The following is a 114,608-nucleotide window of genomic DNA, read 5'->3' as shown; positions in this document are numbered from 1 at the left end:
TTTTTCTGCCCGGTGTGCCAGGTGCGCTACGGCGCCGCGCCTGCCGGGTGCAAGGCCGCGCCGAACGCACGCAAGGCATCCCCGAGGCGTTCAGCCAGGTCCTCGCCCATGGCGTAGGATGGGTCCACACGCACGTACGCGCGTCCTGCGCGATCGACACCTGATCGCCTTCGCTCCTTTCTCAGAGTCCTTCATGCCGCCAGCGGAATGAAGGCTCCCGTGTCCCACGGAGCGCTCATGCCGGGCTATACCACCCGCATTCTCACCATCCCGGTCGGCGGTCACGACTTCCGTATCCGCGCGCTCAGCGATCTGCAGCAGTTTTCCGATCCCACCGGACGCGCCCAGCGGGCCGGCATCCACTCCTCGCTGTGGAGCCTGTTCGGTCAGATCTGGCCGGCCGGCCGCGCGCTGGCCGATACCATGAGCCACTTCGATGTGACCGGTAAGCGGATCCTGGAGCTGGGCTGCGGGCTGGGCCTGTCCAGCCTGGTGCTGGCCCATCGCGGCGCGGATGTCGTGGCGACCGACCACCATCCACTGGCCGAATCCTTCCTGGCCTACAACGCCGGCCTCAACGACCTGCCCGCGGTGACCTACCGTGACCTGCCTTGGGAGGTCCCTGACGGTTCGCTGGGGCGCTTCGATCTGATCATCGGCAGCGACATCCTCTACGAACGGGGGCATGCCCATCAGATCGCGGCGATGATGCTGCGGCACGCCAAGCCCGATGCCGAACTGCTGATCACCGATCCCGGCCGCGGCAACGTGGGGTCGTTCTCGCGTGGCATGGCCCTGCAGGGCTTCGATGTGACCGAGGAGCTGGGGCTGTTCGAGGATGAAGGCAATGCGCCGGGCAACGGCCGCCTGCTGAGCTATCGGCGGGGTGCGGTGCGGCCGGCGGCCGTGGCCTGAGCGCAGGCAGGGCGTGTTGCGACACGACCGCTCTGCTGTGACGCGGCGTGCAGATCGACTGGCGTAGGCTGTCGCCGTCCAGACGCGGCCCAGGCGGCCGGGAGTCCCTCGATGCGATCTCGTCCACTGCCGCGCCGCGAAGGCCTGCGTGTTTTCAGGGTGCAGGCTTGAGCATGGCCGCCACCGCGCCCACTGCGCGCCCGCAGACGCGCTCGATGATCATCGCCGGTCTCTCCACGGTGGTGGAGTGGTACGACTTCACCCTTTACCTGTATCTGGCCACGGTGCTGTCGCGCGTGTTCTTCGGCGGCGGCGAGAACGCGCTGCTGGCTACCCTGGCCGGGTTTGCGGTGTCGTATCTGATGCGGCCCCTGGGTGCACTGGTCTTCGGCCATCTCGGCGACCGTTTCGGGCGGCGCTACATGCTGCTGGCCTCGATGTTGCTGATGACCGTGGCGATGCTCGCCACCGCGCTGCTGCCCACCTTCGAGAGCATCGGCGCCGCTGCCGGTGTGCTGCTGTTGCTGCTGCGCTGCCTGATGGCGTTCTCGGTGGGCGGCGAGTACACGGGCGTGGTCGCCTATCTGCTGGAAACCGCACCCGTGCGCAGGCGCGGGCTGGTGACCTCATTGGCGTCGGCCGCGAGCGAAGTGGGGGCCCTGCTGGCGGTGGCGTTGTCAGCGCTGACCGTCGCGCTGCTGAGCACGGCGCAGCTGGATGGCTGGGGCTGGCGGATTCCGTTTTTCGTCGGGGCGGCGCTGGCCGGTGCGATCCTGCTGGCGCGCTCGACCATGCACGAGTCGCCCGAGTTCGAGCGGCAGCAAGCCGAGGGTACCGTGCCGACGTCGCCGATCCGCGATACCTGGCGGCACCACAAGCCCGCGATTGCGCGCACGTTTGCGATCTCCGCACTGGGCTCGATCACTTATTACGTCGGCATTACCTATGTGCCCGCGTTCCTCGGTTCGGTGGGGCAGGTGAGTGAGTCGGAGGCGTTGTGGCTGTCCACGGTCGCGGCGGTGGCAGTGATCGTGGTGACACCACTGGCCGGTGCGCTGTCCGACCGGATCGGGCGTCGCCCGGTGTTGATCGCGTTGGCCGGGCTGTCGGCGCTGCTGCCGTTGACCATGTTCTCGGTGATGGCCGGGGGCAGCACCGTGGCGATCGGGCTGGCGGCGGTGGTGCTGGCGTGTCTGGCCGGTGGGGTGAGTGCGGTGGCGGCCCCTGCCACGGCCGAGCAGTTCCCCGGCGAAGGGCGCCTCAGCGGGCTGGCACTGGGCGTCACCATGGCCACGGCGTTCTTCGGTGGCGCGACGCCGTTGCTGGCCGAACTGCTGGTGCGGCATACCGGCTGGTCGTCGGCCGTCTTCGAGGAGCCGGCCAGCGGCCGGCACTACCGGTATACGGTGGGTTGCACAAAACAGAACAGGCCGCCCGAAGGCGACCCGTTCGTTCAACACAGCGATGTCGTCAGGCCTCAGTACTTCCAGCGCAGGCTCAATGCGACAAAGCGCGGCTCGCCGTAGTTGTTGTAATCCAGGTTGGCCCAATAGGTCTTGTCCAGCGCATTGCGCACGCTCAACGTCGCCGTCCAGCTGTCGCTGATGCGGTAGTTGGCGTTGAACTGCACCAGCGCATACGCAGGCTGGTTCACCGTCACCGTGCCGCCGAGCGGATAGGGGACGTTGTAGCCCTGCACCTTGCTCTGCCACTGCACGCCGGCACCCACGCTCAGGCGCTCCAGTGCACCGCGCAGCCGCACCTGGGTGTTGAGCTGCAGCAGATCTTCGGCCGGGTTGGCGTACAGCAGATCGGTGGCGGCACGGGTCACCTTGACGTGGGTGAAGCCGGCATTGACGGTCCAGCCCGGCAGGATCTCGCCGTTGACGTCCACTTCCCAGCCGCGTGACTTGGTCCCGTTGATGCCGATATAGGCAGAACTGCCGTCGCTGAGCGAGCGCTCCGGCACGCTCGTGTCGAGCACCGCGTAGTTGTCCTGCTTGGCCTCGAACACCGCGGCATTGGCGGTCAGGCGGCCGTCGAACCACTGCGACTTGATGCCCGCTTCCAGATTCGAACCTTCCACCGGCGCCAGCAGGTTTTCGTTGCGGTCCTTGAAGTTCTGCGGGTTGAAGATTTCGGTGTAGCTGGCATATGCCGCCACCTGCGGGGTGATGTCGTATACCAGTCCCACATAGGGCGTGACTTCATCCGTCACTTTGTAGGCGCCGCTGGTGCCGGTGTATGCGCCGGCCGCGTTGTAGGAACGGGACAGCGTTTCCCAGCGGCTCAGGCGCGCGCCGGCAATCAAGGCCAGCGGATCGGCCAGGCGCAGGCGGGTGGCCACGTAGACGCCGCTCTGGGTGGTCTTGGCGACGCGGCGTGCGCCGGTGCGCGCGTAGGTCACCTCGGAGATGTCGCCATCCCACGTGCGGATATCCGGGATGTAATAGCAGCGCTCGGTCCCGCAACGTGCCCAGTCGGTGGGATAGCGCAGCGCGATGGTGTTGGTGGTGCCTTCCAGATCCGCCCACTGCCCCCCCACGGTCAGGTCGTGCTCGCGGCCGAACAGGGAGAACGTGCCGCTCAGGTAGGCATCCACGTTGCGGCGGGTGTCTTCGGAATCGCCGGCGGCGGTGCGCAGGAAGATGCCCGCACCGGTGGCCGGATCCGGGTAGCCACTGCCGTACACGCGCACGTTCTGCACGTTACCCTGGGTGTAGGCGGTGTTGATCTTCAGCAGCCAGTTCTCACCGAAGCGCTGCTCCAGGTTGGCGAAGGCGGTGCTGGTCTCGCGCTGCCAGTAGCTCCACTTCGGCGCGACGTTGGTCGAGCGCGGCAGATGGGCGAAGTCGCCCTGGCTGTTGAAGAACGGCACGGTGCCCCAGGTCGAGCCGACCGGATTGTTGTCCTGGGTCTGGTAGCCCACGGTCAGCGTGGTGCTGTCGGTCAGGTCACCTTCCAGCACGGCCATGCCGGCCATCTTGTTCTCGTGGTAGCGGTCGTAATACAGATCGCGGTCGGTGTAGGCGGCAACCACGCGGCTGCGGAAACGGCCGTCCGCGGTCAACGGCGCGGTCACGTCGGCTTCCATGCGCTGGTAGTCCCAGCTGCCGGCGCTGACCGAGAAGGAGGCATCGAACTCCTTGCCCGGGCGCTTGCGCAGCAGGTTGACCGTCGCCGATGGCACACCGGCGCCGCTGAGCAGGCCGTTGGCGCCGCGGATCACTTCGACCCGATCGTAGAACGCGGTGTCATATTCCTGGTTGGTCGAGCCACTGTAGGTGGGGATGCCATCGACCTGGAAATCGGTGATGGGAAAACCGCGCGCGTAATACAGCGGGCGCTGGGTGTCGTAGAACGAGACGCTCACGCCGGTGACGTTGCGCATGACGTCGTTGATGCTGAACAGCGATTCGTCCTGCAGGCGCTGAAGGCCGATCGAGGTCGCCGACTGTGGGGTTTCCTGCAGGCTGATCGGTAGCCGCGTGGTGCTCGACGGCGCGGCCCGCGCACCGACCACACTGACCTTGTCCAGCGTCTTGGCATCGGCATTGCTGCTGGCGTCTGCCGGCGCATCGGCGAAGGCCTGCGGGGCGGTCAGCACCAGCACGGAAAGCAGGGCCAGGCCCAGCGGGGCACGGCGGGGAAGGCGAAGCGAAGCAGCGCAGGCGTACATGCGGGTCTCGTGATGATATGGGGGTGTGGCCGGGCCCCAAGCCCGGCGGGGTGCAAATGTAAAGCGTTCGCATTCGCTTTACAAATACTGAACATTCAGATTGTCCAGCCCCCAGAACGCAACCGGCCACCGCAAGGGTGGCCGGAGGGAAACCGTGGCGGAGGCGCGAAGGCCCCGCCGGTGCAGGCTTACAGCGCCTGCAGTTCTTCGTTGGCGTTGCGCTTGGCCTCGGCCGGCTTGGCGGCCGGCGGCGGGGTCAGCATCACCGCCGGGCTGGTCTCGACCGGCACCTCCAGGTACGGCAGCTTCAGGGTCTCGCTGGTCAGGCGGCGGATCTCATTGGTCAGCGCCGGGCTGTCGTTGAGCTTGCGGCCGTACGACGGGACGATCTGCTTCAGGCGCGCTTCCCAGCCGGCCGCCATCTGCTCGGGGAAGGCTTTCTTGAGCAGGTCCAGCATGATCGGCGGCGAGGTCGAGGCACCCGGCGAGGCGCCGAGCAGGGCGGCCAGGGTGTGGTCCTGGTCGGTCACGATCTCGGTACCGAACTGCAGGATCGCGCCCTTTTCCGGGTCCTTCTTGATGATCTGCACGCGCTGGCCGGCGGTGACCAGCTTCCAGTCCTCGCGCTTGGCGTGGGGGAAGTACTTGACCAGTTCGGCCTGGCGGTCGTCATCGTTCAGACGTGCCTGGCCCATCAGGTACTTCACCAGGTCCAGATTCTCCAGGCCCACGTCCATCATGCCGGCTACGTTGTTGTGGTTGACCGAGGAATACAGGTCGAACCACGAGCCGTGCTTGAGGAACTTGGTGCTGTACAGCGCGAACGGCCCGAACAGCACCACCGGCTTGCCATCCAGCTTGCGCGCATCCAGATGCGGCACCGACATCGGCGGCGAGCCGGTTTCGGCCATGCCGTAGGCTTTGACCGAATGCCGGTTGGCGATCGCCGGGTCCTGGAAGGCCAGGAACTGGCCACCGACCGGGAAGCCGGCGTAGTTCTTCGATTCCGGAATGCCCGACAGCTGCAGCAGCTTGAGCGCGGCACCACCGGCACCGATGAACACGAAACGCGACTTGACCGTGGTCTCGTTGTCGGACTTCAGGTCCTTGACGGTCACGTTCCAGCTCTTGTCATCGTTCTGGCGCAGCGCGCGCACTTCATGGTTGAGGTGCAGTTTGAAGTTCGGGCTGCGTTCCAGGCCCGCGGTCAGCTGGCGGGTGATCACGCCAAAGTTGACGTCGGTGCCCAGCGGCATCCAGGTGGCGGCGACCTTCTGCTTCGGGTCGCGGCCTTCCATCAACAGCGGCGCCCACTGCGTGATCTGCGCGGGATCCTCGGAGTACTGCATGCCGTAGAACAGCGGGTTCTTGACCAGCGCCTGCTGACGCTTGTGCAGGTAGGCGATGTTCTCATCACCCCAGACGAAGCTCATGTGCGGGGTCGGGTTGATGAAATCGCTGGGCTGGCTCAGGCGGCCTTCGCGGATCTGGTGCGACCAGAACTGGCGCGAGATCTCGAACTGCTCGGCGATGCCGACCGCACGCTTGGTCTCGATGCTGCCGTCGGGAAGTTCCGGGGTGTAGTTCAGCTCGGCGAACGCGGAATGACCGGTACCGGCATTGTTCCAGCCGTCCGAGCTTTCCAGCGCAACCCCGTCCAGGCGCTCATAGACCTGGATGTTCCAGTCTGGCTGCAGCTCCTGCAGGAACGTGGCGAGCGTGATGCTCATGATGCCGCCGCCGACCAGGACGACGTCGACCGGCTTGTCGTTGCCGGCAGCCGGGACCGAACGCTGATGCAGCGGCCAGTACAGGAACAGTGCCGCTGCCAACAGCAACACCACGAACAGGCCGAGGACGACCTTCGCTAGTTTTTTCATGGGGATCTCAGGTAGGGAGACATGGGAAGGATGCCGCCGCTGCCGGGAACGCCCGTGAAGACGGGCGTCACAGCGGTACCTTGACTGCAATTTTAGCCCTTTCCGGTACGGATTTGGTGCAACGCAGCATCCGGTGGGTGTGCCAGGCCGGGTCAGTCGCTGGCCAAGGTGAAGTATTCAAGGAGGAAATAGCTGGCTTGATAGGCCAGCGCTATCAGGGCCAGGGCCAGGTGGGCGCGGCGTTGGCGCAGGGCGATGCCCAGCCCGGCAATGGCCAGCATCACCACCGTGTGGACCCAGTAGGCATCGCCGAGCATCTGCCAGCGGCTGTGACCCTTGATGGCGGTATCGACCAGATCCAGCAGCGTGACCAGCGCCAGCATCCCGAAGAAGCCACCGCGCCGCTGCAGCAGGTAGTTTTCATAGCTGCCGAACTCGCGCACATCGTCCGGAAACAGCAGGACGCAGAGCAGGTACCAGGCGGCGCAGTAGGCGATCACGAACAGATACAACTCGAAGGTCCACTGCCGGACCTCCCCCAGGCGGAATTCCCACCACCAGAAGGTCACCACCGAGATCAGCGCCCAGACCACCCAGCACAGGTGGATCCACGACCAGCCGCGGCGCTGGGGGTGCTCGATGATCCCCGCCAGCCCGCGCAGCAGGGTGGTGATGCTCAGGCCGAGGATGATGCTGAGCACCACGCGGATATGCAGGTAGACCGGATCGGTGTCCATCGACGTGCCCGCGGCTGGAACGCGCCGATGCTGCAACGGGGCGGGTCGTCAGGTCGTGTAGGGCGGCTCTACCGGTCGGGGCTTACCGCTTCTTGCGCACCAGCGTCGCCGAGGCCGCCAGCACCGCCCGGGTCAGCAGCGCCATCGTCTGCACATCGCCCTTCCAGTGCTGCCAGTACAGCGGCACGTCTTCCCAGGCGCGCTGTTTCATGTGCACCAGCCGGCCAGCCTCCAGGTGGCGTTTGACCAGCGGCAGCGGGTTCATGGTCCAGCCCAGCCCACCGAGGTTGGCCTGGACGAATGCGCGGGTGGAGGGGATCCACCAGGTCGGCGCGGTCAGCGGCAGGTCGTTGCCGGCCAGGCGGCGGGCGAACCGGGCCTGCATGTCGTCCTTGCGGTTGAACACCAGCACCGGGGCCTGGGCCAGCGACTGCGCGTTGACGCCCTTGGCGAAGTGCTGCTCATGGAAGGCCGGGGTGCAGGTGGCGGCGTAGCGGATGCTGCCCAGCGCATGGATCTGGCAACCCTGCACGGGCTCATCCAGCGTGGTCACCGCGCCCAGCACAGCCCCTTGCCGGAGCAGGGCCACGGTGTGATCCTGGTCTTCCGAGCGCAGGTCCAGCGTGGTGCCGGTCTGCCGCGCGAACTGCAGGGCAGCCTCGGGGAACCAGGTTTCCAGGCTGTCGTGGTTGACCGCCACCGGAATGCTGGCGTGGGGCAGGTCCTCATCGGCGATGCCCATCCGGTGCAGGGCATCGTGCTCGAGCAGGGCGGTCTGCTCGGCCAGCTGCACCAGCACCTGGCCTTCGGAGGTGGCCACCGCCGGCGAAGAGCGTTTGACCAGCAGGCGGCCGACCCGGTCCTCCAGCGCCTTGACCCGCTGGGAGACTGCCGAGGCGGTGACATTGAGCGACTGCGCGGCACGGTCGAAGCTGCCTTCGCGGATCACCGCCGCCAGGGCGCGGAGCTGGGCATGGTCGATGCGCATGATCTTAAGTTCTGCTAAAGATGGTTAAGTAAGTTTAGCTCTACTTTTTAATGTTGCGGCGCGACAATACGCGCCATCCGGTGCTGTACGCCTTGGCGAGGCACCGCCCCCCAGCAAGACACAGGTGGTATCCCATGTTTTCCATCCTTTCCGGCGGCGCCGGGCTGAGCGCGTGGCTCAGTGGTGCCGCAACCGGCATCGGCCTGTTCGCGGTGGTCGGCGCGCAGAGCGCGTTCATCCTGCGCCAGGGCATCCTGCGCAAGCACATCATTCCGGTGGTGGCGACCTGCGCGGCCATCGATGGCATCTTCATCTTCGCCAGCGTGGCGGGCCTGCGCACGCTGACCCAGGCGCTGCCGTGGCTCACCACCGTGGTCCTGTGGGGCGGTGTCGCCTTCCTGGCCTGGTACGCCTGGCAGTCGGCGCGGCGCGCGCTGGCCGGTGGCGGTGGCATGCACGTGGACGACGGCGACAGCACCTCCCGCCGCGCGGTGCTGATCTCGGCGGTCGGGTTCTCGCTGATCAACCCGCATTTCTGGCTGGACATGATGGTCATCGGCGGCATCGCCGAGAACTTCGGCAACGCGCGCATGGCGTTCGCGGCCGGCGTGTTCACCGCCAGCTGTCTGTGGCTGACCGCCCAGGGCCTGGGCGCGCGCCTGCTGGCCCCGCTGTTCACCAAGCCCAAAACCTGGCGCATCCTCGACGGCACCATCGCGGTGATCCTGTCGATCCTGGCGCTCAGCCTCGCGTTCCGCGGCATGCATTGAACTCTCTCCTCGATGCAGGTCCTGGAAATGGCACCGTTCGCGGTGCCATTTTTTTTGCCGCCTGCAGGATTATCCCTATGGTTGACCGGTTGGGCTTCCGCCTAGAATCGCGATCCCGGACATGAGGTCCAATGCAGCAGGGGAAAGGATGAAACACCTTCAAGGGTTGGGGTTGCTGGTGTTGCTGGCCATCACGGGCCAGGCCGGCGCGGTGGATCTGGAGCGCTACCTGCGCCGGGATGCCTTCACCGATATCAAGATTTCGCCGAACGGCGACTACTACGCGGCGACCGTGCCGATGGAAGATCGCACCGCCCTGGCGATTCTGCGCAGAAATGGGGGTGAGGTGGTGGGCTCGTTCGTGCCACCCAGGAACAATCACGCCAACCATTTCGACTGGGTCAGTGGAGAGCGTGTGCTGATCGGCCTGGCCGAAAAGCATGGTTCTCTGGACCAGCCGCGGATGACCGGTGAGCTGTATGCCATGAACGCCAACGGCGGGCGCGGCGAACTGCTGGTCGGCTACCGCGTGCAGGGAAACGGCCCGGGTACCCGCATCCAGCAGAAAAAAGTGGAGGCCGTGGCGGCGTTCCTCGCTGATGACCTGCCTGCGGACGACCGCAACGTGCTGGTCACGATCTGGCCGTTCAACGATGACCCGTTCACCCGTGCCGATCGGCTCGATGTCACCACCGGCCGCCGTCAGACCGTGGCGCGCTCGCCCGTGCGTCGCGCCGATTTCGTCACCGACAACCAGGGCCAGGTACGTTTCGCGCACGGCGCGGGAGCCGACAACGTCAACAAGCTGTATTACCGCGAAGGGTCGGGCACGACCTGGAAGCTCGTCAACGATGAAGCACTGAACGGGCGTATCGAAACGGCGATTGGTTTTTCCGAAGATGGTCGGCTGGCGTACTTCAATACCGAGATGCCGCAGGGGCCCGATGCCATCGTGTCCTGGGACCCGGTGACCGACGAGCGCAAGCTCGTGCTCCGCGATCCCGTGGTGGATGTGCACAAGTACATCTACCGGCCGGGCACATCCATCCCGGTGGGGGCGCTGTACCTGGGTGACACGCCGCGCACCCGCTTCTTCGACGAAAAGGGCCCCGATGCCCGTCTGTATCGCAGCCTGGAGGCCGCATTTGGTGGTGATGCGGTGTTCATCACTTCCAGCACCCGTGATGGCAGGCAGCTGATGGTCGAGGCGTGGTCGGGGCGCAACCCGGGCGACTTCTACATCTTCGACAATGAGGCAAAGAAGGCCGACCACGTCATCAGCCGCAGCAGCTGGATCGACCCGGCCGCGACTGCCGTGGTGCGTCCGGTGGCTCTCAAAGCGCGTGATGGGCTTGCCCTGCACGGCTACCTGACGGTGCCGGGTAAAGGCAATGCCAACAGGCAGCCGATGGTGGTGATCCCGCACGGGGGGCCTTACGGTCCGTTCGATACCGGCGGCTACGACCCGGTCAGCCAGATGCTCGCTGACGCGGGTTATGCAGTGCTGCAGATCAACTTCCGTGGATCGGGCAATTACGGGCGCGCGCATCGGTCTGCTGGCGCCCGCGAGTGGGGCGGCACCATGCAGGACGATCTCACCGATGCAACCCGCTGGGCCATCAGCGAGGGAATTGCCGATGCCTCGCGGATCTGCATCTATGGCGCCAGTTATGGCGGCTACGCGGCGATGATGGGCGCTGCGAAGGAGCCCGGTCTGTACCGTTGTGCGGCCGGGTATGTCGGTGTCTATGACCTGCCGATCATGTTCACCACCGGCGACATCCAGCGGCGTGGTTCTGGTGAAAACTATCTCAAGGAATGGATCGGTGACCGGCAGCAACTGGCTGCCGTATCGCCGGTGAATCTGGCCGACCGCATCAAGGTGCCGGTATTCCTCGCTGCCGGTGGCGAAGACGAACGCGCCCCGATCCAGCACACCAGGCGGATGGAAGCGGCGTTGAGGAAAGCCGGCGTGCCGGTGGAGGCGCTGTACTACCCTACCGAAGGCCACGGCTTCTACACCGATCCGCATCGCCGTGAGTACTACACCAAGCTGCTGGCGTTCCTGTCGCGCCACATCGGAGGGCAGGCGGCCAACGCCGTGCAGCCCTGACCGCATCGTTGGGCTTAAGAAGACAACGGCACCGTGAGGTGCCGTTGTTGTGTGTGGGGAGGGCTGAACGCGGCAGATTGCAAGTTGTTGCATGGTGCCCGGGCGCGACCCTGCGGGATGCTGGGCAGCTCTCCCTTCGGGTCTTTCCAGCATGCGGCGCTACCTCTCCTCAACGTCCCACCTGCGGCCTTTTTCGTGCTGGTCAGCGCGTTTGCTGCTTGTTCTGTTTTGCAATCCCTCCCGTGCGACCGATATCGATGACGGTCTGCAGTTGACGGTGGAGCAGGCGCTCATGATCGCAGTGCTCTCCGGCGAGGTGGACGAGAGGGCGATCCGGTTGCACGGGTTGATGCGGGGCAGCGAGCCCGTGGGGCCATTGAGCGAGCCCGACGCCGCGGTACTTCATCACACCGTCCAGTTACTGACAATGGGCAAGCTGATGACCGAAAATGTTGTCGCATTTGCGTACGGCAACCGGCTTGAGGGCACAGCGGCAGGTCGTCTACTGGCGGCATCGCCAGCATGGGGATTCGCCGGCGATGGCGCTCGTTGCCTGGCACAGGACGTCCGGCGCGAGCCTGTTGATGGCGCACCTGCCGCCGCCGCATCCACCGATAGGGTGGGATATCGCGTCCAGTACGTTTGCATCGCACCACATATGCACAAGAGTCGTGCGCTTGCACAGCTGATGACGGCTGTCGTGCAGGGACAGGCCGTACCATCGGTAGATGCACTGGAGCGGTCGATGTTGGCCGGCGAGCGCCGCGACGCGACCCGGCCTTGGTCTATCAGCGGCAGTCTCTCCTTGTCCAGCGATGCACACGGACGTAACTGGACGAGCAGTGGTGCCGTCGTGGGCGAACAACTGCTGGCGGAAATGGAGGTGCCGCCGACTGTGTGGATGCCGATGCCGGTGTCGCAGGCCGAATCGGTGCGCATGGCGGTGCGGGAACTGATGCAGCGCATGCAGGTTGCCGGAGAAGCGTCGGCAGACCTGCAGGATGCGATCGCCGCGCACTTCCTGCTGAGCTTTCCGGAAGTGTTGTGGGGTGCCGTGCGCGAGGACGTCACCGGGTTCGCGCGCGCAGTTGCCCGCCGCGCGGCCACGGCCGAATGTCGGGTGCAGGAGGTGCAGCAGGGGGAGGACCGGTATGAAGCGCACACCGTTCGCCTGGCGCAGGCAGCCTTGACATGCACGTTGCCCGCGCTGGAGTGGACGCTTGCACCTCTCGATGCCCACGGTAGTGATGCGACCGCCTTGGCGACACGCTATCGCCAGTTCCTTCAGCGCGCGGCGGAAACGATTGCCACGTCACCTGCCCATGTGGCCGCAACTGCAGTGGACCTTCAGCAGGTGCCCGGACCGAATGGCGACGCATGGCACGCCGAGCCAGGTGCTTTGCCCAAGCTGCTGCTGGAGGGCATCCTGCCCGCGCCGTTGGTGAAAGAACTCGGCGGCCTGGCCCTGAACGCAGATGCGCTCCATCCGGATATGCGTTTCGAGCATCTTGACGGGCGCAATCTGGACGAGTCTGGACGCGTGCTTGTGCGCCGTTTCCTTTATCAGCTGCGCGCGGCCAATGCGCAGAATGAGGTGACACTGCCGGAGCGCTGATTGCCGCGGTTCGGCTACTTCACCCCGTGCATCATCTTCTTCAGCAGCGGCGAGCAGATCAGCGCCACCGCCGCGCAGCCCAGGCCGATCCACATCAGCAGCCAGAACAGGTGTTCGTAGCTGGCGGCAGCGTTGGCGATATCCATGGTCTGGCCTTCCGGCACCTCGATCGCGGCGAGCTTGCCGAACAGCGCCGCCAGCGTTTCCGAGAACGCAGTGGCGAGGAACCAGGTGCCCATCATCAGGCTGACGACGCGCGGTGCGGCGAGCTGCGTGACCGCCGACAAGCCGACCGGTGACAGGCACATTTCGCCGATCTCCAGGATCAGATACGCCAGCACCAGCCACCACACGCTGGCCATCTGTCCGGTCGCACCCACGTGCTGGGCGGCCAGTGCCAAGGGCACGAACGAGAGTGCGGCGAAGATCAGCCCGATCGACGATTTGATCGGCTTGGACGGATCCATGCGGCGACGGTCCAGCCACGCCCACAGCATCGCAAACAGCGGCGCGAGTACGACCAGGAACAGGCCGCCGAGGTAGGTCAGCGAGCCGGCGGTCTGCGGGATCACCAGGCAGTCGCGGATCAGCATCACCAACATCGCGGCCACAATAGCGATGAACAGGTTGCGGGGCGCGGACGAACCCGGGTTTCGCTCCGACAGGCGCGCGGCCACCACGAAGCCCAGCGGCGCCAGCAGCAGCGAGGCGATCGACCAGGGCAGCGGGGTGCCGCCCTGGATCACCAGCGACGGCACCAGATCCTTGGTCAGCAGGCGATCGGTAAAGGTCACCCAGGAGCCGTAGGTCTGCTCGTACAGGGTGAAGAACACCAGGGCCATGAAGATCAGCGCCATCAGCGCGATCATCTGCTGGCGCTGCACCGGCGTGCAGCGGGTACCGGTGAACCAGGCGAACCAGACCAGCACGCCGCCGAGCACGACGATCATCAGCATCAGTGCCAGGCTGATTTCACCGCCGAGCGCGAACGCACCGTTGGCCGCGGCCCACATCAAGGCAGCGACGGGGATCACGCCGAGCACGGCCACCGCATAGATCAGCCATTCGCGGCGGATGCCGAGCACGCGCTGGCGCAGGGCCGGCAGGTCGGATGGTTCGGCGTGGCCCTGCAGATACTTCTGGCCCCACAGGAACATGCCCAGCCCGATCACCATGCCGATACCGGCCGCGCCGAAGCCGTACTTCCAGCCATAGGCTTCGCCGAGGAAGCCGCACACCAGCGAGGCGAACAGCGCGCCCAGATTGATGCCGGCGTAGAACAGCGAGAAGCCCGAATCGCGGCGCGGATCGTTCTCCGGGTAGAGCTTGCCGACGATGGTGGAGATGTTCGGCTTGAGGAAGCCCACGCCCATGATGATCAGGGCCAGCGAGAGGTAGGTGATGCCCAGGGCCGCGTCATCGCGTACCACGGCGCCGTCAATGCGGACCGCCGCGTGGCCTTCGAACGCCATGCCCAGATGCCCGAGCACCAGCAGCACGCCACCGAACACCACCGCCTTGCGCATGCCCAGCCAGCGGTCGGCGAGCAGACCGCCGAACACCGGGATGCAGTAGACCAGGCCACCGTAGGCACCGAGCAGGTCCAGCCCGGCCTTGTCGCCGAACAGGTGGTACTTGGTGAGATACAGCAGCAACAGCGCCTTCATGCCGTAGAACGAGAACCGCTCCCACATCTCGGTGAAGAAGCAGATGTAGACGCCCTTGGGATGGCCGAGGAAGTCGTCGGTAGCGGGGGAGGTTGCGGCGGCGTGCAGGGCGGCTGCGGTCATCGAGGGATCAGGCAGGGCGGACAAGGGGGCGAGTATAGGCCCGGGGTGACGGTGTATCCGTGCCGGGTCTGGCCGCTCCGCTGTCGGGGTGCGGGGCGCTCCGCTGTCGTAGTGCCGGCCGTTGGCCGGCAGCCTCAGCAGCCCGGCATCGCTCGCCTACAGATAGCGAAGCCACGCCAGATCCCGCCGCCGCGCCTTGAACCGCGCGAACGCTCTGGTCGGCCAGTACAGCGCCAAGGCCAGCAGCGCGGTGATCACCCACAGGCTCGCCACGTGGTCCACGGCGAAATACGCGCCGTGGGTGTGTCCCCAGCGTGCTTCGGCCAGCACGTACAGCAGCTTCAGCACGTACAGGTGCAGCAGGTAGAAGAACATCGGTGCCGCGCCGATGTCGGCCAGCGGCGCCAGCGCCCGGGCCACGCGCGGCGGCTCGTACAGGCGCAGCAACAGCAGGCCGATGCCCAGGGTGAGCAGCAGGAACAGCAGCGAAGGCGGGTACTTGGTGACATTGAAGACGCTCATCAGCGTGCTGCCCGGTGTGGCCAAGGACTGCCACGGGCTGTCGCCGTAGAGGTTCACCGCCCGCAGGATGACGAACGCCAGCAGCGCACCGGCGCCGGCCCTCCACAGGCGGCGCTGGCGCAGGAGCGCATCGCCACCGCGCGCGAACCACGGGCCGATCACCCAGCCCAGTGCAATGACGCCGATCCACGGCAGCACCGGGTAGGAGGCGCGCAGGCGCAGCCCGTCGGTCACGGTGATCCAGTCGCGCTGGTGCAGCACCTTCCACAGCACGGCCAGCACCCCGTCGCCCTGCACGCGGATGCCATCGAGCAGGTTGTGCCCGGCGATCACGGCCAGCGCCAGCACCGCCAGCGCCCCGCGTGGCAGCCACAGCAGCCCGGCCAGCGCGATCATGCTGATGCCGATCGCCCAGATCACCTGCAGGTACATCACGCTGGGCGGGAACTGCAGCGTCCACGCGACATTGACCACCAGCAGCTCCAGCACCACCAGGAACAGGCCGCGCTTGAGCAGGAAGGCCGACGCGGCCCGGCGCCCATCCGGCTTGCCACTGGCGTACAACCAGGCCGACAGGCCGGTCAGCAGCACGAACACCGGCGCGCACAGATGCGCCAGCAGCCGGCTGACGAACAGCGCCGGCTCGACCTGGTCGACCGCCATCGGGTCGCTGACCTGCTGGTGCATGTAGAAGGTTTCTCGCACGTGGTCGAGCAGCATCAGCACGATCACGGTGCCGCGCAGCTGGTCGATGGAGGTCAGGCGGGAGGTGGGGGAATGCGTCACAGCAGCGCCGGTTGCTTGGTGCGATAGGATATAACATAACCAAATGGATGGGCCCGGCGCGCGACGTTGCCCAGTCCGGCGGGTCGCGGCGGCGGCGGCACGCGAAGGTCAACAGGGGCCTTGATCGGGTGGTGCAGGGTTGCCGGCCAGCGGCCGGCACTACTGGACTTGCCCGTACATGAACGCTAGCGTGGCAGGGATTTTTTGCCAGCAGAGGCTTCCATGAACAACGACGCTGCGCCACGCCAGCTCACTTTCCGCGCGGTGGTGCTTGCCATCGTGCTGGCGGTGATTCTGTCGGCCGCCAACGCCTACCTCGGTCTGTTCGCAGGCCTGACCATCGCCACCGCGATTCCCGCGGCCGTCATCTCCATGGGCGTGCTGCGCCTGCTCGGCGGTGGCACCATCCTTGAAAACAACATCGTCCAGACCGGTGCGTCGGCCGGTTCGTCGATCGCCGCCGGCGTGATCTTCACCATCCCCGCGCTGGTGATCATGGGCTACTGGCCGGACTTCAAGTATTGGTGGGTGCTGGGCATCGCCGGTCTGGGTGGCCTGCTGGGCGTGCTGTTCTCGGTGCCGCTGCGCCGTTCGATGATCGTCGAAGATCCGCTGCCCTTCCCGGAAGGCAAGGCGGCCGCCGAAGTGCTCAAGGCCGGTGAGAACCCGGGCCCGGGCCTGAAGATCCTGGCGGTGTCGGCGGTGATCGGCGCCTTCGTGAAGCTGGCGGCCGAAAGCGGCCTGCGCCTGATTCCGGATGCCTGGGCCACCTCGGCCTACGTGGGCAGCTCGAAGATCACCGCCTTCATCGGCACCAACCTGTCCCCGGCGCTGCTGGGTGTGGGCTACATCGTCGGCCTGAATGTCGGCATCGTGGTGGTGTCCGGCTCGATCCTGACCTGGCATATCGCCATTCCGCTGTACCAGATGTTCTTCATGAACACCGATCCGGCGCTGGCCGCCTCGATCGCCACGGCCAGCTCCACCGAGGCGGCCTTCGCCATCTGGGGCGCGAAGATGCGTTACCTGGGCGTCGGCGCGATGCTGATCGGCGGCGTGTGGACCCTGATCTCGTTGCGCAAGTCGCTGCTCAATGGCGTCAAGAGCGGTTTCGCCGCAGCCCGCAAGAGCGGTGGCCCGGCGCTGGCGCACACCGAGCGCGACCTGCCGATGAAGTGGATGCTGGTGGCCCTGGTGGTGTTCACCCTGCCGCTGCTGGCGCTGTACCAGGCCATCGTGGGCCAGTGGCATGTTTCGATCCCGATGACGCTCATCATGATCGTCGCCGGCTTCCTGTTCGTCTCGGTCTCGGCCTACCTGGCCGGGTTGATCGGTTCGTCCAACAACCCGGTCTCGGGCATCACCATCTCCACCATTCTGTTCGCCTCGGCGGTGCTGGTGGTGTTGCTCGGCGCCGACGGCCTCAAGCCGGTTGGCGTCGGCGGTGCCCCGCTGGGTGCGGTGGCCGCGATCATGATCGGCGCGGTGGTGTGCTGTGCGGCCGCGGTCGGCGGTGACAACCTGCAGGACCTCAAGGCCGGCTACATCGTTGGCGCTACGCCGTGGAAGCAGCAGCTGATGCTGGGCATCGGCGCGTTCTCGTGCGCGCTGATCATGGCCCCGGTGCTGAACCTGCTGGCCACCGCCTACGGCATCGGCGTCAAGTCCGAGCTGCATCCCAACGCGCTGGCCGCGCCGCAGGCCAACCTCATGGCCTCGGTGGCCAAGGGCCTGTTCGGCGGCGAGCTGCCGTGGACCTTCATCGGTATCGGCGCCGTGGTCGGCGCGGCGATCATCGCTTTCGACAGCTGGCTGAAGTCGCGCAATGCACGCTTCCGCGTGCCGGTGCTGGCCGCGGCGATCGGCATCTACCTGCCGCTGGAGCTGATGGTGCCGATCTTCCTGGGTGGCCTGATCGCCTACCTGGTGGAACGCTTCCACAAGATCCGCGGCGACGACGAAGAAGGCCGCGACCGCGTGCACAAGCCCGGCGTGCTGTTCGCTGCGGGCCTGATCACCGGTGAAGCCCTGATGGGTATCGCGATCGCGGTGCCGATCGTGATCAGCAGCCGCGCGGACGTGCTGGCGCTGCCGTTCCACCTGCCGGGCGCGCAGTGGATCGGTCTGGCCGTGCTGTTCCTGGTCGGCTGGTTGATCTACCGCACCGGCAAGCGCGCGGTGGGTTCAGTCTAAAAAGTCTGCATCTGCGTCATGGCAAACCCCGCTCCGGCGGGGTTTGTCGTTTCTGCCTCCCGTCGAACCACCGGCATGACCGATGGCCTTTGCATCGGTGGCCCCTGCGGCCCTACCATCGGCGTTTTGCCGTTCCGCGGAGACCCCGATGAAACTTCGTTACGCCCTGCTGCCGTTGTGCCTGCTGACCGCGATGCCCTCGCTGGCGGCCACGCGTGGCCTGGATGTGCGCGACATGATCGCGCTGGATCGGGTCTCCAGCCCGCTGCTCACCGCCGATGGCGCCAATGTGATCTTCGCCAAGCGCGTGGTCGGTACCGACAGCAAGGCCAGCACCGGCCTGTACATCCGCAACCTGCGCACCCGGGATCTGGCCCCGCCCAAGCCGCTGACCCCGGCGGGCTGGAACGTGAATTCCGCTGCGCTTTCGGCCGATGGCCAGACCGTGTATTTCCTGAGCGCCAAGAACGGCAGCCAGCAGCTCTACGCGCAGCCGACCACCGGCGGCACCCCGCGCCAGCTGACCGATTTCCCGGTCGATGTGGACAGCTTCCACGTCTCCCCGCAGGGCGACCGCGTGGCCTTCAGCAGCGGCGTGTTCCAGGACTGCGGTTCGGACCTGGCCTGCACCAGCAAGAAGCTGGACGCGCACAAGGCACGCAAGAACACCGGTGAAGTCTTCGACACTCTGTTCGTGCGCCATTGGGACACCTGGGCCGATGGCCGCCGCAACACGCTGTTCGTGGCGCCGCTGCCGGTCGCCAAGGCCGCAGCGGTGAAGGGCGCCTCGGCGATCAGCGCGACGCTGGCCGGCGATGCACCGTCCAAGCCGTTCGGTGGCAATGACGACTTCACCTGGTCGCCGGATGGCAAGAGCGTGGTCGCCGCGATCCGCGTGGCCGGCAAGCAGGAGCCGTGGTCGACCAACTTCGATCTGTACCGCCTGGATGCCGAGGGCAAGCAGGCCCCGGTCAACCTGACCGCGGCCAACCCGGCTTGGGATGCCGGCCCGGTGTTCAGCGCCGACGGCAAGACCCTGTACTACCGCGCCATGAAGCGCCCCGGCTTCGAAGCGGACCGCTTCGGCCTGATGGCGATGGACGTGGCCACCGGCAAGACCCGTGAGATCGCACCCAAGTGGGATCGTTCGGCCGGCGAGATCGTGCTGTCCGGTGACGGCACCCTGATCTACACCAGTGCCGACGACATGGGCGAGCACCGCCTGTTCGGCGTCGACATCGCCACCGGCACCGCCGAAGTGGTGGCCGACGGCGGCAGCATCGGTTCGCCGGTGATCGCCGGGACCACCCTGGCGTACACCAGGAACAGTCTGAAGAGCGGCGATCAGATCATCGTGGCCGCCTTCGATGGTGCCAACCCGCGCGAGATCACCCCGAGCGCCGGTGAGATGCTGCCCGACGTCGCCTTCGGCGATTACGAGCAGTTCCAGTTCAAGGGCTGGAACAACGAGACCGTGCACGGTTACGTGGTCAAGCCGTACAACTACCAGGAAGGCAAAAGTTACCCGGTCGCGTTCCTGATCCACGGTGGCCCGCAGGGCAGCTTCGGCAACGGCTGGAGCTACCGCTGGAACCCGCAGACCTACGCCGGTCAGGGCTACGCGGTGGTCATGATCGACTTCCACGGCTCCACCGGTTACGGCCAGGCCTTCACCGATGCGATCAGCCAGCACTGGGGCGACCGCCCGCTGGAAGATCTGCAGAAGGGCTGGGCTGCGGCACAGAAGCAGTACCCGTTCCTCAACGGCGACAAGGCGTGCGCCCTGGGCGCCAGCTATGGCGGCTTCATGGTCAACTGGATCGCCGGCAACTGGAACGAGCCGTGGAAGTGCCTGGTCAACCATGACGGCGTGTTCGACCAGCGCATGATGGGCTACGCCACCGAAGAGCTGTGGTTCACCGAGTGGGAGCAGGGTGGCACGCCGTACGCGAAGGCCGCCAACTACGAGAAGTTCAACCCGGTCAACCACGTGGCCGACTGGAAGAAGCCGATCCTGATCGTGCACGGCCAGCTCGACTACCGCATTCCGGTGGAGCAGGGCCTGGCGGCGTTCACCGCTGCGCAGCGCCAGGGCATCGAGTCCAAGTTCCTGTACTTCCCGGATGAGAACCACTGGGTGCTCAAGCCGCAGAACAGCGTGCAGTGGCACGACACCGTCAACGGCTGGTTGAAGCAGCACATCGGCGAATAAGCCGGTTTGAAGCGCCGCCCCCAGGGGCGGCGCTTTGCTATCGGTGGTGCCGGTCATTGGCTGGCGGTTGTATCGCGCGTTCCACATCCATGAGGTTGCCGGCCAGCGGCCGGCACTACGCAGGCCATCCCCCGTGAAAGCACCCGCCCTGATCCAGAACGATATCGTCGTCTTCGGCTTGATCGCTGCCACCCTCGGTGCCGTGTTCTGGACCGCCTCGCGCGAGCAGGGGCTGTGGAAGCGGTTCTATACCTACGTGCCCGCGTTGCTGCTGTGCTACCTGATTCCCGGCGTGTACAACACCGTCGGCCTGATAGATGGCCAGAACACCCATCTCTACAACCCGGTCGCGCGCGACATCCTGCTGCCCGCCGCTCTGGTGCTGCTCACCCTGGCCGTGGACATCAAGGGCATCCTGCGGTTGGGGCCGAAGCTGATCGTGATGTACCTGGGCGCCTCGCTCAGCATCATGATCGGCGCCGTGGTCGCCTTCCAGTTGATGAAGTGGCTGCACCCGGCGACGGTCGCCGGTGACACCTGGGCGGGCATGGCGGCGCTGGCCGGCAGCTGGATCGGCGGCGGTGCCAACATGCTGGCCATGCGCGAAGTGTTCGATGTCAACGCGACCACCTTCGGGCAGTTCGCGGTGGTCGATGTCGGTGTCGGTTATGTGTGGATGGCGGTGCTGATCTTCATGGCCGGGCGCGCGGCAAAGATCGATGCGCGCAGTGGTGCCGACACCTCCGGCATCGATGCCCTCAAGCTGCGCATCCAGGCGTTCCAGGCACAGCATGAGCGCGTGGCCAGCCTGACCGACCTGATGCTGATCGTGGCGGTCGCCTTCGGCGTGGTGGGGCTGTCGCACGCGATCGCCGGGCCGGTCTCGGCATGGTTCAAGGGGCATGTCGCCTGGGCCTCGCAGTTCAGCCTGGATGCGCCGTTCGTGTGGGTGGTGGTGATCTCCACCACCTGCGGCCTGGCGTTGAGCTTCACCCGTGCGCGCAACCTGGAAGGTGCCGGTGCCTCCAAGCTCGGCTCGCTGCTGCTGTACTTCCTGATCGCCTGCATCGGCATGCAGATGGACCTGCTGGCACTGCTGGACCGCCCGTGGCTGTTCCTGCTCGGCCTGATCTGGATCGCGGTGCACATCGTGCTGCTGTGGGCGCTGGCGCGCGCGCTGAAGGTGCCGTTCTTCTACTTCGCGATCGGCTCGCAGTCCAACATCGGCGGGCCAGCCTCCGCGCCCGTGGTGGCGGCGGCGTTCCATCCTTCGCTGGCGCCGGTCGGCGTGCTGTTGGGCACGATGGGCTACGCCACGGGCACGTATCTGGCGTACATCGTGGGCATCACCCTGCGCGCGATGGCAGGGCAGGGCTGACCGCACGTGCGGATTTACGCAGGAAGAAGACCGCGTTCGACCAGCCACGCCTTTGCATCTTCCGCATCCTGTTCGAACCACGCCTTCGTCGACCCCAACCGATACGTATACCCCCAAGCATCCATGTCCAGCATCAGGCGGTCGCTGCCCACACCAGGCAGTCTTCCGGCCAGCACGATCTGCAGGTAACAGGTGGCGTCTTCTTCGGGCACCGAATCGGTGGCATCGGTATGCACCAGCGCACGCCGCTCCGGCGGCAGCACGATCAGGTGACAGGCTTCGTGCAGCATCGAGTGCACGGGGGTGTCATCGCGGACGTACACGTCGCTGCCGATGATGCCGGCTTCGGGTTCGCCCCAGTAGCTGCCCGGAATCGGCGCACCATCGGCCACACGATGCAGGTGCAGATCGTGGGTGGCGAGCAGGGCGAGGGCATCGTCGAAACGGATATCGCCGACGCGGGTGACCTGCGGTTCGGCGGTGGGGGCAGCGTCGTTCATGGGTTACCGCTCAACCGCCCCTTCCAACGCGGAAGGGGCGATGTCGATCAGGGCTGCTGCGGGCCTTCCGGCAAGGCGACGGAGATATCGAGCACATCGTGCTCCCCGTCCTTGACCAGATCGACCTTGACCGCATCAGCGTCGATGTTGACGTACTTCTTGATCACTTCCAGCAGCTCGCGCTGCAGCAGGGGCAGGTAGTCCGGGCCGCCGCGGTGGCTGCGTTCCTGCGCGATGATGATCTGCAGGCGGTTCTTGGCCGTTTCGGCAGTGGTCTTCTTCCGGTTCAGGAAATCGAACAGTCCCATGCTTACCCTCCGAACAGCTTGCTGAAGAAGCCTTTCTTCTCCACGGTGGTGAAGCGCATCGGACGCTCTTCGCCAAGGATGCGGCCCACCGCATCTTCGTATGCCTGGCCCGCCGCCGATTCGGGGTCCAGAATGACTGGCTCGCCCTTGTTGGACGCATTGAGCACGTCGCCCGATTCGGGCACCACGCCAATGGCCTTCAGGCCCAGCACTTCTTCCACGTCGGTGATGCTGAGCATCTCGCCGCTTTCCACCCGTACCGGGCTGTAGCGCGTGAGCAGCAGGAAGGCCGGCACGTTCTTGCCGGATTCGGCCTTGTGGGTCTTCGAATCGAGCAGACCGATGATGCGGTCCGAGTCGCGCACCGAAGACACTTCCGGGTTCACCACCACGACCGCACGGTCGGCGTAGTACATCGCCAGGAACGCGCCCTTCTCGATACCGGCCGGGGAGTCGCAGATGACGTACTCGAAGCCGTCGGCGATGAGATCGTCGAGCACCTTGCGCACGCCTTCCTGGGTCAGTGCGTCCTTGTCGCGGGTCTGCGAGGCAGCCAGCACGTACAGGTTGTCGAAGCGCTTGTCCTTGATCAGGGCCTGCTTGAGGGTCGCTTCGCCGTGCACGACATTGACGAAGTCGTACACCACGCGGCGCTCGCAGCCCATGATCAGGTCCAGGTTGCGCAGGCCGACGTCGAAGTCGATCACCGCCACCTTTTTGCCACGACGTGCCAACCCGCAGGCCAGGCTGGCGCTGCTGGTGGTCTTGCCGACGCCGCCCTTGCCGGAGGTGACTACGATGATTTCAGCCAAAGGATTTCTCCTGATTCTTCTGTTTGGGGGCTGCGTCAGTCCAGCGCAGCGATCTTGATCTGGTCCTGTTCCAGCCACACCTGCACGGCCTTGCCGCGCAGGGAGTCCGGAACATCGTCCAGTACCTTGTAGTGGCCGGCAATGGCGACCAGTTCAGCGTGGAATTCACGGCAGAAAATGCGCGCCGTGGTGTTGCCTTGGGCACCTGCCAGGGCACGGCCCCGCAGCGTACCGTAGATGTGGATGCTGCCATCGGCGATCACTTCGGCGCCCGCGCCGACGGTGGCCATGACGGTCAGGTCGCAGTTTTCCGCGTACAGCTGCTGGCCCGAACGGACGTTGGCGGTCTGCATGCGGCCCGGCTTGGGCGCGCCTCCGGTGGCGACAGCGCTGGGCGCCGGCGCCGCAGGCACGGCAGCGGCGGCACGCGCACGGCGCGGCGGCGGTTCGGCGACCGGCACGCGCGCAGGCGCCGGCTCGGCCTCGGCGCGCTCGTACTGGGCGCGGAACTTGGCCAGCAGCGGCAGGCCGAGCTGCTGGGAAAGCAGGTCGGTTTCGGTGGTGCCGTAAGCCAGCGCAACCGGCAGCACGCCGGCCTTGCGCAGGCCGTCCAGCAGCGCCTTGGCGGTCGCCACGTCCGGCATCCTGCTCAGCCCGCCGAAATCCAGGATCACTGCCGCACGCCCGAACAGCTTCGGCGCACGCGCGACACGTTCCTGCATTTCACGGGTGAGGCGCTCGACATCGAGGGTGCGGATGCGCAGATTGGCGATGCCGACCTGGCCGATCTTCAGTTCACCGGCCTGTTCAAAATCCATGTTCGCCGCCACCGATCAGGTCCCCGTCTGCTGCTGCACGCGCAGCGGCTCGCGGCGATGGCCTACCCAAGGCACATCCGGCAGCTGATCGCCGTAGGTGTCGTGCACCCACTGGTAACTGCACAGGTCCTTGAGCAGCATGCTGGCGCGCACATCCACGTGGGCCATGTTGTTCTGCCCGACCTCGCGGAAGCCGAAGCTGCCGTGGAAGAGCAGGGCGGCATCGGCACCGTGATCCAGGAACACCTCGCAGGTCAGCTGCGGGTAGCGCAGCTCGGCGTAGCTCTGCGCATCGGCATAGAACGCACGGCCAACGCCACCGCCGCGGCGGCGGCTGGCGACCACGATGCGGTCGATATAGAAGAATTTGCTGTCAAGCTGCTGCTTGAACCAGGCGAAGTTGCTGCTGTCGTGCTGGCTGTCGCTGCCGAAGCCGATCAGGAAACCGGCCAGGTTGCCGTCGCGCTCGGCGACGCGGAAATACTCAGCGCTTTCATAGAACAGACGCAGGCGGGCGGCATCCAACGGCAGGATGGCCAGGCCGGCATTGTTGTTCAGGGCCAGGACGGAATCGAGCTCGTGCTCGCGCACGTCGCGGATGACAATCGACATTGTGACTCCGTGGGGTAACGCGGTTGGCCCATCGAGGGGCCCTCGGTCCGATTATTGCATGGGTGGCTTCCCCCCGCGAGCGGACAGGCATGACTTCTGTGGGAGTGCAGGGGAACAGGTTCAGCCTACTATGCGTCCATGTTGGGATACCTCAGCCACACCCGAGTACTGCGACTGGCCGGCCTGTTCACCTGGGTCATGGTCGGACTTCCTCTGGTTTACTCACAGTACGAAGCACTGCTGCGCCGCGGCGGAGGCGTCGATGCCTGGGCGCTGTGGCTGTTCGCGGCGTACCTGGCCTTCGGCGCCGGCTACTTCTGGCTGACCCGCGGGCTGCGCAACGGCGGCCACTCGCGCTGGTACGACCGGGTCATGCTGGTGCTGCTGACCGCGTCGGCGCTGGGCGTGAGCTATCTGAGCGGTTCCGGGCTGGGCAGCATCCTGATGATGGTCGCCGCCGGCGTCATCCCGTGGATGCTGCCGGTGCGCGGCGGCGTGATCTGGCTGCTGCTGAGCCAGCTGGCGGTGCTGCCGGTCTACTACCTCATCCTGAATTTCTCCCTGTTCGAAGCGGTGATGCAGTCGCTGCTGTATGGCGGCTTCTCCATGTTCATCTTCGTGACCAGCCTGGTGGCGCGGCAGCAGACCGATGCCCGTGAAGAGCAGCGCCGGCTCAATACCGAGCTGCGCGCCACCCGTGTGCTGCTGGCCGAAAGCGCCCGCGTCAACGAACGCACCCGCATTTCCCGCGAGCTGCACGATCTGTTGGGCCACCACCTGACCGCGCTCAGCCTGAATCTGGAAGTGGCCGGCCACATCACCGAAGGCCAGGCCCAGGAACACGTGCATCAGGCCCATACCCTGGCCAAGCTGCTGCTGACCGACGTACGCGAGGCGGTCAGCCAGCTGCGCGACAGTGGTGCGATCGACCTGGCCGCCGCGCTGCGCCCGCTGACCGAGCAGGTCCCCTCGCTGGAGATCCACCTGGATATCGACGAGCCACTGAGCGTGGAAGATCCCGAGCGCGCGCACGTGCTGCTGCGCTGCACCCAGGAAATCATCACCAATGCAGTGCGCCACGCCGGTGCGCGCAACCTGTGGATCAAGGTCCGGCGCGAGGCGCCGGGCATCGTGGTGCTGGAAGCGCATGATGATGGGGTGGGCGCCGACGGTATCGTGGTCGGCAATGGGTTGCGCGGGATGCGCGAGCGCCTGCAACAATGCGGTGGTGAGCTGCAGATCGAAACCCGCCGGGGACAGGGCTTCCGCCTTCGTGCCTCGGTACCCGGCGTGCCAGTATTGATGCTGACCGCTGTCATTGAAGGAGTGCGTTGATGATTCGCGTCTGCCTGGTCGACGACCAAACCCTGGTGCGGCAGGGGATCCGCTCGCTGCTGGCGCTCGATGACGGCATCGAAGTGGTCGCCGAGGCCGCCGATGGCCGCCAGGCAGTCGAGGTGGTTCCGCAGGTCCGCCCTGACGTGGTCCTGATGGACATGCGCATGCCGGTGATGTCCGGGCTGGAGGCGCTGCAGATGCTGTCGCGGCTGAACCAGCTGCCGCCGACCATCATCCTGACCACCTTCGATGACGACCAGCTGGTGCTGGCCGGGCTGAAGGCCGGCGCCAAGGGCTACCTGCTCAAGGATGTGACCCTGGACCAGCTGGTGGGCGCGATCCGGACCGTGGCCGATGGCGGCTCGCTGGTGCAGCCGGCGGTGACCCAGCGGCTGCTGTCGGGCCTGGAGCACATGCGCAACGAGTTCGTGAGCCTGGACAGGCCGGACCCGTTGACCGACCGCGAGACCGAGATCCTGCGGCTGATGGCCAGCGGCTTCTCCAACAAGGAGATCGCCAATTCACTGGGCGTGGCCGAGGGCACGATCAAGAACCACGTGTCCAACATCCTCTCCAAGCTGGGCGTGCGCGATCGTACCCGCGCCGTGCTCAAGGCCTTCGAACTGCAGCTGGTCTGAGCCTGCGGACCCGGCGCCGGCCTTCGGGCGGCCACGGGTTCGCAGGTAATTTATGAATTCTGTGAAACCCTTGCAGCGCAAGCGATGCAGGGGGATTTTTGGTCCCAGCGGCCGAATCCGGCAAAGAAATATTGTCCATCCGCTACGTGCTGACACGCGCGATGCGTTATCTTTCCGCTCCTTGTCTATGCAAAACCGCTGCCGACATGGAAACCGGTGTGCCAACCCTGATCAACAACACCGGCGAAGCCTGCTAGGATTGGCGCTTCGCTTCAATCAACCCGGCCGTGGGATCGGCCCCGGAGACTCCTGAATGACCCGTATTATCGAGTTCCTGATCGCCTTGGGGATCGTGGCTGGCCTGTTCGTCATCATTGGCGTATGTCTGCCGGGCGAGCGCCATATTTCCGAAAGCATCGAGACCAACCGCAAGATGACGATCGTGTACGACACGGTCAACAGCCTGCGCCGCTTCAAGGACTGGAACCCGCTCTTGCTGCGCGATCCCGCCGTTGAACTGAAGTACTCCGGCCCCGCTGCCGGCGTCGGCGCACGCCTGGACTACGCCTCCAAGGAAAGCTCCTTGGGCGAAGGTAGCTGGGTGATCACCGAGTCCGAGCAGAACAAGCACGTGGCGATCGAGATCGAGGACGCCTCCAAGGGTCACGACAAGACCACCCGCTTCACCCTGGAGCCGACCGGCAAGGGTGGCCGCAACGTCAAGATCACGCAGGACTACAGCGTCAAGTACGGTTTCAACCTGTTCGGTCGTTACGCTGGCCTGTACGTCAGCCGTCACGCCGGTGACGACCTGAAGCTGGGTCTGTCGCGCATGGCCAACATGCTGGCCACCGTGCCGAACATCGACTACCGCACCGCCGAAGCCCCGCTGACCGATCTGGCCATCGTGGACGTCCCGGCCGAGGACCTGCTGGTCGTCACCGCCGGCAACGTGGATCGCGGCCAGGAGACCATCACCAAGTCCATCAAGGACAACCAGGAGTGGATCAAGCGCGTCATGGAGGCCAACAACCTCGAAGCCGCCGGTCCGTTCCGCATCATCACCACCGATTTCGGCGCCGAGAAGTACGCCTTCGACGTGGCCCAGCCGGTCAAGAAGAAGGGTGCTGAAGGCGCGACTGCCGAAGCCCTGACGGTGAAGATCGACGGTGGTGCACCGGTCAAGTACGTGCACGTTGCTCCGCATCGCTCGGCCCACGCGGCCTACACCGGCCACATGGCCGGCCTGGACATCGCCCGCAACGCCCTGCGTGCGTGGTCGGTGACCGGCGGCAACGAAGTGATCGATCGTCCGTACGAGTCCTGGAAGGACGGCGTGGACAAGTCGTTCACTCCGGAAGGCACGTACGACATCTACTGGGCCGTCAAGTAAACCGACGGTTGCCGTGATGTAACGCACGACCTGAAACGCGCCGCTTCCTGCGGCGCGTTTTTTTTTGGCTCCGGCAGCGGGGCATTGTCTGAAGGACGCAAGCATGCTCAACCTGGAACGACGCACGCGCAAACCCTCCCTGCTGGCCGGCCTGGGCGGCCTGCTGGCGGCCACCGGGGTCGGTCTGTCGGCCTACGCCTCGCACGGCATCGCCGATCCACTGGCGCAGTCGCATGTGACCACCGCGGCCTTGTACGCGTTCGGGCACGGGGTGGCGCTGGCCGTGCTCGGCCCGACCCAGCAGAACACGCTGGGTCGGCTGGCCCTGTATGTCCTGCTGATCGGCACGCTGCTGTTCTCCGGCAGCCTGGTGGCTGGCGCGTTGTGGACGCTCAGTACGCAGTTGGCACCGGTCGGTGGCACCGCGCTGATGGTCGGCTGGCTGGCCTACGGCCTCAACGCGCTGAGGCGCTGACATGCCCCGCTACCGCCGCGGTTTCGATGTCGATGAGGCGCATGACTGGCTGAGCCGGCGCGACCGGCGGCTGGGCACGTGGATGAAGCGGCTCGGCCCGATCCAGGCGCCGCCCGGCTGGGCGAAAACCTTTGATCCGGTCGACGCGCTGGCACGGGCGATCCTGTTCCAGCAGCTCAGCGGCAAGGCCGCCTCGACCATCGTCGGGCGGGTGGAGACCGCCATCGGCAGCACCCGCCTGCACGCCGATACGCTGGCGCGCATCGATGATGCCGGGCTGCGGGTCTGCGGGGTCTCGGGCAACAAGGCGCTGGCGCTGCGAGACCTGGCGCGTCGCGAGGCAGCGGGTGAGATCCCCGACCTGCGTCGGATGTCGGTGATGGACCACGACGCGATCATCGACGTGCTGGTCCCGATCCGCGGCATCGGCCGCTGGACGGTGGAGATGATGCTGATGTTCCGGCTCGGTCGCCCGGACATCCTGCCGGTGGACGACCTCGGTGTCCGCAAGGGCGCCCAGCGCGTGGACAAGGCCGAGCGGATGCCGACCCCGAAGGAGCTGCTCGCCCGCGGCGAGAAATGGGGCCCGTTCCGGACCTACGCGAGCCTGTACCTGTGGCGGATCGCAGATTTCACGGTGGATCCGAAGGCGACGACCAACCGCTCGCAGGGGTGAGGCTACGCGGCCGGTGGCTTCGGCGCGAAGGCCGGGTCGTCGCTGATTCGTGCCCGCGCTGGCTGGCGCTTCTTCGCCGCAAGGTAGCGGTGATGGTGGAAGGTGGCGAAGGTGCCGCGGAGGACCACGACCCCGATCACCAGCATCATCCCCATCCTCCGAAGCGTGTCTGTCAGGCCTGCGGTGTCCTGCCTCAGATGCATCACGAACACCCATGCCCACAACGCAGCGGTCAGGCAGGCCGCAATCCGGCTGCGTTTGTAGACCCCCACTGCCAGACCCAGGTAAACGCAGCCGACCATCGCAGCAGCGATGAAGTTCATCATGGCGAACACGTGTCGGTTCGTGACCCACGTCCAGCCGCCCGTGGCGAGGGTGAACACGGTGAGTCCCGCGCCCAGTAACCAGAGCTGCGTGACTGGCCTGGTGATCCCGCTCGGCACCTGTTCCCAGTGCGGTGCCGTTGGCGGGGTGGGGGGAACCCCACCGGCCTGGTAGGGATTCTGATCGTCCATGGTCGCCCTCCTTGTGGGTCGCGCTGGTCAGGGTATGGCGTCGTGCCAGCACCAGTGCCACGGTTCGTAGACAATCCCATGCGGGTTGTCCCGCGGGTAGCTCAGCTGGAACCCGAAGCGACCGGCATGCTCGCCCAGCCACGCGAACGCGGCAGTCGACTCGAACGATTCTTCCGCAGGCGGTTCGCCGGGTGTGCCGATATCCAGCGCGTAGCCGCTGTGGTGCTCGCTGTAGCCCGGTGCGGCGTTGACCTTGAGGATCTCCTCCACGCTCAGCCCGCGGTTGCGTTTGCGGGCGAATATCCCGAGCTGGTAATCGTGGCTGCGGTAGCCGGAGATCGCCTCCAGGGCGATGCCATCGGCAGCGGCCCGCGCGCGCAGGCGTTGCCAGCTGCGGGCGGCGTCACGCTGGAGCCAGAGTGGCCGCCGGTAGCGGTCGAAACCGGCCAGGTGCAGCTGAGCCGGTTCGGCTTCCAGCGCCAGGCCGCTCGCGGCCTCGTAGGCATCGGCATCAATCCCGAGGGTTTCGAGGCGATGCTGCAGTCCACTCAGGGGCAGCACCGCATCGGGCGCGCTGCCGCGGCGGCGATCCAGCACCTGGCGGTCCAGCGCATCCAGTGCCTCCTCGATGCCCGGCTCGCGCATCAGGCGCGGCACCAGTGGCAACACGCCGTGGGCGGTAGCGACGGCGAGGTAGCGCCCATCGCGCTTGCGCCGCAGGACCCACTGCGCGCGAGCCAGGGCGCGCGCGTCGGCAGAGCCGCGTGCACGCAGCAGGCCGCCAGGCCACAGTTCGATCTCGGCGGTGTTGATCAGCAGGGCAGGGGATCGGCGCATGCTGCCAGCTTAGTGCGCGCGCGGCGGTCCGGCCAGCGCCTGCAAAGYGTCGAGGAGAATGCGGGGACGTTCCGGGCTGATCACCAGGGCGCTGCCATCGCGCAGCGGCAGGTGCAGAACGCGGCTGCTGTCGGTGATCAGGCAGAACGCCTTGCTGCGATCGGCCATGCGGTAGTGCCCGGACTGGAAGCCCGGTACGCCGTAGCCGTTGGTCTTGATCGAGGGCTTGTACCGGCCATGCTCGGCGAAGTCGACGATGCGCGCCTCGTCCAGACGCATCGCGCTGACCGGCACGCGCTTTCGGTAGAAGGTCGACAACACCTCCAGCGTGTCCTCATGCAGCACGATGCGACGCCGGCTGTAGGCCCAGGTCAGTACGGCTGCCAGCACGGCCAGGAAGGGCAGCGTGACCATCAGCTCGGTGTGCGAACGCTCCGGTGCGTCCAGCGCGGTGCCGACCATCACGCCGGCGACGAGCAGCAGCGGAACCCACAGCCACAGCAGTCGCCAGCCCGGCGATGGGGCAACCTCGAAGGGATGAGGTGCACTCACTTCATGCCTCCTTTTTGAAGATCAGTACCGACGTCGTGAAGGGAGGTGCCGACACCAGGCTGATCGCGTTGACCAGCTCCCAGCCGAGCTGGCCCTGCCGGGTCAGTTCCTCCTGGATCTGCTCGGCGTTGACGATCCCCATCAGGTTGGGTTTCACTTCAACGGTGAGATAGCTCCAGCGCCTGCTCATGATTTGCTCTCCTTGTCGGCGGTGGGTCTGGGAAGGCGTCCGGCCTTGCGCAGGGCATCGCGCAGCACGTATTCGATCTGTGCATTGAGGCTGCGCAGCTCGTCGTCGGCCCAGCGCTGCGCCGCCGCCAGAACGTCGGCATTGATACGCAGCGGGTACGCTTTCTTTTCGGTCATGCGGGGTCCTTTATCGACAGCGCGTGCCGTCCCCTCGGCGCCGCGTTGCGGTGGTAGCTGCCGACCCTGGGTCGGCACGCTGGTGCATCAATACAGCGAACCGGCGTTGACCACCGGCTGGGTGCCACGATCCGAACACAGCACGGTCAGCAGATTGCTCACCATGTGCGCCTTGCGCTCTTCATCGAGCTGGACCACACCGTTCTTCTGCAGTTCGGCCAGGGCCATTTCGACCATCCCGACCGCACCGGCGACGATCCGCGTACGTGCGGCGATGACCGCATTGGCCTGCTGGCGTTGCAGCATCGCCTGGGCGATTTCCGGGGCATAGGCGAGGTGGCTGATGCGCGCATCGATCACCTGCACGCCGGCATCGGCCAGGCGCTCGGCCAGCTCGTCCTTGAGGTGCTGGGAGATCTCGGCGGCATGGCTGCGCAGCGACAGCTGGCCTTCTTCGTGCTGGTCATACGGGTAGCTGGTCGCCATCGCGCGCAGCGCCGATTCGGACTGGATGTGCACGAAGCTCTCGTAGTCGTCCACGTTGTAGACCGCTTCGGAAGCATCCACCACCTGCCACACGATCACCGCGGCGATCTCGATCGGGCTGCCGTCGAGCTCGTTGACCTTGAGCTTGCCGCTTTCGAAGTTGCGCACGCGCTGGCTCACCTTGACCTTGGTGAAGAACGGGTTGTTCCAGCGCAGGCCGTTCTCCTTGACGGTGCCGACGTACTTGCCGAACAGGCTGACGACCACCGCCTGGTTGGGCTGCACGGTATACAGGCCGACCAGGCTGAGCAGGGCGGTGGTGGCCAGCACCAGGCTGCCCACGATCAGCGCCGGGTTGCGGTTTCCCTTGTCCACCCCGACCACGAACATCCACACGGCCACCGCGGTCAGGGCCAGCACCAGCAGCAGGAAGGGCAGGCCGGACAGCGAGCGGATCGACTTCTCTTTCATGGCAGGGCGTCCTTGGGTAGTTGATTGGAAGATATCAAATTGATATCACTTCGCAAGTGCCGCCCCAGCCGGCCACGCGGCGGCGGCACCGGCTAGAATGCCCTCCCGCCCCTGTTGCCCGGAACATCGCCATGTCCACGCTCGGTACGCCGCTGTCTCCTTCCGCCACCCGTGTGCTGCTGCTGGGATCCGGCGAACTCGGCAAGGAAGTCGCCATCGAGCTGCAGCGGCTGGGGGTGGAGGTGATCGCTGCCGACCGCTACGCCAACGCGCCGGCGATGCAGGTGGCACACCGTTCGCACGTGATCGACATGCTCGACGCCATGGCGCTGCGCGCGCTGATCGCACTGGAGAAGCCGCATCTGGTGGTGCCGGAGATCGAGGCGATCCATACCGAGACGCTGGTCCAGCTGGAACAGGAGCAGGGGCTGCGGGTAGTGCCGACTGCGCGTGCGGCACGCCTGACCATGGACCGCGAGGGCATCCGCCGGCTCGCCGCCGAGACCCTGGGTCTGCCGACCTCGCCGTACCGGTTCGTTGATACCGACGCCGAGTACCGCGCGGCGGTCGCTGCGATCGGGCTGCCGTGCGTGGTCAAGCCGGTGATGTCTTCCTCGGGCAAGGGCCAGAGCACGCTGCGCCAGGAGGCCGACATCGCGCCGGCCTGGGAGTATGCGCAGACCGGTGGCCGCGCCGGTGCCGGGCGCTGCATCGTGGAGGGCTTCATCGATTTCGAGTACGAAATCACGCTGCTGACCGTGCGTCATGCGGGCGGGACGTCGTTCTGTGCGCCGATCGGGCACTGGCAGAAGGATGGTGATTACCGCGAGAGCTGGCAGCCGCAGCCGATGTCGCCGCGTGCGCTGGCGCGGGCGGAGGAGATTTCGCAGGCGATCACCGATGAGCTGGGTGGCTGGGGGCTGTTCGGGGTCGAGCTGTTCGTGAAGGGCGACGAGGTGTGGTTCAGCGAGGTGTCGCCGCGGCCGCATGACACGGGTCTGGTGACGTTGGCCTCGCAGGAGTTGAGTGAGTTCGCGCTGCATGCGCGCGCGATTCTGGGGCTGCCGATTCCGGTGATCCGCCAGAGTGGTCCGTCGGCGTCGTGTGCGATGTTGGCGCACGGTGAGGGTGTGCCGTTCTTCAGCAATGTGGCCGCAGCCCTGGTGCATCCGGATTCGGCGCTGCGCCTGTTCGGCAAGCCGAGTGTGCACGGGCATCGCCGGGTGGGTGTGACGTTGGCGCGCGGTGGGGATATCGAGGAGGCGCGGAAGATTGCGCGTGAGGCGGCTGAGGCTATCGGGATCGAGTTGCGGTCTTGAGGTGGGTTTGAGGCCCAAGCCTAAGCCGAAGCTGGCGCCTTGGTTGCTGTCGGTCTGAGGCGATCGGGCAGCCCGCTCACCTCTTCGTGGAGGGTCGGTTGGGCGGATCCAACGGCGGGGCATAAAATGGCAGGACAAAAAAACGGCGAGCCTTGGCTCGCCGTTTTTCGTTGAATACGGAGCAGACTTTATTTCAGGTCGACCCACACCAGGTGGTGGTCGCTGCCGTCGGCGATTTTTGCTTCCGGGCTGTCATTGGCAGGCCAGAACACGCCGCTGCCGATGTAGCTGAAGCCGACCGAGGGCAGGACGTAGTCCAGGCGCATGGTGCCGGATTTCGGGCCGAAGTCGCCGGTGGCATGGAAGGGCGCGCCTTTGCGGGTGATGCCTTTCTCGGCATAGGCCAGGCTGGTCTGCTCGGCGCCGACGCTGCGCGGGGTGGGGTAGCGCAGGACGCGGGGGTTTTCGATCAGTTCGACGATCGCTTCGTGGCGGCCGTCGCCGTCGACCGGGTCGTTGTTGAGGTCGCCGAGGATGACGAAGCGCGCGTCCTGCGCGAGGCCGCCGCAGTGGCCGCGGTCATCGCACAGCCATGAAGTGTCGCGGTCCTTGAGGTAGTCCTGCCACAGGCGCAGTTCGTCGTGGTTGCGGGCGGCGTTGCGCTTCTCCGGGCCGTCGAAGACCGGCGGGGTCGGGTGCGAGACCAGGGCGTGTACGGTGCCGTTCGGGGTGGTCACCGGCACGTCCCAGTGCGATTTGGAGGACAGGCGCAGCTGCGACCAGACGTGGTCGTTGTAGAAGGATTTCCCGGTGCGCGGATCGATCGGGCGCAGGGCGCCGGGCATCGTGCTCCACTTCAGCAGCTGGAAACTGCGGACCTTGGCTTCATCGATCGGGTAGCGCGACAGCACCAGCATGCCGTACTGGCCCGGGTGCAGGCCGTAGCCCCAGGCATCGTTGCCACGGGCGCGGCCTTCGCCGCCGATCTCGCCGTTGTTGTCCAGGTCCAGGCCGCTCTGCACGCCGGTGTTCACCGGGGCGAGGTAGCGGTAGGCGTAATGCAGCGGCTCACCGCCGCCCGGCTGGGCGGCTTCCAGGTAGCGCTTCTGGAAGAGATCAGCGGCGCGATGGGCGTCGTCGTAATCGAACTCGTTGAGCAGCACCAGATCCGGGCGGACCTGCTGCAGGACGGCGGCAATCTTGCGCGCGTGTTCGCTGTCACCTTCGAGCTCGGCGATCAGGCCGCCGGTCTCGTCGCTGTACAGGGAGGTGTTGTAGGTGGCGATCCGCAGCGGCGCGGAAGCGGGATCCGGCATGGCGGCGGTCTTGGCAGGGGTCTGTGCGCAGGCGCCGCAGAGCAGGGCCAGGGCAAGGATCAGGGGATGGGCTTTCATCCGCCTATTTTGCACCCGGCGCGGTGTCAGTGATGCGTCAGCGGCCGTCCAATTCGTCATCAAAGGCGTGCCAGCGGCGGCCGTCATAGGCCTCCAGCGGGCGGAACCGGCGCTTGTAGTCCATCTTGCGGTGGTCGCGGATCCAGTAGCCCAGGTACAGGTGCGGCAGCTGCTCGCGCTGGGCCCAGGCGATCTGCTGCAGGATCGCGAAGGTGCCCAGGCCGCGATGAGCCTGGTCCGGATCGAAGAAGGTGTAAACCGCCGACAGTCCTTGCGGGGTCACATCGGTCACGGCGACCCCAAGCAGCGGGCCGCGATGGCCGTCCTCGCCCGGGGCGCGGATTTCGATGAAACGCCCCTGCGACCAGCGCCCGATCAGGAATTGGTCGAACTCGTGCGGGCCGTGCTCGTCCATCCCGCCCTGTGCGTGCCGATGGGACAGGTAGCGGTGGTACAGCGCGAACTGCTCTTCGGTCTGTTCGGCGGCGACGATACGCACTTCCAGATCCGCATTGCGGACCAGGCAACGGCGCTGGCTGCGGTCCGGTGCGAAGCGGGCCACGGGGATGCGCACGGCTACGCAGGCGTGGCAGTCCGCGCAATGCGGGCGGTAGACCAGATCCCCAGAGCGGCGGAAGCCCCAGCCCAGCGCCATCGGGTACAGCGTGCCCAGGCGCGGATCGTTGGGATCGAGCACCAGATCGCGTGCGGCCCGTTCCGGCCAGTAGCCACAGGGGTGGTCACCGGTCTGGAACAGTCGCAGCTCGTCGTCGCGGTCGCCGTGTATTGCCATGCCCACAGCATAGCCCCGTGCCGTCGCAGCCGCCGCGACTGTCTGCCAAATGAACACGGCTGGCCGGGCTGTCAACGGTGCTGGCGCCCACGCGTTGTTACCGGTGTGGGTGCCACGCACCGCACGCAGTTTCCCTCACAAACCGGAGTTACCCATGCGCAACCGCAAATCCCTCCTGCTGCTGGCCCTGCTGCTGTCCACCGGTGCTGCCGGCCTGGCGGTCGCTGCCGATACCCCCGCCGCCGCTGACAAGCCGGCCCGTGCCAAGCTGGACACCAATGGCGATGGCTTCATCGACCGCACCGAAGCGGCCAAGTCGCCCCGTCTGGCTGCGCAGTTCGACACGCTCGATGCCAACAAGGACGGCAAGCTCTCCCGTGAGGAACTGCCGCGCTGGCACGGCAAGCGCCACGGGCGTGGCCCGGGTGGGCATGGCGACTGGATGGCCAAGCTGGACACCAACAAGGACGGCCGCATCAGCCGCGAGGAGGCCAAGGCCGACCCGCGCCTGGCCGCGCGCTTCGATGCGATGGACGTCAACAAGGATGGTTACCTGGACAAGGCCGACCGCGAGCTGCGCATGAAGCAGCATCGTGATGCCTGGTTTGCCGCAGCCGATACCAACAAGGACGGCCAGCTGAGCAAGGCCGAATTCGATGCGGCCAAGGGCCCGTTCGGTGGCCCGCGTGGTGATCATCGCGATGGCAAGCACCGCGATGGCAAGCCGCCGATGCCGCCGAAGGCACCGGCCACGAAGTAAGCGGTATGGCGGTGGTGTGTAACGAAAGCGCCGGTCATCGACCGGCGCTTTTCGTCCATCAGATGCGGCCGTTCCTGTACATCGCCCAGACGATGGTGCCGATCACCACAAGGTTCATCACCCACACCGCTTTGCGGCCGTAAAGCGACTCGTATTTCCAGTTCGGACCGGTGCGCCCGTGGCGGGCCGCGTCGCGCGCGATCATCGGCGCCATGATCCGCTGCAGCGGACCCAGACATTGATAATTGACCAGTCCCAGTCCGATGACGAGGGCCATCACCGGGGAGTACCAGCCCGGCTGAAGGTAGGTCAGGGCGAACACAGACATGCAGACCAGCATCGCAGTGAAGGTGCTGTAGTGGACGAACCTGCGGATCGCTGCGCGCTCGCTTTCGTTCTCGGCATACGAGAGCAGATAGCGGCCGCCCAGGTAGCTGCCCAGCACGCCGCCGACCATGCCGCCGATGATCGCGCCCCAGGCGAGATCCGGTGGAAACACCTGTGTCTGGCTGGCCGCTGCCGTCAACGAGCCCATTGCCGCACCGCCGGAGACACTGGCACCGCCCAGGCCGAGCTTGCCGGTGCCCAGCCCGGTGCCCAGCAGGATCGCAGCACTGGCCGTGCCCGGGGCGGCGACCAGCACCATCGATACGACGGTCGTGGCGAAGGCGGCACTCGGCGCGCTGCTGCGGGCGAAGTCGCTGAAGCGACGCAGCATCTCCTCACGCACGGTGGCACGTGCACGCGACAGGCGCTTGCGCACGGCGGCATCACTGAGCCCGAGCAGATCGGCGACCTGCTGCGAACTCTGGCCTTCGCGGTAATAGAGCAGCAGGGTTTCGCGGCTGTCCTCCGGCAGCGCCGAAATGATGTCTTCGGCGGCCAGTTCTTCCTCTACCCGTTGCAGATGATCCGGGGCACTGGGGCTGGGGTCGGCGGCCATGTTGATGGCGATCTCGGCGGCCTCGCCGGACAGCGGGCGGCCGCGGTTGGCGCGCAGCCAGTCACGGGCGAGATTGCGGGTGATCTGGCGCAACCAGGGCAGGAAGCTGGCATGGCTGTGCAACTGGTTGAGTTGCTGCCAGGCCTTGATGAAGGCTTCCTGCGCGATGTCCTCGCTGGCATGTACATCGCGGGTGATCGCCAGCGCGATCGCGGTGACCGTGTTCTGGCAGGCCAGCACGATGCGGCCATATGACTGCTGGCAGCCGCCTGCGGCAGCAGGCAGCTCGCGTTCGAGCGTGATGGTCAGCGGATGCGGCGTCATGGTGTCCTCCCCCGGGGATGGTCCCATCATGACGCGTGCCGGTCCCGGATGTGACCGGGTAGTGCCGGCCGCTGGCCGGCTCTGCAGGCTTCCAACCGAACGAGGAGCCGGCCAGCGGCCGGCACTACCTGTTACTCGGTGGGCTGGATCCGGACCCGCACTTCCTCTTCTTCCGGCGGGGGGGCTGCCGGTGCGGTCGGCGACGCCGCCGGCTGCACGGTCGGGGTCGGCGCGGGCGCCACGACCGGGGCGCTGCGGTGGCGCATGACCACCACCATCGCCACGGCAGCGATCACCAGCAGCAGGCCGATACGGATGCGCCAGGCCCAGTTGCGCGGCGCATCGTTCTGGGCGACCTCGTCGCGGAACGCGAACTGCGCGGTCGGGTGATCGCGGCGGGTGGTTTCGAGCAGGCGCGCATCGCGCAGGATCTCGCGGGCGCGGGGCTGGTCATCGGCATGCACCACCCACAGGGTCGGGTGGGTAGTGGCCTTTTCCTTGTCCAGATAGCTGAACTGGCTGCCGCGTTTGCTGTGGTACGAGCGTCCGTTGGTGATGCGCACCTCGATGCCGGCGTCGCGCAGCAGCTGGGCCACGCCTTCGACGGTTTCCACGCGCTGGCTGTTGAAGATCTGTCTCATGTCAGTCCTTGGCCGGCACGGCGGCAGCCGCGGCACTGTCGTCGACCACGCGGATCAGGCCTTCCTGCGCCGTGCTGGCGACCAGGATGCCGTTGCGGGTGAAGAACTGGCCACGCGCCAGGCCACGTGAATCCTGCGCGCTGGGACTGTCCAGCGAGTACAGCAGCCAATCGTCGGCGCGGAACGGGCGGTGGAACCAGATCGCATGGTCCAGCGAGGCCATCTGCACATGCGGCTGGTAGTAGCTGATGCCGTGCGGGAAGGTCGCGGTGCCGAGCAGGTGGAAGTCCGAGGCGTAGGCGAGCAGCGCCTGATGCAGCTCCGGGGCATCGCCGACGGTCTCGTTCAGGCGCAGCCAGACCTGGTGGTACGGCGGGCGCTTGGGCGGGTTGAGTTCGTCACGCGGGTACACATGGCGGAACTCGAACGGGCCGCCCCGCGAGAGCCAGCGCTGCACCTTGATCGGCAGACGATCCAGGACCGCCTGCGGCAGCGGCTGGTTCGGTTCGATGTCTTCCGGCTGCGGCACTTCGGGCATCTTGTGCTGGTGCTCGGCACCGGTCTCGGCCTGCTGGAACGAAGCGGCGCAGAAGAAGATCACCTTGCCGTGCTGGATCGCGGTGACCCGGCGGACGGAGAAGCTGCCGCCATCGCGGGTGCGGTCCACGTCATAGACGATGGGGTGGTCGATGTTGCCGGCACGCAGGAAGTAGGCGTGCAGAGAATGCACGTGACGGCCGTTCTCGACCGTCTTCTGGGCGGCCGACAGCGCCTGGCCCAGCACCTGGCCGCCAAAAACATACTTGGTACCGATATCGCGGCTCTGGCCGCGGAACAGATTGTCTTCCAGGCGTTCGAGCGAGAGCAGGTCGATCAGCTCGGAAACGACGGGTTCGTGCGTGGCGGACAAAGGCGGCAACCTGGGTTGGACTGGCGCCGATTATACGGGCTCCGGTAGGGCCGGCTGCTGGCCGGCTCCTCGTCAGGTACAGGTGTAGGGGAGCCGGCCAGCGGCCGGCACTACCGGTGTGCGCGGGCGCGCTTCAACCGTGGTGGGTCATCCCTTTCCCAGCCGCGCGACCAGTCCCTGCAGCGCCTGCTGGGCGTCCGGGGCGTACCAGGCCTCGATGAAGCGATCCAGCTGGATCAGATCGGCGTGCAGGGCCTCGTGGAGATCGGCACGGGCGATCGCGCGGGTCAGCAGCATCGGCTGGCGCGGCAGCGTGAGCAGGCCCTGCAGCCAGGCCACGGCACGGGCAACCACCAGATTGGCGTCGACCACCTCATCGACCAGCCCGATCTGCAGCGCACGCTCGGCCGGCACCATTTCGCCGCCGACCAGCAGGGTGGTGGCCCGGTGGTGGCCGACCACGCGGCGCATCAGGCGCTGGATGCCTTCCGGCGCGACCAGCCCGACCTGCACTTCGTTCAGGCCGATCACCGTGGGATGGGCGGCGTCGGGGCTGCGGGCGATGATCCGATAGTCGCAGCACAACGCGAGCACGCAGCCGCCGGCCGGGGCGTGCCCGGTCATGGCGGCGACCACCGGCACGCGGCACTCGGCCAGGGTGCGCACGGCGCCGAAGAAGGCCTGCCAGCTGTCCAGCAGCTTGTGTTTGTCATCGCCGTGGCTGAGCAGGTGCGGCACGTCCATGCCGGCGCTGAAGATGCGCTCGCTGCCGGACAGCACGATGCCGTGCACATCATCGGACATCGCCTGGTTGATCGCGTGGATCAGGTGCCGGCACAGCTCGGTGTCCAACGCATTGACCGGTGGCCTGGCCAGCCGCAGTTCGCGGATGGGGCCGTGGTTGATCACCTCGATGAGCGTCGTCATGCTGCAGTCTCGTTGCGGACAGGGAACGAAGCCGATGATAACCAAACCATTCGTGTGCGTATTGTTGGGATTGTGTGCGTTCGCAACATCCGCGTGGGCCGCAACGCCGGCCTGTGTGTCACTGCGCGATGGGTGGGTGCGCCTGCCGCCCGGTGCGATGCCGATGGCGGCCGGCTACGGCCAGATCCACAACGACTGCCGCGAGGCGGTGGTGGTGGTCGCCGCCGGCAGCAAGGCGTTCGGCGATGTCTCGCTGCACGAAACCACGCTGGTCGACGGCGTCAGCCGCATGCGCGCGGTCGAACGCCTGCCGATCGCGGCGGGGGCGACGGTCGTGCTGAAACCCGGTGGTCTGCACCTGATGTTGATGCAGCCGGAGGTGGCGCTGAAAGAGGGGGTGCAGCTGCCGTTGCGGCTGAGCCTGGAAGATGGGCGCAAGGTGGATGGAACGTTGCAGGTGCGCAGCGCGGTGCCGTAAAGATGAATGGGCCGTGGTAGTGCCGGCCGCTGGCCGGCACCCACGCAGTCCATCGTTGCCATGAAACTGCCGGCCAGTGGCCGGCACCACTTTTCAGTTCGGCTCGGCAGAACCCATCAGCTTGACGCGGTCCGGATCGCCTCGGGCAACGGCGCGCTCTTGCCGGTCTGGGTGTCCATCCAGACCACCACCACGTTGCCATCCGAATACAGCGTGCTGTCGTTCTTCTCGTCCACGATGCGGTGGCCGATGGTCACGCTGCTGTTGCCCAGACGCTCGACGAACAGCTCCACCACGATGTCGTTGGGCCACACGATCGGCAGGCGGTAGTTGACGTTGGTCGCCGCCACTACCGGTGCGATCCGGTCGGTCATCGAAACGCCCTCCACGCCCAGCATCCAGCGCACGCGCGCTTCTTCCAGGTAGGAGATGTACTTGGCGTTGTTCACGTGGCCCATGCTGTCCATGTCGCGCCAGCGGACGCTGATCGGCACGCGGGCGAGGATCTTGTGCTCGTTGCTCATGCGGTCTTCTTCTTGGTCTTGCTGGGGGCTTTGGTCGCGGCGGTCTTGCGCACGGCCTTCTTCGGTTCCGGCTTGGCCTTGCGCGGCGGGCGGGCGTCGGGCTTGTTGGCCACGGCCGCCGGCTGTTCCGGACGCGCGCTGGTGGAGGGCAGCATTTTGGCCAGGAACTGGCCGGTGTACGAGGTTGGGCAGGCCGCCACGTCCTCCGGCGTACCGGTGACCAGGATGGTGCCACCGCGATGGCCACCTTCCGGACCCAGATCGACGATCCAGTCGGCGGTCTTGATCACGTCCAGGTTGTGTTCGATCACCACCACCGTGTTGCCTTCGTCGCGCAGCTTGTGCAGCACGCCGAGCAGCGCCTCGATGTCGTGGAAGTGCAGGCCGGTGGTCGGCTCATCCAGGATGTACAGCGTGCGCCCGGTATCGCGGCGCGACAGTTCCTTGGACAGTTTCACGCGCTGCGCTTCACCACCGGACAGCGTGGTCGCGCTCTGGCCCAGCTTGATGTAGCTCAGGCCCACATCGACCAGCGTTTCCAGCTTGCGCGCGATGCTCGGCACCGGCTCGAACAGCTTCAGGGCATCTTCGACGGTCATCTGCAGCACGTCGTTGATGTTGTAACCCTTGTAGAGGATCTCCAGCGTTTCGCGGTTGTAGCGCTTGCCGTGGCAGACATCGCAGGGCACGTACACGTCCGGCAGGAAGTGCATTTCCACCTTGATCAGGCCATCGCCCTGGCACGCTTCGCAGCGGCCACCGCGCACGTTGAAGCTGAAACGCCCCGGCGAATAGCCGCGTGCACGCGCTTCGGGCACCTGCGCGTACAGCTCGCGCAGCGGCGTGAACAGACCGGTGTAGGTGGCCGGGTTCGAGCGCGGGGTGCGGCCGATCGGCGACTGGTCGATGTCCACCACCTTGTCGAACAGATCCAGGCCGTCGACTTCCTTGTATGGGGCGATCGGGTGCGAGGAGCCGTTGATCTCGTTGGCGGCCAGCGAGAACAGGGTGTCGTTGATCAGGGTCGACTTGCCCGAGCCGGACACGCCGGTGATGCAGGTCAGCAGGCCCGAGGGAATATCCAGGTCCACGCCCTTGAGGTTGTTGCCGCTGGCACCGCGCAGGTGCAGGGTCATCTTCGGGTTGGGCTTGTGCCGGCGCGCCGGGATCTCGATGGCGCGCTTGCCCGACAGGTACTGGCCGGTCAGCGAACGCGGGGCATCCAGGATGTCCTGCAGCGTGCCCTGGCCGACGATCTCGCCGCCGTGCACGCCCGCGCCCGGACCGATGTCCAGCACGTAGTCGGCCAGACGGATCGCGTCTTCGTCATGCTCGACCACGATCACCGTGTTGCCGAGGTCGCGCAGGCGGGTCAGGGTACCGAGCAGGCGCTCGTTGTCGCGCTGGTGCAGGCCGATCGACGGCTCATCCAGCACGTACATCACGCCGACCAGGCCGGCACCGATCTGCGAGGCCAGCCGGATGCGCTGGGCTTCACCACCGGACAGGGTGTCGGCCTTGCGCTCCAGGGTCAGGTAATCCAGGCCGACGTCGACCAGGAAGCCGAGCCGTTCGCCGATCTCCTTGACGATCTTGCCGGCGATCTCGCCGCGCCAGCCGGGCAGGCTCATGCTGCTGAAGAACTTCAGCGCATCGTCGATCGGCATCACCACCAGTTCCGGCAGCGCACGGTCGGCCACGAACACATTGCGCGCGGCCTTGTTCAGGCGCTGGCCCTGGCACTCGGGGCAGTTGCGCTCGCTGATGTACTTGGCCAGCTCTTCGCGCACGGCCGAGGATTCGGTCTCTTTGTAGCGGCGTTCGAGGTTGGGAATGATGCCCTCGAAGCGATGCTTGCGCTGGGTGCGGCCACCGGCTTCGGTGAAGTAGGTGAAGGTGATCGTCTCTTCGCCGCTGCCGTACAGCACGGCCTGGCGCACGTCCTCGGGCAGGCTCTGCCAAGGGGCATCGGTGTCGAACTTGTAGTGCTTGGCCAGCGAGGCGATCAGCTGGAAGTAGTACGCATTGCGGCGGTCCCAACCGCGCACGGCGCCGGCCGAGAGCGACAGCTCCGGGTGCACCACCACGCGCGAGGGGTCGAAGAACTCGGCCATGCCCAGGCCATCGCAGCCCGGGCAGGCGCCGACCGGCGAGTTGAACGAGAACAGGCGCGGTTCCAGCTCCGGCAGCGAGTAATCGCAGACCGGGCAGCTGTACTTGGAGGAGAACAGATGCGCAGGCGCATCCTCCACATCCAGCGACTGCACCGAGACCATGCCGTCGCCAAGCTTGAGCGCGGTTTCAAAGCTCTCGGCCAGGCGCTGCTTGATGTCCTCGCGCGGGCGGAAACGGTCGATCACCGCTTCGATGGTGTGCTTCTGGCGCAGTGCCAGCGGCGGCACCGCATCGATTTCATGCAGCTGGCCGTCCACCCGCACGCGCACATACCCCTGCGCGCGCAGCTGGTCGAAGACCTGGGCGTGCTCGCCCTTGCGCTCGCGGATCACGGGGGCCAGCAGCATGTAGCGCTGCTCGGCGTCGAGGGTCAGTACGTGGTCGACCATCTGGCTGACGGTCTGCGCTTCCAGCGGGTAGCCGTGGTCCGGGCAGCGCGGGCTGCCGACGCGGGCGTACAGCAGGCGCAGGTAGTCGTAGATCTCGGTGATCGTGCCGACGGTCGAGCGCGGGTTGTGCGAGGTCGATTTCTGCTCGATCGAGATCGCCGGGGACAGGCCCTCGATGTGGTCCAGGTCCGGCTTTTCCATCACGCTGAGGAACTGGCGGGCATAGGCCGACAGCGACTCCACGTAACGACGCTGGCCTTCAGCGTAAATGGTGTCGAACGCCAACGAGGACTTGCCCGAGCCGGACAGGCCGGTGATGACAATCAGCTTGTCGCGGGGCAGGTCGAGATCGATGTTCTTGAGATTGTGCGTCCGCGCGCCGCGGATGCGGATGAAATCCATCGCCATGGGGGATCCGTTGTGGGGCTTCGGCTCAGGGAGCCGGCAAGCGGGTGGGGCAATCGGAAACGGCAATCGGTCAGCCTACCGAGCTTGGGATTTGGGGGCAATCGCGGACTTTGCCACCCCCATGTCTCATTCCCTGAGACCCCACGAGCCGGTTTCCTGAACCGTATTCAGCCAAATCCGGGTCAGAGCAGGGGGTGGGTTGACCCGAAGTGGTTGAAGTCATTAAAATTCCGCTTCTGTCCGCCCTCGATGGCGGCAGTCCATAGACCACAATAACTACAGAGGAAGTCTGGTCATGTACGCAGTACTGGTAACCGGCGGTAAGCAATACCGCGTGGCGCAGGGCGAAACGCTCCGCGTTGAAAAGCTCGAAGTCGAAGTCGGCAACGAGATCAAGTTCGACAACATCCTGATGCTGGGCGACAGCGATGGCATCAAGCTGGGCGACGCGCTGAGCGGCGCTTCGGTCACTGCCAAGGTCGTGTCCCAGGGTCGTGCCGACAAGGTCCGGATCATCAAGTTCCGTCGCCGTAAGCACCACATGAAGCGCCAGGGTCACCGTCAGTACTACACCGAAATCGAGATCACCGGCATTGCCGGTGGCAGCAAGTAATAAGGAGAAGCAGTCATGGCACATAAGAAGGGCGTAGGCTCATCGCGCAACGGTCGCGACTCCAACCCGAAGTACCTCGGCGTCAAGATTTTCGGTGGCCAGGCCATCGATGCCGGCAACATCATCGTGCGTCAGCGCGGCACCCAGTTCCATCCGGGTACCGGCGTTGGCCTCGGCCGTGACCACACCCTGTTCGCGCTCGTCGACGGCAAGGTGGAGTTCTCGGTCAAGGGCCCGAAGAAGCGTCGTACCGTCAGCGTCGTCGCCGAAGCCTGATCTTCAGCGGTACGCAGGCGCCCACGCCACGGCGTGGGGTCGCTGACGAAAGCCCCGCTTCGGCGGGGTTTTTCGTTGGTATCAACTATCGGGCGGGACATTTCCCGCCGCCGGCCCTGGATCGTACCGGGGCCGTTAGACTCTGCGGTGGGGTGCACCTCGCGCCCGCCGCCTCCAGATTGGCATCCAGAATCATGAAACTTGTAGACGAAGCAGAAATCCAGGTGATCGCCGGCAATGGCGGCAACGGCTGCATCGGTTTCCGTCGCGAGAAGTTCATTCCGCTGGGCGGGCCGGACGGTGGCGACGGCGGTAATGGCGGCAGCGTGTGGATCCGCGCCGACGAGAACCTCAACACCCTGGTCGATTTCCGCCATGACCGCATCTTCAAGGCGCAGCGTGGTGAGAACGGCATGGGCCGCCAGGCCTATGGCAAGGGCGGCGAAGACCTGGTCATCACCGTGCCGATCGGCACCGTGATCATGAACGTCAGCACCGATGAAGTGATCGGCGATCTGACCAGCCATGGCGACCGCCTGCTGGTGGCCAAGGGCGGCCGCGGTGGCCTGGGCAACATGCATTTCAAGAGCTCCACCAACCGCTCGCCGCGCCAGGCGCTGCCGGGTGAAGAGGGTGAAGAGCGCCTGCTCAAGCTCGAGCTGAAGCTGCTGGCTGACGTCGGCCTGCTGGGCTTCCCGAACGCCGGCAAGAGCACGCTGATCCGTGCGGTGTCGGCGGCGACCCCGAAGGTCGCCGATTACCCGTTCACCACGCTGTACCCCAATCTGGGCGTCGTGCGCGTGGAGAACTACCGCAGCTTCGTGATCGCCGACATTCCCGGCCTGATCGAAGGTGCGGCCGATGGCGCGGGCCTGGGCGCGCAGTTCCTGCGCCACCTGCAGCGCACCCGCCTGCTGCTGCACCTCGTGGATATCTCCCCGATGGAAGGTGGCGTGGAAGGTGTCTCGCCGATCGAGCAGGTCCGTGCGATCGAGCGCGAGCTGGAAAAGCACGACCCGGAGCTGCTGAACAAGCCGCGCTGGCTGGTGCTGAACAAGGCCGACCTGATGTTCGAGGACGAAGCCAAGGCTGCCGCCGAGAAGATCGTCGCCGAGCTGGGCTGGACCCAGCCGTGGTACTTGGTCTCGGCCCTGGGCCGTGAAGGCACCTGGCCGATCATGAACAACGTGATGGCCTTCTTCGATCGCCAGAAGGAAGACGAGGCGCAAGCGCGCGATGCGTACTGAGCGCACCCGCGCGCCCCTGAGAAACCCGGCTGCGGCCGGGTTTTTCTGTGGTGCCGTCGTCACCGCCGACCGGGCCGACCGGGCCGGCCGTCGCAGATCGCAGGCAACAAAAAACCCGGCCGGGGCCGGGTTTTTCTCTGCGGCTGGGTCGAAGCCACGCAGTGCGTGGCTCTACGACACCCGCAGCGCCGTATCAGGCGGCCTTGATGGCCTTGATGCGCGCGGTCAGGCGGCTCTTATGGCGAGCAGCCTTGTTCTTGTGGATCAGACCACGCGAGCTGAAACGGTCGAGGATCGGCTGGGCAACAGCGAAGGCTGCCTCGGCGCCGGCGGCGTCATTGGCATCCAGAGCCTTGATCACCTTCTTGACAGCGGTGCGCAGCATCGAACGCTGAGCCGTATTGCGCGCGTTGCGCACGACGGTCTGCTTGGCGCGCTTCTTGGCGGACTTGATATTGGCCACAGTGGTGGTTTCCTGAAAAATCGGTGTAATGGGAACAGCAAGCTGGAAAGTATGATGGCTCGAAAAATGTACGTCAAGTCAATTGTCAAGAGGGAACACGGGTGAGTTCACCAAGGATGTTGCGGGGCCTGCTGTCTTTCAGCAGCATGACCATGATTTCGCGGGTGTTGGGGCTGGTTCGCGACCTGGTCATCACCACCACGTTCGGCACCAATGCGGTGACCGACGCCTTCTGGGTCGCCTTCCGGGTGCCCAATTTCCTGCGCCGGCTGTTCGCCGAGGGCTCGTTCGCCACCGCGTTCGTCCCGGTGTTCACGGAGGTGAAGGAAACCCGCTCGCATGCCGAACTGCGCGAACTGATGTCGCGGGTGGCCGGCACGCTGGGCGGGGTACTGCTGCTCGTCACCGCGCTGGCGTTGATCTTCGCGCCGCAGCTGGCGACCCTGTTCTCCAGCGGGGTGGATACCGACCCGGCCAAGCACGGCCTGCTGGTGGACCTGTTCCGGCTGACCTTCCCGTTTCTGCTGTTCGTCTCGCTGACCGCGCTGGCCGGCGGAGCGCTCAACAGTTTCCAGAAGTTCGCGATGCCGGCGCTGACCCCGGTGATCCTCAACCTGTGCATGATCGCCGGTGCGCTGTGGCTGGCCCCGCGGCTGGGTGGCACCCCGGAGAAGCAGATCCTGGCGCTGGGCTGGGCGGTGCTGGCCGCCGGCCTGCTGCAGCTGCTGTTCCAGCTGCCGTCGCTGAAGGGCATCAACCTGCTGACCCTGCCGCGCTGGGGCTGGCAGCATCCCGGGGTGCGCAAGGTGCTGACCCTGATGGTGCCGACCCTGTTCGGTTCCTCTATCGCGCAGATCAACCTGCTGCTGGATACGGTGATCGCCGCCAAGCTGACCGATGGCTCGCAGTCCTGGCTGTCGCTGGCCGACCGCTTCCTGGAACTGCCGCTGGGCGTGTTCGGCGTGGCGCTGGGCACGGTGATCCTGCCGGCGCTGGCCCGCCACCATGTCAGTACCGACAAGGCCGGCTTCTCCAGTGCGCTGGACTGGGGCCTGCGCACGACGCTGCTGATCGCCATCCCGGCCATGCTGGGCCTGCTGCTGCTGGCCGAGCCGCTGATTGCCACCGTGTTCCAGTACGGCCGCTTCACCGCGTTCGATACCCGCATGACCGCGCTGTCGGTGTACGGCCTGAGCTTCGCCCTGCCGGCCTTCGCGCTGCTCAAGGTGGTGCTGCCGGCCTTCTACGCCCGTCAGGACACCCGCACCCCGGTCCGCGCCGGTGTGGTCGCGCTGGTGGCCAACATGGTCTTCAACGTCATCCTGCTGGCCGTGCTGTACCACGTGATGGTGCCGGAGGCGCTGAAAGCGCAGGGCGTCTGGGTCGCGTTGGGCAAGCAGCCTGGCCTGCATCTGGCGCTGGGTATCGCCAGTGCGCTGTCCAGTTATCTGAACCTTGGCCTGCTCTGGTACTGGCTGGGCAAGACCGATGTCTACCAGCCCAAGGCGGGCTGGGGCGGCTATGCGACCAAGCTGGGGCTGGCCTGCCTGGCCATGGTGGCGGTGCTGCTGGGCCTGCGCTACGGGATGGCGGACTTCACCGGCATGGACAAATGGCACCGGATCGGCAACCTCGCGCTGCTGGTCGGCGGCGGTGGCCTGACCTATCTGGTGGCCCTGGTTGCCATGGGCTTCCGCCCGCGCCATCTGCGGGAGCATTGATCCGGGGGCAGCCCGGCTATACTTCATGGCTATCTCTTGCAAAGCATCGGCCCCGGTGGGCCGTATTCCACGTAGATGAGCAGGCTGTTTAGAAGCGTCGAAGGCGGGCAGTTGTTCCCGCACGGAAGCGTGGTCTGCATCGGCGCATTCGACGGCCTGCACCTGGGTCATCGTGCGTTGGTGCGCCACGCCGTTTCGCGCGCGCGCGCGCGCGCGCTGGGCGTGGCTGCCGTGGCGGTGGCTTTCGAGCCACTGCCGCGCGAGTACTTCGCCCAGGGCGAGCCGCCGCCGCGGTTGACCCTGGCCCGTGACAAGGTCGCCATGCTGCGCGAACTCGGCGTGGATGCGATCGGCCTGCTGCGCTTCGATGCGCGCATGGCCGCGATGCAGGCCGAGGCGTTCGTCGAGCAGCTGCTGGTGCACCGGCTGAGCGCGCGCGAGGTGTGGATCGGGCCGGAGTTCTGCTTCGGCAACCGCCGCAAGGGCGATCTGGCCCTGCTGCAGGCGATGGGCCGCGAGCGTGGCTTCAGTGCCGGTGAGATCGAGCCGGTCGACCTGCACGGTGAGCGCATTTCCAGCACCCGCATCCGCCAACTGCTGCGCGCCGGTGATTTCCGTCATGCCGGCGATCTGCTGGGCAGGCCGTATACGATTGGGGGCAGGGTAGTGCGCGGCCGCCAGTTGGGCCGTACGCTGGGCTTCCCGACCGCCAACCTGCGCTTCCCGAAGACGCCGGCGCTGTCGGGGATCTACGCGACCTGGGTCCACGGCGTGTTCGATCAGCCGTGGCCGTCGGTCTCCAGCTTCGGTACGCGTCCCACCGTGGATGGCGTGGAGCCGCTGCTGGAAGCGCACCTGTTTGATTTCCAAGGCGACCTGTACGGCCGCCACATCGATGTCGAGTTCGTCGCCAAGCTGCGCGACGAAGAAAAGTTCCACGATCTGGCTGCGTTGACCGACCAGATGCACCGTGACGCCGAACAGGCCCGTCACATCCTTTCCGAACACAGATTGCGAGCCACTGCGTGAGCCAGGACTACAAAGCCACCCTTCATCTGCCGGCAACCGAATTCCCGATGCGCGGCGACCTGCCCAAGCGCGAGCCGGGCATTCTGTCGCGCTGGGAGGACGAGGGCCTTTACGCCCGCCTGCGCGACAACGCGCAGGGCCGCCCGCTGTTCGTGCTGCACGACGGCCCGCCTTACGCCAATGGCCAGATCCACCTGGGCCACGCGGTCAACAAGATCCTCAAGGACATCATCGTCAAGTCGCGTTACCTGGCCGGCTTCGATGCGCCCTACGTACCGGGCTGGGATTGCCACGGTCTGCCCATCGAGATCGCGGTCGAGAAGAAGTGGGGCAAGGTCGGCGTCAAGCTCGATGCGGTCGCGTTCCGCCAGAAGTGCCGCGAGTTCGCCGAAGAGCAGATCGAACTGCAGCGCCGCGACTTCAAGCGCCTGGGCGTGATCGGCGATTGGGACAACCCGTACAAGACGCTGAGCTTCGATTTCGAAGCCAACGAGATCCGTGCGCTCTCCAAGGTGTTCGCCAACGGTCACATCGTGCGCGGCGCCAAGCCGGTGCACTGGTGCTTCGACTGTGGCTCGGCGCTGGCCGAAGCGGAAATCGAATACCAGGACAAGACCTCCCCGGCGATCGACGTGGCCTACGTGTCGCGTGATTCCCAGCAGCTGGCCGAGCGCTTCGGCGTGACGCTGCCGGCCGATGTCGAGGTGGCGGTGCCGATCTGGACCACCACCCCGTGGACGCTGCCGGCCTCGCTGGCGGTGTCGCTCGGTGCGGAGATCGAATACGTGCTGGCCGAAGGCCCGGCCCACCACGGCAAGCGCCGTTGGCTGGTGCTGGCCGCCGCGCTGGCCGAACGTTCGCTGCAGCGCTACGGCGTGGAAGGCCTGGTCGTGCACGGTCGTGCCACCGGCGCCGCGCTGGAAAATCTGCTGCTGGCCCATCCGTTCTACCCGCAGCGCGACATCCCGCTGCTCAATGGCGACCACGTCTCCGACGAAGACGGTACCGGTGCGGTGCATACCGCCCCGGGCCATGGCCAGGAAGACTTCGTGGTCAGCCAGCAGTACGGGCTGATGGACAAGTACAACGCCGGCCAGATCAACCCGGTCGACGGCCGTGGCGTGTACCTGTCCTCGACCCCGCCGGCCGGCGATGTCGAGCTGGCAGGCGTACACCTGTGGAAGGCGCAGCCGTTGATCGTCGATGTGCTGCGTGCCTCCGGTGCGCTGCTGGCGTATGTCGAGATCGTGCACAGCTACCCGCACTGCTGGCGCCACAAGACGCCGGTCGTGTTCCGCGCCACCCCGCAGTGGTTCATCTCGATGGACAAGGCCAACCTGCGCCGCGATGCGATGGCCGCGATCGACAACGTCGGCTGGTTCCCGAGCTGGGGCAAGGCGCGCATCGGCTCGATGGTCGATGGCCGCCCGGACTGGTGCATCAGCCGCCAGCGCACCTGGGGCGTGCCGATCGCGCTGTTCACCCACCGCGAAACCGGTGAGCCGCACCCGCGCACAGTGGAATTGATGCAGCAGGTCGCCGACCGCGTGCAGGCCGAAGGCATCGACGTGTGGTACTCGCTGGACAGCGCCGAACTGCTGGGCGAGGAAGCGCCGCACTACGAGAAGGTCACTGACATCCTCGATGTCTGGTTCGACTCGGGCGTGACCCATGAAGGCGTGCTGCTGGCGCGTGGCTTCGGCAAGCCGGCCGATCTGTATCTGGAAGGCTCGGATCAGCACCGCGGCTGGTTCCAGTCCTCGCTGCTGACCGGCGTGGCCATCGACAAGCAGGCCCCGTACAAGCAGTGCCTCACCCACGGCTTCACCGTGGATGAGAAGGGCCGCAAGATGTCCAAGTCGCTGGGCAACGGCATCGAGCCGCAGGACATCATGAAGACCCTGGGCGCGGACATCCTGCGCCTGTGGATCGCCTCGGCCGATTACAGCAATGAAATGTCGCTGTCGCAGGAAATCCTCAAGCGCAACGCGGATGCCTACCGGCGCCTGCGCAACACCGCGCGCTTCCTGCTCGGCAATCTGGACGGCTTCGACCCGGCCCAGCATCTGGTGGCCCCGGCCGACATGGTCGCGCTGGACCGCTGGATCGTGCATCGCGCCTTCGAGGTGCAGGAGAAGATCAAGGCCGCGTACACCGGCTACAACATGGCCGAGATCGTGCAGCTGCTGCTGAACTTCTGCAGCGTGGATCTGGGCTCGGTGTATCTGGATGTCACCAAGGACCGCCTGTACACCATGCCGGTGGACTCGCGCGGCCGCCGCTCGGCGCAGACCGCGATGTACCACATCGCCGAAGCGTTCACGCGCTGGATCGCGCCGATCCTGAGCTTCACCGCCGATGAGCTGTGGGGGTACCTGCCGGGCGAGCGCAAGGAGAACGTGCTGTTCGCCACGTGGTACGACGGTCTGGTTCCCTTGCCGGCCGATGCACCGCTCAACGCAGCCGACTTCGACCAGCTGCTGGCCCTGCGCGAGCAGGTCGCCAAGGTGCTTGAGCCGATGCGCGCCAACGGTGCGATCGGTGCGGCGCTGGAAGCGGAGATCACCGTCGCCGCCGATGCCGAGACCGCCGCGCGCTGGCAGCCGCTGGCCGAGGAGCTGCGCTTCCTGCTGATCAGCGGTGACGTGCAGGTGCGCCCGGCGACCACCGACGAGGTGTTCGTCAGCGCCCAGCCGACCGGCAAGCACAAGTGCGTGCGCTGCTGGCATTACCGCGCCGATGTCGGCTCGGTCGCTGCGCATCCGGAACTGTGCGGCCGCTGCGTGACCAACATCGACGGTGCCGGCGAAGACCGGCGGTGGTTCTGATGACCGCCGCCCGTCCGCGTCCGAACGCGCTGATCTGGCTGCTGCTGTCGGCAGCGATCATCATCGCCGACCAGTGGAGCAAGGCCTGGGTGCTGTCCAGCCTGCCCGAGTACGAGCCGGTGGTGGTCATCGAAGGCTTCTGGAACTGGTACCGCACCTACAACACCGGCGCAGCATTCAGCTTCCTGAGCGATGCCGGTGGCTGGCAGCTGTGGTTCTTCACCGCGCTGGCGGTGGGCATCAGCGGCCTGATGGCCTACTGGATGTGGGGCACCGCGCGCGGTGCCTGGCGCAGCGCCGTGCCTTACGCGCTGGTGATCGGCGGGGCGATCGGCAACGTGATCGACCGCCTCATGCACGGTCACGTCGTCGACTTCATCCAGTGGCATATCGGGGACCATTACTGGCCCTCGTTCAACATCGCCGACTCGGCGATCGTGGTCGGCGCGGTGGGTATCGCCCTGTTCGGCCTGTTCGACGGCAAGGCTGCCAAAAAAGCGGGATAATTCCCTCCTGTATCCGTAACAACCCGGCTCACGCCGGCCGGAGTATCTGACCGATGGATGTGTTGCTCGCCAATCCGCGTGGTTTCTGTGCCGGTGTCGATCGTGCGATCGAGATCGTCAAGCGCGCGATCGAGACCCTGGGTGCGCCGATCTACGTGCGCCACGAGGTCGTGCACAACCGGTTCGTGGTGGATGACCTCAAGGCCCGCGGCGCGATCTTCGTCGAAGAACTCGACGAAGTGCCGGACGACAACACGGTGATCTTCAGCGCGCACGGCGTCTCCCAGGCCGTGCGCCAGGAAGCCGACCGCCGTGGTCTGAAGGTGTTCGACGCGACCTGCCCGCTGGTCACCAAGGTGCACCTGGAAGTGGCCCGCCACTGCCGCGCCGGCCGCGACGTGGTGCTGATCGGGCACGCCGGGCACCCGGAAGTGGAAGGCACGATGGGCCAGTGGAACCGTGAGCGCGGCACCGGCCAGATCTACCTGGTGGAGGGTGTGGAGGACGTCGCCACGCTGGTCATCGACCAGCCGGAGAACTTCGCCTACACCACCCAGACCACGCTCTCGGTGGATGACACCCGCAGCATCATCGACGCGCTGCGCACCCGCTTCCCGGCGATGCAGGGCCCGAAGAACGACGACATCTGCTACGCCACGCAGAACCGCCAGGACGCCGTGCGCGATCTGGCGAAACGGTGCGATCTGGTGCTGGTGGTCGGCTCGCCGAACAGCTCCAACTCCAACCGCCTGAGTGAACTGGCGCGCCGTGATGGCGTGGAGTCCTACCTGATCGACGGTGCCGACGAGATCGATCCGGCGTGGGTGGCCGGCAAGAAGCACATCGGCTTGACCGCCGGTGCCTCGGCACCGCAGGTCCTGGTGGATGGTGTGATCGCGCGCCTGAAGGAGCTCGGTGCCACCGGTGTGGGCGAACTGGAGGGCGAGCCGGAATCGATGGTGTTCGCGCTGCCGAAGGAACTGCGGCTGCGGTTGGTCGACTGACCGCGCAGCATTCCGCCACGCATGCCATGGCGCTGCCCCGGTAGTGCCGGCCGCTGGCCGGCAGCGCACCTCGGTTGGCCCTGATCGCGACCGGCAGACAGAACGTCACTGCGCGCCGCTGTGCCAATCATGGCCGCAACGCGACGTATGACCTTTGGCCATGGGGCAGGGCGCTGGCGGAGGACTAGGATCGAGCCTTCCCCCGCTGGAGCCTGCCTGATGAAGATGCGTGCCATTGCCCTGTCCGTGTTGCTGGCCGTGTCCGCCACCGGCGTGCAGGCGCAGACACCGCCGCCGCAGGACGTGGCCTTCCCGGGCCTGCTGCGCATCGACGTGGACGCGCGCGACATCGGGCGACGCATCTTCAAGGTGAAGGCCACGGTGCCGGCCAAGCCCGGCCCGCTGACCCTGCTGTACCCGCAGTGGCTGCCCGGGGCGCATTCACCGAGTGGCCCGATCGACAAGCTCGCCGGCCTGGTCGTCACCGCCAACGGCACGCCGCTGCAGTGGACGCGCGATCCGTACGACGTCTATGCCTTCACCGTGCAGGTGCCGCAGGGCGCCAGCGAAGTGGTGGCCGAGTTCAAGTTCCTCTCTTCGCAGGGCACCCAGGGCCGCGTGGTGATGACCCCGGACATGCTCAACCTGCAGTGGAATGCCAATTCGCTGTACCCGGCCGGGGTGATCACCCGCAACATCCAGGCGCAGGCCACCGTCACGCTGCCGCCGGGCTGGTCGTACGCCACCGCGCTGGATACCGAGCGCCGCGAGGGTGACACGGTGGTGTTCAAGCCGATCAGCTATGACCACCTGGTCGACTCGCCGCTGTTCGCCGGCCGCCACTTCCAGCGCTTCGATCTGGACCCCGGTGCGAAGGTGCCGGTGCACCTGAATGTCTTCGCCGATGAGGCCAAATCGCTGGCCGCCAAGCCCGAGCAGATCCAGGCGCATCGCGCGCTCGTGCAGCAGATGTACAAGCTCTACGGCGCACGCCACTTCGACCGCTACGAGTTCCTGCTGGCGCTGACCGACAAGCTCGGCGGCATCGGCCTGGAGCACCAGCGCTCCAGCGAGAACAGTGGCGAGACCGGCTACTTCACCGAGTGGGACAAGACCTGGCTGGGCCGTGATCTGCTGCCGCACGAGTTCAACCACTCCTGGAACGGCAAGTACCGGCGTGGCGCCGATCTGACCACGGCCAACTTCAACGTGCCGATGGGCGACAGCCTGCTGTGGCTGTACGAAGGCCAGACCCAGTTCTGGGGCCAGGTGCTGGCCGCGCGTTCCGGGCTGTGGAGCCCGCAGCAGACCCGCGACGTGCTGGCCAATGTGGCGGGCACCTATGATCGCGGTCGCCCCGGCCTGGCCTGGCGCAACCTGCAGGACACCACCAACGACCCGACCATCGCCCAGCGCCGCGCATTGGCCTTCCGCAACTACCAGATGAGCGAGGACTACTACTCCGGCGGCCAGATGGTCTGGCTGGAGGTGGAGGGCAAGCTGCGCGCGCTGACGGGTAACAAGCGCGGCCTGGACGACTTCGCCAAGGCGTTCTTCGGCATGAACGACGGCGACTGGAATGTCCATCCGTATACCTTCGAAGAGGTGGTGAGCACGCTCAACGGCGTGGCGCCGTTCGACTGGGCCAGCTTCCTGCGCGAGCGCCTGGACGGGCACGGGCCGCTGACCGGTGGCCTGGAAGCGGCCGGCTGGAAGCTGGTCTATACCGATACGCCGAACGAGGCGTTCAAGGCGCAGGAAACCCGCGGCAAGAACAGCAACCTGCTGTACTCCATCGGCCTGTCGGTCAGCGAGTCCGGCTACATCGGCGATGTGCTGTGGGACAGCCCGGCCTTCAACGCCGGTCTCATTCCCGGCATGAGCGTGGTCGCACTCAATGGCCGCGTGTTCAAGGCCGAGCAGTTGAAGGAGGCGATCACCGCCGCCAAGACCGACAAGGCGCCGCTGACGCTGCTGGTGAAGAGCTTCGATCGCATCGATACGGTGACGCTGGATTACCACGATGGGCTGAAGTACCCGTCGCTGGAGCGCATCGCGGGCAAGCCGGACCGGTTGGCGGACTTGTGGAAGGCGCGGTGAGTGCGCTGCGTGGAGGCCGCTGGATCAGTCCGCGGCGTCCACATCCTGGGCGCTCTCGCACGCACGCTTCGGCGCACACAGGCGATCCAGCAGCGCCAGCGTGACCCCGTTGCTCCAGCCGAAGCCATCCTGCAGCGGGTACTCGCCACCGCCGCCGCCGGTGGCCGAACCGTCGACCACGTACTTCTCCACCAGCTTGCCCTCGCGGTCATACACGGTCTGCACGGTGCGCAGGAAGCGCGTGCCGATCCGGCGGGCGAGGGTGTCCTGTCCATAGCGCTGCAGCCCGTCCACCGCGACCCACTGCAACGGTGCCCAGCCATTCGGGGCATCCCATTGCTGCCCGGTTGTCACGGTGGTGGTCAGCAGCCCGCCATCGCGGAGCAGCTGCGAATCGACTGCCTGGGCGGTACGGCGTGCCTGCGTGCGCCCGGCGACGTCCAGCCACAAGGGGAACAGAGCGGCTGCGGTCAGGGCGGGGCGGGTCTGGCCACGCTCCAGATCGCGGTCCACGTACCAGCCTTGCTGGTCATCCCAGAGCAGTTGGTTGATGGCGTGCTGACGCGCCTTCGCCAGTTGGGTGAAGGTGCGTGCGCCGCTGCGATCACCGGCCGCCTTGCTGGCGCGGGCCACGGTCGTTTCCAGATGGAACAGCAGGCTGTTCAGATCGACCGGCACGATCGCCGTGGTATGGATGCTCGCCAACGCAGACGGCTCGGCGAGCCAGCGTGAGCTGAAATCCCAGCCCGATTCTGCACCGGCGCGCAGGTCGCGATACACCTGCGAAGGGGCGCGCTGCGGCGCCAGGGCGGCCGTGGCCACATCGTCCATCCAGGACTCTGTGCGTGGCACCGCGCGGTCGTCCCAGTAACGGTTGAGCAGTTGCCCGCCCGCCAGCCTGACCACCCGTTCGCGTGCCTCGCCCGGCGCCAGCGTTTCCGCGCCGCGCATCCAGAATGCATGCTCGATGCGCAGCTGCGGCAGGTAACGGCGGTAGGCGTCATCGCCTTCGTGGGTGGCGAGTAGATCCACCATCAGGCTGAAGAACGGCGGCTGCGAGCGGCTCAGGTAGTAGCTGCGGTTGCCGTTGGGAACATGGCCGTAGCTGTCGAGCTGGAACGCGAAGTTGTCCACCATGTCGCGCACCTGCTGCCAGCGACCACTGGAGGCCAGCCCGAGCAGGGTGAAATAGCTGTCCCAGTAGTACACCTCGCGGAAGCGCCCGCCGGGCACGACGTAGGGCTTGGGCAGCGGCAGCAGCGAGCCGTTCGGATCCACCGTGTCGGTGGTGCGGGTCAGCACGGGCCACAGCCCCTCGATGTGCGCGCGCAGCGTCTCGCCCGCTGGTGGCACGTAGGGCTGGGTGTCACCGGGCACCGCGAAGTGCTCGGCCACGAAGGTTGCCAGATCGAATCCAGGTTGGGTCCTGGCGCGCTGCCACTCGGCGAGGAGGGGTGCGCTGGGCTGGCGGGGCACTGCATCCGCGAAGGTCTTCTGATCCTTGAACAGGTGTGCGCCCTGGACCTGCTGGAACAGGGGCTGCCACTGCTGGTCCGGTGTCTGCGGCGTCGGTGCCGTGTCGCGTGCCAGCGCAGTGGCACTCAGCAGCAGGGATGACAGCAGCAGACCGGCCAAGCGGGGACAGGGGCGCATGGGATGCCTCCGGAGGTGGGAAATCCACTGTACGGGGCGGCGCGTCAAGGGCTGGTACTTCCGGGGCAGCGCGCACGCGATCATTGGGGTGCGGGCCGTTTGACGGTGCGGCCGCTTCCCTGATTGACCAAAGTGGTCCGCACCCCCTAGAATTCACGACCTCGCCGGAATAGCTCAGTTGGTAGAGCGGCGCATTCGTAATGCGTAGGTCGTAGGTTCGATTCCTATTTCCGGCACCAGATACAGCAAAAAGCCCCGGCCTTGGCCGGGGCTTTTTGTTTGGGGCGTTCGAGGCGATCAGCCTGCTGGGTGCACCGGATGCGAAGACCGCCGCCGGAACTTCCGCGACAGCCAATTCCCCGCATCATCCACCACGGTGAAGGCCGCGGGAATCACGATCAGGCTCAGCAGCGTGGAGGTGATCAAGCCCCCGATCACGGCGATCGCCATGGGCGCACGGAAGCTGGAATCCCCGGCAAAGCCCAGCGCGATCGGCATCATGCCCGCGCCCATTGCCAGGGTGGTCATGATGATCGGCTGTGCACGCTTGCGGCAGGCATCGATCAGCGCGTCGTGCTGGCTCATGCCGTGCTCGTCTTCGGCCATCACCGCGTAATCCACCAGCAGGATGGAGTTCTTGGTGGCGATGCCGATCAGCATCAGCAGGCCAATCAGCGCCGGCAGCGAGAGCATGTTCTGGGTGATCAGCAGCGCGCCGAACGCGCCGCCGGCAGACAGCGGCACCGCAGCCAGAATGGTGACCGGCATCAGCGCGTGGTTGAACAGCAGCAACAGCACCATGTAGATGCAGATCAACCCGGCGGCCATCGCCAGCATGAAGCCGATGAACAACTCGACGAACACCTCCGCATCGCCGGTGTTGAGGAAGGTCACGCCCGGCGGCAGCTGCTTGACGCTCGGCAGGGCCTGCACCTCGGTCATCACATCGCCCAGCGGACGACCGTTGAGTTCGGCGGTGAGGGTCACGTTGCGCTGGCGCTGGTAGCGCGAGATCTGCGAGGGGCCGCTGCCTTGCTGGATATCGGCGACCGCCGCCAGCGGCACCGGGCCATTGCGGCCGGGCACGCGCAACTGGCTGATCAAGCCTGGGTTGGCCAGGGTGGCTTCGGCAAAGCCGACCCGGATCGGTACCTGGCGGTCGGGCAGGTTGAGCTTGGCCAGGCGCTGTTCGTAGTCGCCAGCGGTGGCGATGCGGGCGGCTTCGGCGATGTCGGCGGTTGCGACGCCCAGGTCCGCGGCGCGGGCGGGATTCGGCACGATCTGCAGTTCCGGGCGCAGCAGCGAGGCGGTGGAGGTGACGCTGCCCAGGCCCTGGATACCGCGCAGGTCGCGTTCCAGTGCGGTGGCGGCATCCTGCAGGCGTTGCGGGTCGTCACCGGAGAGCACCAACTGCAGCAGGTTGCCGGGCTCGGAGCTGACATAGCTGACGCGCACGCCGGGCAGATCGGCCAGGCGCTCGCGCGCCTCACGTTCCAGCACGCGCTGGTCGCGGTCGCGTCCGTCGGCGCTGCCCCAGTCGAGCACCAGGGTCGCCTTGCGCGGCTCCCCGACGCCGGTCGCACCCGGATCGCCCAGGTCGAGCACGCTGCCGACCGCGGTATAGACCTGTTTGAGTTCGGGCATGTCCTTGAGCAGCCCGCGCGCGTGTTCGGCGACGGCCACGGTTTCCTGCAGGCGCGTGCCCGGCGGCAGTTCGAGATTGAGGTTGCTGCGGCCCAGATCGGACTGCGGGATGAAGGTGGCCGGGATGAACGGCACCAGCGCCAGTGACGCGACGAACAACCCGGTGGCCAGCCACAGGGTGCGGCCGCGATAGCGCAGGGCGGCGTCCACCCAGCCCAGGTACCACGTCATCAGTTTGGATTCCGGCTTCTCCTCGCCGTGCGGCTTGAGCAGGTAGGCGGCCATCATCGGGGTGAGCAGGCGGGCCACCAGCAGCGAGAACAGCACGGCGGTGGCAGCGGTCCAGCCGAATTCGCGGAAGAACTTGCCGGCGATGCCGGGCATGAAGGCCACCGGCACGAATACGGCGGCCAGCGTCAGCGAGGTGGCGATCACCGCGTTGCCGATCTCGCCGGCGGCCTCGCGTGCGGCTTCCAGCGGTGGCTTGCCCATGCGCAGGTGGCGCACGATGTTCTCGATCTCCACGATCGCATCGTCCACCAGGATGCCGACCACCACGGACAGCGCCAGCAGCGTGATGATGTTGAGGGTGAAGCCGAAGAAGTACATCACCGCGAACGTCGGGATGATCGACAGCGGCAGCGCCAACGCGGACACCCACGTTGCGCGCCAGTCACGCAGGAACAGCCACACCACCAGCAGCGCCAGCAGCGCGCCTTCCCAGAGCATGGTCATCGAGGAATCGTAGGAGCGGTGCGTCTCATCGATCGCCGTGGTGACCAGGCGGAAGTCGATGCCGGGATGCTCGGCCTTGATCTTGTCCAGCGCGTCATGCACGCCGGCCTCCACCTTGACCTCGCTGGAGCCGCGGGTGCGCGACATTGAGAACGCCACCACGCCCTTGCCGTCCAGCAGGGCGGCCTCGGTGGGATCGGCAGCGCCATCAGTGACCGTGGCCAGCGTGGACAGCCGCACGGCGCGCCCGTCCGGCAGGGCGATGGAGTAGTCGCGCAGCGCCTGTGCGTCACCGACGGTGCCCAGCGTGCGGATGGTCTGCTGCGCGCCCTCGACCTCGGTCTTGCCGCCGGCACGCTCCACCTGGATGCGGGCCAGCTGCTGCGATACATCGCCGGCGGTGATGCCCATCGCGATCAGGGCATTGGGATCCAGATCCACGCGTACCTGGCGCTGCACGCCGCCCACGCGGGTGACGCGCGCCACACCGGGCACGCCGTACATCGCACGTGAGATGTCACGGTCGACGAACCAGCTGGCTTCATCGGTGGTCATGTGCGGGGCGACCAGCGCGTAGGTCATCAGCGAGCCGCCGATATCGACCTTGGAGATCACCGGTTCCTGGATGTCCTGCGGCAGGTCGGTGCGGATGCGGGTGACTGCGTCGCGGGTGTCATCCAGCGCGGTGGCAAGATCGGCTTCCAACTGGAATTCGATGGTGGTGGTGCTGACGCCTTCGCTGACCGAGGACATCACGCGCTTGACGTTGTTGACCGTCGCCACCGAGTCCTCGACCTTGCGGGTCACTTCCGCTTCCAGCTGGCTCGGCGATGCGCCCGGCTGGGTGACGGTGACGGTGGTCATCGGGAAGGCGATGTCCGGGAAGCGGGCTACCGGCAGCTGATGGAAACCCCACAGGCCGGCCACGCACAGCACGAAGAAGATCAGCAGCGCAGGCAACGGGCGGTTGATCGCCCAGGCAGAGATGTTCATCGGGCGGCGGCCTTGGCATCGGCCACCACGCGCACGCGGTCGCCCTCACCGAGGAAGCCGGCGCCATCCACCACCACCTGATCGCCCGCCTTCAATCCTTCAAGGATCGCGGTACGGCCCTTGACGGCCTGGCCGGTGCTGACGCGGTGGCGGGTGGCCTGCTGTGTGTCGTTCACGGTGAACACGTAGTTGTGGCCATCGCGCTGCACGATGGCTGCGGTCGGGATGGTCAGCACCTGGCCGTCGCCGGTGACGATGCGGCCATCCACATAGATGCCCTGTTTGAGCGGGCCGGGCGTGGGCAGGTCGGCGTAGATCGTGCCGGTGCGGGTCTGCCCATCGACACCCGGGGTGACCGCGCGGATGCGGCCGCTGACCACCTGGCCGCCGTACGGCAGCTCCACGGTGTTGCCGACGGCGACATCAGCCAGCTGGTTTTCCGGCAGCTCCGCGCGCCATTCCAGGCGGCCATCGCGGATCAGGCGCAGCAGCTCGGTACCGGCGGAGACCACCTGGCCTGGCTGCACCAGGCGCTTGGAAATCAGGCCGTCGGCCGGCGCGCGCAGGTCGGCGAAATCGCGGCGCAGCTTGGCGGCGTCGCGCGCGGCACGGGCGGTGGCGGTCTGCGCCTCGGCATTGATGCGCGAGGCACGCAGCTCATCCAGGCTGCTTTCGCTGATCAGCTGCTGGGCGGCCAGCTTGGCGCTGCGCTCGAAGTTCATGCGGGTCAGCTCCTGCGAGGCCTGCGCCTGCCGCAACGAGGCATCGGCCTGCGCCAGCTCGCTGTCCAGGGTGCGATGGTCCACCTGCAGCAGCACCTGGCCCTGCTTGACCCATTGCCCCACGTCCACCAGCAACGCGGTGACGCGCTGGCCGCTGATCTCCACGCCCAGCTGCATTTCCTCGTAGGCGGTGACCGGCCCGGAAACCAGCACCGTGCGCGCCATGGTCTGCTGCTGCGCGGGCGCCAGCGAGACCGGCAGCGCCGAGCTGGCAGCGGCGGCGTCGGCCGAGGCCTTGTCGTCCTTGCCGCCACACGCGGACAGCAGCGCAGCGACCAGGATCAGGGAGAAACTGCGGAAGGAGGGTGCACGCATGGAGTGGCTTTCCGGGTCGGAACAGCGGGAAAAGAAAGGAAGGGGGCAATCAGGATTCGCGGGACAGGCGCAGTGCGATGCCATCCAGCATCAGGCCCAGCCCCTGCTCGAAGCGGGCGTCGAAATCGACCTCGCTCCACACGTCACGGGCCTGCCAGCAATGGGGAAAGCGGGCCTCGGCCAGCGCCATGAACGCCTCACCCAGCGCCTCCATGCTGCCGTCGCCGGGCCAGGACTGCTCCTCGATGACAAAGCCCATCGTGTAGTACACCAGGTCCATCGAGGTGGTCGCGGCAAAGCGTGCCGGCGCGCCGGCGCCCATCAGCGCGGCGATGCTGGCCTCACCCACCCGCAGCACGTTCTCGGTCGCCAGGAAGGTGCCGGCATACACCCGCGCACCGTCACGGCGGGCCTTGAAGGCCAGGCGGAACTCGCGCCCGATCTGCAGCAGGGTCTGCCGCCATGGCTGCCCGGCGGGGATCGTACGGGCGACGTCGCCGATCATGGCGTCGGCCATGGCGTCGATCAGCGCCTGCTTGCTCTTGAAGTGCCAGTACAGAGAGGGCGCCCGGATGCCCAGCGAGCAGGCCACCTTGCGCAGGGTAATACCCTCCAGGCCGGCCTCGTCGAGGATCCGGAAGGCCGCCTCGACGATGTTTTCCCGCGCGATGGGTTGGCGCACTGTGCTCTGGCCTAACGTTGTTAGGGGGCGAATCTAACAGTGTTAGGCTGGCGCGGGCAAGTGCCGCCCGCGTGCCTCAGAGGTCGATCAGGTCGGCCTGCAGCGCCGCCATCCGGACCCGGTTCCGGCCACTCGTCTTGGCGTCGTACAGCGCCTCATCCGCCCGGGCGATCAGCGCCTCCAGCAGCCGCTGGTCGCCGCCCGGCAGCGCCTCGCCGATCGCGCCACCGACGCTGACGGAGACGGCAATGCGCTCGCCGCCCACGAGGATGGGTTCGGACGCCACCGCACTGCGCAGCCGTTCGGCGGCGGCGGGGATCTCGTCCACCGCGGACGCCGCCAGCAGGGCAATGAACTCCTCGCCGCCGAAGCGGGCGAACAGATCGCGCTCCCGCAGGGCGTCCCGGCAGCGCTTGGCGACCACCTTGAGGACTTCATCGCCGACCGGATGGCCGTAGGTATCGTTGATCTTCTTGAAGTGATCCACGTCCACCATCAGTACCGCGACGGCGCGGCCGTTGGCTTCGCGCGCGGCGATGATCTGGGCCGAGCATTCTTCGAAATGACGGCGGTTGGGCACGCCGGTCAAGGGATCGGAGGAGGCGAGGCGGCGCAGCTCGGCGGCCATCAGCAGATCGGCGGTGACATCGGTGAACAGCCAGATGCGCCCATGTGCGCCGTTGCCGCGCACCGGGTGGGTATCCACCTCGAAGGTGCGTTCGCCCAGTGTCCAGTTCTGCTTGGCCGCGAACTGGTCGTTGTTGATCTGGGCGCTGTAGGCCAGCTCCAGTTCGCCATGGTTGTCGCACCGTTGGCGCAGGGCGCGCATCGGGCCGGCGAGATCCGCGGCGCGGTGATCACCTGCCGTGCAACCCAGCAGTTCCGCTGCGTGCTCGTTGACCGCAGCACCTACGCCATCGCCATCGATCAGGACGATGCCCGCGGGCACACTTTCAAACAGATCGAGGAACTGATTGCGGACGATGGCGCCGCGTGCGGCTTCCCGCCGCGCGGACAACAGCCGCGCCACGCTCGTTGCCAACAGCGGCACCTGCGCCGTCAACGCTGCGGGCGCAGGGGCGCTTCGCCAAACCAGCAGCAGGCCGCTCAGCGGCGCCCCGTGCGAAGGCGCCGGGACGTACAGCAGGTGGGCGGGGAGGCCTTCCAGGGCATGGATGATCGCCGTCGGCAGCCTGAACCCCGCCGCGTCCATGGCTTCGCCGTTCCAGCGGCACTCGAGGATGCCGCTGCGTGCCAGGTTGAAGCTCGGCGAGGGCAGTGCCGGGGCCGAGACCGCCCAGGTCGCCCGGCCGCCGGCGTCCACTTCCACCGCCATCACCAGGTCGGCGTGGGAGGCGAGGCGGGCGAACTGGCACAGGGCGGCCAGCGCGTCACTGTCGGACGTGGTCACAACGCGGTGCCTGCCAGTCGCTGTTCGAGGATGCGCATGACGTCATCCGGCGCGGTCATGTGCGGAAGATGCCCTGAGGCATCGATCACATCCAGGGTGGCGCCCTCGATCGCGTTGGCCAGCCAGTGGCCGACGGCAACCGGTACCGCCACGTCGTGTGCGGTCTGGATGAGGTGGACCGGGCGTGAAACCCGCGCGGCCAGGCTGCGCAGATCGGAGGTGAAAATCGTGCGCGACGTGTTGAGTGCGATGTCCGGGCGCATCTGGAACAGGGTATTGGAGAAATCGGCGACAACCGCGCTGTCCTCCACGCCGACGACCATCGGGGCGAAACCGGCGATCCAGGCCTGGTAGTTCGCACGCATGCTCTCGAACAGCTGCTCCAGGTCCTGCGGCTTGAAACCGCCGGTGTAGCCGGCGTCGTCGAGATAGCGCGGCGACGCACCGATGATGACCAGGCGCTCGAACAGCTCCGGCCGTGCAACGGCGGCGGCCGCGCCGATCATGCCGCTCATCGAGTGGCCGATGTAGGTGCAGTCACGCACGTCCAGTTCGTCCAGGATGTCGATCAGATCGTCGGCATAGCCGAACAGCGAGCCGTGCCGTTCGAAATCGTAGGTCTGCGCACCGTGCGGACCGCAGCCGGCGAGATCGAAGGAGATCACATCAAAGCGTGCTTCAAACCAGGGGCGCAGGGCGTTCCATGCGGTCTGATCGGTACCAAAGCCGTGTGACAGGATCGCGACTGATTTGCCCGCACCGGTACGGCGCCCGTTGAACCGCTCGAAACTTTCCACGCACATCCACCCATGGCGTCCTGCAAGGGCCGAATACTAGGTCACGGGCGCGCGCGGGTCCAACGCGCGCCCGTGCCGAAGACCAGTTGCCGCAGATAGCCGCCGATGAAACCTGCGATGGCCCCTGTGAGCGCACCGAGCAGCAAACGGGCGGCGACGCGGGCGATACGGCCGCCATGCAGCCGCACCCACGGCAACAATGTCATTGCCTGGGCACCGATCAGCAGGACCAGCACATCCAGCCCCAGCGCATCCACCACGGGCAGCAGTGGTGCAAGCAGTGGATTGCAGGCCATCAGGGTCACGATCGCGGCAGTGAGCGCGAACAGGGTGCGCCGGCCCATCGGCGTGGCGGTCCAGCGGAGAAGGCGGGCAGTCAGGGACACGGCAGGCTCCAGGCAGTTGGCCGGAGTGTACTGCGGTATCGTCATGCTCGAACTCCCGGGGATCACCCTCATGAAGATCGCAGTATTCAGCGCCCGCCCGTACGACCAGCAGTTTCTCGATGAGGCCAACCAGCGCCGCGGGGCAGGGCAGCCGTTCGAGTGTCTGTACTTCGATGCCGCGCTGGATTTGCATACCGCGCCGCTGGCGCAGGATTGCGAGGCGGTCTGCGTGTTCGTGAATGACCGGCTGGATGCCCCGGTACTGCAGGCGCTGCACGCGATGGGCGTGCGTGCGGTCCTGCTGCGCTGCGCCGGCTTCAACAATGTCGACCTGGCGGCGGCGGGGCAGCTGGGCCTGTTCGTGGCCCGCGTGCCCGCGTATTCGCCGGAGGCCGTGGCCGAACACGCGCTGGCGCTGGTGATGACGCTCAACCGCCGGACCCACCGTGCCTACAACCGCGTGCGCGAGGGCAACTTCATGCTCGATGGCCTGCTGGGCCGCACGCTGCATGGCAAGACGGTGGGCATCGTCGGCACCGGGCAGATCGGCCTGGCCACGGCCCGCATCTTCAAGGGCATGGGCTGCACCGTGCTGGGCCACGATCCGTATCCGTCGGCGGCCTTCGCCGCGATCGGCACGTCGGTGGCGCTGGATGAGCTGCTCGCCCGCTCGGATGTCGTCTCGCTGCACTGCCCGCTGACGCCGGACACCCATCACCTGATCGACGATGCGTCACTTGCCGGGATGAAGCCCGGGGCGATGCTGGTCAATACCTCGCGCGGCGGGCTGGTGGATACCCATGCGGTGATCCGCGCGCTGAAGTCGCGCCGCCTGGGGCATCTGGCCATCGATGTGTACGAGCAGGAGAGCGGGCTGTTCTTCCAGGACCGGTCTGGCGAGATCATCGACGATGACGCGTTCCAGCGCCTGATGACCTTCCCCAATGTGCTGGTGACCGGGCACCAGGGCTTCTTCACGGTGGAGGCGCTGCAGGAGATCTCGGCGATCACGCTGCGCAACCTGGGGCAATACGCCACTGGTACGCGGTGCCCGAATCTCGTACCACCGCCCGGCGGGTAACCCCCAAACGCACGCGGCCACCCCAGTGACGGGGCGGCCGCGTGCGTTCTGACACCTGTCGCGTTCGCAGCTGCGGTCAGGGCGAGCCCTGCAGCAGCTGCTTTTCAATCAGCTCCAAGGTGAAATGGGAGCCTGCCGGCGTAAGGTGGACGATATCCAGATAGAACGTTTCACCGCTCTTTGAATCCGAGCGCGTGAGGCAGCCATCGTCGTTGCACAGTACCTCGGTCAGCGAGATATATTCCACGCCGGTCTGCTTGGCAATTTGGCGCATAAGCTCCTCGGCCGTGGCGGTCCGGTAGTCGGCAGCTCCGGTCGCGTGGTCGCCCTGGCCCATGCCGTACTTGCTGTAGTCCAGACGCGACGAAGGTGTGGCATGCAACGGATCATCGCGCCAGATGTTGAACACGATCCGCGACGGAGTGTCCTTCCACGACGGCGGCGGGCCCAGCATGACCACGCGACGAACACCCAAAGCCTTGAGGCGAGTGAGCGTCGCAGGCAGATTCGCCTTGTCGTAGTAGTGCCACATGGCGGCCATCAGCACGGTATCCGGCTTGAGTCGAGCGATGGAGGCCAGGGCCCAGTCGTTGTTATAGGTACACGCCGGATTGGTGCCCGCGAAGTCGGCCATCGGCGGGCAGGCTGAAGACGTGAACTGCGCCAGACGCATCTGGTCGCTACGCTGCTGCAGGCCGCGGATGCCGGTGTACAACGAAGCAGCAGACGAGTCACCCCACAGCACCCAAAGCGGCTTGGTACCCTGATCCACGCATTCCGAAGCGTACTTGTCGGCGTTGTCGCCCAGCTCCATGAAGCAGACATGGTTACGCAGGCCAGCACGATAGGCCTCCAGGTCGTACTCGGTGGCGCGCTGGATGATCTCGGGATAGCGGGACGGATAACCAGCGTTATTCCAAGCCCTGTAACCGAGGACGCCGATGATGGCCATGCCCACCAGCAGCGCGGCGACCTTGATGCCGCCGTGCCGCGACGACCGCAGCGGCCGCTCGACCAGACGCCAGGTGAGCCAAGCAAGAGCAACGCTGGCCAGTAGCAGGCCGGCGCGGTCCAGGCTGCTCAGATCGCCGTAGGCATTGCGGGTCAGCGTCAGCAGCGGCCAATGCCAGAGATACAACGGGTAGCTGATCAGACCAACCCATACGAACGGGCGGCTGGAGAGGATCCACCGTGCAACCGGCGTGGACGGGCCCGCGCCGATTAGCAGGGCGGTGCCCAGCGTCGGCAGAAGGGCGCGTACACCGGGGAAGGGCATGGTGGAACGGATGCTCAGCATGGCGATCACGAGCAGCGCCACGCCCACCCATGCAGCGCAGGCGCGTACCAGTGCCGCTGTTCCGGCAGGTATCACCACGCCGGAATGGCTCAACCTGGCCGCCCACCAAGTACGCTCGCGAGCGCCTTGGGCCGAGCTCCAATGCGCGAGCATGCCACCGATCATCAGCTCCCAGGCTCGGGAGAGGGGGGAATAGAACGAAGCGGTTGGATTACCGCCCTGATGGTGCAGGTTCACCACGAAGGAGGCGGCGGCGGTGGCGATGATGACCGGCATCAGAGGCAGGCGCATCCGCCACGCCGACCACAGCAGCAACGGCCAGGCGAGGTAAAACTGCTCTTCGATGCCCAGCGACCACAGATGCAGCAGCGGCTTGCTGGCCGAGGCAGCGTCGAAGTAGCCCGCTTCGCTCCAGAGCACCAGATTGGCGACGAACCCGGCGCCACCGGCGGTATGTTTGCCCAGATGGGCGAGATCTTCGGCCAGCATCGTCTTCCAGCCGAACGCGAAGCAGGCCGCCAGGACCAGCAGCAGGGCGGGGAAGATCCGTCGCACGCGGCGCGCGTAGAAGTCCCCGATGCTGAAGCGGGACTGATCCAGGCCATCCAGGATGACCCGGGTGATCAGGAAGCCGGAAATGACGAAGAACACATCCACGCCGACGAAGCCGCCGGGCAGGAGTTTCGGAAATGCGTGATAAAGCAGAACGCCTATGACCGCGATGGCTCGCAGCCCGTCAATGTCTGCGCGATACGGTCCATGCGCCTTGACGGCAACCGCAGTTGCCGCATCCTGATGTTGCATCGTGGTCCCCTGTTAAAAAAGCGTCAAGATTGTAGCTTGGAGTTGTGAAAATAATCGACTTGAGCTACCAGCAAGGGTATGCAGGCACGGGACGGAGGAGCTGAACGCCCCAATTGTCTATACCTGAACGACGGAAACTGTGCCGATTCGGGCGCCCTGCGCGCACTGCGACAACGTGTCGCAGCCCAAAACAGGCCTTTCCTGCGCTGGATCATTGTCAATGCCTTTCTTAAATGATGCGTGACGGCCTAAAATTAGAAGGCTGACATGATCGTCCTTCGTGCCTGTCCCCTTGGACCGGCACCACCGGCTTTGGCTGGGACGGAGGCGGGCTTGAACTGGCATTCCCTACGCAATTGGATCGACCGATGATTCCGTTGAAACCCCTTGGACGCTTCCTGCGTCCGGGCCTGCTGTTTGCGTTGTCCGTGTTCCTGACGGGCTGCAACTCGGCCATCCTCAACCCCAAGGGCCAGATCGGCCACGACGAGAAGACCCTGCTCATCACGGCGACCGTGCTGATGCTGCTGGTTGTCGTGCCGGTCATCATCATGACCCTCACCTTCGCGTGGAAGTACCGTGCGACCAACACCAAGGCCCGCTATGAGCCGAAGTGGTCACACTCCACGGCCATCGAAGTGGTGGTCTGGTCGATCCCGTGCATGATCGTGCTGGTGCTGGCCGTGCTGACCTGGCGTTCCTCGCACGCGCTGGATCCGTACCGTCCGCTGGACTCGGACAAGAAGCCGGTGGTGATCGAAGCCATCTCGCTGGACTGGAAGTGGCTCTTCATCTATCCCGAAGAGAACATCGCCACCGTCAACGAGATCACCTTCCCGGTGGATACCCCGCTGAACTTCAAGATCACGTCCGATTCGGTGATGAATGCGTTCTTCATCCCGCACCTAGGCAGCATGATCTATTCGATGACGGCCATGGAGACCAAACTCCACCTGATCGCCAACGAGACCGGTGAGTTCCCGGGCATGTCCTCGCACTACAGTGGCGCGGGCTTCAGCAAGATGCATTTCTCCGCGCACTCGGTGACCGAGGCGGAGTACCAGCAGTGGCTGACCAAGGTGCGTGCCGAAAGCGCGACCCTGGACAAGACGGCCTTCGCTGCGCTGGTGGCCGAAAAGAACCACGACTGGCACCCGGTGACCTATTACGGCACCACCGAGGCCGGCCTGTTCGACTGGGTCATCGCCAAGCACATGGGCGACAACCAGCACTACGGCATGAAGCACGACCACAAGGCCATGAAGCATGACGGCGCCGAGGGCGAAAGCCATGAAGGCCACGACATGCAGGCCATGAGCGGAGCCCACGACGAAGCGGCCAAGCTGCCGGTCCATGCCGACCAGCCCGCTGCCGCGGACGCCGCACACACTGCAGACGAGCACGCCGCAGCCGGCCACGCCGGTCACGACGGCTCGGGAGAATGACCATGAATCTGTTGGGTAAACTGACCTTTGCCGACATTCCGCATGACCCGATCATCATCACCACGTTGATCGGTGCTGGTATCGGCGGCCTGCTGGTGTTGGCCCTGATCACCAAGTTCAAGCTGTGGGGCTATCTCTGGAAAGAGTGGTTCACCTCGGTCGACCACAAGAAGATCGGCGTGATGTACCTCATCGTCGCCTTCGTCATGCTGCTGCGCGGCTTCGCCGACGCCATCATGATGCGTGTCCAGCAGGCGATGGCCGCTGGCGGCAACGAGGGCATCCTGCCTCCGCACCACTACGACCAGATCTTCACCGCCCACGGCGTGATCATGATCTTCTTCGTGGCGATGCCGCTGATCACCGGCCTGATGAACGTTGTCGTGCCGCTTCAGATCGGCGCACGCGACGTCGCCTTCCCGTTCGTCAACTCGCTCAGCTTCTGGCTGTTCGTGGCGGGCGCGGGCCTGGTGATGATCTCGCTGGGTGTCGGTGAGTTCGCGCAGACCGGCTGGCTGGCCTTCCCGCCGTTGTCAGGCAAGGAATACAGTCCAGGGGTAGGTGTCGATTACTACATCTGGGGCCTGCAGGTCGCCGGCCTGGGTACCACGCTGAGCGGCATCAACTTCTTCATCACCATCTTGAAGATGCGCACCCCCGGCATGAAGCTGATGCAGATGCCGATCTTCACCTGGACCGCGCTGGTCACCAACGTGCTGATCATCGCCGCCTTCCCGGTGCTGACGATCACCCTGGTGCTGCTGACCCTGGATCGTTACCTGGGCACGCATTTCTTCACCAATGACGGTGGCGGCAACGCCATGCTGTACATCAACCTGATCTGGATCTGGGGTCACCCGGAAGTCTATATCCTGGTCCTGCCGGCCTTCGGCGTGTTCTCCGAGGTCATCGCCACGTTCTCGCGCAAGGCGCTGTTCGGCTACAAGGGCATGGTCTACGCCACCGCCTGCATCGGCGTGCTGTCGTTCCTGGTCTGGCTGCACCACTTCTTCACCATGGGCTCGGGTGCCAACGTCAATGCCTTCTTCGGCATCACGACGATGATCATCTCGATCCCGACCGGCGTGAAGATCTTCAACTGGCTGTTCACCATGTTCCGCGGTCGCGTGCAGTTCACGACCCCGGTGCTGTGGACCATCGGCTTCATGGTCACCTTCACCATCGGCGGCATGACCGGCGTGATGCTGGCGATCCCGGCCATCGATTTCGTGCTGCACAACAGCCTGTTCCTGATCGCCCACTTCCACAATGTCATCATCGGCGGCGTGGTGTTCGGCATGTTCGCCGGCATCACCTACTGGTGGCCGAAGATGTTCGGCTTCCGCCTCAATGAAACCTGGGGCAAGCGCGCGTTCTGGTGCTGGTTCATCGGCTTCTATGTCGCGTTCATGCCGCTGTACATCCTGGGCTTCATGGGCATGACCCGCCGTATGCAGAGCTACCCGAACATGGAATATCAGCCGCTGCTGATCATCGCCATGTGTGGTGCCTTCATCATCGGCGCCGGCATCCTGTGCCAGATCATCCAGATCGCCGTGTCGATCCGCGACCGCAAGAAGACCGCCGACCTGACCGGCGATCCGTGGGACGCCCGTACGCTGGAGTGGGAAACCTCTTCGCCGCCGTCGTTCTACAACTTCGGCTCGCTGCCGCGCGTCAACGAACTGGACGAGTTCTGGGAGCGCAAGCAGCGCGGTGAGGCGTGGGAGCGCCCGGCCAAGTACACCGACATCCACATGCCGCGCAACACCGGCACCGGTGTGGTGATCGGCGCCTTCAGCCTGGTGTTCGGCTTTGCGATGATCTGGCACATCTGGTGGCTGGCCATCGTGGGTCTGGTCGGCATGATCGGCACCTTCATCTGGCGCACCTTCGACAAGGACGTGGATTACTACGTGCCGGCCGCGGAAGTGGAGCGGATCGAAAATGAGCACCGTCGCCACCTGGTGGCGCAGGGCCTGGTGAAATCGGAGCTGAAGGCATGAGCACCACTATCCCCAACACCATGAACCCTGGGCACGCCGCGCACGCGGCGGCCCACGGCCATGACGACCACGAGCACCACGACACCGGCGGCAATACCGTCTTCGGTTTCTGGGTGTACCTGATGAGCGATTGCCTCATCTTCGCCACCCTGTTCGCGACCTACATCGTGCTGTCCGGCGGCACCGACGGCGGCCCCGGCCCGAAGGACCTGTTCGAACTGTCCTTCGTCGCCTGGGAAACCACGCTGCTGCTGGTCTCCTCGCTGACCTTCGGCCTCGGCATGATCGCCATGCACAAGCAGAAGGTGGGCCAGATGTACGCATGGCTGGCCCTGACCTGGCTGCTGGGCTTCGGCTTCATGTGCATGGAAGTGTGGGAGTTCAACCACCTGATCCACCAGGGCTACGGTCCGGACCACAGTGCGTTCCTGTCGGCGTTCTTCGCGCTGGTCGGTACCCACGGTCTGCACGTGAGCGCGGGTCTGCTGTGGCTGCTGATCATGTTCATCCAGATCAAGCAGAACGGCCTGACCCAGACCAACAAGACCCGCATGGCGTGCCTGAGCCTGTTCTGGCACTTCCTGGATCTGATCTGGATCGGCGTGTTCTCCGTCGTCTATCTGAATGGAGCGCTGTAATGGCCGCACATGACAATCACGCACACGATCATGGCCACAGCGCTGCCGGCGAAAGCCATGGCAGCGTCAAGTCCTACCTGATCGGCTTCGTCCTGGCCGCCGTGCTGACCATCATCCCGTTCTGGGCGGTCATGCATGGCGACCTGCCGCGCTTCACCACCGGCGTCATCATCGTCGTTGCCGCGGTGCTGCAGATCCTGGTGCACCTGGTGTTCTTCCTGCACCTGGACCGCTCCTCGGAACAGCGCTGGAACGTCAGCGCGGCGGCCTTCACCGTCGTGGTGATCGGCATCATCGTCGCCGGCTCGCTGTGGGTCATGCACAACATGAACGTGCACATGATGCACTGACGTCTTCGCGACGTTGCCACACGCAGAAAGGCCGCCCTCGGGCGGCCTTTCTGTTTGGTTCGCCCTCGCATCCGTATGAGAAGCCGAGTCCCGCCGCGGCTGGCGGGCCGTTGGGCAAACTCAAGGAGGAGGCAGCCGCCACCTGGCGGATGCCGGGGGACATTTGCCGAACGGCCCGCCAGCCGCGGCGGGGCTCGGCTACCGGAACCGAGGCGCCGAGCCGCGCGCTACGCTGCTTTCGCCAGCCGCATGAACTCCGCCGCATCCACCGGCCGCCCGAGGTGGTACCCCTGCAGCTGATCGCAGCCCATGTCGCTCAGGTACTGGCGTTGGCCGGCGGTCTCCACGCCCTCGGCGACGATCTGCAGCTGCAGCGAGCGGCCCAGCGCGATGATCGAGGAGACGATGGCGGCATCTTCAGCGTTGTCTTCCAGATCGTGCACGAAGGCGCGATCGATCTTCAGCTCGGTGGCCGGCATGCGCTTGAGGTAGAGCAGGCTGGAGTAGCCGGTGCCGAAGTCATCGATGGAGATGTTCACGCCCATCGCGGTCAGTCCATGCAGGATCAGCAGGCTCGCTTCCACATCGCGCATCGCAGTGGTTTCGGTCACCTCCAGCGTCAGCCGCTTCGGGTCCAGCCCGTGTTTCTCCAGCGTGCGGCGCACGGTCTCCAGCAGCGTGCTAGAGCCAAACTGCAGCGGCGACAGGTTCACCGCCATCGTCCAGTCCGGATGCCCGGCATCGTGCCAGTGGCGCAGCTGCGCGCAGGCCCGGTCGAGCACCCAGTCGCCGATGGACAGGATCAGCCCGCTGCGCTCGGCGATCGGGATGAACGCATCCGGCGACAGCAGGCCCAGTTCGGGGTGCTGCCAGCGCACCAGCGCCTCGGCCCCGATCAGCGCGTTGCCGTTGGCCTGGAACTTGGGCTGGTAGTGCAGCACCAGCTCGCTGCGGCTGACCGCCTTGCGCAGCTCCTGCAGCAGCTTCAGCTGGCGGTTGGCGCTGACGTTGAGTGACTGGGTAAAGAAGGTATAACCGTTCCGGCCCGAATCCTTGGTGTGGTACATGGCCGCATCGGCGTGGGCCATCAGATCGCGCTCGGTGGTGGCATCGGCCGGGTACAGCGCGATGCCCAGGCTGGCGCTGACCTGCAGTTCCAGCGCATCGATCTCGAACGGTTCGGCCACGCTGGCGATGATCCGTTCGGCGACCACCGCTGCGTCTTCCGGATCTTCCACCTGGAACACGATGACGAATTCGTCTCCGCCCAGCCGCGCGAACGTGTCCTGCGCACGCAGCAGCGCGGTGATCCGCTCACTGACCTGGATCAGCAGTTTGTCGCCGAGCTGGTGGCCGTAGGCATCGTTGATCGCCTTGAAACCATCGAGGTCGCAGAACATCACCGCGAAGCTGAACTGCCGGCGTTGTGCCTTCTCGATGGCCTGCTCGATCCGGTCCTGCAGCAGCATGCGGTTGGGCAGCTGGGTCAGCGGGTCGTGCAGGGCGGCCTGCATCAGCTTCTCGTTGGCCTGCGCCAGCGAATCGGCGAGCAGGCCGGTGCGGGTACGCATCTGGCGATCGAACACCGAGGCGATCAGCGCGATGCCCAGCGTGGCCAGTGTCGTCACGATCACCAGTACGGCCAGCCATTTGGTATCGATGCCCTGGCCGTAGGCCGCGCCGCACAGCGCGCCCTCGGGGAAGTTGGCTGCGGCCATGCCGGTGTAGTGCATGCCGACGATGGCCAGGCCCATCACCAGCGAGGCCAGCCCGCGCAGCAGGAACGGCCGGCGCTGCTCCAGGCGCAGCCGGAAGGCGATCCACAGCGCCGCACCGGCCGCGCCGATCGCGATCAGGATCGAGGCGGCAAACCACACTGGGTCGTAGTCGATGCCCGGCTGCATCTCCAGCGCGGCCATGCCCAGGTAGTGCATGGCCGCGATGCCCAGCCCCATCAGCACCGCGCCCGCGCACAGTCGCGACCACGGCAGCTGCGCACGCGAGACCAGCCACAGCGCATACGCCGAGGCGCCGACCGACACCGCCAGCGAGTACAGGGTGATGGCCAGGTCATAGCCGACCGGGATCGGCAGGTGGAAGGCGAGCATGCCGATGAAGTGCATCGACCAGATGCCCAGGCCCATCGCACCGGCGCCACCGGCCAGCCACCAGCGGGCGACCCGGCCGCGGGTACTGGCCAGGCGACCGGCCATGTCCAGCGCGGTGTACGAGGCGAGGATGGCGACCAGCAGCGAGAACACGACAAGACTCTGGCTGTAGGTGCCGGTCATGGAGAAGCCTGGAAAAGGTTGAAGGAGGGCAGTGGCCCGCCGGAGTATCGGCATCGCGGCCGGAATCTTGAGCAGGGGCGCTCGGCGTCTCGGTTGCTGCGACGCGGCTCGGCTATCCTGCCCCATCGATTCTGAAGCGGAAGTGGACATGGCCAAGCGACTCACCGCTTACGTCTGCAGTGAATGCGGCGCCGAATACAGCAAGTGGCAGGGCCAGTGCACCGAGTGCGGGGTCTGGAACACGCTCAGCGAAATCACACTGGAAAGCGCGACGCCCACCAAGTCCTCGCCGGCGTCGCGCCGTTCCGGCTGGGCCGGCAAGGTCGATGCGCCCAAGATCATGGCGCTCAAGGACGTGCAGCAGACCGAGCACCTGCGGGTGAGCACGGGCATCGGCGAGTTCGACCGCGTGCTCGGCGGTGGCCTGGTCGAAGGTGCGGTGGTGCTGGTCGGTGGCGATCCGGGTATCGGCAAATCCACCCTGCTGCTGCAGGCGGTGGCGAAGATGGCGGCCAGCTTGCCGGTGCTGTACATCACCGGTGAGGAATCGCTCTCGCAGGTCGCTGGCCGCGCGGTGCGGCTGGATCTGCCGCTGGACAACGTCAACGCGCTGGCCGAAACCCAGGTCGAGGCGATCCTGCAGCATGCCAGCGTGGCCAAGCCGCGGCTGATCGTGGCCGATTCGGTGCAGACCCTGTGGACCGAATCGCTGACCGCCGCGCCCGGCTCGGTCAGCCAGGTGCGTGAGAGCGCCGCGCGGCTGGTGCGCTTTGCCAAGGAAACCGGCACCGCGGTGTTCCTGGTCGGCCACGTCACCAAGGAGGGCGGCATTGCTGGCCCGCGCGTGCTCGAGCACATGGTCGACGCGGTGCTGTACTTCGAAGGTGAGAGCGGCAGCCGATTCCGCCTGCTGCGGGCGTTCAAGAACCGCTTCGGCGCGGTCAACGAGCTGGGCGTGTTCGCCATGGGCGAGAAGGGCCTGAAAGAGGTCTCCAATCCCTCGGCGATCTTCCTCTCCGGCGGCAGCACCCAGCAGCCGGGCAGCTGCGTGATGGTCACCCGCGAAGGCACGCGCCCGTTGCTGGTGGAAGTGCAGGCACTGGTGGATGCCTCACCGCTGTCCAACCCGCGCCGGGTGGCGGTGGGGCTGGAGCAGAACCGCCTGGCGATGCTGCTGGCGGTGCTGCACCGCCATGGCGGCGTGCTGGTGGGTGACCAGGACGTGTTCGTCAACGTGGTGGGCGGCATCCGCGTGCAGGAGACCGCCGCCGATCTGCCGGTGCTGCTGGCGGTGCTGTCCTCGCTGCAGGACCGGCCGCTGGCCGAGAAGACGATCGCCTTCGGCGAAGTGGGCCTCTCCGGCGAGATCCGCCCCGTGCCCAACGGTGAGGACCGCCTGCGCGAGGCCGCCACGCATGGCTTCAAGCGCGCGATCGTGCCCAAGGCGAACGCGCCGAAGACCGGCAGCGTGAAGGGCATGGAGGTGATCGCGGTGGAGCGGTTGTCGGAGGCGATCGACGCGCTGTGACCGGGGCCGGGCCGAGGCTCGGTTGTCGCGCCCCCGTGAGCTGAGCCCATGCTCGGCTCACCCATGACGAATGGGTCTGCGGTCAGCCAGCCTGTGCTAGTTTTCCGGGCTCGACGAAGGCGCCCTCCGGCGCTTTTCCGTGGCAAGGAGTAATCGATTACATGCAGGACCCGATGTTCAGCACCCCCGCTGCCGAAATCCGCCGCGCCGGGGTCGATCTCAATGGACTGATGACGGTGCTGGGCAAGCACCTGTATTCCACCCCGATGGTGGCGCTGCGCGAACTGGTGCAGAACGCGCACGATTCGATCATCCGTCGCCGTATCGAGCAGCCGGGCATCCCGTGTGTGTCGCGCATCGACGTGCAGGTCGATGCCGCCGCCGGCGTGCTGCGCATCACCGACACCGGTGCCGGCCTGACCCGGCAGGAAATCCACGATTACCTGGCCACGGTCGGCGTGGGTTACACCCGGGGCCTGCGCCAGGAGGGCGAGGACAATGACGGCTTGATCGGCATGTTCGGCCTGGGGTTCCTGTCGGCCTTCGTGCTGGCGCGCCGTGTCAGCGTGCGCACCACCTCCTACCAGGCGCCGGAGCTGGGCCACCTGTACGTGTCCAGCAACGCCGAGCAGTACACCGTCAGCGACGTGCCGGCACGGGTGATCGGCACCGAGGTCGAGCTGGAGCTGCATCCGGACTTCCTGCCGCTGGCCAACGAAGCGCGCCTGCACGAGGTGCTTGGCCGCTACTGCGCGCTGCTGTCCGAACCGATTTTCATCGGCGCTGCCGCCGAGGCCATCAACCCTGAACCGCCGCCGTGGCGCGGGCAGGGTGATGTCGCGCTGCATCCCGTGCAGGCGCGTCGCCAGGCGCTGCAGTTCGCTGCCCGTTTCGAACACGATTTCGAGCCCATCGTGACGATGCCGCTGCAGTCCGATGGCAGCAGCGATGCCATCGGCATGCTCTGGGTGCAGGATGGTGCCACCTACGGCACCAGCGACAACCGCAACCTGTCGGTGTTCGTGCGCGGCATGCTGCTGGACGACGATGCACGCGACCTTTTGCCGCCGTGGGCCGGTTTCATCGGCGGGGTGATCGAGTCGTCGAAGCTGACCCCGACGGCCAGCCGCGAGGATCTGCAGCGCGATGATCACTATCGCGCCGTGCAGCACGCCCTGCTGGAAGCGCTGATCGATGGCCTGGCCGACGTCGCACGCCAGCAGCCCGAGGCCTGGCGGCGTGTGCTCGGCCGGCACAATGAAGCCCTGCTGGGCGCAGCCCTGTGCGATGAGCGCCTGTTCGACCTGCTGCTGGAACACGTGCGCGTGCCGACCTCGCAGGGTGACCTGCCGGCCAGCGCGTTGCCGGCGCGTGGCGCGGTGCATGTGATCCTCGACAACGGTGGCGGCTTCGAGGAAATGCTGTTCCGTGCGATGGGCGTGCCGGTCGCGCATGGCCATCGCTATGCAGTGGTGCCCTTCCTGCGCCGCTGGGCCCAGGCCAAGGGCCTGCGCCTGGTTGAGCTCGGTACCGAGCAGGGCAATCGCGCACTGTTCCGCACTGACCACAGCCTTGACGATGCGCAACTGGCCTGGCTGCGTGAACACCTGGGCGATGGCGAACAGCTGCTGCCGGCGCGCTTCAGCCCCGAGGCGCTGCCGGTGGTGGTGGTGCCCGACCGCGAAGCCGAGCTGAAGCAGCGCCTGGAAGACGACGAGAACGACAAGCGCGTCTCGATGGCCGCCTTGCGCCTGGCGCGCCAGTTCACCGCGCGAATCGAGGCGCGTGCGCCGTCACGGCTCTACCTCAACCTGGACAATCCAGCGGTGCAGGCATTGCTGCAGGCCCAGCGCGATGGCCACCCGCAGGCCGCCTCGGCCGCACGCCTGCTGCGCTCGCTGAAGATCATCGTGTCCGCACAGGGCCGGCCGTTGCAGCGGGCTGCGGCAACGCCGGGCCCCGATCTCAATGGTGCATTTACCGATATTGCCGGTGCCCTGCAGCAGATGCTGCGCTGAGCACCGCCCCCTCTCATCCAGCCTTCGCTAGACAGGAGCATTCCCCCCATGGATATCTGGAACTGGGTTGAAAAACTGCAGGAAGACCTGCGTCAGGCCGGGCAGGCACAGAACGCCCACCTGCTGACCCGCCTTGCCGATGACGTCAGTGAACTGCAGGTCGACCGCGTCGATGCACTGCTGCCCGAAGCGCGCGCGCTGGGCAAGGCACTCGACAATCCCTGGGTCGACGTCTATGTCGGCCATTGGGCGCTGCGCAACCGCGTCGGCAACCGCATGGAAGGTGAAAGCGCACTGGGCGAGTCGGTGGCGCTGTTCGAGCGCGCACACCGTGCCGATACCCTGGACTGCCCACAGTCGATCTGCGTCACCCAGGATCTTGCCGCCTGTTACGGCAACATCGATGGTCCGGGCTGGGTGCCCGAGCGCATCGAGGTCTGCGACGAGACGCTGGGCCGCATCGACCCAAGCTGGGCCTGCTTCCAGTGCCTGAGCTGCGAGAAGGCGGACGCGCTGCTGGACGACGGCCGCGGCCAGGACGCGCTGGAGTACCTGCAGGTGCAGGCGGCGGCGATCCAGGCGCGTGGCAAGGAGGTGTTCGACAGCTTCCCGGAAATGCAGATCAAGATCCTGCTGGCCAGCGGCCGTGCGGAGGAGGCGCTGGCACTGATCGAGCAGCGCGAGGCCGAAGTGGCTGCTGCAGGCGACTACGAGCCGGCCAACTGCACAGTGCCGCGCCGTCTGTCCAAGGCCTGGGCGCTGGCGCAGCTGGGACGTGATGAAGACGCACTGCAGCAGCTGGCGGCATGGAACGAGCTGACGCCGAACCACTGGCGGTTGTGGGCCAATACCGCCTCGACACTGTGCAGCCGGGATGGTGCACGCAATACCTGGGATCTGGGGACGCGGTTCAACACGATCATCGAGCACTTCGCCGCGGTCGGCGCGCATCGCTTGGTGATCGAGATCGCTGCATTGAGCCTGGAACTGGCCCTGCAGCGTGGTGCGCGCTGGGTGGCGCAGCGCCAGCTCGGTCTGGCCCGGACCCATCTGGCGCAGCTGCGGCAGGATCGTGGCGCTGCCGCGCTGGTGGCCGGCTTGGCCGCACGGATCGAGGCACTGCCGGAGATGGCACCGCTGCCGGTGCCCGCCGATGAACTGCTGGCATGGCTGCAAGCGCAGGGCGAACAGCACCAGTCGCGCGATCCCGAGCGTGAAGCGCAGTGGCTGCTGCAGGCGCACGCCGAGCAGCCCGACGACGACGCACTGGCCGAGGTCGCAGCCTCGGCGCTGCACGCCTGCGGCGCTACCACCGAAGCCATGGCGCTGCTGTGGGACTTCGTGCGCGGCCACGCGCAGGAAGATGGCGCGGCGGCCTACACCCTGATGCGTTGGCTGGCCGAGCAGGGCGATGATGATGGCCTGCGCAGGCTGGCCGCGACCTATCGCGACAGCGTGCCGGTGTTCGCGCACTGGTGCGAAGTACAGCGTGCACGGCGCGCGTCCGACTGGCCGGCGATGGAACAGGCCGCGCAGGCGTTGTTGGCGTTGTCGCCGGGCTCGAACGGCGCACGCCGGACGCTTGCCAGCATGTACATGGAGACCGGCCGTTTCAGCGATGCGCAGGCCTGCTACGCGCAGTTGGTGGAGACGCTGGAGGAGCCGAATGCCGCGCACTGGGACCACATGAGTGCCGCCAGCGCGGCGCGCGACTGGGATGCAGTGCGCCGCTCGGCGGCCGCGATCGGCATGGAATTGTCCAGCCAGCAGGGCGTGGTCGAAGAGCCCTGGGGCTGGGTGATCATCCGCAGCGAAGACGGCGGCGAGCCGGTGGAGTACTACGCCCGCCGCAGCGGGCCGGTGACCGCGCGCATCGTCGAGAACGCACCGGCCAACCGCGCGCAGCAGGTGGGTGACTGGGTGGTGTTCGACGCCGGCCTGGTGCACCCCGCACCAGAAGATGAAGCCGAGCGCGAGCACTTCATTCCGACCTATGCGCAGGTGCACGTGCTGGAGCGGGGTGGATTCGCCCGCAGCTGGCTGGTCGACGGCGCGCATCCGGGCGAGGCGGCATGGAACGCGCTGGTGGAAGCGGCCGAGGCGCAGGGCTGGAAGGTGTGGTCGCACAGCCGTGCGGACTACACCGTGACCGATCCGGATGCCGAAGACGGGGCGCTGCCGGGGCTGCTGTTCACGGTCGCCCAGCCGCAGGATCACGCGCCGCTGGCACTGCATCGCTTCCTGCAGCAGGCGACGGCGGAGTGGGCGCACCCACACTGCTGGCTGCGCCTGGCCGAGGCCTGCGACCAGGACCGGCAGCCGCATCTGGATGCGATCGAACGGTACGGGTTGTAGTCAGAGGATAGCGGGTGGGTGCCGACCGTTGGTCGGCACGCCGCTATCGCGTGCGTCCGAACACCAGTTCGATCACGAACTGGCTGCCGAAGAAGGCCAGCAGCAGCAGCGCCATCGCGGTGAGGGTCCAATGCACCGCCTTCGCACCGCGCCAGCCATAGCGGCGGCGGCCGATCAGCAGCGTGCCGAATGCGATCCAGGACAGGATGCTGAGCACGGTCTTGTGCACCAGCTTCTGGGCCAGCAGGTCATCGACGAACAGTACGCCGGTGACCAGGGTCAGCGTAAGCAGCGCAAAGCCGACCGCGATCACCCGGAACAGCAGCGCTTCCAGGTCCGCCAGCGGGGGCAGGGCGCGCAGCCACGGGCGGAAATCACGGCGGCGCAGGGCGCGTTCCTGCAGCCACAACATGATCGCCAGCAACGCGGCGACGCTCAGGGTGGCGTAGGCGAGCAGCGCCATCCACGCGTGCGTGGCCAATTGCCAGCCCAGCGGCTTGCTCGGCTCGTGGCCGTAGGCGTGATAGATCCACAGCACCACGGCGGCCATCGGGAACACCAGCACGCCAAGCGCCGCCATGCGCCCGCGCGCGGCGACCAGCGAGGTCAGCCACGCCATGCCCAGCCCGACCAGCGACAGGGCGGCGAAGAAGTGCATGTCCGGGCCGCCGCTGGTACGCATCGCCACCAGCACGTGATAGCCGCCGTGCAGCAGCATCGCCGGCAGCGCCGGCCACAGCCAGGCCGGGGAGGTCACCGCATCATCGCGGACGACCGCGCGCACCAGCAGGCCGGTGGCGGTCAGGTACAGCAGGGTCGCGATGAGAACGATTGTCATCGTGTCAGTTTCGCATACCCCCGGGGTGCTGGCGATGCCCGCAGCGCCGCCGCCGGTGCCGGTCCGGGAGCCGGGGCGGAACCGTTATACTGGCGGTCTCATTGTCTTTTGTTCTGAACAGGTCGCTTCCATGTTCGAGTCCCTGACCCAGCGCCTCTCCGGCACCATCGAGCGGCTGCGTGGCCGCGGTCGCCTGACCGAGGAAAACATCCGCGAGGCCACCCGCGAAGTCCGCATCGCGCTGCTCGAGGCCGACGTCGCGCTGCCCGTGGTGCAGGCGCTGGTCGAACGCATCAAGGTGCGCGCGGTCGGCCAGGAAGTGCTCAAGTCACTGACGCCCGGTCAGGCGCTGATCAAGGTCGTGCGCGACGAGCTGACCGCGGTCATGGGCTCGGCCGCCTCGGACCTGAACCTCAACGTGCCGGCGCCGGCGATCATCCTGATGGCCGGCCTGCAGGGTGCGGGCAAGACCACCACGGTGGGCAAGCTGGCCAAGCACCTCAAGGAAAAGCGCAAGAAGAAGGTGATGGTGGTCTCGGCCGACGTCTATCGTCCGGCCGCGATCGAGCAGCTCAAGACCCTGGCCGACCAGGTCGGCGTGCTGTTCTTCCCGTCCACCGCCGACCAGAAGCCGGAAGCCATCGTCCGCGCCGCGATCGATGACGCGCGCAAGTCGTTCGTGGATGTGCTGATCGTCGATACCGCCGGTCGCCTGGCCATCGACGAAGCGATGATGGCCGAGATCAAGGCGCTGCACGCCGCGGTCAACCCGGCCGAAACGCTGTTCGTGGTCGATGCCATGACCGGCCAGGATGCCGCCAATACCGCCAAGGCCTTCGGCGATGCGCTGCCACTGACCGGCGTGGTGCTGACCAAGACCGACGGTGACGCCCGCGGCGGTGCCGCGCTTAGCGTGCGCTACATCACCGGCAAGCCGATCAAGTTCGTTGGTGTGAGCGAGAAGCCGGACGGCCTGGATGTGTTCCATCCGGACCGTATCGCCAGCCGCATCCTGGACATGGGCGACGTGCTGTCGCTGGTGGAGCAGGTCGAGCAGCAGGTCGACAAGGACAAGGCCCAGAAGCTGGCCGAGAAGGTCGCCAAGGGCAAGAAGTTCGATCTGAACGACATGCGCGACCAGCTGGAGCAGATGCAGAACATGGGCGGCATCGGCGGCCTGATGGACAAGCTGCCGGGCCTGGGCCAGATCCCGGAGCACCTCAAGCAGCAGGTCAGCCAGGGCAAGGAAGTGCCGCGCATGATCGCGATCATCAACTCGATGACCAAGAAAGAGCGCCGCAACCCGGGCCTGCTCAACGGCTCGCGCCGTGCCCGTATCGCGCGCGGTTCCGGCCTGACCCCGGCCGACGTCAACAAGCTCATGAAGCAGTTCCAGCAGATGGAAAAGATGATGAGCAAGATGGCCGGCGGCGGCATGAAGGGCATGATGCGCAGCATGAAGGGGATGATGGGCGCCATGGGCGGCCGCGGCGGCATGCCGTTCCGCTGAGTCCTGCGCACGTGCATTCCGGGCAGGGGCGGTGCGGCGTATGCTGGCACCGTCTCCTTCCACAGGTGCGCCGCGCGTGAATGGTTCCCCGCTTCTCGAACGCGCCGACAACTTCTGTCGGCGTTTTGCATTGCAGGCCCCGATCCTGCTCGCACCGATGGCTGGGGCCTGCCCCGTGCCGCTCTCGGCCGCGCTGGCCAACGCGGGCAGCATGGGCGCGATGGGCGCGGTGCTGTCCCAGCCGCAGGACATCGTGGCGTGGATGACCGATTTTCGCGCGCAGTCCGCCGGGCCGGCGCAGGTCAACGTCTGGATACCCGACCCGCTGCCGTCGCGCGATGCCGATGCTGAAGCGGCGACACGCCGCTTCCTGGCGCAGTGGGGCCCGGAGGTGCCGGCCAGCGCTGCCGATGCCGGGCCGGCCGATGTCGACGCGCAGTTCGATGCCTTGATCGAGGCGCGCCCGGCGGTGGCCTCCACCATCATGGGCGTGTTTTCTCCGGCACAGGTGCAGCGGCTGAAAGACGTGGGCATTGCCTGGATCGCCTGTGCGACCACCTTGGCCGAAGCGCGGGCCGCGCAGGCGGCCGGTGCCGATGCGGTGGTCGCGCAGGGGTTCGAGGCGGGCGGCCATCGTGGTGCGTTCGATCCGGACGCAGCCGAGCGGCAGCTCGTCGGATTGTTCGCGCTGCTGCCGCGGCTGGCCGATCATCTGGATATCCCGATCATCGCGGCCGGTGGCATCGCCGATGGGCGCGGCATCGCAGCAGCCCTCACGCTGGGGGCGAGTGCGGTGCAGGTGGGCACCGCGTTCCTGCGCACCCCGGAGTGCCATCTGAATCCGGCATGGTCACAGGCCTTGGCCAGTGCCGAACCGGAAGACACCTGGCCGACGCGCGCCTTCAGTGGTCGCCTCGGCCGTGGCCTGGCCACCGCGTATGTGCGCGCCGCGGCGTCTGCTGATGCACCACCGCCGCGGCCGTATCCGGTGCAGCGTGGGCTGACCGCGCCGATGCGCGCGCAGGCGGGCCGCGACAACGCGCTGGATGCGATGCAGGCCTGGGCGGGGCAGTCCGCGTGGATGGCCCCGGCGCGCCCGGCGGCCGAGGTGCTGCAGCAGATGTGGGCCGATGCGAAGGCGTTGCTCGGATGAGGCTGTACTGCAATGGCCGCGTTGCCAGCGCCGATGATCTGGCCGGCGCACTGACCAACTACGGTCATTTCACCTCGCTGCAGGTGCGCAATGGCGCGGTGCAGGGGCTGGATCTGCATCTGCAGCGTCTGCAGGAGGGCACGGTGGCGTTGTTCGGCACCGCGCTGGAGCCGCTGCAGGTGCGCGCCTGGATGCACGCCGCGCTACAGGCCGAAGGTGCGCTCGATGCCTCGCTGCGGGTGACCGTATTTTCGCGGCAATTCGATTTCCGGCGGCCGCTGCAGCCGGTCGCCGGCGATGTGCTGGTCGCCGTCGCGCCACCGGTCGATCTGCCGGCGATAGCGCGGCGGCTGCGGACGGTGCGTTACCAGCGCGAACTGCCGCAGGTGAAGCATGTCGGTACGTTCGCGTTGTTCCAGCAGCGCCGCGAGGCCTTGCTGGCAGGGGTGGATGACGCGCTGTTCGTCGGCGACGACGGCCTGGTCAGCGAAGGCACCACCTGGAACATCGCCTTCGCCTCGGGTGACACGTTGATCTGGCCGCAGGCGCCCGCGCTGCGCGGTACCCACGAGCGCCTGCTGCAGGCCGGGTGGGGCAGTGATCAGCAGGTGCGGCCGGTCGCGCTGGCGGACCTGGCCGGGTTCGATGCGGCCATCGCCTGCAACGCAGCCGGCATCTGGCCGATCGCGGTGATCGATGGGGGCGTACTGGCCAACTCGGCGGCAATGTGCGCCAAGGCCCGGGAGGTGCTGGCGGCCGCGCCCTGGCAGCCGTTGGTGGCCTGAACCGCCTGATCTGCAGGCCCTGTTCAGCTTTCCCGGTCTTCACAGGCTTGGAATGACCGGAGGCCGCCGCTATAATCGCCGGCTTACCGCGCCATCCTGGCGACTGGGCAATTGAGGAAACAACACCATGGTCAAGATTCGACTGACCCGCGGCGGCGCCAAGAAGCGTCCGTTCTACCACATCATCGTGACCGATTCGCGCAGCGCCCGTGATGGCCGCAACATCGAGCGCGTCGGTTACTACAACCCGGTTGCCCAGGGTGCCGAGTCCCGCATCGTGCTGGACCTGCCGCTGGTCGACAAGTGGGTCGCCAACGGCGCCCAGATGACCGACAAGGTTCGCAACCTGTACAAGGAAGCGACCAAGGCCCAGGCCTCCGCGGCCTGATCCTGAAGGGCCGCGCCTGCCGCGGCCCATCGGTCTATACAGATGAAAGATACCGAGCGCCGCATCCTGCTGGGCAGGATTGTCGGCGCTTTTGGTGTGCGAGGCGAGATCAAGCTCGAGTCCTGGACCGAGCCGCGTACCGCCATTTTCCACTATCAGCCCTGGATCCTGCGGACCCCCGCCGGCCAGGAGAGCACGCTCACCGGTGCACGCGGACGTCAGTCCGGCAAGCATCTGGTCGCCGTGTTTCCCGATATCACCGACCGCGATGTGGTCGAGGCGATGTACGGGACCGAAGTCTATGTCGCGCGCAGCGCGCTGCCCCCCCCGAAGCCCGATGAGTATTACTGGGTCGATCTGGAGGGCTTGCAGGTGCGTACCGTTGAAGGTGTCGAACTTGGGCGGGCGTCACACCTGTTCTCGACCGGCTCCAACGACGTGCTCGTGGTGCAGGGGGATCGTGAGCGGATGATTCCGTTCGTGCAGCCCGAATTCGTTGTCTCGGTGGATTTCGAGGCCAACCTGATCGTGGTCGACTGGGATCCGGAGTTCTAGGCCGGATGCGTATCGACGTCGTCACGTTGTTCCCCGAGTTCATGGCGCAGTCGGCCGCGCTGGGCGTGGTCGGCCGTGCTGCCGAGCGCGGTCTGCTGGACCTGCACGGCTGGAATCCGCGTGACTATGCCGAAGGCAATTACCGCCGGGTGGACGACCGTCCATTCGGGGGTGGCCCGGGCATGGTCATGCTGATCGAGCCGCTGCGGGCCTGCCTGGCGGCCGCGAAAGCTGCCGATCCGGCGCCCGCGCCGGTGATCTACCTCAGCCCGCAGGGCAGGCCGCTGACCCAGGCCAAGGTCCGGGAGCTGGCGGCACTGCCGCGCATGATCCTGCTCTGCGGCCGCTATGAGGGCATTGACGAGCGCTTCCTCGATGCCGAGGTCACCGAGGAAATTTCCCTCGGCGATTACGTTCTGTCCGGCGGTGAGCTGGGCGCGGCGGTGATCGTCGATGCGGTGACCCGCCTGCAGGACGGGGCCCTCGGCGATGCCGAATCGGCCGCGCAGGACAGTTTCGAAGGCCCGCAGGGGCTGCTGGACTGCCCGCATTACAGCCATCCGGCCCAGCATGAATGGGGCACTGTCCCGGACGTGCTGCGCTCGGGCAACCATGCCGCCATCGCCCGCTGGCGCCGGCAGCAGTCGTTGCTGCGCACAGCGCTGCGGCGGCCGGATCTGCTCGACGAAGGCCAGTTGTCCAAGGCCGACCGCGTCCTGCTGGAGCAGGCACGGCAGGCCGTTGCCAAGGATCCAACCCCCTAGCGCGGGGGCGGGATCTTGTTTACAATTCGGGATTGCCATCGGCCTTTTGGGGCTCGTTGGCAGGAACCCCTACAAAAAACGTGCAGCACAGTCCGGTGACTGCATGAGCCCACGTTGTCGAACGACACGATCACCCGAACATTATCGGTGCACCCATGAGCAAGCTGAACAAATCCATCCTCTCGGACTTCGAATCCGCCCAGATCACCCGCGAGCTGCCGAAGTTCAGCCAGGGTGACACCGTCGTCGTCAACGTGAAGGTGAAGGAAGGCAACCGTGAGCGCGTGCAGGCTTACGAAGGCGTCGTCATCGGCACCAAGAACGCCGGCCTGAACTCCGCGTTCACCGTCCGCAAGATCTCGCACGGCTACGGCGTCGAGCGCGTCTTCCAGACCCACAGCGCCATCATCGACTCGGTCGAAGTGAAGCGTCGTGGTAAGGTCCGCGCCGGCAAGCTGTACTACCTGCGTGGTCTGGAAGGCAAGGCTGCCCGCATCAAGGAAGATCTGGCTGCTGCTGCGCAGGCCAAGGCCGCGCGCCTGGCTGCCAAGGCTGCCCAGTAATTCCCGGCCGACAACGTTGGTTGTCGCCTCAAACGGCCACCTTCGGGTGGCCGTTTGCGTTTGTGGCCTGCATCGCGGGCTGACGCTGTTTTTTTGCTCGCTTTCCCTTCCTGCTGAAGAGACCGAGATGGACCGTTATCCCGCCGATGTTCGTCACGCGTTGCAGGCCATGGCCGACGCCAACGTGCCCGCCGGCATGCGCGCACCGCCGATGCATCGGCTGTTGTGGCGCATGGGGCTGCGCGTGCCGCCACCGCTGCTCGCCAGCTTCAGTGCCAACCTGTTCGTGATGGGTGGGCTGTTTGGCGTGTTGTGGGGCGTGTTGTGGCGCGCCTTGATGTGGCTGGTCCTGGACCTTGGCTCGCTCACGCTCGGCATCACCGTTGGCAGTGCTGTCATGGCCGGGCTGTTGTTCGGCGTGATGATGGCGCTGCTGATGCGCTACCAGCGCCGGCGCTTCGGACTGCCGGCCTGGAAGACCCTGCTGCAGGGGCGCGTGGCTTAATCCGGGCGGGCAGTGCCGGCCCGGGCCGGTTGCAGCGGGGTGGTCGGGTTCGGATCCGCCACCGGGGAGGGCGGCGAGGCGGGCACCTCGGCCGGGGCGGCCAGTTCCTCGCGATGACTGGGCAACATCCGCGCCTTGCGCCAGCCGCCCCAGCGGTAATACGCCAGCGACATCAGCATCGCGCAGAACGAGCTGACCGGGAAACTCCACCACACCGCGTCGGCCCCCCAGCGGTCCTGCAGCAGCTCGGCGAACGGCACGCGGATGCCCCACAGCGAGGCCGCCAGGATCAGCAGCGGGGGAATCACCGCGCCGGTCGAGCGCACCACGCCGGAGATCACGAAGTTCACGCCGAAGAACAGGAACGACCACACCGCGATGTGGTTGAGGTGGCGCGCTACCTCCAGCGCCTGGCTGCCCTCCGGCAGGAACAGGGCGAGCGTGTAGCGGTCGAGCAGGATCAGCGGCAGGATCAGCACGCCGGTCAGCAGGAAGTTGTAGAGCACGCCGCTGCGGGCGGTGCCGCGCACGCGATCCCAGCGCTGCGCGCCGACGTTCTGCGCGGCCATGGTCGAGCACGCCGCACCGATCGCCATCGCCGGCATCTGTACGTAGGTCCACAGCTGCAGCGAGGCGCCATACGCGGCGGCGGTGTCGGTACCGTAGCTGTTGACCATGGTCATCATCAGGATCATCGACAGCGAGATCAGCACCATCTGCAGACCCATCGGTACGCCCTTGACCACCAAGGCGCGCAGAATCTCGCCATCGATCTTGAACAGCGCCATGTCCTTGCGGCCCAGCCACAGCACATGGCGCTTGTTGCGCATGTACCAGAGCAGGCCGAGCAGCGAGAGGGTCTGCGCGATCAACGTGGCCCAGGCCGCGCCGGCGATGCCCAGCTGCGGGAACGGGCCGATGCCGAAGATCAGCAGCGGGTTGAAGCCGATATCCAGCACCACCGAGAGCAGCAGGAAGCGGAACGGCGTGCGTGAGTCACCGACGCCGCGCAGTGCCGAACTGAGGAACGCGAAGGCATACAGCGTCGGCATCGCCAGGAAGATGATGCGCAGGTAGGCCTCGGCCAGCGGCAGCGATTCGGCCGGTGTGCCCATCGCCGCCAGCAGCGGATGCGACAGCCACCAGCCGGCGATCGCGATCACCACCGACAGGCCGATGAAGAACGTCGCACTGGTGCCCATCACGCGGCGGGCCTGGGGCAGGTCGCGCGCGCCCATCGACTGGCCGATCAGGATCGAGGCGGCCATGCCGATCCCGAACACCGAGCCGATCAGGAAGAACATGATGTTGTTGGCGTTCGCGGTGGCGGTCAGCGCCGCCTCGCCGAGGAAGCGGCCGACCCAGATCGCGTTCACCGAGCCGTTCATCGACTGGGCGATGTTGCCGGCCAGGATCGGCAGGGCGAACAGGAACAGATTGCGCCCGATCGGGCCCGTGGTCAGGTCAAGCGGCGCTTTGGCCATGTGCGCTGGAGATCAAGCTCAGAGAGCGGCACACTAGCACCAAGCCCATCAAGGGGATATCGCGATGCGCACTTCATCGTCTCACCGCACGTCAGCCACTCCCCCGGTAGTGCCGGCCGCTGGCCGGCTGCAGATGCTCCCGGCTGACCGGTTCATCCCCGCCGCGATGGCCCTCTTGATTGGCGCCGCGCTGACCGCATGTTCGAGTACGGACGACCGCCTGCGCGATGCGCAGGTGCGGCCGATGGACCGACCGGAATGCCAGGTCGGCAGCCAGCGCCGCGATCTGGATGCCGGGGTACCGGCACTGATTGGTGGCACCGGGTGCCGCGGTAATCCGGACGCGACGCACCCCCTGAACCGACAACCGGCCAACGCCGTGGAGCTGGGTAGAAAGCATGACTGATGCAACACCGGTGGCCGCCGTGCGGCTGGATGTGTGGCTGTGGGCCGCACGGTTCTATCGAACCCGCAGCCTGGCCAAACAGGCGGTGGAAACCGGCAAGGTGGATGTCGCCGGGCAGCGCCCGAAATCCTCGCGCGCGGTGCGCGTGGGCGAAGTGCTGCAGATCAGCCGTGGCGATGAAGTGTTCGATATCGAGGTGCGTGGCCTGAGCGAGATGCGCGGCCCGGCGCCGGTGGCGCAGCAGTTGTATGCCGAGAGCGAGGCCTCGCTTGCACGCCGGGCGGAACTGCGCCTGCAGCGTGCGGCAGCGAAGAACGGTTACCAGCCGCCGGAGCACAAGCCGGACAAGCGTGCGCGTCGGTTGATCCGCGCGCTGGGGGATCTGGACGCGCTGTGATCTGCGTGCTGCACGCATGAAAAAAAGACCGGGCCATGCGGCCCGGTCTTTGTCTGTGCCTACGGTGGTGAATCAACGCAGGTCGTAACGGTCCAGCTCCATCACCCGCGCCCAGGCCGCGACGAAATCGCGGACGAACTTCTTCTCGCCGTCCGCGCTGGCGTAGACCTCGGCCAGGGCGCGCAGCACCGAGTTCGAGCCGAACACCAGATCCACGCGGCTGCCGCTCCAGCGCTGCGCGCCGGTACTGCGGTCGCGGCCGCTGTAGCCATCGCCACTGGCGACCCACTGCGTGCGCATGTCGAGCAGGTTGACGAAGAAGTCGTTGCTCAACGTGCCGACGCGATCGGTGAACACGCCCTCCTTGCTGCCACCGAGGTTGGTGCCGATCACCCGCAGGCCGCCGACCAGCGCGGTCATCTCCGGTGCGGTCAGTGTGAGCAGCTGCGCACGGTCGATCAGCAGCGCCTCGGTGGGCACGCTGTAGCGACCTTTGACGTAGTTGCGGAAGCCATCGGCATAAGGCTCCAGCACGGCGAAGGACGCCACATCGGTCTGCTCCTGGATGGCATCGGTGCGGCCCGGGTTGAACGGCACGCTGACCTCATGACCACCGGCCCTGGCCGCCTGCTCGACGCCGACGTTGCCGGCCAGCACGATCAGATCGGCCAGCGAGACCTGCGCACCGCCGTCGCCGGTGAAGCCGGCCTGGATCTTCTCCAGCGCGGCCAGCACCTTGCCCAGCTGCTGCGGCTGGTTGACCGCCCAGTCCTTCTGCGGGGCCAGGCGCACACGCGCACCGTTGGCGCCGCCGCGCTTGTCCGAGCCGCGGAAGGTCGAGGCCGACGCCCACGCGGTGGAAACCAGCTCGCCCGCGCTCAGCCCGGCCGCGCCGATCTGCTGCTTCAGCGCGGCGATGTCCTGCGCGCTGAGGGTGGTCTGCGGGGCCGCTGGCACCGGGTCCTGCCAGACGAATTCTTCGGCCGGAATTTCCGGGCCGAGGTAGCGTGCACGCGGGCCCATGTCGCGATGGGTCAGCTTGAACCACGCACGGGCAAAGGCATCGGCGAAGGCCTGCGGATCGGCCAGGAAGCGGCGCGAGATCTTTTCGTAGGCCGGGTCCACACGCAGCGACAGATCGGTGGTGAGCATGGTCGGGCGGTGCTTCTTCGAGGGATCGTGCGCGTCGGGAATGATCGCCTCGCTGTCCTTGGCCACCCACTGGTGCGCACCGGCCGGGCTCTTGGTCAGCTCCCACTCGTGGCCGAACAGGATCTCGAAGAAGTCATGGCTCCACTGCGCCGGGGTGCGCGTCCAGGTCACTTCCAGGCCACTGGTGATGGTATCGCCGCCCTTGCCGGTGCCGAATCGGTTGGCCCAGCCCAGGCCCTGGCTTTCCAGGCCCGCCGCTTCCGGTTCCACATCGACGTTGTCGGCCGGGCCGGCGCCGTGGGTCTTGCCGAAGCTGTGGCCACCGGCGATCAGCGCGACGGTTTCCTCATCGTCCATGGCCATCCGGCCGAACGTATCGCGGATGTCGAAGGCCGCCTTGAGCGGATCGGGATTGCCATCCGGGCCTTCCGGATTGACGTAGATCAGGCCCATCTGCACGGCGGCCAGCGGGTTCTCCAGATCGCGCGAGTGGATGTCGCCGTCGGCGTCATCATCGGAGACCAGCACGCCGTGGTCTTCCTGCACGCCTTCGGAGCCATGCGTATAGCGCACGTCGCCGCCGAGCCAGGTGGTCTCGCGGCCCCAGTACACATCCTGGTCGGGTTCCCAGGTATCCGGGCGGCCGCCGGCGAAGCCGAGTGTCTTGAAGCCCATCGATTCGAGCGCGACGTTGCCGGTGAGCACCAGCAGGTCAGCCCAGGAGATCGCCTGGCCGTACTTCTGCTTGATCGGCCACAGCAGGCGGCGTGCCTTGTCCAGGCTGACGTTGTCCGGCCAGCTGTTGAGCGGGGCGAAGCGCTGCTGGCCGCGGCCGGCGCCGCCACGGCCATCGCCGATACGGTAGGTGCCGGCGCTGTGCCAGGCCATGCGCACGAACAGGCCGCCGTAGTGCCCGAAGTCGGCCGGCCACCAGTCCTGGGAATCGGTCATCAAGGCCTTCAGGTCGGCCTTGAGTGCTGCGTAATCCAGGCCCTTGAAGGCCTCGGCGTAATCGAATGCCTCATCCAGCGGATGCGAGCGGGTCGAGTGCTGGTTGAGCAGGTCCACCCGAAGCTGCTTGGGCCACCAGTCGCGATTGGTGGTGGCATCGCCGACGAGGGCGTGGTTGAACGGGCACTTGGCTTCGCTTTTCATGGGTATCTACCTGTGTACTGGCGAACGTGGCCGCCATCGGCGTGGGGGAGGCGATGGCGACGTCGGAAGGTTGCCTGCACATCGGGCCGTGAGGCACCGGGATGAAGGCGTGCCCACACGTTAATCACTGCTGTTCATTCGGTACATTCGAATGAATCAACTAATGCGATAGGCGCAGGCTATTTCCAGCGATGGCGTTCAGCGCTTGCCGAACAGCCCGCCACCGAGCTTGAGCAGGTCGCCGACGCCCAGCTGCCCATCCCCGTCCTGGTCCAGCACGGAGGTCAGCAGGCCACCGCTGTTGGCGCTCTGCGCTTCCTGGCCGAGGGCCTGGCTGAGCTGGTTGGGATTGGCGTTGCCGCCGCTGGCGAAGCGCTGGGCGAGATAGGACATGACAATCGGGGCGAGGATGGCCAGCAGCTGGCTGGTCTTGCTGCTGTCCAGCCCGGTGGCTCGGCTCAGGCCCTGGGTGGCGCGGTCGGTGTTGCCGCCGAAGACATGGCCGAGGATGCCGGCGCCATTGCTCGCATTGCCGCCCCCGCCGCCCAGCACGCTGCCCAGCAGCCCACCCAGATCGAAGCCGCCCCCGGCACTGGCCGGTGCATGGTCACGCTGCAAGGCGCCCAGCAGTGCCTGTGCCCCTTGAGGTTCCTGCGCATTGCGGCCCATCGCGCCTAGCAGCAGCGGCAGGGCAGCGCCCACTGCGGTGCTGGCCTGGTTGGGGTCGATGCCCAGCTGCTGGGACACCTGCTGCAGGCCTTGGCCCTGCTGCAGTTGCTGGAATAGGGACGCGGCAAGTGATTCGGTATTCACGGCGGACTCCAGGGCAGGGATGGGAACCGCCCGAGCATAGCGCCGTGTTCACTACGGGAATGCGAAGAATTCACGCGGGGCCGCGCGGACACCCGACCAGCGGTCGGGTGCTACCGGCTCCGTGGGGAGCCGGCCAGCGGCCGGCACGACCGGCATGGTTAGAGCAGCGTCTTCAACCGGTACAGCGCTTCCAGTGCCTGCTTCGGGGTGAGCTCGTCCGGATCGATCGCGGCCAGCGCATCCTGTGCGGCGGTATTGGGCGCGTTGAACAGGCCGAACTGCTGCGGTGCATCCAGCGCCTGCGCGGCCACCACGGCGGATTGTGTCTCGTGGCTGCGCTGCTCCAGCTCGGCCAGGCGACGCCGCGCCTGGGCGACGGTCGACTTCGGCAGGCCGGCCAATGCGGCCACCTGCAGGCCGAAGCTGCGGTTGGCCGGGCCATCCTTCACGGCGTGCATGAACACCAGCGCGTCGCCGTGTTCCACCGCATCCAGATGCACGTTGGCAATGCCGCTGGCGCCGCCTTCGTGCTGTTCGTCGGCCAGCGCGGTCAGCTCGAAGTAATGCGTGGCGAACAGCGTGTAGCAGCGGTTCTGGTAGGCCAGATGCCGTGCGACCGCATCGGCAAGTGCCAAGCCGTCATAGGTGGACGTACCGCGGCCGATCTCGTCCATCAGCACCAGTGACTGTGCGCTGGCGTGATGCAGGATGTAGCTGGTCTCGGCCATTTCAACCATGAAGGTCGACTGCCCACGGGCCAGATCGTCGCCGGCGCCGATGCGGGTCAGGATGCGGTCGATCGGGCCGATCACCGCGCGGGTGGCGGGCACGAAGCTGCCGATGTGGGCCAGCAGCACGATCAGTGCGTTCTGGCGCATGTAGGTGGATTTACCGCCCATGTTCGGGCCGGTGATGACCAGCATGCGGCGGTCCGGATGCAGGTCCAGATCGTTGGGCTCGAACGGCTGCTCGCGTACCGCTTCCACCACCGGATGACGCCCGCGCTCGATCTTCAGGCACGGCCCGGTTTCCAGCTCCGGGCGCGCCCAGTCCAGCGCCTGCGCGCGTTCGGCGAAACCGGCCAGCACGTCCAGTTCGCTCAGCGCGGCGGCGCACTGCTTGAGCGGCTCCAGCCCGCTGGCGAGGATGTCCAGCAGTTGTTCGTACAGGAACTTCTCGCGGGTCAGCGAGCGTTCCCGCGCGGACAGCACCTTGTCTTCGAACGACTTCAGTTCTTCGGTGATGTAGCGCTCGGCATTGGTCAGCGTCTGGCGGCGCGTGTAATGCACCGGCGCCTTCTCGGACTGGCCCTTGCTGATCTCGATGTAGTAGCCGTGCACACGGTTGTAACCGACCTTCAGCGTGGCGATGCCGCTGCTGATGCGCTCGCGCTGTTCCAGATCGATCAGGAACTGGTCCGCATGCGTGGAGAGGCGACGCAGCTCGTCGAGCTCGGCGTCGTAGCCTTCGGCGATCACACCGCCATCGCTGAGTTTCAGCGGCGGGGTCGGGGCGATCGCGCTGGCCAGCAGATGCGCGCATTCGTCATGCGAGCCCAGTGCATCGTGCAGCGCGATCAGCCGTGGCGAATCCAGCGGTGCGAGCACCGCGCGCACCTCGGGCAGCAGGCCCAGGCCATCGCGCAGCGTGGAGAAATCGCGCGGGCGCGCCGAACGCAGCGCCACGCGGGTGAGGATGCGTTCCAGATCACCCAGTGCACGGAAGGCATCGCGTACGTCGCCCTCGGCGCCGCGATCGATCAGCGTGGCGACCGCATCGTGGCGGTGCACCAGCACCTCGCGCAGGCGCAGCGGGCGGTGCAGCCAGCGCCGCAACAGGCGACCGCCCATCGGCGTCACCGTGGTATCGAGCACGCCGAGCAGGGTGTTGCGGGTGTCGCCATCGACGCGCGTATCCAACTCCAGATGGCGGCGCGTGGCCGCGTTCATGGCGATGGCCTCGCTCGCGGTTTCGGTGGCGATCGCGGTGAGGTGCGGCAGGCGTTGCTTCTGGGTTTCTTCGACGTAGCCGAGCAGGGCGCCGGCCGCCGCGGTGGCGCGCGGCTTGTCGTCGATGCCGAAGCCGGTCAGGTCATGCAGCTTGAAGAAGTTCAGCAGCTGGCGGCGGCCGCTGTCGGCATCGAACAGCCAGGGCGCGCGACGGCGGATGCCATTGCGGTACTGCAGGAAGGCCGGCCAGTTTTCTTCATCGGGCACCAGCAATTCGGCCGGCTCCAGGCGGGCCAGCTCGGCTTCCAGCGCATCGTCCGAATCGACCTCGTTGACCAGGAAACGGCCGCCGGCCAGATCGGCCCACGCCAGGCCATAGCCGTTCTTCCCCCGCGAGAGGGCCATCAGAAGCGTGTCGCGGCGCTCGTCCAGCAGCGCCTCGTCGGTAACAGTGCCGGGGGTGACGATGCGCACCACCTTGCGTTCCACCAGGCCCTTGGCCAGCGCCGGGTCGCCGATCTGCTCGCAGATCGCCACCGACTCACCCAGCGCGACCAGCCGCGCCAGGTAGCCTTCGTAGGCGTGCACCGGCACACCGGCCATCGGAATCGGCGCGCCGCCGGAGCTGCCGCGCTGGGTCAGGGTGATGTCCAGCAGCCGCGCCGCCTTGCGGGCGTCGTCGTAGAACAGCTCGTAGAAGTCGCCCATCCGGAAGAAGAGCAGCAGGTCCGGGTAGTCGGACTTGGCGGCGAAGAACTGCTTCATCAGCGGGGTGTGTTCGGGCTGCTTCTCTGTCACGCGGGGTCCATCACAGTCGGGGGCAGCCCGGAAGGCCGCCTGGTCGGCCATTGTAGGGGAGGGGGCGGGCAGGGCGAAGGGCGCGCCGCGCAGCCGTGCCCTGGTGCCTGAGGCGTGCACAGGCCTCCCGTCATTCAATCGCGAACCCGGCAACATGGCCTGTCTCGTCAAGCCGGACCGTGTAGCCGACGAACGCACCCGGACCAAACTCGGCCACATAGCTGTAAAGCGTGCCCTTTTCGCCTTGGCTCGTGCCCTTGAACACCATGTCGGTCGGTTCGCCGTAAGGCCCCACGGAACTCATCAGGCCGGCACCGATGCCAGCGGCCAGCTTGCCACGCAGGTCGTCGCTGAAGGCGCTGTAGTCGGTGCCGTTCTGCAACTGGCGGAACGATGCCTTTGCGCTGTCGCGGACGGCGGCAACCTCGCCGGCAACCGGACGTTCCCACGCCGCGACGATGTCCGGGTGCAGGGCGGCGAACACCAGATTGGTCATGGTGACGCCGGCCTCGGGCTTCTTGTCGCCCAGGTTGGTAAAGGCCAGGATGCGCAGGCCATGATCAGGGTAGTACTCATCGGCGGTGGTGAAGCCCTGCGCGCCGCCGGTGTGACCGACGCGCGCCTGCCCGTACACGGCATCCACGAACAGGCCGAGGCCGTAGCCCACGGGCTTGCCATCGGCCGTAGCGAAGGAGGTCTTCATCTGCGCATAGCCGGCTGCGGATACCACCTTGCCACCGCTCAGAGCGGCGTCCCACCGAGCCAGATCATCTAGTGTGCTGACCAGGAAACCGGCCGCACCGCTCCAGTCGGGGTGGAAGTACGGCGAGCGCTGCAACGCGCCCTGCTCATGCCGGTAACCAACGGCCATGCCGGCCAAGCGGTCGCTATCAGCCAGGGTAAAGGTGTGGGTCATGCCCAGCGGCGCCAGCATGTGCTGCTGCAGGTAGTCGCGGTAGTGCTCGCCGGAGACGGTTTCGATCACCTTGCCGAGCAGCGCGTAGCCGGTGTTGGAATACGACCAGCGCGTGCCTGGCGGGAAATCCAGCGGCTGGCCGGCAATGCGCGCGATCAGGTCATCGAAATCGATGGGGCGTGTCACCAGGTCATCGACCTCCGCTTCGGGCCCATCGAAGTACTCGTGCAGGCCGCTGGTATGGGTCAGCAGGTGGCGCAGGGTCACCTCGCTGGCGTGAGGCGCGTGCGGCAGGTAGCGCGCCAATGGGTCGTCCAGTTGCACCTTGCCCGCTTCCTGCAGCTGCACGATGGCGGCGGCGGTGAATTGCTTGGTGATCGAACCGATCTCGAACGGCGTATCGGTGCGCACCGGCAGCGCGCGCTCACGGTCTCGCAGGCCGTAAGCACGGGAATAGAGAGGCTTGCCATCAACGATCACCGCGATGGCTGCGCCGGGCACCTGGAAGCGTTGCATGACCTGCTGCACATCGGCATCGATGCGCCGCGTCACAGCGGGGTCGAGGTCGGCGGCATTGCCGCCACCGCCGCCGCTCTGCAGGGCCGGCAGCGTGGATGAGGCCGACGCGCCGCCGCAGATGGCAATGGCAGCGACCAGGCCGCCGGCAACGATCCGCAGGTATCGAGTACGCATGTACGAATCACCAATTATTCAATTTTGATCTATAGTTTGAATTATGAGCCAACCCCTAGCAAGCCCTCATGCACCGCGAGCCCTGGAACTGACCCCCGACCAGCTGGGCGCCATGGCGTCCTCACCGCGGCTGGCGATCCTGCAGCGGCTGGATATCGACGGCCACGCCACCGTGCGCGAGCTGGGCGAGCGTCTGGGGCGCCCGGTTACCGCGCTCTACCACCACCTCGAGCGGCTGGAAGAGGCGGGCCTGGTGCAGGTGGTGGAACGGCGCAGCACCGGTCGCCGGCCCGAAGCGGTCTATGCCGTGGTATCGCGGCAGCTGTCCTCGGCCGCCGCACTGCGCACGCCGGGCGGGCGCAGGAACCTGATCAAAGTGGCCAGCAGTGCGGTGGGTGCCAGTTTGCGCGCGTTCTCGGCCGCCGCCACGCAGGCGGCGGCGCGCTTCGACGGCAGCCAGCGCAACTGTGCCGTGCGCCATCTGTCGTTCCGTGCCGACGCTGCCCAGTTGGCGCGCATCAACGCGCTGATAGGCGAGCTCGAACAGGCCAGCCTGCAAGCCGGTGACGAGGCCGAGGATGGCCAGCCCCTGCTGCTGACAGTGGTGCTGGCCAGCGTGACGGACAAACGCAAGGACTGACGGCGGCTCGGCACGATCGTCGGGCGTGCCGCGGCGAGAGCGCGCGTGCGCGATGCACAGCCGGTCAGTCCGTGCGCAGGTGCAGGGTAGGGTGGGCCGCGAACACGTCCATGATGAGGTCGAAATAGGTCTGGCCGGCGCCGCGTTCCAGCGCATCCAGCTGGGTGGCGATTCTCGCGGCATTGAACACGCCGGGTCGCGCCTGTTTTTCCTGCAGCCAGGCGCGGGTGGCCGCCACCCCGAGCGCGGCGCGGCTGTGTGCGATGTGCGTCCAGTGCACCGTGGCGGATGCGTGCCCGGCCAGTGCGCCGTAGCCGCCATAGAGCAGGTCATCCAGTGCATCCAGGCTTGGGGCCAGCTGCCAGTCCTCGCTGGTCATGAACACGCGGTTGATTTCAGCGTAGAAGCCGGCGATGTCGTGGATGGCGCTTCCGTCCAGCACCAGGGTGGGACCGGTCATCCCCGGGTCCGCGCGTCCAGGTGCGGTGCGCACCGGGCGGTGGTTGTCGGCGGCAGAGTGGGTTCATGCATCGGCAACAGTCCTCGTGACGCGTTGGTTGGGTGGCTGCCCGAGGCGCGACGTGGGTGGTCACCCCGGCAGGTTGCAGCAATCGATTGTGCGTGCAACACGGTGATGTCCGACGCTTTTCTTCTCGTGGTGCACTGCAGCGCATTCGGCGGTCGAAACAAATGCTATCCAATGAATGTCCGGGACCGCACTTTTAAAGGGCTTCCAATTCTGCAGACTGCGCGGGTTGATGAGGGAAAACCATGCGTAGCAAGCTGTTCGTCCCCGGCGCCCGGCCGGAATTGTTCGACAAGGCCATGGCCGGCGAGGCCGATGCGCTCTCGTTCGACCTGGAAGATTCGGTGCCCGAGGCCGGCAAGGCCCAGGCCCGCGACCAGGTCGCCGGCTTCCTGCGCCGCGTTCAGGGCGGCGCCGGTGACAAGCAGTTGATCGTGCGCAGCAACGGGACGGACAGCGCCCATTTCGGCGCGGACCTGGATGCGGTGGCGCTCCCCGGTGTGGACTTGCTCAACCTGCCCAAGATTGAATCGGTGGCTCAGCTGCTGGCGGCCATCGCCCGGCTGGAACGGGCTGAGCAGCGCAACGGCGTGACGCGCCCGATCGGGCTGCTGATCAACATCGAAACCCCCAAGGCCCTGCGCATCGCCGCCGAACTGGCCGGCGCGCACCCGCGCGTGGCCGGAGTGCAGTTGGGGCTGGGTGACCTGTTTTCGCCCAATGGCATCGACCGTCAGCCGAGCAACGTGCATGCCACGCTGTTCGCGCTGCGGTTGGCGGCCGCTGAAGCCCAGGTGTTCGCCTGCGACGGTGCGTTTCCGGACGTGGCCGACAGCGACGGTTTCCTGGCCGAGGCGCAGATGGCCCGGCAGTTGGGCTTCATCGGCAAAAGCTGCATCCACCCGCGCCAGGTTGCCCTGGCCAACGCCACCTTCAGCGTGCCGCCGGCGATGCTCGCGGAGGCGCAGCGGATTGTTGCCGCCGCCGCCGGTGCCGAAGGGCAGGGGCACGGCGCGTTCCTGTTTGAAGGCCGGATGATCGACCTGCCGTACCTGCGCCGTGCTCAAGCCCTGCTTGCCGCATCTTCTCCCCCGCTTGCCTGATTGCGGTATCGGGATGCATCGACCACTGTCTCCTACCTGCGCTCTTGCCGGCTTCGGCGTTGCCGCACTTCTTCCGGGTAATTTCATGCACAAGCCTGCACCGTCCGCGTTCCTCTCCACTGTGCTCCGGCGCTGCGCGCGCAGCGTGCGGCTGGTTGCCGCCGCTGTCCTGCTTGCCAGCAGTGGCGCCGTGGCCGCCGAGAGCCTGACCACGGTGGCGGCCGGCAACCTGCCGGCACTGCCGGCGCAGATTGCGCCGGGCGGGCTGGTACATGTGGACGGGCGCCTGGTGGCACTCAGCCATGACGGTGCCTGGGAGCTGCGCGCCGACAACAAGGCGTGGGAGGCGTTGGCGGCGCCGGCCGCAGGGCAGCTCGGCGGGCTTGAGGGCAGCGTCAGCGCAGCCGGGCGCACCTATCTGTTGCAGGGCCGGGATGCGCTCGGCGACCGCCTGCAGCCGGTGGTCCTGAACAACGGCGCGCTGGTGTTCGGCGCGGCCATTGCGCTGCCCGCGCCGCTGCGCAACGCGCGGGCGGCCACCTTCGGTGACGCGCTGTATCTGGTGGGCAACGATGCGGCTGGCAGCGCCCAGTTCTACCGCCGCACCGCGGCGGCAGGCACCGCCGCCTGGCAGCCTCTGGAGGATCTGCCCCAGCAGGGGGTTGCCAGCGCATTGCAGGCGCAGAAAGGCGCGCTGTACCTGGGCCTGGGCGCCGGCACGGGCAGCGACCAGCTGTGGCGCCGCAATGCGGACGCCAGCTGGCAGCAGGTCGCGTCGCCGGACGGCACGATCGTGGCCGGCTCGATGCGCGCGCTGGGCCAGGCGCATCTGCTGATGCTGGTGAAGGACGGCAGCGGCGTGACCCAGGCGCGTACGTTCCACACCATCACCGACGCATGGACGACACTGGACACACCGATTGCCGCAGCACCGCAGGCCGTCACGGCGTGGGGCAACGGACTGGCCTGGGCCACCGTGGGCGCCACCGGCAGCCAGCTCCAGTACGCCGAACTGCAGGGCGGCAAGCACCTGCTGCGCTGGCTGGACTGGACGGTGATCGGCGTCTATCTGCTGGCCATGCTCGGCATGGGTTTCTACTTCTATCTCAAGGACCAGAACGCTTCCACGGCGGACTTCTTCGTCGGCGGGCGCTCGATTCCGTTCTGGGCGGCCGGCATCAGCCTGTATGCCACCAACACCAGTTCGATCAGCTTCATCGCCATCCCGGCCAAAGCCTTCGATACCAACTGGCAGTACCTGACCAACAACCTGATCGCGGTCGTCGGCCTGATGTTCGTGGCGGTCTGGATCGTGCCGCTGCTGCGCCGGCTGGACCTGATGAGCGTGTTCTCCTACCTGGAAACGCGCTTCCACCCGGCGATCCGCATGCTGTCCAGCGCACTGTGCATCGTGATGCAGATCGGCAGCCGCATGAGCGTGATCCTGTTCCTGCCGGCGCTGGCGATCTCCACCATCACCGGCGTGGACGTGGTCTGGTCGATCATGCTGATGGGCGTGTTCACGATCATCTACTCCACTGTGGGCGGCTCCAAGGCGGTGATCTGGACCGACGTGGTGCAGGTGATCGTGATGTTCGGCGGCGCGCTGTTCGCGATCGGCTTCATCTTCCTGCAGACCGGCGGCGACATGCCGCAGCTGCTGAGTGCGGCCGCGGCGGAGGACAAGACCAAGCTGTTCGATTTCAGCTTCGACCTCACCAAGGCCACGGTGTGGGGCTTCATCTTCCTGGTGGTGTTCGATGTGGTGCTGACCTTCCCGAAGGACCAGGTGCTGATGCAGCGCACCTTGTCCACGCGCTCGGACAAGGAAGCCGGGCGATCGATCTGGGCATTTGCCGCCATCATGATTCCCGGCGGCTTCGTGTTCTACGGCATCGGTACGGCCCTGTGGATGTACTACCGCAACAACCCCGAACGCCTGAATCCCCTGCTGCCGATCGATGCGACCTTCCCGCTGTTCATCGCCGCCGAGCTGCCGGCCGGTGTCACCGGGCTGATCATCGCCGGCATCTTCGCCGCGGCGATGTCGACCCTGTCGAGCATCATCAACTCGATCTCGACCCTGGTTTCGGTGGATTTCTACCAGAAACTGGTCAAGGACCCGAACGAGAAAACCGCCGTGCGCGTGGCCGAATGGTCCGGCGTGGGCGTGGGCCTGATCGGCATCGGCATCGCGCTGGTGATGAGCCGCTATGACATCCATTCGCTGTTCGATGTCTCCATCGAACTGGCCGGCCTGCTCGGCGGTGGTTTTGCCGGTGCCTACACGCTGGGGATGTTCACCCGCCGCGCCAACGCGCCGGGCGTGGCGATCGGTGTGGCCGGCTCGATCCTGATCACGCTGGTCTGCTGGAGCATGGACCTGGTGCACCCGTACTTCTATCTGGCGATCTCGATCCTGCTGTGCATCGTGATCGGCTATGTGGCCAGCCTGTTCTTCCCGGCACCCACCCGCTCGCTGAAGGGGCTGACCATCTACCGCGATACCCCGGCCGAAGCGGCAGCTCCATGACCAGCACCGTTGAGGCGCCGGCGCACGGGCCATTGGTCCAATCGCATTGCGCCAGTGGCTCGTGTAGGTTGCTCACGCGCTGAGAGGTAATCCGTGGAAACCCAGTTCCTGAGTACGTTCGTAACGGTGGTGGACCGCGGCTCGATGGCTGCCGCGGCCCGCTCGCTGCATATCACCCCGGCCGCGGTCGCCCAGCAGATCCGCACGCTGGAACGTGAACTCGGCGCGCCGCTGATCGCCCGCGCCGGGCGCACCGTCAGCGTCACCGAGGACGGCGCGCGCATCCTGCAGCGGGCGCGCGACCTGCTGCGCCAGGTGGCCGACCTGCGCAGCGTGGCCAACGAAAACGACCTGGCCGGCGAGTTGCGGTTGGGCGCGTGCCCGACCGCACTGGCCGGCCTGCTGCCGGACATCCTGTCGCGGATGGTGGCGACGTTCCCGCAGATCAACGTCTTCATCAAGCCGGGCTACTCGGCCGATCTGTACCGGGCGGTGGAGGCTGGCGATCTGGATGCGGCGATGGTGCTGCAGGCCCCCTTCGCGCTGCCCAAGACCTGCAAGTGGCAGCAGCTGCGCGAGGAGCCGCTGGTGGTGCTGGCGCCGGCCCATCTGGGCAGCCGTGACCCGCACGAGCTGCTGCGCGAGCAGCCGTTGATCCGCTACGACCGCCACGAATGGGGCGGTCGCCTCGCCGATGACTACCTGCGACAGGCCGGGATCGTGCCGCGCGAGCGGTTCGAGCTCAATGCACTCAACGCCATCGCGGTCATGGTCGACCGCGGGCTCGGCGTGTCACTGGTGCCGGATTGGGCCAAGCCATGGCCGGAAGGATTGAATGTCGTGCGCATTCCCTTGCCGCAGTGCAGCGAACCGCGCCGGATTGGCGTGGTCTGGTCGCGTTCGTCGGTGCGCATCCGCCTGGTGAACGTGCTGCTGGAGGAAGCGCGTGTCGCATTGACCGAGCCGCAACGCTGACACCACGGGTTTTCGCGCGGTGCGCCGTGCGAAGCGAAACAAATCCTAGGCTTTGAACATACCTGAGCACAGTTCTATCGCCATGACGCCGCGCCTAGGCTCTCGCCTCGTTGCCGGACAGGACGTGGAGACCCGCAAGGGAACCGCATCGACCGGCGGAAGGGCGAAAGCCCACGCGCGTCATCGGTGGCGACGGCTCCCCGGCCGGCTGTCCCGCATTTCCTTTTTTGGGGGGGAGAAACGAATGATCAAGCCACTTTCCGCGGCCATCAGCACTGCACTGTTCGCCTGTGTCATCAACCCTGCCATGGCGCAGAGCACGACGCCCACCGATCTGGACCAGGTGATCGTGACCGGCAGCCGGACCCCGATCTCGATCGAGAAGGTCCCCGGTGCAGTGACCGTCGTGAACCAGGAACAGGTGCAGCGCACCCTCAACCTGACCGAAGACGCCACGGCCGTGCTGGCACGCATGGTGCCGGGCTACTCCGAATCCTCCCAGGCGATGAGCAACAGTGGCGAGACCCTGCGCGGCCGCGTCGCGCTGCGCCTGTTCGACGGTGTGCCGCAGGGCTCCCCGCTGCGCGAAGGCAGCCGCAACGGCACGTTCACCGACATGGGCGTGATCGGCCGCATCGAAGTGATCAACGGCCCGTCGGCTGCCGAGGGCATCGGCGGTGCCGGTGGCGTCATCAACTATCTTTCCAAGAATCCGGAAGTGGACGGCCACCAGACAACGGTCAGCACGCGCTACGGCACCCAGTTCAAGGATGACAGCGGGCAGTCCAAGATCGGCATCACCCACACCTTCAAGGGCGACGCCGCGGACTTCCTGATCAGCGGCGCCTACATCGACCGCGGCATCGCCTACGACGGCGACGGTCGCCGGGTGGGGTTGAACACCTCCGGCTCGCTGTCCGACTCCTACAGCAAGAACCTCTTTCTGAAGGGCGGCTACAACTTTGGCGAGGGCCAGATGCAGCGCATCCAGGCCAGCTACAGCAACTTCCATATCGGTGGGAAGCACAACTACATTCCGGTCGAAGGCTGCCGCTACGACGCCGTGGAGTGCCCGATTCCGAGCACCAATACCGCCGAGAAGGGCTCGATCAAGGATTCGCTGGCCGAGTTCAACGATTTCGAACAGTTCGCTGCCAAGTACACCCATGCCGACTTCTTCGGCGGTGACCTGAGCGTGGATCTGTACTGGGCAAAGCAGGCGATGCGCTATGTGCCGGAGAACGGCGCCGACCGCCAGCTGGTCAAGCCGGCGCCGCCGGAAGCCGACCGCATCTGGGACCAGTCGGAGATCAACTCCGAGAAGAAGGGGTTGCGTGTGGCTTATGCCTACGGCGACCTGTTCGCGGTAGAGGGTCTGCGCCTGCGCACCGGCCTGGACCTGGTGGAAGACACGGCCGAACAGCGCCTGGCGTTGACCGACCGGGTCTGGGTGCCGCCGATGAAGTACACCAGCCTGGCGCCGTACGCGCAGCTGAGCTGGGACATCGGCCCGGTGACGCTGGATGCCGGCATCCGCCGCGAAGACGGTGAGTTGGAAATCGACGGTTACACCACCACCGCCTACCGCGACTTCACCCCGGTGCAGGGCGGCAAGCTCGACTACAAGGCCAACCTGCCCAACTTCGGTGCGATCTGGCGCATCACCGATGCGTGGTCGGTGTTCGCCTCGTACTCGGAAGGCTTCGGTATTGCCAACGTGGGCATCCCGCTGCGCAATATCCAGGCCAACAGCCCGTGCAAGGCAGTGGCATGCATCGCCGATCTGCAGCCGCTGATCACCAAGAACAAGGAAGTGGGCTTCAACTGGCGCGGCGAGCAGGCTCAGGTCGGCATCTCGGGCTACCGCTCGACCTCCGAATTCGGGTCTTCGCTGACGGTGGACAAGGTGACCGAGGACTTCATCCTCACCCGTGCACCGACCCGGATCGAAGGCATTGAGATGAACAGCGCCTGGACCTTCAACGACCAGTGGAAGGCGACGCTGCTGTACTCGCGGATCCGCGGCCAGACCCAGTACTACGACGGCTCGGGCCTGAACAAGGAGATGGGCATCCTCGACATCTCTCCGGACAAGGTCAATGCCTCGCTGACCTGGACACCGAATGATCGTTTCGATGCGACGCTGGGCGTGAGCCGTACCTTCAGCCGCGACCTGCGCGAGACCTTCGTCAATCCGTCCAACGGCGCGGTGTACCGCAATGACGAGGATACCTACGGTTACGCGTTGTGGGATCTCAGCATGAACTACGACACCGGGACCTACGGCAAGCTGTCGCTGGGCATCGAGAACCTGCTGGACAAGCAGTACGTGCTGACCTGGTCGCAGTTGCCGGGCTGGCAGAACTTCTTCTCCGGCCGTGGCCGCATGGTGTCGCTGACCCACACCTTCACCTTCTGACCGTCACCGCGGACCGGTGCTGCGAAGCACTGCAGCGCCGGTCCGTTTTTATTGCCTTACCCTGTCATGACGTTACCGCCACTGACAGCAGGAGAGCGGATGTACTGGCCATCGCACGGACCGGCCCACGCCCGTCATTGCCGCCCCCGGGCACGCCTGGCCGTGCTCGCGTGGCTGATGCTGGCAGTGGGACAGGCCGCGGCGTCGGCGCGCTTGCCGGCAGTCGATGCCTTCCTGCACGACTCGACCGGCCGCCAAGGCTATACCGGCGCGGTCGCGCTGGTGATCCACGATGGCCGCGTCGTGCATGGAGCCGCCTACGGTTGGCAGGACCTGGCCCATGCCACGCCCATGCAGCGTGACAGTATTTTCCGCATCTACTCGATGACCAAAACGGTGGCCTCGGTGGCGGCCATGATGCTGGTGGAGGAGGGCCGGCTGGACCTGGATGATCCAGTGGCGCGTCATCTCCCCGAGTTTTCCCGGCTGCAGCTGTTCGCCGGTGGTACGGCCGCGGCACCGCAGCTGCGCCCGGCAGCGCAGACGCTGACCGTGCGACATCTGCTGACCCACACCGCCGGCTTCGCGGCGGGCGGGGAGGGATTCGAGGCCGTCACCGCGCTGCTGGAACAACAGCAGGTGCAGGCCGCGGACAGCCTGGCCGACTACACCGCACGGCTGGCACGCGTGCCGCTGGCGAGCGAGCCGGGTACGCGCTTCCGTTACGACAGCACGTCCATCGAGGTGCTCTCGCGGTTGGTGGAAGTGGTGGGGAAGCTGCCATTCGAGCAGTTCCTGCAACAGCGTATCTTCGGCCCGCTGGACATGCGCGATACCGGGTTCGTGGTGCCGGCGCGCGACCGCGCCCGGGTGGTCGAACTGACCACCATGGGTGAGCACGGTGATCTGGTACTCGCCGATGAGGCGCACGCGCGGGCGCCTGGCAGTGCGCTGCGCCCGTATCCCAGTGGTGCCGGCGGCCTGTACTCCACCGCCGGCGACTACGGCCGGTTCGCGCAGATGCTGCTGGACGGCGGCCGCCATGGCGACGTGCAGTTGCTTCGAGCTTCCTCCGTGGCCCTGATGATGCAGAACCAGCTGGTGCATACCGCCTTGCCGCGGCCGGTGACCGAGTTCAGTGATGCCGAAGGCTTCGGGCTGGGCGGTTCGGTGTTGCTGGATCCGGCCCTGAAAGGACGCACTGCCTCGGTGGGGGCGTTCGGCTGGTCGGGCGCTGCCTCGACCTACTACACGATCGACCCGGCACGCCGCCTGGTCGCGATCCTGATGCTGCAGCATCTGCCCGGTGGCAATGACGATCTGCCGCGCATCAGTACGACGTTCTACAACCGCGTTGATGAGGCGATAGACCCATGAGTAATGCGGCACGTTCCACCGTCCTCGTTGCCGGCTCGGCCAATCTCGATTTCGTGGTACGCGCCACGCACGTGCCGGCGCCCGGAGAGACCGTGCTGGGCCGTGGTTTCAGCACCTTCCCCGGTGGCAAGGGCGCCAATCAGGCCGTGGCCTGCGCGCGGGCCGGTGGTGTGCCGACGCGGATGCTGCTGGCCCTGGGCGAGGATGACTTCGCCACGCCGATCGAGGCGTCCCTGCGCGAGGCCGGTGTGGCGCTGTCGGCCGTGCGCGATCCTGCGCTGCCTACGGGCACCGCCTTCATCTGCCTGGCCGACAACGCCGAGAACGCGATTACCGTTGCACCCGGCGCCAACCTGGGCCTGCGCGAGGAACACCTGCCTGCGCTGGACGGGGTCGGCTGGCTCTTGCTGCAGCTCGAGACCCCGTTGCCCACCATCACTGCCTATGCCCGCCGCGCCCGCGCGGCAGGGCTCAAGGTCGCGCTCAACGCCGCGCCGGCGCAGGTGCTGCCCGACGCGTTGCTCGCCCTGCTGGACGTGCTGATCGTCAACGAAGGGGAACTCGAGGTGGTGGCCGGTCATCCCCCGGACCTGGCCACCGGGCTGGCACGCGTGCCGGTGCCCTGTGTGATCGTGACCCTGGGGGCGCGGGGCAGTCTGGCCCGCGTGGACGGGCAGATCCTGTTGCAGCCCGGGTTCCGTATCGAGCCCACCGACACCACCGCGGCCGGCGATACGTTCTGCGGTGCCCTGATCGCCGCGCTGGTGGAGCAGCAACCGATGGCCCAGGCATTGCTGACCGCCACCGCTGCCTCCGCGTTGACCTGTACGCGCCTGGGCGCGCAGTCGAGCATTCCCTGCCGCGCCGAGGTGCTGGCGCTGCTGGCAGACCCCGCGCGTGTTCCCGATGCCGCCGCCCATGCTGCGCTGGCAGCGGTGTGCGCGCGCTGATGTCCCCCTTTTTCGTTTCCTGCTGGATGCCTTGCCCATGACCACGCCGTACCAGAGCCCCGACTACGACACCGACGCAGCCGACTACGGGCGTGACGCCATCCGTACCGAGTACAAGTTCTCGCACGTGACCACCGGGCGCTACCTGCCGACGCCGGGCAGGGCGCCGGCATGGCCGTTCGCCGACATCGGCAGCTGGATGATCGACGCCAATGCCAGCGCCGGCGACTGGCTGGAAGAGCTCAAGGACTGGCGCCGCGAGCATCTGGTCCGGATCGGCTATACCGACGTGAATTACCGCCGCCCGGAGCTGCAGTGGGCGCAGCGCAACTTCGTGCATGCACAGATGATGGTCGAGGACCGTTACTTCTTCGACGCGGCCACCGGGCAGTACACCGTCGATCGCTATCTGGACGATGTGACCGCGCGGTTCGGCGGGCTGGATTCGGTGCTGATCTGGTACATCTACCCCAACATCGGCATCGACGACCGCAACCAGTTCGACCTGGCGCACGACATGCCCGGCGGCCTGGCGGGATTGAAAACCGCCGTACAGGCCTTCCAGAAGCGCGGCGTCAAGGTGTTCCTGCCAGCCAAGCCGTGGGACCACGGCACCCGCGACCCCGGCGTGACGCATTGGGACGGGCTGGCCGAGATCGTCAAGGCGGTCGGTGCCGATGGCATCAACGGCGACACCTTCAATGGTGTGCCGAGAGCGTTCTTCGATGCCTGCGATGCACGTGGCAATCCGGTGGTGGTGCAGCCCGAGTCCACCATCAGCTCCGAAGAACAGCTGATCTGGAACGTGCAGAGCTGGGGCAAGAAAGCGCCCGATGGCCCGGTGCCGCCGGTCTCCAAGTGGAAGTGGCTGGAGCCGCGCCACATGGTCAACTACGAGAACCGCTGGGGCCGCAACCGCAATCACGATCTGCAGTATTGCTTCTTCAATGGCATCGGCTACAACGCCTGGGAAAACATCTGGGGCGTCTGGAACCAGTTCACCCCACGCGATGGCGAAACCCTGCGCCGGATCGCCACGCTGTACCGCCGGTTCCCGGCGCTGGTGGTGTCCATGGACTGGGAGCCGTACCAGGTGTGCCTGCAGGGCGGCATCTTCGCCAGTCGGTTCCCGGGCGAGGGGGTGACGCTGCATACGATGATCAACCGCAACGAGTACGCGGTGGACGGTGAGCAGATCGCACTGCCGCACGCGGAAGGGATGCGGTACTACGATGCGTGGCACGGCCGCGCGCTGGCGCCGCGGATCATCGACGGCGCGGCTTACATCGAACTGCCGATGGAAGCGCGCGGCTTCGGCGCGATTCTGAGTGTGGCCGCCGGCACCGTGATCGAGGGCCTGGATGACTTCCTGGCCGCGACCGCCGAGCGTGCCAAGCAGCCGCTGAGCAGTTACTCCGCGGCGTGGACGGCCGCCCCGCAGGAACTGCTGGCCATCGCGGCCACGCCCGCGCAGGCCGAGGCACCCGCCGGCATGGTCACGATTCCCGCCGGCGAGTTCCTGTTCCAGGTGGGCGGTATCGAAATCGAAGGCTTCACCTGGGCCGGGCTGGATGTGCAGTTCCCGTGGGAAGACTGCGCGCGTCGCCACCATCGCCGGCGCATGACACTGGCGTCGTTCCATATCGACCGCCACCCGGTCACCCATGCCGCGTTCAAGCGCTTCCTCGATGCCAGCGGTTACCGCCCGGCCGATGACCACAATTTCCTGGCCGACTGGAAGGACGGCGCGCCGCGTGCGGGCTGGGACAACAAGCCGGTTACCTGGGTCTCGATCGAAGACGCCCGTGCCTATGCGGCGTGGGCCGGCAAGCGGCTGCCGCATGCGTGGGAATGGCAGTACGCCGCGCAGGGGACCGACGAGCGCCTGTACCCGTGGGGCAACGCGTGGGATGCCAGCTGCGTGCCGCGGGTCAATCGCGGCCGTCGGCTGACGCCGCCGGCCGATGTCGATGCGCATCCGCAGGGGGCCAGCCCGTTCGGCGTGGAGGACATGGTCGGCAATGTGTGGCAGTGGACCGATGAATTCAGCGATGCGCACACCCGCGCAGCGGTACTCCGGGGGGGCAGCAGTTATCAGCCGCAGACCTCGCACTGGTACTTCCCGCAGGCCTACCGCCTGGACCAGCACGGCAAGTACCTGTTGATGGGGCCGTCCAAGGACCGCTCGGGCACGGTCGGCTTCCGTTGCGTGGTGGACGCGGCATGAACCGTCTGCATCCCGCCGCCCGCGGCATGACGTTGGTCCCGCCACAGCAGGTCACGTTGCAGGGTCTGCTGGGCGACGCCCTGGCGGCGAACCGCAACGGGCGCCTGAGCACGTTCATCGTTGATGAGCACAGTGCGCCGATCAGCATCTTCGGCCAAGCGCACAAACACCAGAATCATGAGGGCGACTGGTACGGCGAGCACGCCGGCAAGTGGCTGTCGGCCACGGCACGCGCCGTGGCCCAGGGCGGACAACCACCGCTGGAGGCCGCGTTGCGCCGCGTTGCGGATTGGTTGATCAGCCAGCAGGACGATGACGGGTATCTTGGCAACTATGCGCCCGAGCGCCGCTTCACCGTGCCGCAACCGCCCAAGCCGGAGAGCTGGAACGGTGAGCCGGCGCTGCGCACCTGGGACATCTGGACGCACAGCTATCTGATCCTGGGCTTCCTGGAAACGTGGCGCGCGCTGGGCAATGCGGCCTATCTGCAGGCCGCGTGCCGGATCGCCGATCTGTGTTGGCAGGCGCTGGAATCGGGAATCGACATCACCACACTGGGCAACCACCACGGCATGTCCGCCACGGTGCTGCTCGATCCAGCGGCGGATCTTTATCTGGTCACCGGCGAGCCGCGCTACCTGGCGCTGGCCGAACGCATCCTGGCACAGGCCAACGCCAACCCGCGGCTGGCGCTGCTGGACAAGGCGCTGGCCGGTGAGGATGCGGCCTTCATCGCAACCGGCAAGGCCTATCAGCTCAGCTGGAACCTGGTCGGGCTGGCCAAGTTGTACAAGGCCACCGGGCATGACGACCATCGCCGGGCGCTGGATCAGCTCTGGCACAACATCCGCGAGCAGCACCTCACGCTGGGCGGCGGGCCGTGGGGTGGGGTAGCGCACCGGTCGCGCGAGGTATTCAACGCGCCGCGCACCTTCTTCCCGCAGGCCTACGTGGAAACCTGCTCGGTACTGGCGTGGATGCAGCTCAACCGTGAGCTGCTGGCCATCACCGGCCACGCACGCTACGCCGACGAACTGGAGCGCACCGCCTACAACGACCTGCTGGCGGCGATGGCCGCCAATGGCGAGGACTGGTGCTACTACACCTATCCCAACGGCCGGCGCGTGCACACCACGTACTGGCGCTGCTGCAAATCCAGCGGCGCGATGGCCGTGGAAGAACTGCCACAGGTGGCCTATGGCATCGCAGCCGATGGTGGGCTGCGGGTCAATCTGTACGGGCCGGGCGAGGCCACGCTGCTGCACGCGCAGGCCGGTGCGGTCACCCTGCTGCAGGCGACCCGATTCCCCTTCGAGGGTACGGTGACGATCACCGTGCTGCCCGAGTGCGTCGCCGAGTTCAGCATCGGCGTGCGGCTGCCGGGCTGGGCGACAGGTGCACGGATCGAGGTCAACGGACAGCCCGAGGCGGCCGAGGCGGGCGCGGATGGGTTCGTGCACGTGCAGCGCACCTGGCAGTCCGGCGACACGCTCTGCGTGCAGCTGCCGATGCAGCCACGCCTGCACCGGGCGGCCAACATCAACGTGCAGGAATCGCGCGCGCCGGATGGCTCGCCGGTCGCGCAGGAGGTCCTGCGCTGGGAGTACGTGGGGCTGAGCTACGGCCCGCTGGTGTATGCCACCGGCCTGATCGACGGGTACAAAACCGATGAGACGGTGCGCTTGCCGGACCGGCCACCCTCGCAGTGGCTGCAGGTGGGCGACGACACGGGCGAGGGCGCGCCGATCACCGTGCAGTTGGAGTGCCGCGGCCCGCTGACGTTCGAACCCTACTACCGGTGTGGTGGGCGCGATCACGGCAGCTGGCGGTTGAGCTGGCTGTCGCTGGCGCCTTCGGGCTGACGTCTCGGCGGGGTTCGGCGGCGGTGGTGCCGCCGACGCCGCAGCGTGCTTTTTGTCCACCCAGAACATACCCACGCGATCTGTTTCTTCCCGTTGGCCAGGAGGAAACTTCCCTCAAGGTATCGAGTGTATTGACCATGACCGGAAGCAACCCCAGTTCTCCATTCGCCATCGCCCAGCGGGAAGGTGCCACCGGACCGTTGAGCGGCATTCGTGTGCTGGACCTGAGCGCGTACATCGCCGGTCCCTACGGCTGCACGCTGCTGGCCGACCAGGGCGCGGAGGTGATCAAGGTGGAGCCGCCGGTCGGCGACAACCTGCGGCGCTATCCCTCCACGCTGGAGGCCGAGAGCCGCGCATTCCTCGGTGTGAACCGCTCCAAGCGCGGCGTGGTGCTGGACCTGAAGCAGCCTGACCAGCGTGCGGTGCTGATGCGCCTGGTGCGCGAGGCGGACGTGCTGGTGCACAACTTCCGGCCGAGCGTGCCGGTACGCCTGGGCATCGATTTCGAGAGTCTGCACAAGCTCAACCCGCGCCTGGTGTATTGCTCGGTCACCGGCTACGGCGAGCAGGGGCCGCTGAAGGAGAAGGCAGGGTACGACCAGGTGCTGCAGACCATGACCGGCATGTGCACGATGCAGGGCAAGACGGGCGGCGCCCCGGAGATCCTGTACGGCTCGGTGGTCGATTACTACGCTGCCGCGCTGGTGGCGGCCGGTGTGTCATCGGCGCTTTACGAGCGCGAACGCAGCGGCGAGGGCCAGTTCGTGGGCGTGTCGCTGCTGCGCAGTGCGCTGACGATGCAGTCGGCGCGGATGGTCTGGGCCGAGGGCGAGCCGGCGGCGGTGGGCCGCGATATGCGCTCGGGCGGTGTCACCGGCATCCATCCCACCGCGGACGGATATCTGTACATCTCGGCCAATACCCCGCGCTTCTGGCAGGCATTGTGCGAGCGGATCGGGCGACCAGAATTGGCGGCCGACGCGCGGTACGACACCGTGCGCAAGCGCGCCGCGCAGGCCGAGGTGCTGCTGCCGCAGTTGCACGCCGCACTGGCCACGCGCAGCGCGCTGGCGTGGGAAGCGTTGTTCGGCGAAGAAGTGCCGTGCGCAGCGGCACGCCAGGTCGAGGACATGTTCGAGCATCCACAGGTGCAGGCAGAGCAGATGATCACGTCGCTGCCGCACCCGCTGCTGGGCAGCTACCGCGGCATCACCCGGCCGATCGTATTCGGCCGCACGCCCGGCCCGGAGCCGTTCGCCGCGCCGGTGTTCGACCAGGACACGGCGGCGGTCAGCGCACTGCTTGACGCTTCCTCTGATGATTGATGCCAAGGACCTCTCCATGTCTTCGCTGTCCAGACTCTCCCAGTTGCGTGATCTGTCCGTCGTAGTTGCCGATACCGGCGATGTCGAGGCGATCAAGCGCTTGAAGCCGGTCGACTGCACGACCAACCCCACCCTGGTGAAGAAAGCGCTGGACCTGCCGGTATACGCCGATCTGATCGAGAACGCGCTGGCCTGGGGCCGCGAGCAGGCGGGCGAACGCGAGACCATCGTGCACGCGGTGGCCGATCGCCTGACCGTGGGCGTGGGCACCCTGCTCAGCACGCTGGTGCCGGGCCGGGTCTCGACCGAGGTCGATGCCGACCAGGCACATGACACCGCGGCCACGGTGGCCAAGGCGCGCCAGTTCATCGCCATGTACGAAGCGGCCGGCGTGCCGCGCAGCAAGGTGCTGATCAAGATCGCGGCAACCTGGGAAGGCGTGGAAGCGGCGCGCCAGCTGCAGGCCGAAGGGATCGACTGCAACCT

The 114,608-nt window shown here is 66.6% G+C and carries 97 protein-coding genes and 1 tRNA gene (1 of these 98 running past the window's edge); 56 read left to right on the top strand and 42 right to left on the bottom strand.

Annotation, left to right across the window (positions count from 1 at the left end):
- From AC1DIQ_RS16015 to AC1DIQ_RS16005, 3 genes are all read left to right on the top strand, one after another.
- On the top strand, positions 1-117 hold the final stretch of the coding sequence (locus tag AC1DIQ_RS16015) for a DNA-formamidopyrimidine glycosylase family protein (protein WP_478050384.1). It extends 696 nt beyond the left edge of the window; only the last 117 of its 813 coding nucleotides appear in the window; its start codon lies off the left edge, out of view; its stop codon occupies positions 115-117.
- Positions 118-237: 120 nt separating this feature from the next.
- Positions 238-915, top strand: a complete 678-nt coding sequence (locus AC1DIQ_RS16010) for a class I SAM-dependent methyltransferase (protein WP_121043308.1) — start codon at positions 238-240, stop codon at positions 913-915.
- Positions 916-1,088: 173 nt separating this feature from the next.
- Entirely contained in the window at positions 1,089-2,441 is a 1,353-nt protein-coding gene (locus AC1DIQ_RS16005) for an MFS transporter (protein WP_478050383.1), read from the top strand.
- Here the strand turns inward: AC1DIQ_RS16005 and AC1DIQ_RS16000 are convergent.
- The 4 genes from AC1DIQ_RS16000 to AC1DIQ_RS15985 form a co-directional block, all read right to left on the bottom strand.
- Positions 2,393-4,594 carry a TonB-dependent siderophore receptor gene (locus AC1DIQ_RS16000; RefSeq protein ID WP_478050382.1) on the bottom strand — a complete coding sequence of 734 codons (2,202 nt, stop codon included), beginning with the start codon at positions 4,592-4,594 and terminating at the stop codon, positions 2,393-2,395. The genes AC1DIQ_RS16005 and AC1DIQ_RS16000 overlap by 49 nt on opposite strands.
- Positions 4,595-4,782: 188 nt before the next feature.
- Positions 4,783-6,474 carry a malate dehydrogenase (quinone) gene (mqo, locus tag AC1DIQ_RS15995; RefSeq protein ID WP_121043326.1) on the bottom strand — a complete coding sequence of 564 codons (1,692 nt, stop codon included), beginning with the start codon at positions 6,472-6,474 and terminating at the stop codon, positions 4,783-4,785.
- A gap of 152 nt (positions 6,475-6,626) precedes the next feature.
- Positions 6,627-7,211 (bottom strand): hypothetical protein, encoded by a 585-nt coding sequence (locus AC1DIQ_RS15990; protein ID WP_461770490.1) that lies wholly within the window; start codon positions 7,209-7,211, stop codon positions 6,627-6,629.
- 82 nt (positions 7,212-7,293) lie between these two features.
- Positions 7,294-8,199: a LysR family transcriptional regulator ArgP gene (locus AC1DIQ_RS15985; RefSeq protein ID WP_478050381.1), complete on the bottom strand. Its 906-nt coding sequence runs from the start codon at positions 8,197-8,199 to the stop codon at positions 7,294-7,296.
- 134 nt (positions 8,200-8,333) lie between these two features.
- Between AC1DIQ_RS15985 and AC1DIQ_RS15980 the strand changes: the two genes are divergently transcribed.
- The 3 genes from AC1DIQ_RS15980 to AC1DIQ_RS15970 all read left to right on the top strand — a co-directional run bounded on the left by AC1DIQ_RS15980 (position 8,334) and on the right by AC1DIQ_RS15970 (position 12,697).
- Positions 8,334-8,969 carry a LysE/ArgO family amino acid transporter gene (locus tag AC1DIQ_RS15980; RefSeq protein ID WP_121043335.1) on the top strand — a complete coding sequence of 212 codons (636 nt, stop codon included), beginning with the start codon at positions 8,334-8,336 and terminating at the stop codon, positions 8,967-8,969.
- Positions 8,970-9,117: 148 nt separating this feature from the next.
- Positions 9,118-11,082, top strand: a complete 1,965-nt coding sequence (locus tag AC1DIQ_RS15975; protein WP_152153654.1) for an alpha/beta hydrolase family protein — start codon at positions 9,118-9,120, stop codon at positions 11,080-11,082.
- Between the two features lie 211 nt (positions 11,083-11,293).
- Positions 11,294-12,697, top strand: coding sequence for a hypothetical protein (locus AC1DIQ_RS15970; RefSeq protein ID WP_121043341.1), 1,404 nt, complete (start codon positions 11,294-11,296; stop codon positions 12,695-12,697).
- A gap of 14 nt (positions 12,698-12,711) precedes the next feature.
- Here AC1DIQ_RS15970 and AC1DIQ_RS15965 read toward each other — a convergent pair whose 3' ends face one another.
- Together AC1DIQ_RS15965 and AC1DIQ_RS15960 are read right to left on the bottom strand one after the other, a co-directional pair.
- Complete coding sequence (locus tag AC1DIQ_RS15965; protein ID WP_461770489.1) at positions 12,712-14,487, bottom strand: peptide MFS transporter; 1,776 nt, start codon at positions 14,485-14,487, stop codon at positions 12,712-12,714.
- A 156-nt stretch (positions 14,488-14,643) separates the two neighbouring features.
- Positions 14,644-15,795: an acetyltransferase domain-containing protein gene (locus tag AC1DIQ_RS15960; RefSeq protein ID WP_478050380.1), complete on the bottom strand. Its 1,152-nt coding sequence runs from the start codon at positions 15,793-15,795 to the stop codon at positions 14,644-14,646.
- Between the two features lie 222 nt (positions 15,796-16,017).
- On the opposite strand from AC1DIQ_RS15960, the gene AC1DIQ_RS15955 reads away from it, so the two are divergent.
- The 3 genes from AC1DIQ_RS15955 to AC1DIQ_RS15945 all read left to right on the top strand — a co-directional run bounded on the left by AC1DIQ_RS15955 (position 16,018) and on the right by AC1DIQ_RS15945 (position 21,578).
- A complete protein-coding gene (locus tag AC1DIQ_RS15955; RefSeq protein WP_152153662.1) occupies positions 16,018-17,988 on the top strand; it encodes an OPT family oligopeptide transporter in 1,971 nt (656 codons plus the stop codon).
- A 148-nt stretch (positions 17,989-18,136) separates the two neighbouring features.
- The gene (locus AC1DIQ_RS15950; RefSeq protein ID WP_478050379.1) at positions 18,137-20,200 is read left to right on the top strand and encodes a dipeptidyl-peptidase 5; all 2,064 of its coding nucleotides are present in this window, start codon (positions 18,137-18,139) and stop codon (positions 20,198-20,200) included.
- 133 nt (positions 20,201-20,333) lie between these two features.
- Positions 20,334-21,578 (top strand): DUF819 family protein, encoded by a 1,245-nt coding sequence (locus AC1DIQ_RS15945; RefSeq protein ID WP_183073818.1) that lies wholly within the window; start codon positions 20,334-20,336, stop codon positions 21,576-21,578.
- Between the two features lie 14 nt (positions 21,579-21,592).
- Here AC1DIQ_RS15945 and AC1DIQ_RS15940 read toward each other — a convergent pair whose 3' ends face one another.
- From AC1DIQ_RS15940 to AC1DIQ_RS15920, 5 genes are read right to left on the bottom strand one after another with little or no spacing between them, the layout of a single operon-like run.
- A complete protein-coding gene (locus AC1DIQ_RS15940) occupies positions 21,593-22,078 on the bottom strand; it encodes a hypothetical protein (RefSeq protein WP_121043356.1) in 486 nt (161 codons plus the stop codon).
- 47 nt (positions 22,079-22,125) lie between these two features.
- Positions 22,126-22,386, bottom strand: a complete 261-nt coding sequence (gene minE, locus AC1DIQ_RS15935) for a cell division topological specificity factor MinE (protein WP_017355894.1) — start codon at positions 22,384-22,386, stop codon at positions 22,126-22,128.
- A gap of 2 nt (positions 22,387-22,388) precedes the next feature.
- The gene (gene minD, locus AC1DIQ_RS15930) at positions 22,389-23,198 is read right to left on the bottom strand and encodes a septum site-determining protein MinD (protein WP_088432112.1); all 810 of its coding nucleotides are present in this window, start codon (positions 23,196-23,198) and stop codon (positions 22,389-22,391) included.
- A 35-nt stretch (positions 23,199-23,233) separates the two neighbouring features.
- Positions 23,234-24,016, bottom strand: a complete 783-nt coding sequence (minC, locus tag AC1DIQ_RS15925; RefSeq protein ID WP_121043359.1) for a septum site-determining protein MinC — start codon at positions 24,014-24,016, stop codon at positions 23,234-23,236.
- Between the two features lie 15 nt (positions 24,017-24,031).
- Complete coding sequence (locus AC1DIQ_RS15920) at positions 24,032-24,628, bottom strand: GNAT family N-acetyltransferase (RefSeq protein WP_088432114.1); 597 nt, start codon at positions 24,626-24,628, stop codon at positions 24,032-24,034.
- A gap of 138 nt (positions 24,629-24,766) precedes the next feature.
- On the opposite strand from AC1DIQ_RS15920, the gene AC1DIQ_RS15915 reads away from it, so the two are divergent.
- From AC1DIQ_RS15915 to AC1DIQ_RS15895, 5 genes are all read left to right on the top strand, one after another.
- Positions 24,767-25,963, top strand: a complete 1,197-nt coding sequence (locus AC1DIQ_RS15915; RefSeq protein WP_088432115.1) for a sensor histidine kinase — start codon at positions 24,767-24,769, stop codon at positions 25,961-25,963.
- Entirely contained in the window at positions 25,963-26,604 is a 642-nt protein-coding gene (locus tag AC1DIQ_RS15910) for a response regulator (protein ID WP_019184539.1), read from the top strand. The genes AC1DIQ_RS15915 and AC1DIQ_RS15910 overlap by 1 nt, the downstream gene beginning before the upstream one ends.
- A gap of 313 nt (positions 26,605-26,917) precedes the next feature.
- Positions 26,918-27,997, top strand: a complete 1,080-nt coding sequence (locus AC1DIQ_RS15905; protein WP_461770486.1) for a polyketide cyclase — start codon at positions 26,918-26,920, stop codon at positions 27,995-27,997.
- A gap of 103 nt (positions 27,998-28,100) precedes the next feature.
- Positions 28,101-28,472 (top strand): DUF423 domain-containing protein, encoded by a 372-nt coding sequence (locus AC1DIQ_RS15900; protein WP_121043365.1) that lies wholly within the window; start codon positions 28,101-28,103, stop codon positions 28,470-28,472.
- 1 nt (position 28,473) lies between these two features.
- On the top strand, positions 28,474-29,148 hold the full coding sequence (locus tag AC1DIQ_RS15895; RefSeq protein ID WP_121043368.1) for a DNA-3-methyladenine glycosylase family protein: 675 nt from the start codon (positions 28,474-28,476) through the stop codon (positions 29,146-29,148).
- A gap of 2 nt (positions 29,149-29,150) precedes the next feature.
- Here the strand turns inward: AC1DIQ_RS15895 and AC1DIQ_RS15890 are convergent, their stop codons facing one another.
- From AC1DIQ_RS15890 to AC1DIQ_RS15865, 6 genes are all read right to left on the bottom strand, one after another.
- Positions 29,151-29,663 (bottom strand): hypothetical protein, encoded by a 513-nt coding sequence (locus AC1DIQ_RS15890; protein ID WP_478050378.1) that lies wholly within the window; start codon positions 29,661-29,663, stop codon positions 29,151-29,153.
- 27 nt (positions 29,664-29,690) lie between these two features.
- The gene (locus AC1DIQ_RS15885; protein ID WP_121043374.1) at positions 29,691-30,500 is read right to left on the bottom strand and encodes a M15 family metallopeptidase; all 810 of its coding nucleotides are present in this window, start codon (positions 30,498-30,500) and stop codon (positions 29,691-29,693) included.
- 9 nt (positions 30,501-30,509) lie between these two features.
- On the bottom strand, positions 30,510-31,052 hold the full coding sequence (locus AC1DIQ_RS15880; protein ID WP_478050377.1) for a PH domain-containing protein: 543 nt from the start codon (positions 31,050-31,052) through the stop codon (positions 30,510-30,512).
- A 1-nt stretch (position 31,053) separates the two neighbouring features.
- Positions 31,054-31,242 carry a DUF4177 domain-containing protein gene (locus AC1DIQ_RS15875; protein ID WP_121043380.1) on the bottom strand — a complete coding sequence of 63 codons (189 nt, stop codon included), beginning with the start codon at positions 31,240-31,242 and terminating at the stop codon, positions 31,054-31,056.
- Positions 31,239-31,418 (bottom strand): type II toxin-antitoxin system antitoxin, encoded by a 180-nt coding sequence (locus AC1DIQ_RS15870; protein ID WP_282263299.1) that lies wholly within the window; start codon positions 31,416-31,418, stop codon positions 31,239-31,241. Before AC1DIQ_RS15870 ends, AC1DIQ_RS15875 begins: the two co-directional genes overlap by 4 nt.
- Positions 31,419-31,505: 87 nt before the next feature.
- Positions 31,506-32,375 carry an SPFH domain-containing protein gene (locus AC1DIQ_RS15865; RefSeq protein WP_088432124.1) on the bottom strand — a complete coding sequence of 290 codons (870 nt, stop codon included), beginning with the start codon at positions 32,373-32,375 and terminating at the stop codon, positions 31,506-31,508.
- 131 nt (positions 32,376-32,506) lie between these two features.
- Here AC1DIQ_RS15865 and purT point away from each other — a divergent pair, with 131 nt between their 5' ends.
- The gene (purT, locus tag AC1DIQ_RS15860) at positions 32,507-33,694 is read left to right on the top strand and encodes a formate-dependent phosphoribosylglycinamide formyltransferase (protein WP_121043386.1); all 1,188 of its coding nucleotides are present in this window, start codon (positions 32,507-32,509) and stop codon (positions 33,692-33,694) included.
- 188 nt (positions 33,695-33,882) lie between these two features.
- Here the strand turns inward: purT and AC1DIQ_RS15855 are convergent, their stop codons facing one another.
- Together AC1DIQ_RS15855 and AC1DIQ_RS15850 are read right to left on the bottom strand one after the other, a co-directional pair.
- On the bottom strand, positions 33,883-35,088 hold the full coding sequence (locus tag AC1DIQ_RS15855; protein WP_478050376.1) for an endonuclease/exonuclease/phosphatase family protein: 1,206 nt from the start codon (positions 35,086-35,088) through the stop codon (positions 33,883-33,885).
- A 37-nt stretch (positions 35,089-35,125) separates the two neighbouring features.
- Positions 35,126-35,881 carry an arginyltransferase gene (locus AC1DIQ_RS15850; protein ID WP_121043392.1) on the bottom strand — a complete coding sequence of 252 codons (756 nt, stop codon included), beginning with the start codon at positions 35,879-35,881 and terminating at the stop codon, positions 35,126-35,128.
- 154 nt (positions 35,882-36,035) lie between these two features.
- On the opposite strand from AC1DIQ_RS15850, the gene AC1DIQ_RS15845 reads away from it, so the two are divergent.
- A complete protein-coding gene (locus AC1DIQ_RS15845) occupies positions 36,036-36,641 on the top strand; it encodes an EF-hand domain-containing protein (protein ID WP_152153678.1) in 606 nt (201 codons plus the stop codon).
- 58 nt (positions 36,642-36,699) lie between these two features.
- Here the strand turns inward: AC1DIQ_RS15845 and AC1DIQ_RS15840 are convergent, their stop codons facing one another.
- The 4 genes from AC1DIQ_RS15840 to AC1DIQ_RS15825 form a co-directional block, all read right to left on the bottom strand.
- Entirely contained in the window at positions 36,700-37,908 is a 1,209-nt protein-coding gene (locus AC1DIQ_RS15840) for an RNA polymerase sigma factor (protein WP_478050375.1), read from the bottom strand.
- A 131-nt stretch (positions 37,909-38,039) separates the two neighbouring features.
- On the bottom strand, positions 38,040-38,549 hold the full coding sequence (locus tag AC1DIQ_RS15835) for a putative signal transducing protein (protein WP_461770480.1): 510 nt from the start codon (positions 38,547-38,549) through the stop codon (positions 38,040-38,042).
- A gap of 1 nt (position 38,550) precedes the next feature.
- Positions 38,551-39,459 carry an acyl-CoA thioesterase II gene (gene tesB, locus AC1DIQ_RS15830; protein ID WP_088432131.1) on the bottom strand — a complete coding sequence of 303 codons (909 nt, stop codon included), beginning with the start codon at positions 39,457-39,459 and terminating at the stop codon, positions 38,551-38,553.
- A 147-nt stretch (positions 39,460-39,606) separates the two neighbouring features.
- Positions 39,607-40,386 carry an enoyl-CoA hydratase/isomerase family protein gene (locus AC1DIQ_RS15825; protein ID WP_461770479.1) on the bottom strand — a complete coding sequence of 260 codons (780 nt, stop codon included), beginning with the start codon at positions 40,384-40,386 and terminating at the stop codon, positions 39,607-39,609.
- Between the two features lie 34 nt (positions 40,387-40,420).
- Here AC1DIQ_RS15825 and AC1DIQ_RS15820 point away from each other — a divergent pair, with 34 nt between their 5' ends.
- Positions 40,421-40,864 carry a copper chaperone PCu(A)C gene (locus AC1DIQ_RS15820; RefSeq protein WP_121043404.1) on the top strand — a complete coding sequence of 148 codons (444 nt, stop codon included), beginning with the start codon at positions 40,421-40,423 and terminating at the stop codon, positions 40,862-40,864.
- A gap of 116 nt (positions 40,865-40,980) precedes the next feature.
- On the opposite strand, the gene AC1DIQ_RS15815 is transcribed toward AC1DIQ_RS15820, so the two are convergent.
- Positions 40,981-41,388: an acyl-CoA thioesterase gene (locus tag AC1DIQ_RS15815; RefSeq protein ID WP_088432134.1), complete on the bottom strand. Its 408-nt coding sequence runs from the start codon at positions 41,386-41,388 to the stop codon at positions 40,981-40,983.
- The gene (gene uvrA / locus AC1DIQ_RS15810) at positions 41,385-44,360 is read right to left on the bottom strand and encodes an excinuclease ABC subunit UvrA (RefSeq protein ID WP_461770478.1); all 2,976 of its coding nucleotides are present in this window, start codon (positions 44,358-44,360) and stop codon (positions 41,385-41,387) included. The genes AC1DIQ_RS15815 and uvrA overlap by 4 nt, the downstream gene beginning before the upstream one ends.
- A gap of 295 nt (positions 44,361-44,655) precedes the next feature.
- On the opposite strand from uvrA, the gene rplU reads away from it, so the two are divergent.
- The 3 genes from rplU (at position 44,656) to obgE (ending at position 46,496) form a co-directional block, all read left to right on the top strand.
- Positions 44,656-44,973 (top strand): 50S ribosomal protein L21, encoded by a 318-nt coding sequence (gene rplU, locus AC1DIQ_RS15805; protein ID WP_019184518.1) that lies wholly within the window; start codon positions 44,656-44,658, stop codon positions 44,971-44,973.
- A gap of 15 nt (positions 44,974-44,988) precedes the next feature.
- On the top strand, positions 44,989-45,249 hold the full coding sequence (gene rpmA, locus AC1DIQ_RS15800) for a 50S ribosomal protein L27 (protein WP_019184517.1): 261 nt from the start codon (positions 44,989-44,991) through the stop codon (positions 45,247-45,249).
- 194 nt (positions 45,250-45,443) lie between these two features.
- Positions 45,444-46,496: a GTPase ObgE gene (gene obgE / locus AC1DIQ_RS15795; RefSeq protein ID WP_121043410.1), complete on the top strand. Its 1,053-nt coding sequence runs from the start codon at positions 45,444-45,446 to the stop codon at positions 46,494-46,496.
- 193 nt (positions 46,497-46,689) lie between these two features.
- Here obgE and rpsT read toward each other — a convergent pair whose 3' ends face one another.
- On the bottom strand, positions 46,690-46,959 hold the full coding sequence (gene rpsT, locus AC1DIQ_RS15790; RefSeq protein WP_019184515.1) for a 30S ribosomal protein S20: 270 nt from the start codon (positions 46,957-46,959) through the stop codon (positions 46,690-46,692).
- A 116-nt stretch (positions 46,960-47,075) separates the two neighbouring features.
- Between rpsT and murJ the strand changes: the two genes are divergently transcribed.
- The 6 genes from murJ to AC1DIQ_RS15760 all read left to right on the top strand — a co-directional run bounded on the left by murJ (position 47,076) and on the right by AC1DIQ_RS15760 (position 56,147).
- A complete protein-coding gene (gene murJ, locus AC1DIQ_RS15785; RefSeq protein WP_121043413.1) occupies positions 47,076-48,680 on the top strand; it encodes a murein biosynthesis integral membrane protein MurJ in 1,605 nt (534 codons plus the stop codon).
- A gap of 75 nt (positions 48,681-48,755) precedes the next feature.
- Positions 48,756-49,709: a bifunctional riboflavin kinase/FAD synthetase gene (locus tag AC1DIQ_RS15780; protein ID WP_478050374.1), complete on the top strand. Its 954-nt coding sequence runs from the start codon at positions 48,756-48,758 to the stop codon at positions 49,707-49,709.
- Positions 49,706-52,537, top strand: coding sequence for an isoleucine--tRNA ligase (ileS, locus tag AC1DIQ_RS15775; RefSeq protein ID WP_478050373.1), 2,832 nt, complete (start codon positions 49,706-49,708; stop codon positions 52,535-52,537). Before AC1DIQ_RS15780 ends, ileS begins: the two co-directional genes overlap by 4 nt.
- A complete protein-coding gene (gene lspA / locus AC1DIQ_RS15770; RefSeq protein ID WP_478050372.1) occupies positions 52,537-53,043 on the top strand; it encodes a signal peptidase II in 507 nt (168 codons plus the stop codon). Before ileS ends, lspA begins: the two co-directional genes overlap by 1 nt.
- A 53-nt stretch (positions 53,044-53,096) precedes the next feature.
- Positions 53,097-54,047: a 4-hydroxy-3-methylbut-2-enyl diphosphate reductase gene (gene ispH, locus AC1DIQ_RS15765; RefSeq protein WP_121043425.1), complete on the top strand. Its 951-nt coding sequence runs from the start codon at positions 53,097-53,099 to the stop codon at positions 54,045-54,047.
- A gap of 219 nt (positions 54,048-54,266) precedes the next feature.
- Entirely contained in the window at positions 54,267-56,147 is a 1,881-nt protein-coding gene (locus tag AC1DIQ_RS15760; RefSeq protein WP_478050371.1) for a M61 family metallopeptidase, read from the top strand.
- Between the two features lie 24 nt (positions 56,148-56,171).
- Here the strand turns inward: AC1DIQ_RS15760 and treA are convergent, their stop codons facing one another.
- Complete coding sequence (treA, locus tag AC1DIQ_RS15755) at positions 56,172-57,800, bottom strand: alpha,alpha-trehalase TreA (RefSeq protein ID WP_478050370.1); 1,629 nt, start codon at positions 57,798-57,800, stop codon at positions 56,172-56,174.
- A gap of 163 nt (positions 57,801-57,963) precedes the next feature.
- On the opposite strand from treA, the gene AC1DIQ_RS15750 reads away from it, so the two are divergent.
- Positions 57,964-58,039: transfer RNA gene (locus AC1DIQ_RS15750), tRNA-Thr, on the top strand.
- Between the two features lie 58 nt (positions 58,040-58,097).
- On the opposite strand, the gene AC1DIQ_RS15745 is transcribed toward AC1DIQ_RS15750, so the two are convergent.
- The 6 genes from AC1DIQ_RS15745 to AC1DIQ_RS15720 form a co-directional block, all read right to left on the bottom strand.
- Positions 58,098-61,172 (bottom strand): efflux RND transporter permease subunit, encoded by a 3,075-nt coding sequence (locus AC1DIQ_RS15745; protein ID WP_478050369.1) that lies wholly within the window; start codon positions 61,170-61,172, stop codon positions 58,098-58,100.
- Entirely contained in the window at positions 61,169-62,269 is a 1,101-nt protein-coding gene (locus AC1DIQ_RS15740) for an efflux RND transporter periplasmic adaptor subunit (protein ID WP_282261901.1), read from the bottom strand. The genes AC1DIQ_RS15745 and AC1DIQ_RS15740 overlap by 4 nt, the downstream gene beginning before the upstream one ends.
- Positions 62,270-62,318: 49 nt before the next feature.
- Entirely contained in the window at positions 62,319-62,951 is a 633-nt protein-coding gene (locus AC1DIQ_RS15735) for a TetR/AcrR family transcriptional regulator C-terminal domain-containing protein (protein ID WP_121043440.1), read from the bottom strand.
- A 76-nt stretch (positions 62,952-63,027) separates the two neighbouring features.
- Entirely contained in the window at positions 63,028-64,362 is a 1,335-nt protein-coding gene (locus AC1DIQ_RS15730; protein ID WP_121043443.1) for a GGDEF domain-containing protein, read from the bottom strand.
- A complete protein-coding gene (locus tag AC1DIQ_RS15725; protein ID WP_121043445.1) occupies positions 64,359-65,165 on the bottom strand; it encodes an alpha/beta fold hydrolase in 807 nt (268 codons plus the stop codon). The genes AC1DIQ_RS15730 and AC1DIQ_RS15725 overlap by 4 nt, the downstream gene beginning before the upstream one ends.
- 35 nt (positions 65,166-65,200) lie before the next feature.
- Entirely contained in the window at positions 65,201-65,545 is a 345-nt protein-coding gene (locus AC1DIQ_RS15720) for a hypothetical protein (RefSeq protein ID WP_121043588.1), read from the bottom strand.
- A 70-nt stretch (positions 65,546-65,615) separates the two neighbouring features.
- On the opposite strand from AC1DIQ_RS15720, the gene AC1DIQ_RS15715 reads away from it, so the two are divergent.
- Positions 65,616-66,626, top strand: coding sequence for a 2-hydroxyacid dehydrogenase (locus AC1DIQ_RS15715; RefSeq protein ID WP_121043591.1), 1,011 nt, complete (start codon positions 65,616-65,618; stop codon positions 66,624-66,626).
- A gap of 76 nt (positions 66,627-66,702) precedes the next feature.
- Here the strand turns inward: AC1DIQ_RS15715 and AC1DIQ_RS15710 are convergent, their stop codons facing one another.
- The gene (locus tag AC1DIQ_RS15710; protein WP_121043448.1) at positions 66,703-68,727 is read right to left on the bottom strand and encodes an acyltransferase family protein; all 2,025 of its coding nucleotides are present in this window, start codon (positions 68,725-68,727) and stop codon (positions 66,703-66,705) included.
- A 368-nt stretch (positions 68,728-69,095) separates the two neighbouring features.
- Between AC1DIQ_RS15710 and cyoA the strand changes: the two genes are divergently transcribed.
- From cyoA to cyoD, 4 genes are read left to right on the top strand one after another with little or no spacing between them, the layout of a single operon-like run.
- Positions 69,096-70,172 (top strand): ubiquinol oxidase subunit II, encoded by a 1,077-nt coding sequence (cyoA, locus tag AC1DIQ_RS15705; RefSeq protein WP_121043451.1) that lies wholly within the window; start codon positions 69,096-69,098, stop codon positions 70,170-70,172.
- Between the two features lie 8 nt (positions 70,173-70,180).
- On the top strand, positions 70,181-72,178 hold the full coding sequence (cyoB, locus tag AC1DIQ_RS15700) for a cytochrome o ubiquinol oxidase subunit I (protein ID WP_313211122.1): 1,998 nt from the start codon (positions 70,181-70,183) through the stop codon (positions 72,176-72,178).
- 20 nt (positions 72,179-72,198) lie between these two features.
- On the top strand, positions 72,199-72,816 hold the full coding sequence (cyoC, locus tag AC1DIQ_RS15695) for a cytochrome o ubiquinol oxidase subunit III (RefSeq protein WP_121043454.1): 618 nt from the start codon (positions 72,199-72,201) through the stop codon (positions 72,814-72,816).
- Positions 72,816-73,166 carry a cytochrome o ubiquinol oxidase subunit IV gene (gene cyoD, locus AC1DIQ_RS15690; RefSeq protein WP_121043457.1) on the top strand — a complete coding sequence of 117 codons (351 nt, stop codon included), beginning with the start codon at positions 72,816-72,818 and terminating at the stop codon, positions 73,164-73,166. The genes cyoC and cyoD overlap by 1 nt, the downstream gene beginning before the upstream one ends.
- A gap of 227 nt (positions 73,167-73,393) precedes the next feature.
- On the opposite strand, the gene AC1DIQ_RS15685 is transcribed toward cyoD, so the two are convergent.
- Positions 73,394-75,457 carry a putative bifunctional diguanylate cyclase/phosphodiesterase gene (locus tag AC1DIQ_RS15685; RefSeq protein ID WP_121043460.1) on the bottom strand — a complete coding sequence of 688 codons (2,064 nt, stop codon included), beginning with the start codon at positions 75,455-75,457 and terminating at the stop codon, positions 73,394-73,396.
- Between the two features lie 148 nt (positions 75,458-75,605).
- Between AC1DIQ_RS15685 and radA the strand changes: the two genes are divergently transcribed.
- The 3 genes from radA (at position 75,606) to AC1DIQ_RS15670 (ending at position 81,358) form a co-directional block, all read left to right on the top strand.
- The gene (gene radA / locus AC1DIQ_RS15680) at positions 75,606-76,985 is read left to right on the top strand and encodes a DNA repair protein RadA (protein ID WP_121043463.1); all 1,380 of its coding nucleotides are present in this window, start codon (positions 75,606-75,608) and stop codon (positions 76,983-76,985) included.
- Positions 76,986-77,146: 161 nt separating this feature from the next.
- A complete protein-coding gene (locus AC1DIQ_RS15675) occupies positions 77,147-79,003 on the top strand; it encodes an ATP-binding protein (protein ID WP_478050368.1) in 1,857 nt (618 codons plus the stop codon).
- A gap of 48 nt (positions 79,004-79,051) precedes the next feature.
- Positions 79,052-81,358, top strand: a complete 2,307-nt coding sequence (locus AC1DIQ_RS15670) for a tetratricopeptide repeat protein (RefSeq protein WP_461770470.1) — start codon at positions 79,052-79,054, stop codon at positions 81,356-81,358.
- A gap of 43 nt (positions 81,359-81,401) precedes the next feature.
- On the opposite strand, the gene AC1DIQ_RS15665 is transcribed toward AC1DIQ_RS15670, so the two are convergent.
- Complete coding sequence (locus AC1DIQ_RS15665; protein WP_478050367.1) at positions 81,402-82,196, bottom strand: cytochrome C assembly family protein; 795 nt, start codon at positions 82,194-82,196, stop codon at positions 81,402-81,404.
- Positions 82,197-82,326: 130 nt separating this feature from the next.
- On the opposite strand from AC1DIQ_RS15665, the gene ffh reads away from it, so the two are divergent.
- From ffh to AC1DIQ_RS15625, 8 genes are all read left to right on the top strand, one after another.
- Positions 82,327-83,706 carry a signal recognition particle protein gene (gene ffh, locus AC1DIQ_RS15660; RefSeq protein WP_019184491.1) on the top strand — a complete coding sequence of 460 codons (1,380 nt, stop codon included), beginning with the start codon at positions 82,327-82,329 and terminating at the stop codon, positions 83,704-83,706.
- 76 nt (positions 83,707-83,782) lie between these two features.
- On the top strand, positions 83,783-84,859 hold the full coding sequence (locus AC1DIQ_RS15655) for an NAD(P)H-dependent flavin oxidoreductase (protein ID WP_282257838.1): 1,077 nt from the start codon (positions 83,783-83,785) through the stop codon (positions 84,857-84,859).
- Positions 84,856-85,644, top strand: a complete 789-nt coding sequence (locus AC1DIQ_RS15650) for an aminotransferase class IV family protein (protein WP_478050366.1) — start codon at positions 84,856-84,858, stop codon at positions 85,642-85,644. Before AC1DIQ_RS15655 ends, AC1DIQ_RS15650 begins: the two co-directional genes overlap by 4 nt.
- Positions 85,645-85,771: 127 nt before the next feature.
- Positions 85,772-86,032, top strand: coding sequence for a 30S ribosomal protein S16 (rpsP, locus tag AC1DIQ_RS15645; RefSeq protein WP_017356068.1), 261 nt, complete (start codon positions 85,772-85,774; stop codon positions 86,030-86,032).
- 42 nt (positions 86,033-86,074) lie between these two features.
- Entirely contained in the window at positions 86,075-86,587 is a 513-nt protein-coding gene (rimM, locus tag AC1DIQ_RS15640; protein WP_121043481.1) for a ribosome maturation factor RimM, read from the top strand.
- Between the two features lie 5 nt (positions 86,588-86,592).
- Entirely contained in the window at positions 86,593-87,351 is a 759-nt protein-coding gene (gene trmD, locus AC1DIQ_RS15635; RefSeq protein ID WP_282257822.1) for a tRNA (guanosine(37)-N1)-methyltransferase TrmD, read from the top strand.
- A 155-nt stretch (positions 87,352-87,506) separates the two neighbouring features.
- Complete coding sequence (gene rplS, locus AC1DIQ_RS15630; protein WP_019184486.1) at positions 87,507-87,914, top strand: 50S ribosomal protein L19; 408 nt, start codon at positions 87,507-87,509, stop codon at positions 87,912-87,914.
- A gap of 127 nt (positions 87,915-88,041) precedes the next feature.
- Positions 88,042-88,419 (top strand): DUF6404 family protein, encoded by a 378-nt coding sequence (locus AC1DIQ_RS15625; protein ID WP_282257814.1) that lies wholly within the window; start codon positions 88,042-88,044, stop codon positions 88,417-88,419.
- Here AC1DIQ_RS15625 and AC1DIQ_RS15620 read toward each other — a convergent pair.
- The gene (locus AC1DIQ_RS15620) at positions 88,416-89,903 is read right to left on the bottom strand and encodes an MATE family efflux transporter (protein WP_282257811.1); all 1,488 of its coding nucleotides are present in this window, start codon (positions 89,901-89,903) and stop codon (positions 88,416-88,418) included. The genes AC1DIQ_RS15625 and AC1DIQ_RS15620 overlap by 4 nt on opposite strands.
- Positions 89,904-90,036: 133 nt before the next feature.
- Between AC1DIQ_RS15620 and AC1DIQ_RS15615 the strand changes: the two genes are divergently transcribed.
- Together AC1DIQ_RS15615 and AC1DIQ_RS15610 are read left to right on the top strand one after the other, a co-directional pair.
- Positions 90,037-90,309 carry a hypothetical protein gene (locus AC1DIQ_RS15615; RefSeq protein WP_121043597.1) on the top strand — a complete coding sequence of 91 codons (273 nt, stop codon included), beginning with the start codon at positions 90,037-90,039 and terminating at the stop codon, positions 90,307-90,309.
- Entirely contained in the window at positions 90,302-90,706 is a 405-nt protein-coding gene (locus tag AC1DIQ_RS15610) for an RNA-binding S4 domain-containing protein (protein ID WP_478050365.1), read from the top strand. Before AC1DIQ_RS15615 ends, AC1DIQ_RS15610 begins: the two co-directional genes overlap by 8 nt.
- 72 nt (positions 90,707-90,778) lie before the next feature.
- Here AC1DIQ_RS15610 and katG read toward each other — a convergent pair whose 3' ends face one another.
- The 4 genes from katG to AC1DIQ_RS15590 form a co-directional block, all read right to left on the bottom strand.
- Positions 90,779-93,013 carry a catalase/peroxidase HPI gene (gene katG / locus AC1DIQ_RS15605; RefSeq protein ID WP_478050364.1) on the bottom strand — a complete coding sequence of 745 codons (2,235 nt, stop codon included), beginning with the start codon at positions 93,011-93,013 and terminating at the stop codon, positions 90,779-90,781.
- Between the two features lie 198 nt (positions 93,014-93,211).
- Positions 93,212-93,826, bottom strand: a complete 615-nt coding sequence (locus AC1DIQ_RS15600) for a DUF937 domain-containing protein (RefSeq protein WP_478050363.1) — start codon at positions 93,824-93,826, stop codon at positions 93,212-93,214.
- Between the two features lie 158 nt (positions 93,827-93,984).
- Complete coding sequence (mutS, locus tag AC1DIQ_RS15595) at positions 93,985-96,540, bottom strand: DNA mismatch repair protein MutS (RefSeq protein ID WP_121043600.1); 2,556 nt, start codon at positions 96,538-96,540, stop codon at positions 93,985-93,987.
- 163 nt (positions 96,541-96,703) lie between these two features.
- On the bottom strand, positions 96,704-98,182 hold the full coding sequence (locus tag AC1DIQ_RS15590) for a serine hydrolase domain-containing protein (protein ID WP_121043502.1): 1,479 nt from the start codon (positions 98,180-98,182) through the stop codon (positions 96,704-96,706).
- Between the two features lie 43 nt (positions 98,183-98,225).
- Between AC1DIQ_RS15590 and AC1DIQ_RS15585 the strand changes: the two genes are divergently transcribed.
- Positions 98,226-98,822, top strand: a complete 597-nt coding sequence (locus AC1DIQ_RS15585; RefSeq protein WP_121043505.1) for an ArsR/SmtB family transcription factor — start codon at positions 98,226-98,228, stop codon at positions 98,820-98,822.
- 64 nt (positions 98,823-98,886) lie between these two features.
- Here the strand turns inward: AC1DIQ_RS15585 and AC1DIQ_RS15580 are convergent, their stop codons facing one another.
- Positions 98,887-99,282, bottom strand: a complete 396-nt coding sequence (locus AC1DIQ_RS15580) for a barstar family protein (protein ID WP_478050362.1) — start codon at positions 99,280-99,282, stop codon at positions 98,887-98,889.
- Between the two features lie 311 nt (positions 99,283-99,593).
- Between AC1DIQ_RS15580 and AC1DIQ_RS15575 the strand changes: the two genes are divergently transcribed.
- The 10 genes from AC1DIQ_RS15575 to AC1DIQ_RS15530 form a co-directional block, all read left to right on the top strand.
- A complete protein-coding gene (locus AC1DIQ_RS15575; RefSeq protein ID WP_461770459.1) occupies positions 99,594-100,451 on the top strand; it encodes an HpcH/HpaI aldolase/citrate lyase family protein in 858 nt (285 codons plus the stop codon).
- A gap of 85 nt (positions 100,452-100,536) precedes the next feature.
- Entirely contained in the window at positions 100,537-102,984 is a 2,448-nt protein-coding gene (locus tag AC1DIQ_RS15570) for a sodium:solute symporter family transporter (RefSeq protein ID WP_478050361.1), read from the top strand.
- Between the two features lie 93 nt (positions 102,985-103,077).
- Positions 103,078-103,959 carry a LysR family transcriptional regulator gene (locus tag AC1DIQ_RS15565; protein ID WP_102789143.1) on the top strand — a complete coding sequence of 294 codons (882 nt, stop codon included), beginning with the start codon at positions 103,078-103,080 and terminating at the stop codon, positions 103,957-103,959.
- Positions 103,960-104,203: 244 nt separating this feature from the next.
- The gene (locus tag AC1DIQ_RS15560; RefSeq protein WP_478050360.1) at positions 104,204-106,378 is read left to right on the top strand and encodes a TonB-dependent receptor; all 2,175 of its coding nucleotides are present in this window, start codon (positions 104,204-104,206) and stop codon (positions 106,376-106,378) included.
- 177 nt (positions 106,379-106,555) lie between these two features.
- Positions 106,556-107,755 carry a serine hydrolase domain-containing protein gene (locus AC1DIQ_RS15555; protein ID WP_478050359.1) on the top strand — a complete coding sequence of 400 codons (1,200 nt, stop codon included), beginning with the start codon at positions 106,556-106,558 and terminating at the stop codon, positions 107,753-107,755.
- Positions 107,752-108,705, top strand: coding sequence for a ribokinase (locus tag AC1DIQ_RS15550; protein ID WP_478050358.1), 954 nt, complete (start codon positions 107,752-107,754; stop codon positions 108,703-108,705). Before AC1DIQ_RS15555 ends, AC1DIQ_RS15550 begins: the two co-directional genes overlap by 4 nt.
- Positions 108,706-108,742: 37 nt before the next feature.
- Entirely contained in the window at positions 108,743-110,932 is a 2,190-nt protein-coding gene (locus AC1DIQ_RS15545) for a formylglycine-generating enzyme family protein (protein ID WP_478050357.1), read from the top strand.
- The gene (locus tag AC1DIQ_RS15540; protein ID WP_259462209.1) at positions 110,929-112,794 is read left to right on the top strand and encodes a glycoside hydrolase family 127 protein; all 1,866 of its coding nucleotides are present in this window, start codon (positions 110,929-110,931) and stop codon (positions 112,792-112,794) included. Before AC1DIQ_RS15545 ends, AC1DIQ_RS15540 begins: the two co-directional genes overlap by 4 nt.
- Positions 112,795-112,994: 200 nt before the next feature.
- The gene (locus tag AC1DIQ_RS15535) at positions 112,995-114,122 is read left to right on the top strand and encodes a CaiB/BaiF CoA transferase family protein (RefSeq protein ID WP_478050356.1); all 1,128 of its coding nucleotides are present in this window, start codon (positions 112,995-112,997) and stop codon (positions 114,120-114,122) included.
- A 16-nt stretch (positions 114,123-114,138) separates the two neighbouring features.
- Positions 114,139-114,608: transaldolase family protein (locus AC1DIQ_RS15530; protein ID WP_478050355.1), on the top strand; the 470-nt coding region annotated here is incomplete at its 3' end.

Source organism: Stenotrophomonas sp. 05L413, from assembly GCF_056397945.1.
This window is presented reverse-complemented; position numbering and strand designations above follow the sequence as displayed.

What these genes read in the sequence shown, in the direction of transcription:
- mutS (WP_121043600.1), bottom strand. Translation starts at nt 96,540, where the DNA reads ATGAAGCAGTTCTTCGCCGCCAAGTCCGACTACCCGGACCTGCTGCTC.
- AC1DIQ_RS15840 (WP_478050375.1), bottom strand. Translation starts at nt 37,908, where the DNA reads ATGACGCCGCATCCGCTGACCATCACGCTCGAACGCGAGCTGCCTGCT.
- AC1DIQ_RS15710 (WP_121043448.1), bottom strand. Translation starts at nt 68,727, where the DNA reads ATGCAACATCAGGATGCGGCAACTGCGGTTGCCGTCAAGGCGCATGGA.
- AC1DIQ_RS15650 (WP_478050366.1), top strand. Translation starts at nt 84,856, where the DNA reads ATGAGGCTGTACTGCAATGGCCGCGTTGCCAGCGCCGATGATCTGGCC.
- rplS (WP_019184486.1), top strand. Translation starts at nt 87,507, where the DNA reads ATGAGCAAGCTGAACAAATCCATCCTCTCGGACTTCGAATCCGCCCAG.
- AC1DIQ_RS15575 (WP_461770459.1), top strand. Translation starts at nt 99,594, where the DNA reads ATGCGTAGCAAGCTGTTCGTCCCCGGCGCCCGGCCGGAATTGTTCGAC.
- AC1DIQ_RS15670 (WP_461770470.1), top strand. Translation starts at nt 79,052, where the DNA reads ATGGATATCTGGAACTGGGTTGAAAAACTGCAGGAAGACCTGCGTCAG.
- AC1DIQ_RS15590 (WP_121043502.1), bottom strand. Translation starts at nt 98,182, where the DNA reads ATGCGTACTCGATACCTGCGGATCGTTGCCGGCGGCCTGGTCGCTGCC.
- AC1DIQ_RS16005 (WP_478050383.1), top strand. Translation starts at nt 1,089, where the DNA reads ATGGCCGCCACCGCGCCCACTGCGCGCCCGCAGACGCGCTCGATGATC.
- cyoA (WP_121043451.1), top strand. Translation starts at nt 69,096, where the DNA reads ATGATTCCGTTGAAACCCCTTGGACGCTTCCTGCGTCCGGGCCTGCTG.
- AC1DIQ_RS15965 (WP_461770489.1), bottom strand. Translation starts at nt 14,487, where the DNA reads ATGACCGCAGCCGCCCTGCACGCCGCCGCAACCTCCCCCGCTACCGAC.
- AC1DIQ_RS16010 (WP_121043308.1), top strand. Translation starts at nt 238, where the DNA reads ATGCCGGGCTATACCACCCGCATTCTCACCATCCCGGTCGGCGGTCAC.
- AC1DIQ_RS15745 (WP_478050369.1), bottom strand. Translation starts at nt 61,172, where the DNA reads ATGAACATCTCTGCCTGGGCGATCAACCGCCCGTTGCCTGCGCTGCTG.
- AC1DIQ_RS15570 (WP_478050361.1), top strand. Translation starts at nt 100,537, where the DNA reads ATGCACAAGCCTGCACCGTCCGCGTTCCTCTCCACTGTGCTCCGGCGC.
- AC1DIQ_RS15780 (WP_478050374.1), top strand. Translation starts at nt 48,756, where the DNA reads ATGAGCAGGCTGTTTAGAAGCGTCGAAGGCGGGCAGTTGTTCCCGCAC.
- AC1DIQ_RS15665 (WP_478050367.1), bottom strand. Translation starts at nt 82,196, where the DNA reads ATGACAATCGTTCTCATCGCGACCCTGCTGTACCTGACCGCCACCGGC.
- obgE (WP_121043410.1), top strand. Translation starts at nt 45,444, where the DNA reads ATGAAACTTGTAGACGAAGCAGAAATCCAGGTGATCGCCGGCAATGGC.
- katG (WP_478050364.1), bottom strand. Translation starts at nt 93,013, where the DNA reads ATGAAAAGCGAAGCCAAGTGCCCGTTCAACCACGCCCTCGTCGGCGAT.
- AC1DIQ_RS15855 (WP_478050376.1), bottom strand. Translation starts at nt 35,088, where the DNA reads ATGAAAGCCCATCCCCTGATCCTTGCCCTGGCCCTGCTCTGCGGCGCC.
- AC1DIQ_RS15900 (WP_121043365.1), top strand. Translation starts at nt 28,101, where the DNA reads ATGCTCAACCTGGAACGACGCACGCGCAAACCCTCCCTGCTGGCCGGC.
- AC1DIQ_RS15560 (WP_478050360.1), top strand. Translation starts at nt 104,204, where the DNA reads ATGATCAAGCCACTTTCCGCGGCCATCAGCACTGCACTGTTCGCCTGT.
- AC1DIQ_RS15685 (WP_121043460.1), bottom strand. Translation starts at nt 75,457, where the DNA reads ATGACCGGCACCTACAGCCAGAGTCTTGTCGTGTTCTCGCTGCTGGTC.
- AC1DIQ_RS15985 (WP_478050381.1), bottom strand. Translation starts at nt 8,199, where the DNA reads ATGCGCATCGACCATGCCCAGCTCCGCGCCCTGGCGGCGGTGATCCGC.
- AC1DIQ_RS16000 (WP_478050382.1), bottom strand. Translation starts at nt 4,594, where the DNA reads ATGTACGCCTGCGCTGCTTCGCTTCGCCTTCCCCGCCGTGCCCCGCTG.
- AC1DIQ_RS15955 (WP_152153662.1), top strand. Translation starts at nt 16,018, where the DNA reads ATGAACAACGACGCTGCGCCACGCCAGCTCACTTTCCGCGCGGTGGTG.
- cyoD (WP_121043457.1), top strand. Translation starts at nt 72,816, where the DNA reads ATGGCCGCACATGACAATCACGCACACGATCATGGCCACAGCGCTGCC.
- cyoC (WP_121043454.1), top strand. Translation starts at nt 72,199, where the DNA reads ATGAACCCTGGGCACGCCGCGCACGCGGCGGCCCACGGCCATGACGAC.
- rplU (WP_019184518.1), top strand. Translation starts at nt 44,656, where the DNA reads ATGTACGCAGTACTGGTAACCGGCGGTAAGCAATACCGCGTGGCGCAG.
- AC1DIQ_RS15865 (WP_088432124.1), bottom strand. Translation starts at nt 32,375, where the DNA reads ATGAAAGAGAAGTCGATCCGCTCGCTGTCCGGCCTGCCCTTCCTGCTG.
- AC1DIQ_RS15915 (WP_088432115.1), top strand. Translation starts at nt 24,767, where the DNA reads ATGTTGGGATACCTCAGCCACACCCGAGTACTGCGACTGGCCGGCCTG.
- AC1DIQ_RS15940 (WP_121043356.1), bottom strand. Translation starts at nt 22,078, where the DNA reads ATGAACGACGCTGCCCCCACCGCCGAACCGCAGGTCACCCGCGTCGGC.
- ffh (WP_019184491.1), top strand. Translation starts at nt 82,327, where the DNA reads ATGTTCGAGTCCCTGACCCAGCGCCTCTCCGGCACCATCGAGCGGCTG.
- AC1DIQ_RS15910 (WP_019184539.1), top strand. Translation starts at nt 25,963, where the DNA reads ATGATTCGCGTCTGCCTGGTCGACGACCAAACCCTGGTGCGGCAGGGG.
- AC1DIQ_RS15725 (WP_121043445.1), bottom strand. Translation starts at nt 65,165, where the DNA reads ATGTGCGTGGAAAGTTTCGAGCGGTTCAACGGGCGCCGTACCGGTGCG.
- minE (WP_017355894.1), bottom strand. Translation starts at nt 22,386, where the DNA reads ATGGGACTGTTCGATTTCCTGAACCGGAAGAAGACCACTGCCGAAACG.
- minC (WP_121043359.1), bottom strand. Translation starts at nt 24,016, where the DNA reads ATGGATTTTGAACAGGCCGGTGAACTGAAGATCGGCCAGGTCGGCATC.
- AC1DIQ_RS15920 (WP_088432114.1), bottom strand. Translation starts at nt 24,628, where the DNA reads ATGTCGATTGTCATCCGCGACGTGCGCGAGCACGAGCTCGATTCCGTC.
- murJ (WP_121043413.1), top strand. Translation starts at nt 47,076, where the DNA reads ATGTTGCGGGGCCTGCTGTCTTTCAGCAGCATGACCATGATTTCGCGG.
- purT (WP_121043386.1), top strand. Translation starts at nt 32,507, where the DNA reads ATGTCCACGCTCGGTACGCCGCTGTCTCCTTCCGCCACCCGTGTGCTG.
- AC1DIQ_RS15580 (WP_478050362.1), bottom strand. Translation starts at nt 99,282, where the DNA reads ATGACCGGTCCCACCCTGGTGCTGGACGGAAGCGCCATCCACGACATC.
- ispH (WP_121043425.1), top strand. Translation starts at nt 53,097, where the DNA reads ATGGATGTGTTGCTCGCCAATCCGCGTGGTTTCTGTGCCGGTGTCGAT.
- rpsP (WP_017356068.1), top strand. Translation starts at nt 85,772, where the DNA reads ATGGTCAAGATTCGACTGACCCGCGGCGGCGCCAAGAAGCGTCCGTTC.
- AC1DIQ_RS15890 (WP_478050378.1), bottom strand. Translation starts at nt 29,663, where the DNA reads ATGGACGATCAGAATCCCTACCAGGCCGGTGGGGTTCCCCCCACCCCG.
- AC1DIQ_RS15760 (WP_478050371.1), top strand. Translation starts at nt 54,267, where the DNA reads ATGAAGATGCGTGCCATTGCCCTGTCCGTGTTGCTGGCCGTGTCCGCC.
- AC1DIQ_RS15980 (WP_121043335.1), top strand. Translation starts at nt 8,334, where the DNA reads ATGTTTTCCATCCTTTCCGGCGGCGCCGGGCTGAGCGCGTGGCTCAGT.
- AC1DIQ_RS15585 (WP_121043505.1), top strand. Translation starts at nt 98,226, where the DNA reads ATGAGCCAACCCCTAGCAAGCCCTCATGCACCGCGAGCCCTGGAACTG.
- AC1DIQ_RS15905 (WP_461770486.1), top strand. Translation starts at nt 26,918, where the DNA reads ATGACCCGTATTATCGAGTTCCTGATCGCCTTGGGGATCGTGGCTGGC.
- AC1DIQ_RS15895 (WP_121043368.1), top strand. Translation starts at nt 28,474, where the DNA reads ATGCCCCGCTACCGCCGCGGTTTCGATGTCGATGAGGCGCATGACTGG.
- AC1DIQ_RS15610 (WP_478050365.1), top strand. Translation starts at nt 90,302, where the DNA reads ATGACTGATGCAACACCGGTGGCCGCCGTGCGGCTGGATGTGTGGCTG.
- AC1DIQ_RS15625 (WP_282257814.1), top strand. Translation starts at nt 88,042, where the DNA reads ATGGACCGTTATCCCGCCGATGTTCGTCACGCGTTGCAGGCCATGGCC.
- AC1DIQ_RS15850 (WP_121043392.1), bottom strand. Translation starts at nt 35,881, where the DNA reads ATGGCAATACACGGCGACCGCGACGACGAGCTGCGACTGTTCCAGACC.
- mqo (WP_121043326.1), bottom strand. Translation starts at nt 6,474, where the DNA reads ATGAAAAAACTAGCGAAGGTCGTCCTCGGCCTGTTCGTGGTGTTGCTG.
- trmD (WP_282257822.1), top strand. Translation starts at nt 86,593, where the DNA reads ATGCGTATCGACGTCGTCACGTTGTTCCCCGAGTTCATGGCGCAGTCG.
- treA (WP_478050370.1), bottom strand. Translation starts at nt 57,800, where the DNA reads ATGCGCCCCTGTCCCCGCTTGGCCGGTCTGCTGCTGTCATCCCTGCTG.
- AC1DIQ_RS15620 (WP_282257811.1), bottom strand. Translation starts at nt 89,903, where the DNA reads ATGGCCAAAGCGCCGCTTGACCTGACCACGGGCCCGATCGGGCGCAAT.
- radA (WP_121043463.1), top strand. Translation starts at nt 75,606, where the DNA reads ATGGCCAAGCGACTCACCGCTTACGTCTGCAGTGAATGCGGCGCCGAA.
- AC1DIQ_RS15845 (WP_152153678.1), top strand. Translation starts at nt 36,036, where the DNA reads ATGCGCAACCGCAAATCCCTCCTGCTGCTGGCCCTGCTGCTGTCCACC.
- AC1DIQ_RS15815 (WP_088432134.1), bottom strand. Translation starts at nt 41,388, where the DNA reads ATGAGCAACGAGCACAAGATCCTCGCCCGCGTGCCGATCAGCGTCCGC.
- AC1DIQ_RS15825 (WP_461770479.1), bottom strand. Translation starts at nt 40,386, where the DNA reads ATGACGACGCTCATCGAGGTGATCAACCACGGCCCCATCCGCGAACTG.
- AC1DIQ_RS15875 (WP_121043380.1), bottom strand. Translation starts at nt 31,242, where the DNA reads ATGAGCAGGCGCTGGAGCTATCTCACCGTTGAAGTGAAACCCAACCTG.
- AC1DIQ_RS15835 (WP_461770480.1), bottom strand. Translation starts at nt 38,549, where the DNA reads ATGAGACAGATCTTCAACAGCCAGCGCGTGGAAACCGTCGAAGGCGTG.
- AC1DIQ_RS15740 (WP_282261901.1), bottom strand. Translation starts at nt 62,269, where the DNA reads ATGCGTGCACCCTCCTTCCGCAGTTTCTCCCTGATCCTGGTCGCTGCG.
- AC1DIQ_RS15715 (WP_121043591.1), top strand. Translation starts at nt 65,616, where the DNA reads ATGAAGATCGCAGTATTCAGCGCCCGCCCGTACGACCAGCAGTTTCTC.
- rpmA (WP_019184517.1), top strand. Translation starts at nt 44,989, where the DNA reads ATGGCACATAAGAAGGGCGTAGGCTCATCGCGCAACGGTCGCGACTCC.
- uvrA (WP_461770478.1), bottom strand. Translation starts at nt 44,360, where the DNA reads ATGGCGATGGATTTCATCCGCATCCGCGGCGCGCGGACGCACAATCTC.
- AC1DIQ_RS15870 (WP_282263299.1), bottom strand. Translation starts at nt 31,418, where the DNA reads ATGACCGAAAAGAAAGCGTACCCGCTGCGTATCAATGCCGACGTTCTG.
- AC1DIQ_RS15950 (WP_478050379.1), top strand. Translation starts at nt 18,137, where the DNA reads ATGAAACTTCGTTACGCCCTGCTGCCGTTGTGCCTGCTGACCGCGATG.
- AC1DIQ_RS15545 (WP_478050357.1), top strand. Translation starts at nt 108,743, where the DNA reads ATGACCACGCCGTACCAGAGCCCCGACTACGACACCGACGCAGCCGAC.
- lspA (WP_478050372.1), top strand. Translation starts at nt 52,537, where the DNA reads ATGACCGCCGCCCGTCCGCGTCCGAACGCGCTGATCTGGCTGCTGCTG.
- AC1DIQ_RS15885 (WP_121043374.1), bottom strand. Translation starts at nt 30,500, where the DNA reads ATGCGCCGATCCCCTGCCCTGCTGATCAACACCGCCGAGATCGAACTG.
- AC1DIQ_RS15675 (WP_478050368.1), top strand. Translation starts at nt 77,147, where the DNA reads ATGCAGGACCCGATGTTCAGCACCCCCGCTGCCGAAATCCGCCGCGCC.
- AC1DIQ_RS15990 (WP_461770490.1), bottom strand. Translation starts at nt 7,211, where the DNA reads ATGGACACCGATCCGGTCTACCTGCATATCCGCGTGGTGCTCAGCATC.
- AC1DIQ_RS15540 (WP_259462209.1), top strand. Translation starts at nt 110,929, where the DNA reads ATGAACCGTCTGCATCCCGCCGCCCGCGGCATGACGTTGGTCCCGCCA.
- AC1DIQ_RS15555 (WP_478050359.1), top strand. Translation starts at nt 106,556, where the DNA reads ATGCTGGCAGTGGGACAGGCCGCGGCGTCGGCGCGCTTGCCGGCAGTC.
- AC1DIQ_RS15615 (WP_121043597.1), top strand. Translation starts at nt 90,037, where the DNA reads ATGCTCCCGGCTGACCGGTTCATCCCCGCCGCGATGGCCCTCTTGATT.
- rimM (WP_121043481.1), top strand. Translation starts at nt 86,075, where the DNA reads ATGAAAGATACCGAGCGCCGCATCCTGCTGGGCAGGATTGTCGGCGCT.
- AC1DIQ_RS15975 (WP_152153654.1), top strand. Translation starts at nt 9,118, where the DNA reads ATGAAACACCTTCAAGGGTTGGGGTTGCTGGTGTTGCTGGCCATCACG.
- AC1DIQ_RS15820 (WP_121043404.1), top strand. Translation starts at nt 40,421, where the DNA reads ATGATAACCAAACCATTCGTGTGCGTATTGTTGGGATTGTGTGCGTTC.
- AC1DIQ_RS15550 (WP_478050358.1), top strand. Translation starts at nt 107,752, where the DNA reads ATGAGTAATGCGGCACGTTCCACCGTCCTCGTTGCCGGCTCGGCCAAT.